82 protein-coding genes, 1 pseudogene, 3 CRISPR repeat arrays and 1 riboswitch (1 of these 87 cut by a window edge) are annotated in these 86,512 nt (G+C 30.5%); of the genes and pseudogenes, 27 read left to right on the forward strand and 56 right to left on the reverse strand.

Annotated elements, in window-relative coordinates:
• Together ABDZ69_RS10650 and ABDZ69_RS10655 are read right to left on the reverse strand one after the other, a co-directional pair.
• Positions 1–661: the beginning of a [Fe-Fe] hydrogenase large subunit C-terminal domain-containing protein gene (locus ABDZ69_RS10650; protein ID WP_343769432.1), read on the reverse strand. Its footprint begins 1,061 nt before the window's first position; the window shows 661 of its 1,722 coding nt (coding positions 1–661); it begins with the start codon at positions 659–661; its stop codon lies off the left edge, out of view.
• On the reverse strand, positions 658–906 hold the full coding sequence (locus ABDZ69_RS10655) for a (2Fe-2S) ferredoxin domain-containing protein (RefSeq protein ID WP_343769433.1): 249 nt from the start codon (positions 904–906) through the stop codon (positions 658–660). Before ABDZ69_RS10655 ends, ABDZ69_RS10650 begins: the two co-directional genes overlap by 4 nt.
• A 155-nt stretch (positions 907–1,061) precedes the next feature.
• Between ABDZ69_RS10655 and ABDZ69_RS10660 the strand changes: the two genes are divergently transcribed.
• From ABDZ69_RS10660 to ABDZ69_RS10680, 5 genes are all read left to right on the forward strand, one after another.
• The gene (locus tag ABDZ69_RS10660; RefSeq protein ID WP_343769434.1) at positions 1,062–2,342 is read left to right on the forward strand and encodes a hemolysin family protein; all 1,281 of its coding nucleotides are present in this window, start codon (positions 1,062–1,064) and stop codon (positions 2,340–2,342) included.
• Between the two features lie 112 nt (positions 2,343–2,454).
• Complete coding sequence (locus tag ABDZ69_RS10665; protein WP_343769435.1) at positions 2,455–4,680, forward strand: cell wall-binding repeat-containing protein; 2,226 nt, start codon at positions 2,455–2,457, stop codon at positions 4,678–4,680.
• Between the two features lie 145 nt (positions 4,681–4,825).
• The gene (sdaAB, locus tag ABDZ69_RS10670) at positions 4,826–5,509 is read left to right on the forward strand and encodes an L-serine ammonia-lyase, iron-sulfur-dependent subunit beta (protein WP_343769436.1); all 684 of its coding nucleotides are present in this window, start codon (positions 4,826–4,828) and stop codon (positions 5,507–5,509) included.
• A gap of 1 nt (position 5,510) precedes the next feature.
• The gene (gene sdaAA, locus ABDZ69_RS10675; protein WP_343769437.1) at positions 5,511–6,380 is read left to right on the forward strand and encodes an L-serine ammonia-lyase, iron-sulfur-dependent, subunit alpha; all 870 of its coding nucleotides are present in this window, start codon (positions 5,511–5,513) and stop codon (positions 6,378–6,380) included.
• Between the two features lie 129 nt (positions 6,381–6,509).
• Entirely contained in the window at positions 6,510–8,501 is a 1,992-nt protein-coding gene (locus ABDZ69_RS10680) for a methyl-accepting chemotaxis protein (RefSeq protein ID WP_343769438.1), read from the forward strand.
• A 21-nt stretch (positions 8,502–8,522) separates the two neighbouring features.
• Here the strand turns inward: ABDZ69_RS10680 and ABDZ69_RS10685 are convergent, their stop codons facing one another.
• Genes ABDZ69_RS10685 through ABDZ69_RS10730 form a run of 10 tightly spaced genes read right to left on the reverse strand, consistent with a single transcriptional unit; the run spans position 8,523 to position 17,180 of the window.
• A complete protein-coding gene (locus tag ABDZ69_RS10685) occupies positions 8,523–9,353 on the reverse strand; it encodes an MBL fold metallo-hydrolase (RefSeq protein WP_343769439.1) in 831 nt (276 codons plus the stop codon).
• A 56-nt stretch (positions 9,354–9,409) separates the two neighbouring features.
• Positions 9,410–9,841: an MOSC domain-containing protein gene (locus ABDZ69_RS10690; protein ID WP_343769440.1), complete on the reverse strand. Its 432-nt coding sequence runs from the start codon at positions 9,839–9,841 to the stop codon at positions 9,410–9,412.
• A 2-nt stretch (positions 9,842–9,843) separates the two neighbouring features.
• Positions 9,844–10,320, reverse strand: a complete 477-nt coding sequence (gene moaC / locus ABDZ69_RS10695) for a cyclic pyranopterin monophosphate synthase MoaC (RefSeq protein WP_343769441.1) — start codon at positions 10,318–10,320, stop codon at positions 9,844–9,846.
• A 1-nt stretch (position 10,321) separates the two neighbouring features.
• Entirely contained in the window at positions 10,322–11,281 is a 960-nt protein-coding gene (moaA, locus tag ABDZ69_RS10700; RefSeq protein WP_343769442.1) for a GTP 3',8-cyclase MoaA, read from the reverse strand.
• 11 nt (positions 11,282–11,292) lie between these two features.
• Positions 11,293–13,197, reverse strand: coding sequence for a molybdopterin biosynthesis protein (locus ABDZ69_RS10705; protein ID WP_343769443.1), 1,905 nt, complete (start codon positions 13,195–13,197; stop codon positions 11,293–11,295).
• Positions 13,198–13,207: 10 nt separating this feature from the next.
• Positions 13,208–14,434 (reverse strand): molybdopterin molybdotransferase MoeA, encoded by a 1,227-nt coding sequence (locus ABDZ69_RS10710; RefSeq protein ID WP_343769445.1) that lies wholly within the window; start codon positions 14,432–14,434, stop codon positions 13,208–13,210.
• Between the two features lie 12 nt (positions 14,435–14,446).
• Positions 14,447–14,935: a MogA/MoaB family molybdenum cofactor biosynthesis protein gene (locus tag ABDZ69_RS10715; RefSeq protein ID WP_343769447.1), complete on the reverse strand. Its 489-nt coding sequence runs from the start codon at positions 14,933–14,935 to the stop codon at positions 14,447–14,449.
• Between the two features lie 14 nt (positions 14,936–14,949).
• Complete coding sequence (locus ABDZ69_RS10720) at positions 14,950–15,642, reverse strand: ATP-binding cassette domain-containing protein (RefSeq protein ID WP_343769449.1); 693 nt, start codon at positions 15,640–15,642, stop codon at positions 14,950–14,952.
• Positions 15,642–16,313, reverse strand: coding sequence for an ABC transporter permease (locus tag ABDZ69_RS10725; protein ID WP_343769451.1), 672 nt, complete (start codon positions 16,311–16,313; stop codon positions 15,642–15,644). Before ABDZ69_RS10725 ends, ABDZ69_RS10720 begins: the two co-directional genes overlap by 1 nt.
• Before the next feature lie 9 nt (positions 16,314–16,322).
• Complete coding sequence (locus ABDZ69_RS10730) at positions 16,323–17,180, reverse strand: ABC transporter substrate-binding protein (protein ID WP_343769453.1); 858 nt, start codon at positions 17,178–17,180, stop codon at positions 16,323–16,325.
• Between the two features lie 96 nt (positions 17,181–17,276).
• Positions 17,277–17,394, reverse strand: a riboswitch (molybdenum cofactor riboswitch).
• Between the two features lie 345 nt (positions 17,395–17,739).
• Here ABDZ69_RS10730 and ABDZ69_RS10735 point away from each other — a divergent pair.
• The 7 genes from ABDZ69_RS10735 (at position 17,740) to ABDZ69_RS10765 (ending at position 23,170) form a co-directional block, all read left to right on the forward strand.
• Positions 17,740–18,411, forward strand: coding sequence for a ferredoxin-like protein (locus ABDZ69_RS10735; protein WP_343769455.1), 672 nt, complete (start codon positions 17,740–17,742; stop codon positions 18,409–18,411).
• A 29-nt stretch (positions 18,412–18,440) separates the two neighbouring features.
• Positions 18,441–20,543 carry an aldehyde ferredoxin oxidoreductase gene (locus ABDZ69_RS10740; RefSeq protein WP_343769457.1) on the forward strand — a complete coding sequence of 701 codons (2,103 nt, stop codon included), beginning with the start codon at positions 18,441–18,443 and terminating at the stop codon, positions 20,541–20,543.
• A 79-nt stretch (positions 20,544–20,622) separates the two neighbouring features.
• Entirely contained in the window at positions 20,623–21,171 is a 549-nt protein-coding gene (locus ABDZ69_RS10745; protein WP_343769458.1) for a hypothetical protein, read from the forward strand.
• 18 nt (positions 21,172–21,189) lie between these two features.
• The gene (fdhD, locus tag ABDZ69_RS10750) at positions 21,190–21,924 is read left to right on the forward strand and encodes a formate dehydrogenase accessory sulfurtransferase FdhD (protein ID WP_343769460.1); all 735 of its coding nucleotides are present in this window, start codon (positions 21,190–21,192) and stop codon (positions 21,922–21,924) included.
• A 27-nt stretch (positions 21,925–21,951) separates the two neighbouring features.
• Positions 21,952–22,134 carry a twin-arginine translocase TatA/TatE family subunit gene (gene tatA / locus ABDZ69_RS10755; protein ID WP_343769461.1) on the forward strand — a complete coding sequence of 61 codons (183 nt, stop codon included), beginning with the start codon at positions 21,952–21,954 and terminating at the stop codon, positions 22,132–22,134.
• A gap of 14 nt (positions 22,135–22,148) precedes the next feature.
• The gene (gene tatC, locus ABDZ69_RS10760; protein ID WP_343769462.1) at positions 22,149–22,859 is read left to right on the forward strand and encodes a twin-arginine translocase subunit TatC; all 711 of its coding nucleotides are present in this window, start codon (positions 22,149–22,151) and stop codon (positions 22,857–22,859) included.
• A gap of 80 nt (positions 22,860–22,939) precedes the next feature.
• Entirely contained in the window at positions 22,940–23,170 is a 231-nt protein-coding gene (locus tag ABDZ69_RS10765) for a DUF1292 domain-containing protein (RefSeq protein ID WP_343769464.1), read from the forward strand.
• 30 nt (positions 23,171–23,200) lie between these two features.
• Here ABDZ69_RS10765 and ABDZ69_RS10770 read toward each other — a convergent pair whose 3' ends face one another.
• Genes ABDZ69_RS10770 through ABDZ69_RS10780 form a run of 3 tightly spaced genes read right to left on the reverse strand, consistent with a single transcriptional unit; the run spans position 23,201 to position 26,177 of the window.
• Entirely contained in the window at positions 23,201–24,736 is a 1,536-nt protein-coding gene (locus ABDZ69_RS10770) for a CotH kinase family protein (RefSeq protein WP_343769465.1), read from the reverse strand.
• A gap of 17 nt (positions 24,737–24,753) precedes the next feature.
• Positions 24,754–25,440, reverse strand: coding sequence for a DUF4956 domain-containing protein (locus ABDZ69_RS10775; protein WP_343769466.1), 687 nt, complete (start codon positions 25,438–25,440; stop codon positions 24,754–24,756).
• Positions 25,389–26,177, reverse strand: coding sequence for a polyphosphate polymerase domain-containing protein (locus tag ABDZ69_RS10780; RefSeq protein ID WP_343769467.1), 789 nt, complete (start codon positions 26,175–26,177; stop codon positions 25,389–25,391). The genes ABDZ69_RS10775 and ABDZ69_RS10780 overlap by 52 nt, the downstream gene beginning before the upstream one ends.
• A 172-nt stretch (positions 26,178–26,349) precedes the next feature.
• Between ABDZ69_RS10780 and ABDZ69_RS10785 the strand changes: the two genes are divergently transcribed.
• Both ABDZ69_RS10785 and ABDZ69_RS10790 read left to right on the forward strand, forming a co-directional pair.
• On the forward strand, positions 26,350–27,027 hold the full coding sequence (locus ABDZ69_RS10785; protein ID WP_343769468.1) for a response regulator transcription factor: 678 nt from the start codon (positions 26,350–26,352) through the stop codon (positions 27,025–27,027).
• Entirely contained in the window at positions 27,028–28,251 is a 1,224-nt protein-coding gene (locus ABDZ69_RS10790; protein WP_343769469.1) for a sensor histidine kinase, read from the forward strand.
• A gap of 67 nt (positions 28,252–28,318) precedes the next feature.
• Here the strand turns inward: ABDZ69_RS10790 and ABDZ69_RS10795 are convergent, their stop codons facing one another.
• Genes ABDZ69_RS10795 through ABDZ69_RS10805 form a run of 3 tightly spaced genes read right to left on the reverse strand, consistent with a single transcriptional unit; the run spans position 28,319 to position 31,337 of the window.
• The gene (locus ABDZ69_RS10795; RefSeq protein WP_343769470.1) at positions 28,319–29,113 is read right to left on the reverse strand and encodes a serine hydrolase; all 795 of its coding nucleotides are present in this window, start codon (positions 29,111–29,113) and stop codon (positions 28,319–28,321) included.
• A gap of 26 nt (positions 29,114–29,139) precedes the next feature.
• Positions 29,140–30,444 (reverse strand): GntT/GntP/DsdX family permease, encoded by a 1,305-nt coding sequence (locus ABDZ69_RS10800; protein ID WP_343769471.1) that lies wholly within the window; start codon positions 30,442–30,444, stop codon positions 29,140–29,142.
• A gap of 47 nt (positions 30,445–30,491) precedes the next feature.
• Positions 30,492–31,337, reverse strand: coding sequence for a MurR/RpiR family transcriptional regulator (locus ABDZ69_RS10805; protein WP_343769472.1), 846 nt, complete (start codon positions 31,335–31,337; stop codon positions 30,492–30,494).
• Positions 31,338–31,533: 196 nt separating this feature from the next.
• Here ABDZ69_RS10805 and ABDZ69_RS10810 point away from each other — a divergent pair, with 196 nt between their 5' ends.
• The 4 genes from ABDZ69_RS10810 (at position 31,534) to ABDZ69_RS10825 (ending at position 35,836) form a co-directional block, all read left to right on the forward strand.
• Entirely contained in the window at positions 31,534–33,132 is a 1,599-nt protein-coding gene (locus ABDZ69_RS10810) for an N-acyl-D-amino-acid deacylase family protein (RefSeq protein WP_343769473.1), read from the forward strand.
• 198 nt (positions 33,133–33,330) lie between these two features.
• Positions 33,331–34,098 carry a YwaF family protein gene (locus tag ABDZ69_RS10815; protein ID WP_343769474.1) on the forward strand — a complete coding sequence of 256 codons (768 nt, stop codon included), beginning with the start codon at positions 33,331–33,333 and terminating at the stop codon, positions 34,096–34,098.
• A gap of 156 nt (positions 34,099–34,254) precedes the next feature.
• A complete protein-coding gene (locus ABDZ69_RS10820) occupies positions 34,255–35,460 on the forward strand; it encodes a cation:proton antiporter (protein ID WP_343769475.1) in 1,206 nt (401 codons plus the stop codon).
• Between the two features lie 10 nt (positions 35,461–35,470).
• Complete coding sequence (locus tag ABDZ69_RS10825) at positions 35,471–35,836, forward strand: P-II family nitrogen regulator (RefSeq protein WP_343769476.1); 366 nt, start codon at positions 35,471–35,473, stop codon at positions 35,834–35,836.
• A gap of 85 nt (positions 35,837–35,921) precedes the next feature.
• Here ABDZ69_RS10825 and ABDZ69_RS10830 read toward each other — a convergent pair whose 3' ends face one another.
• The 10 genes from ABDZ69_RS10830 to ABDZ69_RS10875 form a co-directional block, all read right to left on the reverse strand.
• Positions 35,922–36,509, reverse strand: coding sequence for a zinc ribbon domain-containing protein (locus tag ABDZ69_RS10830; RefSeq protein ID WP_343769477.1), 588 nt, complete (start codon positions 36,507–36,509; stop codon positions 35,922–35,924).
• Between the two features lie 14 nt (positions 36,510–36,523).
• Entirely contained in the window at positions 36,524–36,820 is a 297-nt protein-coding gene (locus tag ABDZ69_RS10835; RefSeq protein WP_343769478.1) for a hypothetical protein, read from the reverse strand.
• Positions 36,813–37,388 (reverse strand): RNA polymerase sigma factor, encoded by a 576-nt coding sequence (locus ABDZ69_RS10840; RefSeq protein WP_343769479.1) that lies wholly within the window; start codon positions 37,386–37,388, stop codon positions 36,813–36,815. Before ABDZ69_RS10840 ends, ABDZ69_RS10835 begins: the two co-directional genes overlap by 8 nt.
• Before the next feature lie 110 nt (positions 37,389–37,498).
• Entirely contained in the window at positions 37,499–38,545 is a 1,047-nt protein-coding gene (locus tag ABDZ69_RS10845) for an ABC transporter permease (RefSeq protein ID WP_343769480.1), read from the reverse strand.
• Entirely contained in the window at positions 38,538–39,311 is a 774-nt protein-coding gene (locus tag ABDZ69_RS10850; RefSeq protein ID WP_343769481.1) for an ABC transporter permease, read from the reverse strand. Before ABDZ69_RS10850 ends, ABDZ69_RS10845 begins: the two co-directional genes overlap by 8 nt.
• Before the next feature lie 24 nt (positions 39,312–39,335).
• Positions 39,336–40,268 (reverse strand): ABC transporter ATP-binding protein, encoded by a 933-nt coding sequence (locus ABDZ69_RS10855; protein ID WP_343769483.1) that lies wholly within the window; start codon positions 40,266–40,268, stop codon positions 39,336–39,338.
• Between the two features lie 249 nt (positions 40,269–40,517).
• On the reverse strand, positions 40,518–41,150 hold the full coding sequence (locus tag ABDZ69_RS10860) for a response regulator (protein ID WP_343769485.1): 633 nt from the start codon (positions 41,148–41,150) through the stop codon (positions 40,518–40,520).
• 15 nt (positions 41,151–41,165) lie between these two features.
• Positions 41,166–42,284: a sensor histidine kinase gene (locus ABDZ69_RS10865; protein ID WP_343769486.1), complete on the reverse strand. Its 1,119-nt coding sequence runs from the start codon at positions 42,282–42,284 to the stop codon at positions 41,166–41,168.
• 182 nt (positions 42,285–42,466) lie between these two features.
• Positions 42,467–42,808: a hypothetical protein gene (locus ABDZ69_RS10870; protein WP_343769487.1), complete on the reverse strand. Its 342-nt coding sequence runs from the start codon at positions 42,806–42,808 to the stop codon at positions 42,467–42,469.
• Between the two features lie 57 nt (positions 42,809–42,865).
• Positions 42,866–43,288: a GNAT family N-acetyltransferase gene (locus ABDZ69_RS10875; protein ID WP_343769488.1), complete on the reverse strand. Its 423-nt coding sequence runs from the start codon at positions 43,286–43,288 to the stop codon at positions 42,866–42,868.
• 230 nt (positions 43,289–43,518) lie between these two features.
• Between ABDZ69_RS10875 and ABDZ69_RS10880 the strand changes: the two genes are divergently transcribed.
• On the forward strand, positions 43,519–44,277 hold the full coding sequence (locus tag ABDZ69_RS10880; RefSeq protein ID WP_343769490.1) for a CPBP family intramembrane glutamic endopeptidase: 759 nt from the start codon (positions 43,519–43,521) through the stop codon (positions 44,275–44,277).
• Positions 44,278–44,384: 107 nt separating this feature from the next.
• Here ABDZ69_RS10880 and ABDZ69_RS10885 read toward each other — a convergent pair whose 3' ends face one another.
• From ABDZ69_RS10885 to ABDZ69_RS10915, 7 genes are all read right to left on the reverse strand, one after another.
• Entirely contained in the window at positions 44,385–45,068 is a 684-nt protein-coding gene (locus ABDZ69_RS10885) for a GntR family transcriptional regulator (RefSeq protein ID WP_343769492.1), read from the reverse strand.
• Between the two features lie 138 nt (positions 45,069–45,206).
• On the reverse strand, positions 45,207–46,547 hold the full coding sequence (locus tag ABDZ69_RS10890; RefSeq protein WP_343769494.1) for a sodium-dependent transporter: 1,341 nt from the start codon (positions 46,545–46,547) through the stop codon (positions 45,207–45,209).
• A 133-nt stretch (positions 46,548–46,680) separates the two neighbouring features.
• Positions 46,681–48,072, reverse strand: coding sequence for a tyrosine phenol-lyase (locus tag ABDZ69_RS10895; protein WP_343769495.1), 1,392 nt, complete (start codon positions 48,070–48,072; stop codon positions 46,681–46,683).
• A 324-nt stretch (positions 48,073–48,396) separates the two neighbouring features.
• The gene (locus ABDZ69_RS10900; RefSeq protein WP_343769497.1) at positions 48,397–49,350 is read right to left on the reverse strand and encodes a sugar phosphate isomerase/epimerase family protein; all 954 of its coding nucleotides are present in this window, start codon (positions 49,348–49,350) and stop codon (positions 48,397–48,399) included.
• A 35-nt stretch (positions 49,351–49,385) separates the two neighbouring features.
• Positions 49,386–50,672 carry an MFS transporter gene (locus ABDZ69_RS10905; protein WP_343769499.1) on the reverse strand — a complete coding sequence of 429 codons (1,287 nt, stop codon included), beginning with the start codon at positions 50,670–50,672 and terminating at the stop codon, positions 49,386–49,388.
• Positions 50,673–50,884: 212 nt separating this feature from the next.
• Positions 50,885–52,252 (reverse strand): alanine/glycine:cation symporter family protein, encoded by a 1,368-nt coding sequence (locus tag ABDZ69_RS10910; RefSeq protein WP_343769500.1) that lies wholly within the window; start codon positions 52,250–52,252, stop codon positions 50,885–50,887.
• An 18-nt stretch (positions 52,253–52,270) separates the two neighbouring features.
• Positions 52,271–53,035, reverse strand: a complete 765-nt coding sequence (locus tag ABDZ69_RS10915) for a DeoR/GlpR family DNA-binding transcription regulator (protein WP_343769502.1) — start codon at positions 53,033–53,035, stop codon at positions 52,271–52,273.
• A gap of 263 nt (positions 53,036–53,298) precedes the next feature.
• Here ABDZ69_RS10915 and ABDZ69_RS10920 point away from each other — a divergent pair, with 263 nt between their 5' ends.
• Positions 53,299–54,120, forward strand: coding sequence for an HDOD domain-containing protein (locus tag ABDZ69_RS10920; RefSeq protein ID WP_343769503.1), 822 nt, complete (start codon positions 53,299–53,301; stop codon positions 54,118–54,120).
• A gap of 408 nt (positions 54,121–54,528) precedes the next feature.
• Entirely contained in the window at positions 54,529–54,747 is a 219-nt protein-coding gene (locus tag ABDZ69_RS10925; protein ID WP_343769504.1) for a hypothetical protein, read from the forward strand.
• Between the two features lie 53 nt (positions 54,748–54,800).
• Here the strand turns inward: ABDZ69_RS10925 and ABDZ69_RS10930 are convergent, their stop codons facing one another.
• Entirely contained in the window at positions 54,801–55,640 is an 840-nt protein-coding gene (locus ABDZ69_RS10930) for an MBL fold metallo-hydrolase (protein WP_343769506.1), read from the reverse strand.
• A 119-nt stretch (positions 55,641–55,759) separates the two neighbouring features.
• On the opposite strand from ABDZ69_RS10930, the gene ABDZ69_RS10935 reads away from it, so the two are divergent.
• Positions 55,760–56,629, forward strand: a complete 870-nt coding sequence (locus ABDZ69_RS10935) for a methionyl aminopeptidase (protein WP_343769507.1) — start codon at positions 55,760–55,762, stop codon at positions 56,627–56,629.
• Between the two features lie 88 nt (positions 56,630–56,717).
• Here ABDZ69_RS10935 and ABDZ69_RS10940 read toward each other — a convergent pair whose 3' ends face one another.
• Entirely contained in the window at positions 56,718–56,939 is a 222-nt protein-coding gene (locus ABDZ69_RS10940) for a hypothetical protein (protein ID WP_343769508.1), read from the reverse strand.
• A 299-nt stretch (positions 56,940–57,238) separates the two neighbouring features.
• Between ABDZ69_RS10940 and ABDZ69_RS10945 the strand changes: the two genes are divergently transcribed.
• Together ABDZ69_RS10945 and ABDZ69_RS10950 are read left to right on the forward strand one after the other, a co-directional pair.
• On the forward strand, positions 57,239–57,445 hold the full coding sequence (locus ABDZ69_RS10945; RefSeq protein ID WP_343769649.1) for a DUF4177 domain-containing protein: 207 nt from the start codon (positions 57,239–57,241) through the stop codon (positions 57,443–57,445).
• Between the two features lie 90 nt (positions 57,446–57,535).
• Positions 57,536–57,757, forward strand: a complete 222-nt coding sequence (locus ABDZ69_RS10950; RefSeq protein ID WP_343769509.1) for a hypothetical protein — start codon at positions 57,536–57,538, stop codon at positions 57,755–57,757.
• Positions 57,758–57,985: 228 nt separating this feature from the next.
• Here the strand turns inward: ABDZ69_RS10950 and ABDZ69_RS10955 are convergent, their stop codons facing one another.
• The 3 genes from ABDZ69_RS10955 to ABDZ69_RS10965 form a co-directional block, all read right to left on the reverse strand.
• Entirely contained in the window at positions 57,986–59,242 is a 1,257-nt protein-coding gene (locus tag ABDZ69_RS10955; protein WP_343769510.1) for a diguanylate cyclase domain-containing protein, read from the reverse strand.
• Positions 59,243–59,469: 227 nt separating this feature from the next.
• A complete protein-coding gene (locus tag ABDZ69_RS10960) occupies positions 59,470–60,084 on the reverse strand; it encodes a DUF2238 domain-containing protein (RefSeq protein ID WP_343769512.1) in 615 nt (204 codons plus the stop codon).
• Positions 60,085–60,423: 339 nt separating this feature from the next.
• A CRISPR array of direct repeats spans positions 60,424–62,555; the repeat unit is 30 nt; unit sequence ATTTAAATACATCTTATGTTAAGGTTCAAC.
• 608 nt (positions 62,556–63,163) lie between these two features.
• A complete protein-coding gene (locus ABDZ69_RS10965) occupies positions 63,164–63,664 on the reverse strand; it encodes a hypothetical protein (RefSeq protein WP_343769514.1) in 501 nt (166 codons plus the stop codon).
• An 88-nt stretch (positions 63,665–63,752) separates the two neighbouring features.
• On the opposite strand from ABDZ69_RS10965, the gene ABDZ69_RS10970 reads away from it, so the two are divergent.
• Positions 63,753–64,430 (forward strand): class I SAM-dependent methyltransferase, encoded by a 678-nt coding sequence (locus ABDZ69_RS10970; protein WP_343769516.1) that lies wholly within the window; start codon positions 63,753–63,755, stop codon positions 64,428–64,430.
• Between the two features lie 300 nt (positions 64,431–64,730).
• Here ABDZ69_RS10970 and ABDZ69_RS10975 read toward each other — a convergent pair.
• The 4 genes and pseudogenes from ABDZ69_RS10975 to ABDZ69_RS10990 form a co-directional block, all read right to left on the reverse strand.
• Positions 64,731–65,984: pseudogene (locus ABDZ69_RS10975) on the reverse strand (IS256 family transposase).
• Between the two features lie 28 nt (positions 65,985–66,012).
• On the reverse strand, positions 66,013–66,456 hold the full coding sequence (locus ABDZ69_RS10980) for a hypothetical protein (RefSeq protein WP_343769518.1): 444 nt from the start codon (positions 66,454–66,456) through the stop codon (positions 66,013–66,015).
• Positions 66,453–67,475, reverse strand: a complete 1,023-nt coding sequence (locus tag ABDZ69_RS10985; RefSeq protein ID WP_343769519.1) for a hypothetical protein — start codon at positions 67,473–67,475, stop codon at positions 66,453–66,455. Before ABDZ69_RS10985 ends, ABDZ69_RS10980 begins: the two co-directional genes overlap by 4 nt.
• Before the next feature lie 40 nt (positions 67,476–67,515).
• Complete coding sequence (locus ABDZ69_RS10990; RefSeq protein WP_343769521.1) at positions 67,516–67,731, reverse strand: hypothetical protein; 216 nt, start codon at positions 67,729–67,731, stop codon at positions 67,516–67,518.
• 248 nt (positions 67,732–67,979) lie between these two features.
• Between ABDZ69_RS10990 and ABDZ69_RS10995 the strand changes: the two genes are divergently transcribed.
• Entirely contained in the window at positions 67,980–68,246 is a 267-nt protein-coding gene (locus tag ABDZ69_RS10995) for a hypothetical protein (RefSeq protein WP_343769523.1), read from the forward strand.
• Positions 68,247–68,350: 104 nt separating this feature from the next.
• Positions 68,351–68,854: a hypothetical protein gene (locus ABDZ69_RS11000; RefSeq protein ID WP_343769524.1), complete on the forward strand. Its 504-nt coding sequence runs from the start codon at positions 68,351–68,353 to the stop codon at positions 68,852–68,854.
• A 387-nt stretch (positions 68,855–69,241) separates the two neighbouring features.
• Positions 69,242–70,055: direct repeats of the CRISPR family, unit length 30 nt; unit sequence ATTTAAATACATCCTATGTTAAGGTTCAAG.
• Between the two features lie 181 nt (positions 70,056–70,236).
• On the opposite strand, the gene cas2 is transcribed toward ABDZ69_RS11000, so the two are convergent.
• The 12 genes from cas2 to ABDZ69_RS11060 all read right to left on the reverse strand — a co-directional run bounded on the left by cas2 (position 70,237) and on the right by ABDZ69_RS11060 (position 86,326).
• Entirely contained in the window at positions 70,237–70,527 is a 291-nt protein-coding gene (gene cas2, locus ABDZ69_RS11005; RefSeq protein ID WP_343769526.1) for a CRISPR-associated endonuclease Cas2, read from the reverse strand.
• Entirely contained in the window at positions 70,528–71,526 is a 999-nt protein-coding gene (gene cas1b / locus ABDZ69_RS11010) for a type I-B CRISPR-associated endonuclease Cas1b (protein WP_343769528.1), read from the reverse strand. It abuts the gene before it with no gap.
• 10 nt (positions 71,527–71,536) lie between these two features.
• Entirely contained in the window at positions 71,537–72,028 is a 492-nt protein-coding gene (gene cas4 / locus ABDZ69_RS11015) for a CRISPR-associated protein Cas4 (RefSeq protein ID WP_343769529.1), read from the reverse strand.
• 8 nt (positions 72,029–72,036) lie between these two features.
• Positions 72,037–74,646 carry a CRISPR-associated helicase Cas3' gene (gene cas3 / locus ABDZ69_RS11020; RefSeq protein WP_343769530.1) on the reverse strand — a complete coding sequence of 870 codons (2,610 nt, stop codon included), beginning with the start codon at positions 74,644–74,646 and terminating at the stop codon, positions 72,037–72,039.
• 48 nt (positions 74,647–74,694) lie between these two features.
• Positions 74,695–75,447 carry a type I-B CRISPR-associated protein Cas5b gene (gene cas5b / locus ABDZ69_RS11025; RefSeq protein WP_343769531.1) on the reverse strand — a complete coding sequence of 251 codons (753 nt, stop codon included), beginning with the start codon at positions 75,445–75,447 and terminating at the stop codon, positions 74,695–74,697.
• A 2-nt stretch (positions 75,448–75,449) separates the two neighbouring features.
• Positions 75,450–76,400 carry a type I CRISPR-associated protein Cas7 gene (locus ABDZ69_RS11030; protein WP_343769532.1) on the reverse strand — a complete coding sequence of 317 codons (951 nt, stop codon included), beginning with the start codon at positions 76,398–76,400 and terminating at the stop codon, positions 75,450–75,452.
• 1 nt (position 76,401) lies between these two features.
• A complete protein-coding gene (gene cas8b, locus ABDZ69_RS11035; protein ID WP_343769534.1) occupies positions 76,402–78,120 on the reverse strand; it encodes a type I-B CRISPR-associated protein Cas8b/Csh1 in 1,719 nt (572 codons plus the stop codon).
• Between the two features lie 12 nt (positions 78,121–78,132).
• Positions 78,133–78,825 carry a CRISPR-associated endoribonuclease Cas6 gene (gene cas6 / locus ABDZ69_RS11040; RefSeq protein ID WP_343769535.1) on the reverse strand — a complete coding sequence of 231 codons (693 nt, stop codon included), beginning with the start codon at positions 78,823–78,825 and terminating at the stop codon, positions 78,133–78,135.
• Positions 78,826–79,016: 191 nt separating this feature from the next.
• Positions 79,017–80,093: a CRISPR direct-repeat array (repeat unit 30 nt; unit sequence ATTTAAATACATCCTATGTTAAGGTTCAAC).
• 204 nt (positions 80,094–80,297) lie between these two features.
• A complete protein-coding gene (locus ABDZ69_RS11045; RefSeq protein ID WP_343769536.1) occupies positions 80,298–81,578 on the reverse strand; it encodes a helix-turn-helix domain-containing protein in 1,281 nt (426 codons plus the stop codon).
• A gap of 151 nt (positions 81,579–81,729) precedes the next feature.
• On the reverse strand, positions 81,730–83,682 hold the full coding sequence (locus tag ABDZ69_RS11050) for an oxidoreductase (RefSeq protein WP_343769538.1): 1,953 nt from the start codon (positions 83,680–83,682) through the stop codon (positions 81,730–81,732).
• 33 nt (positions 83,683–83,715) lie between these two features.
• Positions 83,716–85,089 (reverse strand): APC family permease, encoded by a 1,374-nt coding sequence (locus tag ABDZ69_RS11055; protein ID WP_343769540.1) that lies wholly within the window; start codon positions 85,087–85,089, stop codon positions 83,716–83,718.
• Positions 85,090–85,324: 235 nt separating this feature from the next.
• A complete protein-coding gene (locus ABDZ69_RS11060) occupies positions 85,325–86,326 on the reverse strand; it encodes a hypothetical protein (RefSeq protein ID WP_343769541.1) in 1,002 nt (333 codons plus the stop codon).
• Positions 86,327–86,512 lie beyond the last annotated feature (186 nt).

Consider the following 86,512-nt stretch of genomic DNA (forward strand, 5'->3'; position numbering starts at 1 on the left):
CTAAGTCTATACCCTCATCTTCTAACCACTCATTAATTTCTTCAAAGGTCAAAACTGCGTTTACAGGACTTTCTCCATTATATTCTTCCTTTTCTACTATTTTAGTAAGACAAGGTCCTATAAATACTGTAAAACAGTCTTCTCCATAAAATTTTTTAATTAATTTACCATGAGCAATCATTGGAGATACTATAGGCAAAGCCTGAGAAATTAACTTAGGAAAGTATTTTTCGATTAAATAATTTGCTGAAGGGCAGCAAGTAGTAATATAGCTATTTCTTTTATGGCTTTTTATATATTCTTTATAAAGATTAGTAGTGACTTCCGCTCCTATAGCAGTCTCTTCTACCTTATAAAATCCTAGTTTCTCTAAAGAAGAAATAAAACCTACTTCCTTACCTAAAAAGTATCCTGGGAAAGATGGAGCTATACTGCCAACTACTTTTTTCCCTTTAGCTATTGCCTCTTTAACTAAAGCTAAATCACTGGTAACTTTTCTTGCATTTTGTGGACATACCACTAAACAATGACCACAATTAATACATCTTTTTTCAATTATTTCAGCTTGTTCATTTTCAAACTTTATAGCTTTAACAGGACAATACCGAAGGCATTTATAGCAATTTTTACAATTAGCTCTAGAAAAATTCATGTAACTCATAACTTAGCCCTCCTAATTACTTCTTGCTGAAAAAATTCTTTTACATTACTTTCTTTTAAGGAGTAAACTTTTTCTTCTATTCTTACAGAAACTCCTTCAGTACAATATCCTAAACAAAATTGACCCTTAAGTTCCACTTTTTCTTTTAAATTATATTCATCTATAAGCTTTTGAAGCTGATCAATTACTTTATAAGATCCCTTTAAGTGACAAGCACTTCCTACGCATATATTTATACTAAGCATTTTATCCCATCCTCATTATTATCTTTGTTAACCATTTAACTAAGTTATCAATACTATTTTACATCAATAATATAATTAATTCTATATTAATAAAGATATTAAAAATTTGGCATAATAGTATAAGTACTTACCTATGGAAGGGGATTAGTTTGCTTATGGATATTCTGTTTATTTTAATTTTGGTATTAATAAATGCCTTTTTCGCTGCTTCTGAAATGGCCATAGTTTCTTTGAATAGAACAAAGCTAGCTCACATGGCAGAAGAAGAGGAAAATGATAAAGCTAAATTACTGCTTAATTTATTAAAGGAAACAAGTAAATTCTTAGCTACTATACAAGTGGGAATTACTCTGGCTGGATTTTTAGCCAGTGCTTCCGCTGCCACAAACTTATCACAGCCCCTTGCGAACCTCTTAAAAGAAGCTAATATTCCTTGGAGCAATCAAATATCTTTAATTCTTGTTACCATAATATTATCATACTTAACCTTAGTTTTCGGAGAATTATTACCGAAGAGATTAGCTCTCCAAGATTCAGAAAAAATAGCTCTATCAGTTATAAAACCAATACTCATATTTTCAAAAATAACTATGCCCTTTGTGAAGATATTAACCTTATCCACAAATGTTTTAGTTAGAGCCTTTGGAGTAGACACTGATAAAATTGAAGAAGATGTTTCTGAAGAAGAAATTAAAATGATGATAGAAGTTGGAGAGGAAACGGGAGTAATAAATCAAACAGAAAAAGAAATGATAGATAGCATCTTTGATTTTGATGATACTTTAGCAAAGGAAATTATGACCCCTAGAAATCATGTTTTTGCAGCAAATATAAATACCCCTATAAATGAGCTCATAGACCAAATATTAGAAGAGAAATATTCTAGAGTACCTATTTATGAAGATGATACTGACAATATAATTGGCATTCTCTATATAAAGGATTTATATCATTTTATGAGACACGATTCATTAACCAGTGAGGAGTTTAAAGCATTACTGAGACCTGCATATTTCGTTCCTGAAACGAAAACAATAGATACTCTTTTTAAAGAACTTCAGTTGAGCAAAAATTATATTGCAATTTTAATAGACGAATACGGAGGGTTTGCTGGTATAGTTACCATGGAGGATTTACTTGAGGAAATAGTTGGTAATATCTTTGACGAGTATGATGAAATTAGCGAATATATAAAGAAAATTGATGCACATACCTATTTAATAGATGGAATGCTATCCATAGATGAGGTAAATGAGATCCTACATATTAATCTTCCTACAGAATATACTGATACTATAGGTGGATTTGTTATAAATCTATTAGGAAGCATACCTAAGGAAGAAGAAGAAAGTAGTATAGAATACAATAACATTGTCTTTAAAGTAGAAGAGGTAAAGGATAAAAGAATATTAGAATTAAAAGTATATGTGCCTTAAATTTACCATAAATCCATTGATAACCAATCCAACTCTGCAGTATAATAAGTTTGAAATAGTATAAATTACATGGTTTATAAGTAATATTAAATTATACATGAGGGGGATTTTTATGAAAAAAATTAAGTCCATTGTAGCTTCAGCTACATTGGTAGCTATTGTTACAACTACTAATGTAGTTGCTGTTAGTTCGAAAGTAGATTCTAGATTAGGAGGTAATACCCGTTATGCTACAGCTGCTATCATTGCAGATAAGGTTTATAGTGGTACAGTAGATAATATAGTTTTATCTAGTGGAAAGGCTCCTTATGATGCTTTAGCAGCTAGCCTATTTGCTAAAAATATTAATGCTCCTATACTTCTTGTTGATTCTAACAAGGAAGTATGTAAAGAAACTTTTCAATACATACAAAAAAATTTAAGTAAATCTGGTACTATATATCTTTTAGGAGGAGAATCTTCTATAAAGAAAGATATAGAATCAGAACTTATAAAACTTGGATATAAAACAGAAAGAATATCTGGAAAAGATAGATTTGAAACAAATAGTAAAATAATAGATAAGCTTAATGTTCCTAATGGAACTCCTGTATTTATAGTAAGTGCTGCTGGTTTTGGTGATGCTTTGAGCGTTTCTAATATTTCAGCTATAAAGGGATACCCATTAATAATGACCAATAAAGATAAACTTTCTGAGAATTTAAAAGCTCAGTTAAATAAAATACAACCTTCAAAGGTTTATGTAATAAGTTCAGAAAATGTAATATCAGATAATATTATGAATGAGATAAAAAATATTAATACAAATTTAAAAGATACTGACATTGTTAGAATAGCTGGTAAAAATAGATACGAAACAAATTTATTAATAAATAAAGCATTTAACTTAAAATCCCAAAATGCGGTTATTGCTTCAGGAGAAGGCTACGGTGATGCTCTTGCTGGAAGTGTACTAGCTGCCAAACTAAATGCTCCAATAATTTTAACCGATGGAAAAGACTTTTCGAAACAACAAGCATATATAAATTCAACAAACTACATAAACAGTTATATATTAGGTCTTGAAGGTTCAGTTAGTAAAGCAATTGCAGATAAATTAAATTTACCTGCTGTTGATAAAAAAGATGGACAAGAATTTATAGGAAAATTACTTGCTGCTGAACAAATTAAATCCTGCGAAATAAAATCAAATTCTACTATAACACTTACAGCAAAGGATCTTCCTGATGAAATGCAAGCTGGTTTTGCTCAGGCTACTTCTACTATAGGTGACACTATTACTATAGACCTTAGTGGGAAAATACAAAGTATATCTGACACTCATATAAAAGAAGAATTAAATACTTCTATTAAACTTGGTGGAATTATGGCAGAAAAACCAATATCCCTTCCTATGTATTTAGACATGGATATGTTAAATACTATTAATCCTTCTTATAAAGTTATATATGGTTTACCAAAAGAATATACAGATATGGCTTCATCAATGGACCCAAGCTTATCTATGTTAAAAGATAAAGAATATATGGTTCTCGATATGGCTTCAATGCAAAATTTAGGTTCACAGGAAGCTATGCCTAAAATAGATTATACTAAGATAAGTAATTTTATGGAGAAGAATAAAAATACTCTCACAAAGTTAGGATTAAAGTATTTCTCTACTTTTAACCCTAATTTTAATGTAGTAAAAAAATTAAATGTTACAAAGACTCCTGATGGAAGAAGCGCTACAGGCTATCAAGTTAATTTAAATAACGATACATTTAAATCTCTTTTAGCATACTCTGGAAACCATGCTTTGACTTTTATTGAAGAAAAAGAAGTAATGGAGTTTATTAAAAGTTATATGGAAGTCTATATAGATTCCATAGATATTGATGATAAAGAAACAAATAAAGATGTCTTTGAACAAGCCTTTGATGAGTTTTTATCCAATATGCCATCAAATTCATTACAATTTAATAAATTTGCTGATATATTATCATCAATGGAAGTGTTAGGTAAGAATGGTATACAAATAAACTATTACCTAGATGATAAAGGCAGAACTATCTACCAAGATGGATTTATTGATATGGAAATAAATTTAAATAAAATTCAAAATGCTTTCGTGGGTGAAAACAAAGCCAACCTACCAGCAGGAGTGTCAAATGCGGCTAACTCAATTAAAGGTACTATTGGCATGAATATTAAATTTAGTAATTCATTAAGTAAACTTAATGACAGCACCATAAATGTTACTTTCCCTTCATTAACTGAAACAAATTCTATAGATTATTTTAAATTTTTAAACTCAATGATTCAATCTGAAATAAAAGCAGAAAATCAAATTCAATAGTTAAATAGAAAAGTGTGCAGAGTAATTCTGCACACTTTTTATTAATTTCATTATATTTAAATTAATGTTATAATTGATGTAAATACACTATAATTATAAATATAAGAATTTTTTGTCTACTCATAATTTGCAAGGGGGATAATTGATGAAAAATTATAGCATTTTTGATATTATAGGACCCATAATGATAGGACCATCTAGTTCTCATACTGCAGGAGCTGCAAGGCTGGCAAAAGTAGCATCGGTAATTGCTGGGGGAAAAATAAAAAAGGTGGATTTTTATCTACATGGTTCCTTTGCAAAAACTTATAAGGGTCATGGAACAGATAAAGCTCTAGTGGCTGGTATTCTTGGTATGGAACCTTGGGATGATAGGTTAAAAACCTCTTTTGAAATTGCTAAAGAAAAAAATATAGAGCTTAATTTCCATGAAGTTGATTTGGGTGACGTTCATCCAAATACGGTGAAATTTGCTATTACCAAAGAAAATGGTAATACTTCTTCCATTACCGGTTCTTCTATTGGTGGAGGGAATATTATTATTTTTAATGTAGATGGTCAGGAAGTTGATTTTAAGGGTGATTACCCTACACTAATCACAAAACACAAGGATATTCCTGGAATAGTATCAAAGATTACTACTCTTTTATATAACGAAAATATAAATATAGGAACCATTAAACTTTATAGAAATAGTCGCGGACTTGAAGCCACAATGGCCTTAGAAACGGACGAAATCTTATCTCAGCCTATAGTTGATAAGATTAAAGCTATTCCTGAGATAATTAGCATTAAAATTATCAATCCTATTAAGGAGGGCGAGGTTTAATATGTTTGTAAGTAGTGGAAATGAATTACTTAATATATGTACAGAAAAAAATATTCCTATTTGGCAGTACGCCCTTGAATCAGAATCTGAAAATTCTGGTGAGGAAAAAGATATTATCTTTGAGAGAATGAGAAAAACACTTAAAGTTATGCAGGATTCTGCAAGCTATGCTTTAGAAAATGAAGTAAAATCCGTTAGTGGATTAATCGGCGGAGATGCTTATAAATTAAACAAATTTGCTAATTCTGGTAAAACTTTAACTGGAGACTTTTTAGTTAAAGCTATGGCAAGAGCTCTTTCCTCCTCTGAAGTGAATGCTGCTATGGGAAGAATAGTGGCTTGCCCTACGGCAGGTTCCTGCGGTATATTACCTGCTGCTGTTATCTCTGCTGGGGAAAGATTGAGAAGCTCTGAAGATGATATGGTCAAGGCATTGTTAACCGCTTCTGCTATAGGCATAATAATTGCTAAAAACGCTACTTTAGCCGGGGCTGAAGGTGGTTGTCAGGCAGAATGTGGTTCTGGCTCCGCTATGGCTTCTGCTGCTGTAGTAGAAATGATGGGTGGTACAGTAGAGCAATCTCTTCATGCTGCTGCTATTGTAATTAAAAATATATTGGGGTTAGTATGTGACCCTGTAGCGGGACTTGTAGAAGTTCCTTGTGCAAAACGAAACGTAGCTGGAGTAGTAAGTGCTTTAGCTTTTGCGGATATGGCTATGGCTGGAGTGAAAAGTGTAATACCTTTTGACGAAACTGTTGCTGCTATGTATAAGATTGGCAAACAACTTCCTCCTGAATTAAGAGAAACTGCGGAAGGTGGTTTGGCCGTTACACCAACTGGAATTAGATTAAAAAATGAAATTTTTTAAAGAAGAACTGAGAGCCATCTCAGTTCTTCTTTGTTTTTCGCTAATAAATTTTATATTTCGACTTAAGTTATGTAGAAATCACTCGATAATTCTCCTAAATTGTAATATCTATATTAAGGGGGGCCAAATATGAATAAACTTAAGTCTTTTAAGGCTAAACTACTTCTTCTAATAATACCTTTAATTATAATCCCACTAATTTTGCTGGGAATTATAAGCTATGTAAGATCATCTTCTGTCGTAAAAGAAAGGATTGAAAACGGAATTCATAACTCTGTTGAAAATTTAAGCTTTGGTATAGATACTTTTTTAAAGGATAAGTCCCAAAGTTTAAAAGTGTTTTCTAGTAATGCTAACGTAAAAGAAGTAATGACAAATAAGGGCACTCCAGAAATGAAATACTTAGTAGATTTGATGTCTAACTATAAGGAAAAGCAAGATGACATTTTAAATGTCTTTATTGCTACTGCGGAGAAGGACATGATTGTTTATCCTACTGTTAATCTACCTAAGGATTATAACCCATTGGACACTGCTTGGTATAAAAAAGCTTTAAGCAAAAACGACCTTGTATGGACAAGTCCCTACATAGATACCGCTACTAAAAAAATGGTAGTTACGGTAGCAATGCCTATTTATAATGATAAAAATACTTTTATTGGCATAGCTGGAGCTGATATTGCTTTAGAAAGTATAAATGCATTAGTAGTTGGTACCAAAATAGGGTCTACAGGAAAAGTATTTTTAGTAGATGATAGTAGTAATGTAGTTGCACATCCTGATAAAGAAACACTAGGAAAAAAATTGCCTATTGAAGAATTAGAAAAGGCAATTCACGCTTCTGAAGAAGGTGCTATAAACTATAATTATAAAGACAATTCCTATTTCGGTAAGTTTACTACTTCAAAAAGCTCTGGATGGAAAATAGTAGGCTCTGCTCAAAACTCTGAAATATCTTCAGCTAATTATGGAATACTAATAGGAAGTTTAATTACAGGCATTATAGTTTCTATTATCTCTATAGTACTAGCCTTATTATTTCAAAAGCCCATTACTGGAGCAGTTAAACAATTAAATAATGAAATGAAAGAAGTTGGAGAAGGTAATTTAACTGTACGTAGCAATATAAAATTAAACGATGAAATAGGTTCTCTTTCGAAGGGTTTAAACTCTATGATAGATAACTTAAAAAACTTGCTTGTTAAAGTAAATGAAACCTCAGATATTTTAACTCAATATTCTGAAGGATTAGCTTCTTCCGCGGAAGAAACCAGCGTTGCTTCTGATGAAATCTCAAAGACTATTATTGATATTGTAAATTCTACAGTAAACCAAGCAACTCATACTAATGATGGTTTGAATAAAGCAGAAGTTCTATCTGATAATATTAATAGAGTAACGGTTGCTATAAATAAAATGAGCAATATCTTTGAAAACGCCGTTACTTTAAATGAAAATGGCATTAAAGCCGTAAATGATTTAGATAAAAAGTCAAAAGAAAACTCTGCCTCCTCCTCTGAAGTAGAGAAGGTAGTTCGCGATATGGATGACAGCGTTAAAAATATAAGGGTAATAGTAGATACCATAAGCGGAATTGCGGATCAAACAAATCTATTAGCTTTGAACGCTTCTATCGAAGCTGCTAGAGCTGGAGAAAGTGGACGAGGTTTTACCGTAGTGGCTGATGAAATTAGAAAGCTTGCGGAACAATCAGCAAAGGCTACTAATGAAATTCGAACTATAATAGGTAGTATTCAAGGAAAATCTAGTAATGCTGTTTCTGAAATAACTAAATCCAAAGCAATAGTACAAGAACAGGAGTTAGCTCTTAAAGAAACAAATGAAATACTTTCTAAAATATTTGAAACTATAAAGGTTTTATCTGGAGAAGCTAATGAAATTGATTCCTTAAACAACGAAATGATTTTGGCAAAGGATAAAATTGTGCTAGTAATGGAGGAGCTTTCTGCCTCTGCCGAAGAAACTTCCGCCTCCACTGAAGAAATATCTGCTTCTACCGAAGAGCAAACTGCTACTATGGCTGAAATTGCAAGAACTGCCGAGGAATTAAATAATATCGCTTTAAAGCTTAAAGAAGAATTGCATAAGTTTAAATTATAGTAGAAAAAACACTTTCTAAAATTATTTTAGAAAGTGTTTTTTCTTGTTGCCATTAATAAAACTATTAATATAATAAGCTCTTTCCTCATCTGGTTCTTCTTTGAAGTCTTTTATATATTTTTCTCTCACCTTATAAAATAAGACTTCATCTCCAGTAAATTTCCCCATAGTAATAAGTTCATCAAACAATTTTAAAGTCTCCTCTTTACTTTCCACTGGTCCGTGGGAAGGTAAATAATACTTTGTTTCTTTATCTTTTATTTTATTAATCATAGGAAAAAGTTTTTCCGTGGAATAACTCCATTCACCACTGTACAAATCTTCATATATAGCATCGCCCAAAAACATAACTTTCTCTTCTGGAATATAGGCTATAGAGGAATCTTCTGAATGATCTCCTTTAATATTTTCAATGATACAGCTTACCCCTCCTAAATCAATGGTAATTCCATCTTTAAAAGTTATATCTACGTCGCCTATTATCAATTTATCTCTAAGTGGCGTAGGCAATTCAAGCTTTATCATACTACTACAAAACTCTATCTCTTCACCTTTTTCCACCCTTTTATCTAGAGCCTCGTCTCTCCAATCCAAGGTCTTCATTTCTACTATTTTTTCTTTTGTTTTTTCATGACATATAGTTGTTAAATTCATAAAAGCTATTCCAAATACATGATCCCAATGCCAATGGGTTATAAAAAGATATTTAAGTGGTGGTATATCCATTTTATTAACTTCTTCCAAGAACTCATTAGCATGCTTTTCTGAATTTCCCGAGTCTATGACCATGGAATACCTATCTCCTATAACTAAACCTAGCACTGGTCTATCTGTTCTTTCATCGTTTGGCATATAATATACTCTATTTGTTAATTTTTTTAGCACCTATTTCACTTCCTATACTGATACTAAATTATTGTTATTTCATCTCCTGGTTTTATATAGCCTGAAGTTATTACCTTTGTAAATATTCCTTCCCTTGGCATTACACAGTCTCCAACTAAATTTCTTATGGCACAGCCATGGTGACATTCCTTACCAATTTGGGTAACTTCCATTTCCACTTCCCCAACCCTCATTCTTGTTCCTATTGGAAGGGTGTATAACTCTATTCCTTCAGTGGTTAGATTTTCTGCAAATTTTCCTGTGCAAAAACCCTCTACACCTACTGCCATTATTTTATCAATACTCTCTTGCCCTAAAAGGCTAACTTGTCTATGCCACTTTCCCGCATGGGCATCCCCTACAAGACCATGATCCACTTCAAAATAGCCTTTTTCAATAGCTTCCTTTGGCACACCCTTTTCTTTGCTTATATTTACAGCTAATACCTTTCCCATAATCATATCTTCCTTTCGTACAATCCTGATTTTCCACCGCTCTTTTTTAATAACATCATATCCGCTATCACCATGTCTTTATCTATGGCTTTACACATATCATAAATAGTTAAAGCTGCAACAGATACTGCTGTTAAAGCCTCCATCTCCACACCAGTTTGCCCTACATTTTTTACAGTAGCTTTTATATCAACCTTACATTTATCAAAATCTAAGTTAAAGCTTATATCACAACCTGTTATCATTATAGGATGGCACATGGGTATTATACCTGAGGTATTTTTACATCCCATTATTCCTCCTACTTGCGCTACAGATAAAACATCACCTTTTTTTATTGTCCCCTCTTTTATCTTGTCTAAGGTTTCTTTTTTCATGTATATGCTTCCTATAGCTACTGCCTCTCTTTTGGTTTCATCTTTTTCACTAACATCCACCATTTTAGCTCTGCCTTCTTCATTTATATGAGTTAAATCCATTTTATCCTCCTATCTGATACATCATCTTTTTGCTTCTGCTACTCTTTTCCTTATCTAAATGATGCTCTAAGGGTTTGTTTGTAATTGCCTTTTTTAATGCTGCAATTAAAAGTTCTTCATTATATATATATTCTTTTATATTTATTTCATTTTCTGAATGTAAACATGGCTTTATTGTGCCCATAGGAGTCAATCTTATTTTATTACATCTGTTACAAAATTTACAACTTACAGGATTTATTAACCCTACAGTTCCCTTACCATCTTTTAGTTTGAAAAGCCTTGCTGTGCTATCACTTCTATTCGATATTGGTATAAGATTGGGATAGTCTTCTAGTATGGTATCTGTGCTTAAGGCGCTTTCTTTATACAACTTCTCCCCTTCTCCAATAGGCATTAACTCAATAAATCTAATACTTATAGGCATAGATTTTGTAAGATTTATAAAATCTCCAACTTCCTTATCATTAAAATCCTTCATTAAAACCACATTTATTTTTACAGGACCTATACCCAAAGCCATACATTTATCAATAGCACCTATAACTTTGGACAAATCTCCCCCTCTTGTTATATAACTATATTTTTCTGAATTAAGAGTATCTAAGCTTATGTTCACTCTCTTAAGTCCTGCTTTTTTTAATTCTGGCACCATATCATAAAGGAGAATTCCATTAGTAGTTAAAGATATATCTTCAATAGTAGATATTTGAGAAGTATTATATATAAGCTCATCTATTCCTTTAAGAATAAGCGGCTCACCACCAGTATATCTAATTTTTTTTATTCCTAAACTTGCGCTTCCTTTAACAATTTTCAATATTTCTTCAAATCTTAATACATCTTGGTGATTTCTTTTCGAAATCCCCTCCTCAGGCATACAATAAATACATCTTAAATTGCATCTATCCGTAAGAGAGACTCTAAGATAATCTATACTTCTCCCATAACTATCTAGCACACTATCAGCTCCTATTCTAGAATAGTACCTGTATCACTATAATCGTACCCTCCAAGCTTGTCTAACTCATCCTTAAACTCTTTGCTAGTTAATACTTTTATTAGTTCAGTTACTATATCCATTTGTAAATATTCTTTTGGTATGGCTATATCATATTCTTCATTACACACAGGTATAAAATCTAATCCCATCATCACTGCTGCAGAGTAAACACCTAGACCTACATCCGCATTTCCTGAAGCAACGGCTCCAGCTACAGAAAGGTGGGTAAATTCTTCCCTATCATAGCCCATAATGTCTCTTGGGTTTATATTTAAGTTTTTAAGATTATAATCTAATAATAGTCTTGTACCTGATCCTCTTTGTCTATTAATAAATCTAACCTTTTTATCCACTAAATCTTTAAAATCCTTTATTTGCAATGGGTTATCCTTACTTACCATAAAACCTTGTATTCTTTTTACACCTTTTATTAATGCTATATTTTTATCTTTTAGATACTTTTCTATATAAGACTTGTTATATTCTCCCGTATCCATATCCAGTAAATGTATTGGAGCAATATGAGTTTCTCCTGATTTTAATGCCATAATTCCTCCCATGCTTCCCACATGAGCTGAAGATAAATAATACTTCTTATTTTTTATATGTATTAAATCAGAAAGAACATCTATTATAGGATCATGACTTCCTATACATACTATGGTATTTTTAATTTCTTCTTCCTCTTTTAAAAGTTTTATGTTAACTTCACTACCTGCTTCTAGTCCCTCTATATTTTGAGAAACTTCTAATATTCCATCGGCTCTCACCAAAGACATAGTTGCTCCAGCACCGCGAGTTAATGGAGTAGCTATAAGTTTATCCCCTACATATCCAAGCTTTACCCTTATAAACTCAAGATATTTTAAAGATGACATAACTCTTTTGGATAAAATTGCAGTTACAGTTTTCAAGTCTTTTTCTTCTAATCCTTGATATAGATTTATAAGCCCTTTAACAATTAGTTCCATAATAAAATAAGCTGAAACTGGGTATCCAGGTATTCCTATCACTGGCTTATCATTTATAATCCCTAAAATTACAGGTTTTCCGGGCTTTATTGCAACACCATGAACAATTACTTCTCCCAGCTCCTCAATTACTTTAGAAGTAAAATCTTCTCTTCCTGCTGAAGAGCCTGCATTAATAAGTATTATATCACATTCTTTTGAAGCCTTAATTAGTGTTTCTTTTATTTCATCGTAATTATCTTTAACAATATCAAATCTTTTAGCTTCTCCTCCCCATTGGTTTACCTGGGAAGAAAACACCCTAGAATTGAAATCAATTATATCTCCAACCTTTAAGTCAGTTCCTGGTTCAACTAGTTCTGTACCCGTTGGTATTACTGCAACTATGGGTTTTTTATAAACTTCTATATCATTAACACTCCCTGCAAGCATAGCTCCAATATCAACGGGTCTTACTTTATGATTAGAAGGTATTATTAGCTGATTTTCTATAATATCTTCTCCAATTGGTCTAATGTTTTGCCAAGGAATAGCACTTTTATATATTTTAACTTTATTTTCATCTACTTTAATTAAATCTTCTATCATTATTACGCAATCAAATTCACTAGGAATGGGGTCTCCTGTGTCCACAACCACATAATCTTTACCTTCCTCTAATACAACTTGATTTCTGTCAGATGCTTCAAAGGTTTTTTCACTAAAGGTAGCTATTCCATCCATAGCAGATGCATTATAATGTGGTGATGAAATTTTAGAATAAATTGGCGATACCGTTACCCTGTCTACTCCATCCCAAGTTTTTATTGTTTCCTTCTGTAAATGCAATTTCCCTAATTTATCCATAAAAACAGCAATTGCATCTTTTAGTTCCATATTAGATAAATAAATGTTTTGCGACATACTCTACCTCCTAGAATTTGAAAACATAAACTCTTTGTCCTTCTTTTATTCCTTCTTCATTTTTATCTATTTTTATATAGCCCCAGGCTTTTGAAAATCCACTAATTAATCCTGATTTTCCAAATACAGGGTGTGCCATAATTTCTCCATCTTTCCAGTGTAACGTTACCGGCAAGTATTCTTCTCTTCCTTTAGCCTTATGATAGTTTATTTCAAAATTACAAGGTGTTGGAAACATATTTTCTTCATAGTTTAAAGCTTTGTTTATCATATGTTTTACTACTGTATTGTAAATTACAGCACAAGATAAAGGATGCCCTGGTAATCCAAATATTATTTTATTTTTTACCTTACCTATTATGGTTGGTTTCCCTGGCTTTACTGCTATTCCATGAATAAGCATTTTAGATTCTTCTAAAGATTCAATTACTCTATAAGTTTGATCTTTTTTTCCTACAGAACTTCCTCCTGAAATTAATACACTATCACATTCTTTTAATGCTTTTTCCATAGTGCTTTTAAGCAATTCATAATTATCTCTTATTACTCCATAGCTTATAGGCTCTCCTCCATGGCTTTTTACAGATGCAAATAAAAGATAGGTGTTAATATCTCTAACTTGTCCTAATAAAGGGGTTTCATCTGGCCCTACAATCTCGTCTCCTGTGGATATTATTCCTATAGTAGGTTTTTTACATACAGGAACCTTTGTATATCCAAGACTTGATAAAACTCCTACTTCATAAGCCCTTAGTTTGACCCCTGACTTTATTATGACTTCTCCAAGAGTTATATCTTCCCCTTTACGAACTATATTTTCTCCAGGAGATACTGAAGTGCTTGCGAGAATGGTTGCATCATCTAGCTTATCTGTATATTCAATCATCACTACACTATCTGCTCCATGAGGTAACATTCCTCCCGTTGGAATGTAATAACAATCACCTGGGAATTCCAAAGCACCCAAAGGCTCTTTTCCCATAATAACTTCACCTTTAAAATTTAACATAGAAGGTAGGGTTTCACTAGCTCCAAAAAGGTCTTTAGAATAAACTGCATATCCATCTACCGTGCTCCTATTAAAGCCTGGTACATCTATTGTTGCCTTTATGTCTTCATAAAGGATTCTTCCTAAGGATTCTTCTAAATCTACTAACTCACAGCATGGCTTTAATTCCATATTTTCTTCTATTATCTTTTTGGTTTCATCAATTGATACTACATTAAATAAATCCATGAAATATTCTCCTTATCTTGCACATTCACCATCTCTACCTGTTAAAATATCTATACCATGAGGAATTGCGCCCATTATAAATTCCAAGTTTTCTACTGCTCCCTTAGGGCTGCCCGGAAGATTGACAATTAAACTTTCTCCTCTTATACCTGAAACTGCTCTTGAGAGCATTGCCTTTGTTGTTATTTTCAAAGATTCCATCCTCATAACTTCACCAATACCTGGCACATATTTTTCAATTACCTTCATAGTAGCCTCTGGAGTTACATCTCTTTTAGAAAATCCAGTGCCTCCATTGGTAAGAATTAAGTTTAATTTTAATGTATCGCACATGTATATTAACTCACCTTGTATCATTTCTAAATCATCTGGTATTACCTTATAGTACTCAATACTATAACCACTATTTTTCAATTTATTTTCTATAGCAGGTCCTGTTAAATCTTCTCTTTCACCCTTATAACCTTTATCGCTAATAGTTAGAATCCCAGTTTTTATCATAATATCACCCTCATCTATATATTTAAAATTAGTTTTACTAATTTATTTTCAGGATTATTTAAAACTTTTTCTTTTTCACCCATTTCTATTATAACACCCTTATCCATAAATATTACGTAATCTGCTACTCTTTTTGCCTGTTGCAAATCATGGGTAATTATTATAATAGTTCTATCTTTACTCTTCATATCCTTAATAAGTTTTTCAGCTTTTAGTGTGCTTTCTATATCCATACTAGCTGTAGGTTCATCAAAAAGAATTAATTCTGTTTGAAGAACTGCAGTTCTAAGCATAGCTACTTTTGATGCCTCTCCACCAGAAAGTCTTTTTGCGTTTTTTTCAAGTATGTGCTCTAAAGAAAAATAATTTATATATTTATTTATTCTACCTTCAATCACATTTTCTGAAAACCCTTTGAATTTCAATCCACACTTTATATTATTTATTACTGAATCATTAAAAAGATATGCCTTCTGGCACATTAAAGATATGTTATTCCTAGCTCTTTCTATAGACAAACCCTCATAAGTAATTTCTCCTCCTGAGGGTTTTATAAGTCCAGCTATGCACTCCAGTAAAGTGGTTTTTCCACTTCCATTGAGCCCTATTATTGTATAAATATTTCCCTTAGTAAAGTTTAAACTATCTATTTGAAGAACCCTTCTATCTCCATAATCTTTATACAAATTTTTTATATCTACGTCCATCAATAATCTCTCCCTTGAAATTTATGAAGAATAGAATTTACTAAAAAAGAAAGAACTAAGAGAACTACTCCTATTGCAATAGCTTCATTAAAATTTCCTTTATTAGTTTCGAGAGCTATGTAGGTTGTCATGACTCTAGTATGTCCCCTTATATTTCCTCCCACCATCATAACTGCTCCAACTTCTGATATAGCTCTTCCAAATCCCGTAGTTATAGCCGTTAAAATATGAACTTTACTTTCTTTAATAACCATAATAAATGTATGGTATTTTCCTGCTCCTAGTGATATACAAGTCTTTTTTACTTCTTCAGAAGTTTTAGAAATTGAAGATACAATAAGACCAAATATAATAGGTAGTATAAGTAAAGTTTGAGCTATTATCATAGCCCTTATGGTAAACAGCATTTCAAACTTACCTAAAGGACCTTTTCTTGAAAGCATTATATAAACTAATAAGCCCATTAAAACAGGAGGAAGGCTCATGAGAGTACTTGTAACTCTCATAATAGCCTTCTTAAATTTAAAATTATTTAATGCAACTGGTATTGCCATAATACATCCTAAAAAAGATGCTGCACCCGTTGATAATGTACATACAAATAAGGATAGTAAAATCACTCCACTTAATTCGCCAAAATTACTATACAAAGTATTTATAGCTTTTATCATAAATACCACCTATTTTTTTGCATTAGGTATAAATAGAGATTCTCCATATTTATCTTTTCCAAATTCGCCAATAAGCTTTTGACCTTTTTCTGAAGTTATCCATTTTACAAACTCATTAGCCTCAGCTTCTTTTACATGAGCATGTTTTTTAGGATTAACTACTATTACACCATATTGATTATATAAATCTTTATTTTTTTCAGTTACTATTTCTAATTGTAACTTGTCTTTCATTGATAAATATGTAGCTCTATCAGTTAAAGTATATCCGTTTTTCTCGTCAGCCATTTGAAGTACTGCACCCATTCCTTTACCTGCTGATATATACCAATCTCCCTTTGGTTCTATGTCACTTGCTTTCCATAGAGCTTTTTCTTTTACATGAGTTCCTGATTCGTCCCCTCTTGATATAAAGTTTGCTTTATTTTGTTCTATTAATTTTAAAGCTACCTTAGGATCATTTGGTGCTTTTTCTTTTAATTTAACTGGATCTTCTTTTGGACCAACCATAATAAAGTCATTATACATAACTTCAATTCTTTCTACACCAAACTCTTCCTTTACAAACTCTTCTTCCTTAGCTTTGGCATGCACTAATAGACAATCTGCATCCCCTCTTTTTCCTGTTTCAAGAGCTTGTCCAGTACCTTGAGATACAACCTTTACATCTATCCCTGTATCTTTTTTAAACTCAGGTAAAAGGAACTTTAAAAGTCCTGAATCCTCTGTACTAGTTGTTGTAGCCAAAGTTATAACTTTTTCTTTTCCTACATTAGCATTATCTGCTGGCTTAGAATTATTCTTAGCTCCACAAGCTGATAAAATCAGTGATGCAGCTAAAGATAAAATAAGCAGTTTTTTCTTCATGGTAAATAAACCCCTTTCGTTGATATAAATTGACTTTCTACTTACTTACTTCCTACTTACTTCTAAAAAACTTTATTTATATATAAACGAAAGGAGAAGGCTAACAAGCATTCTCCTTTCCAATTGGGAGGCATAATCGTTTCCAACAATACCCTAACGGCCATAATTCCATAGTCTTAGCTTTAGGAACTAGAGCTCGGAGAAGTGAATTAGTCCACTCATAAAAATATTAAATTGTTTGTATTAATATTAATTGTTATAATTTAAACTTAATATTAATAAATTATTAACACGGAAATCTTATTGTTTTAAATTATATCATCCATAAATGGTAATGTAAACATTCATCTTACAAATGATAGCAATATATCTGACCAAACATTAATTATATTTAAAAATACAAACAATGCTTTGCTAAACTTTAAACATTGTGTTAAAATATCGTTAAATATATTGATAATTTTAACACAAATTATCAATATATTATTACTTACTTCTACTTACTTCCGTTTGGTTTTATCAATTTATCTTATTATTGATACAGAGGGAGGGTACCTTAATGTCGGAAACAGAAAAAAATAGTTTTTTAGAAAAACTAACCACAAGAAGAGAATTTTTAAAATTAGGTGGTAAATCCCTAGCTGGGGTTGCTATTTCCTATTCAGTTCTTAGCTTATTTGGCTGCTCTGGAAAACCAGAGGAAGTGAGTGGTTGGCCTGTAGCTGCTGGACTTATAATTGCAGACAGAAGTCGTTGTACAGGCTGTCAACGTTGTGAATTAATGTGCTCATTAAACAACGATGGCAAAGCTCATCCTTATATAGGAAGAATTAAAGTGAGCAGAAACTATAACTATGGTGCTCACGGTCCAAAAATTGCTTATTGGAATGATAACGGTGAATTCGGTAATCTTTTAATGACACCTGAAACATGCCAACAATGTGGCAAACCTTATTGTGCAGAAGCATGTCCTGTAAAAGCTATTAAGCCAGATTCAAAAACAAAAGCAAGAGTTGTAGATGAACAAATTTGTGTCGGCTGCGGAGCTTGTACTGAAGCATGTCCTTGGCATTTACCAACGGTGGATTTAGAAACAAAGAAGTCTACTAAGTGCTTCTTATGCAATGGTGATCCAACCTGTGCAAAGAACTGTCCTACTGGTGCAATAAAATTAGTACCTTGGGAAAAAGTTCAAGCTACATTAAAACAAAATGGTTATAACGTTGGTTAAAAACAATAACTAAGTAGGAAGGTGAAATTATGTCAAAGGTAACGGGATGGACCGGTAAAATACTAAGAGTTAATTTATCCACTGGGAAAATAAGTACTGAAGATACTTTAAAATATAAAGATTTAGTTGGTGGTTCAGGTATTGGCTATAAAGTAATGTTTGATGAAGTTCCTACGGGAACAAAGCCATTTGATGAGGCAAATAAACTTATATTTTCTGCTGGACCTCTAACAGGTACAGGGATACCTTGTACTTCAAGAACAACCATAACCTCTTTATTACCAACAAACCCATATTATGCAGTAGCTGATGGTCATATGGGTGGTAATTTTGCAGCGGTAATGAAATATGCTGGATGGGATGCAATCATTGTTGAAGGTAAGTCAAGGCGCCCTGTGTATTTACTTATTGAAGATGATAAGGCTTACATAAATGATGCTTCATTTATTTGGGGTCAAGGAATTTTCGATAGTAACGCTCAGCTTTCTGCCAGAATTGGCAAAGAAGCATCAATAGCTTTAATCGGACAAGCAGGTGAAAATGAAGTTCCGATGTCCGTTATAATGAATGGACGTTCTCACTCTGCTGGTGGACAAGGTGGAATCATGGGTTCTAAAAAATTAAAAGCTATTGCAATAAAAGGAACAGGCGCAGTTCACATTGCTGGTGATAAGAAAGAATGGTTAGAACTTGACAAACTTAACATGTCAGTAATAGGCGCTAATAACAATCACGTAGTTCCAAGCACTCCTCAACCTTGGGCTGAATTTAATAACAAAGGTAGTAGATGGAACGCTCACAAAGGTTTAACTTGGGGAGCATCTGAAACAAAAGTTGATACTGGTGAGTGCGATCCTAAGGACATGAACAGCGTAGGATTCAGAAGTCAAAAGGGAGTTTTCGACCTTGGAGCTGTAGCTGAAAAATACACTGTTAGAATGGGAGGATGTCAATCCTGTCCAATTAGATGTCACTCTCAACTTAATATTCCTAAGTTAGAGAAGAAGTATGGCGTATCACCACATGTTGCTAATACTTGTATGGGATATTTTTCACCTGGTGGAATCATGATAAAGGGATTCTCCGAAGAAGGTGAAAAAGGCGAAGGTGCAATGATTGCAAGAAGCTTAGGCTCTGTTTTAGCTGACGATTATGGCGTATGGTGTAATTACGGACAAATAGGAAGAGATTTTAAATATGTTTATGAAAAAGGAATATTAAAGAAGGTTCTTCCTAAAGAAGAGTATGATAGCATACCATGGGACAAATTAGAGGCTAAGGATCCTGAATTCTTAAAGGATTTCTATAGAAGAATTGCTTTCAAAGAAGGAGAATTCAGTCATCTTGGTGACGGAAGCTATTGGATAGCTAAGAGATGGAATCTTGGTGATGAATTTATTAATAGTAAAGATGTAGGACTTTGGTCTCCATTAGGATTCCCAAAACATCACAGTAGCGAAACTAATGCACAAGTTGGTGCTGTAATATCTTGTATGTTTAATAGAGATGCTATGGTACACACTTTAATTAATTATACAGGAAGCGGATTACCTCTTGAAATTCAAAAGACAAGAGCCAAAGAGTTGTTTGGTTCTGAAGAGGCTCTAGACAACCCAGCGCACTACACAAAAATGAATCCTTATAAAGCTAAGTTTGCTAAATGGAGTATAGTACGTTCTATTCTTCATAACTGCTTAACAGTATGTAACTATGTATGGCCAATGACCTTCTCTCCATTAAAGGAAAGAGGATACAAAGGAGATACTAGCCTAGAGGCTAAATACTATAGCTTAGCAACAGGTCATCAATTATCCGAACAGGAACTTGACTTGGCAGGAGAAAGGATATTCACTTTATTTAGAGCATTGACTGTTAAGAATATGAATACTGTGGATATGCGTAATAAGCACGATTTAATGTGTGATTGGATATTTGAGATAGATAAAGATAAAGCTCCATTTACACCTGGTACTATAAAAATGGATAGAAAAGATATGCAAGATGCACTTACTATGTTATACAAAGAAATGGGATGGGATGAAAAAACCGGTGCCCCAACGAAAGAGACATTAGTTAAGATAGGACTTGCTGATGTTGCTGCAGAACTTGAAAGACTTAAATTATTACCTTAGTATAGTTTAAGTAACTAATTTATAATAGGGGATTTTTTAACTCCCCTATTATATGTTTTAATTTAGGAGTGTAATTAGTATGGATAATATGGAAAAAGAAAAATTTCTTGAAATTGTAAATCTGATTAAAGTTAAATCCTCAGAAGGAATTCTAATAAAAAAAGATGATTTTTTACTAGAACCTTTTTTAATTGAAGAAAATCAATTAGAAAACTTAATTGAAGCGCTAAAAAATACCGAGGACTACCCAGATATTAAGTTTATCAAAGGTACCTCAAATTACTATATTTATTCAAATGCTAAAATGACAGATAACTATGCTATTTTAGCAATGAGAATTGAAGATAAGGATATGGTAAGAACTATAGCGGAAACCGTTCGTGATGAATCTAAAACCTATCCTAGACCAACAGATTCTCAACTTTTCCTTAATAGACCTTTTTATTTTAAAGAAGATGAATTTTTAAATTCTTTGAAAAAAATAGATGTTGATTCTAATTATTCTGATATAAAGACAACAAAAGCATCTAATGGTGCTCTTTATTTATACTCAGATAGGTATTTAGATAAAGACTCTGCAAAAGCTTTAACAGAATGGATTGAAGTTCTTCAATTCGAGAATCCATAGTTACGGAGGAATTATCTAATGACAGAAATATGGAAAACAAGCAAAATTAATATATGCGAAGAAGCTCCTGTAGAATTATATTTAAACGGGAAAAAATTAGTAACTTTTATGTGTACCCCTCAGAATCTAAATGAGCTAGCTATGGGACATTTATTAAGTAGAAATTTAATAAAAAACATTAATGAAGTTTATTCATTATCTGCTTGTGATGAAATGAAAGAAATTTATGTCACTACTGCTAATACTCCTACAGATAATGACTACAGCTTGTCAGGAGTTTTATCAAGTGGTTGTGGTAGCGGCTCAGTATTTAAAGAGGAATTTTTAAAAAAAGAAACTAATAAATCTAAATTAAATATAAATCTTCATAAGCTAAAAGATTTAGCAATAGAAATGTTCTCCAATGCAACCATGTACAAGGAACTGGGCGGAATGCACTGTGCTTCCTTGGTCTATAACAATGAAATGGTGGTTTTAAGAGAAGATGTAGGAAGACATAATGCTATAGATAAAGTTATAGGAAAAGGTGTTTTTTTAGATTTAGACTTTAACAATACTATTCTTATGACTACGGGTAGAATTTCTTCAGATATGATATTAAAAGCTATTGGAGCTAATATACCCATGGTAGTTTCTAGAAGTATTCCTAGTAATCTAGCGTTAGATATGGCTAATAATTTAGGAATAACAATAGTTGGGCGTATTGTTTCAAGCGAACCAATAATATATACTTATAATAACAGAATCGTGTAAAACAACCAATTTAAAGGAGGAATAATTATGTTTGGAAGAATCGGAGCAGGTGAATTAATTTTAATTCTAGCCATTGCCCTTATTGTTTTTGGACCATCAAAATTGCCTGAAGTAGGTAAATCCTTAGGAAAAGCAATTAACGAATTTAAAAACCATGCTAATAAAATATCAGAAGAAGTAAAGATTGACGTTGATTCTGATAATAAGTAGAGGATGAAGTAATAGTGGCGGAAAATAAATTAACATTAATTGAACATTTATCCGAGTTAAGAAAAAGACTTTTTATTATAATACTTTCTTTAATTATAACTAGTTCCGGAAGTTATTACTATGTTGAAAAATTAGTTAAAGAACTAGTTAAATATACTAATTATTTAGATTTTGTATATTTAACTCCTTCAGAACTTTTTCTTACCTATATAAAAATATCACTTGTTATGGGAATTGTAATATCGTCTCCAATTCTATTAAGACAGATTTGGCTTTTTCTTAAACCAGGTCTGACTAAAAGGGAACGAAGATATATTACCTTGTCTCTATTAGGTGGAGTATTATTTTTCGCAGCAGGAGTAATTTTTGCATATCTCTTAGTTATACCAGTAACTATTAAGTTTTTTACAGGCTTTACTTTAGAGGGTATTACGCCTACTATTTCCTTTAGAAGTTATGTAGATTTCATATGCTCTCTACTTTTAGCCTTTGGCCTAGTTTTTGAAATGCCAATTTTATCTGTACTATTAACTAAATTTGGCTTAATTAATTCAATTATGCTAAGAAAAAATAGAAAAATGGTTATACTAGTTATTTTTGTTGTAGCAGCAATAATAACTCCACCGGATGTAATATCCCAATTACTTCTTGCAATGCCGATGATGATTTTATTTGAAATTAGTATATGGCTATCTAAAATTGTAGGTAGAAAAAAAGAAATATAATATAAATATTACTAATAAAATATCGCTTTATTACATAACATAACCTTAGAATTTTAAATTTTAAAGGAGTGTTATGTAATATGAGCGCTAAAACCTATTCTTTCAGAGATGAAGATGGAAATTTAGTAAATTATACTGTAAAAGAAATGTTAGCCATAGACAAAAAAGAATATATTTTAATGGCTCCCGAAACGGATCGTTCTAGTGTTGAAGTTTATAAATTCAGCATGCAAGATGGAAATGAATGTCTAGAACTTGTAGATAACGAGCAAGAATTATCTAAAATAAAATCTGCATCTAAAATTATTTAAAAAAATAAAAAAATGTCAAAAGGACGTGCATTAATCTGCGCGTCCTTTATTTTCATTCATAGTTGTATTCCCTGTGGTTGGAAGCTCTCCTGATAGCTGTTTTTTAATGTTTTCTACTCTATCTTTTATATAGGTCATAATGGAAGGTGCATTTCCCATCATACCTCCACCACCTCTTACACCTTTGAAATCACCACCCATGAAGCCTTTATCCATACCTCCTTCTGGTGGAGCTGGTCTATTTTCTGGTTTTAAATTTCCTTGGGTATTTTTTGAGGCAGCGGTAACCCCATCTGGTCTTTGCTTAGGCATATTTTCCGGCCTATTCATATTAGCATTAGTATTTGCATTTGAAGTTGTATTTGAATCAATATTTATTTGAGTATATTTTAAGTTGTTTTCAAACTGCTCCATAGTATAAAACTTAGTATTATCAGCTTCTACGTAAGGTCTTATAATATTTGCAAGCTCTGTAGTTCTTTCTTCAAAGTTTTCAAGATAGGTAAGAAGAGCTTTTACATATCCATGATATTTTTCTTTGTATTCTGCCACAGCTAATAAATTATTTATTAAAGGAAGATTTTTTATATTAACCCCTGAAACTGGTTCATCAATAGGTATGGTTGAAATATTTCCACCACCAAATCCTCCCATGGACATATTATAATCCCAAGGTAGTACAGTAAACTTACCATTCTGTCCATATAAGTAATAGTTTTGAGCCATGTTACCGCTATAACTATCGTAGTTACCTAACACTGTATTAGCTGCTATATATTTTAACGCACTATCCACATCTAACACCTTTTCAATATCCCTCTTTTCACCCTGCGACATTTCATTTAAGGTTTTGATAAGGGTTTTTAAATCAGTTTTGCTTAAATCACCTCCATTTTTTTGTTCATAGCTATCATAGCTTCCACCTTCAACATATTGAAGAGTACTTCCTTTTTCCTGTTTATATAAGTTACCACTGTTATTTCCAAAGTTTCTTTCTAAGTAGCTATCATCTATAGCTTCAATGCATAAGTAAAATCCTTGTAGTTTTCCGTTTACATAAATATTTGCAAAAACAGTTTCAGGTACATTAGCTCCTATGGATTTTAACGCTTCATAACTTAAATACTCCCTCATAAAGGAAGGGTCAGCGTACATATTGTTTACAACTATTTCATCTAGCCCTAAAAGGTTTTGACCCTTTACATACTTATCTAGCTTAATCCTAAAACTATAACGGTCTGATTCACTACTAGCCACGGATCTTAATGTAAGATTTCCCTTTGTTCTAAACCCTACATTCTTAATAGTGTTGCCATCTATGGTTACATCTGCACTTTTATACTCCTCTGCCAGTGGATTATCAAGAATGTTTTTCCAATCACTTTCAGGAATCTCAACTTTAATATCTATGACCTTATCTTCTTGAAAAATAGAATCATAAGCTGCCTCAGTACTACCCTGAACTTGAACTTTTTCTTTACTATTCTTAATTATAAAGGCTGTTACAATTAGTATAATTGCAATACTTAAAGCTAAGATTTTTTTTATTTTAATATTTTCATTCATATACTCTTTCCCCTTCATTAATATTCTGCTTTATCTGCGTGCATTGATAAGGAAATATTTAAATTACCATTTCTGCATCTAAGGGCATCTAAAAATTCCTTTTGACTTATTTTATTATCTATAGTAACGGTATAAACAAGTTGATAAAGACTTCCTAAGTCCATAGTCTTTACTTTAATTAATTCATGACTCCCTACAAATTCATTAAAAACCTCGTCAAAAGCCCCTTCATAATCTAAATCCTCTGGAATAGTTATCTTAAGTAGTTTTTGAGAAACCTTTCTTTCTCCAAAATTAAATATGTTAAGAGCAAACATAAGTAAACAAAGAAATATTGTAAACAAAATAGCATATCCAAAAACTCCAACTCCACAAGCTAGCCCCGCTGCCATAGTAAAGAGCACATAGGATATATCCTTTGGGTCTCCAGGGGCACTTCTAAATCTAATTATAGAAAAGGCTCCTGTTAAACTAAAAGCTCTTGCAATATTACTTCCAATTAAAAATACAATTATTGCAATTACTGAAGGCACAATAATTAATGTAAGAGCAAAGTTTTCTGAATATCCTTTTTTGCTAGAGGTCTTCATATAAGTAAAGCTTATAATTCCACCTAAAATAAAGGATATCACTATAGTTAATATTGAGTTTCCTAAAGAAATTGATGTATTAGTTGTGGTTGCGTTAAATATTGATTCAAGCATGGTTTCATTTCCCCTTTCAATTGTGTATTGCTTAATAGCATTTTTTCATATTCATTCCCATATTTTGAAAAACTTCTTTTAAATATTTTATATTCTGAAAGCAATTTACATAGCCATAATGGTATGCTATAATCTGTTTTTATTTCCATAAGAATCTCATCTTCTTGTAATAAATTTTCTCCATAGTCTCCCTTCTCTAAAGCTAAATCATATCTTCTTGTTCTTATATTTTCATCAAAGGTTATTCTTAAATTTCGATTTTCCTTATAAAAGAAGGCCCTTCTATCATAGGCTATATAAAGCTTTGGCTTAAGATGATAAGTTTTAAAAATATACTCTACTTCATTTATAACTTGTTTATTCATATAATTTTTTATCTCTGGCTTCTTACCAGTAGAAAAAAACTCATATGCCTCCTGTAGTTCTAGTTTAGTTCTTCTTTTATTACCAAAGCCATTAACCTTTTTCTTTACCTCTAAAAACACCTTATCCTCACCTTTGGGAATTCCATAGGCTCTTAGGCGAAGCTTCTCTTTATAGGTAGGCTTACATAGAGAAGTTCTTATTAAATGATTATCTTCTGTATCATAGTAGATATTGCTTATGGTATAGAATTCTTTTTCCTTGTTGTAATCATCAAGTTCCATATATCTCAAAATCCTATTTTCAATATCTTTGTATATGGATTTATGGATTAAAAATTTACATTCTTGTCTATTAAAAACCTCGATAGCCATTGCCATACTCCTTTCTTTAATTTCTCTTAATTCACTTTAATTTTATAAATTGAAGCTTAAACAAACCTTAAATCCCCTTTGACAATCCATGAGTTCACATACTGTTTACATTTAAGGTTTATTAAAGGTTTACTGTGATATAATAAGATAATTAAAAAATGGAGGGATATTTATGAGAATACTTTTGGTTGAAGATGAACTTCATTTAGCTGAAGCCTTAACTCAAATACTAAAAAAAAATAACTATACAGTAGATACAGTTAATGATGGAGAAACGGGACTAGATAATGCTTTAAGCAACATATATGATTTAATAATATTAGATATAATGTTACCTAAAATGGATGGCATAACCATACTTAAGAAACTACGGGCAGAAGGGATTTCTTCTTCAGTGATTATGCTTACAGCTAAGGGAGAAATTTCACACAAAGTCATAGGTCTTGATAGTGGAGCTGATGATTATTTATCAAAACCCTTTGCTACTGAGGAACTTTTGGCAAGAATAAGAGCCATGTCCAGACGCAAGGGTGAGGTGTTACTAGATAACACTTTAAAATTTGGAGATATTGAACTTAATACCGCCACATTGAAGTTATCTAAGGGAGATAAAGAAGTGAAACTTATATTGAAGGAAAGTGAACTTTTAGATCTTCTTATTTCTAGAAAAAATGGAGTAACCTCTAAAGAGATTATTATTGAGAAGCTTTGGGGATTTAATTCAGAAGTGGAGCATAATCATGTGGAGGTTTATATTTCTTTTCTAAGAAAAAAACTATTATTTTTAAATTCAAAGGTAGTCATAAATACTATTAGAGGAGTAGGATATGTTTTGGAGGAGAAAAAATAAATGTTTAAGGAGCTAAGAAACAAATTTCTTATATTAAATTTAGTAATAATTTCTGTTACCATGATCATGGCTTTTACTGCCATATATTTAATGACCTACAATAATGTTAATAGAGATATTAATGGAGAACTCCGAAAGATCTCTGAGTTTAATCGTAAACCTATGGAAACTCCTAAGGATCTCCCCCACCCTCCAGAGCGTTCCATTTCTTTTACTATAAATACAGATAATAATGGAAATGTAGAAAGCTTTGATTCCATATTTGAAATAGAAAAAGACTTTTACGAAAAGGCAAAGACCTTAGCTTTGAATAAAAATAAAGAAAATGGCAGATTTAAATTAGAAGATAATTACTGGGCCTTTATGATAAGACCTAGCTTTTATGGAAATAAAATAACTTTCCTAGACATAACTTCTCGCCAAGGCATTCTTACAAATTTAATTTATACCTTTTTGATTGTTGCCTTAGCAATGCTAATAGTTATTTTTCTCATAAGTAGGTTTTTTGCCAATAAATCCATAAAGCCTATTAAAGAAGCTTTCGAAAGACAAAAACAATTTATTGCAGATGCTTCCCATGAACTAAAAACTCCCCTTGCTGTTATCAATACAAATGTAGATGTACTCTTAGGGAGCGGAGAAGATACCATAAAAAATCAGTCAAAATGGCTCTACTACATTAAATCTGAAGTAGAAAGAATGACTAATTTAACAAAGGATTTGCTTTATTTAACAAATGTAGATTACTCAGAGGTATCCTTAATCTTCTCAAGTTTTAACTTAAGTGAAGCCTTAGAAAATGTAATACTAACCATGGAAGGAGTCATTTTCGAAAGCAATATTTTACTAGACTACCACATGGATTCAAATTTAATAATGATGGGAAATAACGAACAAATTAGACAGGTAATTATGATTCTTTTAGATAATGCATTAAAATACACCGAACCAAAAGGAAAGGTGGAGGTGGTTTTAAGAAGAAATCATAACCATAGCCTTTTATCAATAAAAAATTCCGGAAAAGGAATTGCTGAAGAGGATATTAATAAAATATTTGATAGATTTTATCGCATTGATAAATCACGTTCAAGAAATAGTGGGGGATATGGTCTAGGCCTCGCCATAGCTCGCGCAATTGTGGAGCAACATGGTGGCAGTATTTATGCTAAAAGTGTTTTAAATGAAAGTACTACCTTTACAGTGGAACTACCTCTTATAAATTAAAAACAATCATTGCTAGTCCTAAGTATAATAGGAATTGGCAATGATTGTTTTTATATTTGAAAAGTGGTTAGCAGCAATATTCTGTAACTATTTTCCCTATATTATTATTAAATTCTACCCCATGGGCATTGTCTTTTAATTCTTTAGTTAAAACTACAATAATGATATTTCCAACCTTTGAGAAAAGTATCCCTGCATCATGTTCCACTCCTGGAAGATCTCCTGTTTTATGTCCAAAAGTAATTTCCTTTGGCATTAAAAGAGGAAGTTTATTATTACATTGTTGTTTTTTTAATATATCTAATATAACATTTTGAGTATTAGAAGATAATTTTAATACATCTGAGGAATTCAAATAACATTCTAATATCATTAAAGTATCCTTAGGTGATGTATAATTATCTCTTCCCATCTTTTTAGCTTCTCCATCCATCATCTTTCTTCCAAGCACTGTATCCTTCATACCCAACTCTTTTACGGTATTATTTATTGAATCCATACCTAAAGTATCAATCAATATATTTGTAGCTACATTATCGCTCAGTATAATCATTAATGTAGCTAAATCCTTTATGGTTACATTAAGATTGGAATCTAAATCCTTTAATATTCCAAAACCGCCTACTTTATCTTCATCTTTTACAACTATTCTGTCTTCAAGATTAATTTCCCTTTTTTCAATTCTTTTGAATAACTCTAATAAAATTGAAAGCTTTATAATACTTGCTGAAGGAAATGCAACTTCTTCATTATAACCAAAGTATTCTCCAGTATTTTCATTTTTGACTATTACTCCACAATTCCCTTCAAATTTTTCTATTTCACTTATAATTTTATCTTTTATTGAAGCAAAATTACTCACAATAACCCCTCCTCTAATAGCAAATTTTAAAATTTATAGAAGAACGCAAAAGCTGCTACATATAGTAAACTTACTACGGTTATTGCTAGTCCATTTTTTACCAAAGACTTTAAATCCTTAGATCTGGCAAGTCCCATTTGCCCCACCATATCACCAGTTGGATATGCAAAAGATGTTATTTGAGAACCAACTAATAACACTATAGCCCAAAGAGCCATTGGGAAATTAAATTGTTGTAATATTGGTAAAAACATTGTATGCATAACCTTTTCTTGAGCAACAGCAGCACCTGAAACTCCAAATATACCAATTAAAGTACTTACTATCATAAATATTCCTGGCCCACCTGAATTTATAAGTGGTTTTATAAGTTCAGCTATAGCATCAAAAGCTCCTGATTTAGTTACAAAGTTTAGGAATGGATCGTAAAGGACAAATAGTATAAATATCCAGTACATCTTTGAACTACCTTTAATAATAGCCTTTAAGCTATCTTCTGGTTTAAATCCTGCCACATATCCAACTATAAGAGCTGTTAACGTAATAACTACAATAACATAGGAAGCACCCGCTTTATTTATAATTCCATATATCATAGAAATTAGCATAACTATTAGAAAAGTAATGGTAGCTTTTTTAGACTTTCCATTCTCAACAAAGTCATTTTCATTGACAATATCTTCTTTAGCATAACTCTCAATACCTTCATATTTTGCCTGTGTTTTTAGTGCTACAAAATAAGTTGTTACTAGAACAATTATTGCTAGTGGAACGCCTGCATATAACATATATTTACCATAGCTTAATTCCGCTAATGCCATTGTTGTAACTACTGGTGGAGCAAATGGTCCAATAAATAATCCAGCTGCGCCGGCACCATGTAATAAAACCCCTAAAGCATTTGGTGTAATTCCAAAGCTTGCAACTATAGGAATAATAATAGGAGCCAGTATGGCATTTCCTCCCGCCATAGAACCAAGTAAAGCCACTACCAAAGTTGACGATGTCATACTAGCAATTATAACTTGTTTTTTACTCTTAACCCCAGTCTTTGTCATTACAAAATGCACTAAGTTTTGTGCTACCCCAGTTTGAGTTAATAACTCTCCCAATCCAGCACCTAAAAGTATTACAAAACCTATTAGGCCTAAAAAAGAACCTAATCCTTGAGCAATAGCATTACCAAAGTCTATAGGAGTTTGTCCAGTTAGAATTCCCCCTAATAATACGCTCAAAAGCACAACCCATAGCATGTCCTTTCCTTTAAAGGAAACTATAATGTAAAAAATTAGTGGTAATAGTCCTAGAATTTTAGGTAGACCAAGTATCATAATAAATCCTCCTTTGTTATAATTTAAAATTTATATAAAATTAAAATTTAAACATATATATCATTCTCAAAGCAATTTTTCTCTTTTTCATCCATTTTAGCTAAGGTTTCCTCTTGATTTTTTGCACCCACTGCGGTAACAAGAGCATTCAATGCGGTCATAGTAGCCACATAAGAATAAGTAGATGAACTATTTTTTAGAATTAAAACGCAATTTCCTTTTACTGCAACTGGTGAACTATGGCTATCAGTAACTACTACTATTTTACATCCTTTATTTTTAAAGAAATTTGTTACATCGGAAGTAAATTTAGTATATCTTGAAAAACTAATTGATATTAAAACATCTTCTTTATCAATGCTAGATATTTTATCGTATACATCCATTTGGCCTGGGGAAAGTAGCACTACATTATCCATAAATCTACTCAACATAAAGTAGAGATAAAATGCTACAGTAAATGTAGATCTAGTTCCAACTATATATACTTTCTTACCTTCACTTACTAATTCCACAGCCTGTTGAAAATCTTTTTTCATACTTTCTGAGTACATACTTTGAAGAGTAGCTATATTTAATTCTATAGTCTTTTGCAAAATATCTTCTTCGTCTCTTAAATCAGAGATAGATTTTTTTATTTCCTTCATAGGAGTAATATCTTTTTGTATTAAAGATTGTAACGCTTTCTGGAATTCTGCATATCCCCCGTAACCTAATTCTCTACAAAATCTTGTTATACTTGAGTTACTTACCCCCATGCTGTCTCCTAACTCTTGAATAGATAAAAAAACAATATCTGAATAATTCTCTTTAATATAATCAGCTATTAGTTTGAATGTTTTTGTAAAGCTTGAATATTTTTTATCAACTATATTAAAAACATTGTTTTCCATAGTATGCTCTCTCCTCACGTTCTGAAAATTTATTTTCTTTTTTTTAATATTCTAACATATATTTTTCATTTTGTCAGTAAATTTAAAAATATTTATTATAAATATCTATTTTTGAAAATATTTTTTCATTTATTGAAAATTTATGATATAATTAATTTAAATATTATTTATATGTTGTTACAAAGGAGGCAAAAATATGTTTGACATAGTAATAAATAATGCCCTTATTGTAGATGGAAGTGGAAATAAGCCTTTTAAAGGTTCAATAGGAATTGAAAAGGATAGAATCAAAAAAATTTGCAGGGAAAATTCTATTTTAAATGGGAAGGTAATCATAGACGCTGAAGGAAATATATTATCTCCTGGATTTATAGATATGCATTCTCACTCAGACAGCTCATTTTTAATCTATAAAGATCTTGAAAGTAAAATATTCCAAGGTATTACTACAGAGCTTATAGGTAGCTGTGGTATATCTTTAGTTCCTAACAATGCTTCTATAAGGAAAGACTTATTAAATTATTGTAAGTCCCTATGCTACAATACAGATATAATAAATTTAGACTTTTCTACTTTAGATGAATACGTAAAAAAAGTAAATGAAAATAAACCTTCAATAAATAATCTTCCTCAAATTGGTCATGGAACTTTACGAATGACTGTAATGGGATTTGAAAATAGAAGGCCTACTAATGAAGAATTAAATGAAATGAAAAATTTATTAGAAAGAGAACTAAAATCTGGTGCTTGGGGCATGTCACTAGGCTTAGTTTATCCACCAGGAAGTTTTACTGAAAAAGATGAACTAGTAGAATTATCCAAGGTATTAAAGAAATATGATGCTATATTAACTGTTCATATGCGTGGTGAAGGCGACACAGTTTTTGAATCCATAAAAGAAATGATAGCTATAACTAGAGAAAGTAATGTACATTGTCATATTTCACACTTAAAACTTATGGGAAGAAATCAATGGGGTCGCGGAAAAGAAATTATTTCTCTAATTAATAATGCTATTGACGAAGGGCTTAATATCTCTTGTGATCAATATCCTTATACAGCATCTTGTACTTCTCTTTATCCAATTATCCCAAAAGATGCTCAAGAGGGTGGTATAAAAACTATAAAAAATACTTTCAATAGCGATAAATGGGAAAGTATTGCCGCAAAAATTGAGGAAAATATATATTCTCGTGGAGGCGGTGATAAAATAGTGGTTTCTTCTGCAAAAGGAGCTAAAGAAAACTACCAAGGCTTAAGCTTGCTCCAAATATCAAATAAGTTTAATATATCTTTAGCTGAAGCAGTTAAAAAATTACTTTTAGAAACAGAGGGTTCTGCTGTAGTAACTTACTATAGCATGAATGAGAAGGATGTAGAGTATATAATGACGCAAGAAAATATTGCTATTGGAAGCGACGGTGCGGCCATAGGATTCAGTGATTTTAGATTTGGCACTCCTCATCCAAGAAATTTTGGAACTTTTCCTAGATACATTAAAATATCTTTAGATAAGAACTTATTACCTTTAGAAAAAATTATTTATAAAGCAACAGGACTTCCTGCTAAATTATTAGGACTCAAAGATAGGGGTATTATAGCTGTAGGCAAAATAGCTGATTTAGTTATACTCAATTTAAATAATATCCAGGACACAGCTACCTTTACTCAACCTTTTGCCAAACCTCGCGGTATAGAGTATGTGTTAGTAGGTGGAAAAATAGCTATTGAAAATAATATTCAAAATAAGGTTTATAATGGGAAAGTGATATTAAAAGGCAAAAGTATACACTAAAACTTATAGTTTCTCATGGAAAAAGGGTAAAGTCGAAATTATTTTAATATAGACTTTACCCTTTTTATACTTTAAAAATTAATTAAAAATATATAACTATACAAACTTGTAATAAAAACCTAATAGAAATAAATTTAAAATCATAATAAAATAGTAATATAGTATTATTATAAACTTTTAGTTAGAGGTGAACCTATTATGATTAATAATATAAAATACTTTTTTCGAGGATCCCCAGATGGATATAGTTTTCCAATGATGAGCAACTTACATTTACTTATATTAACGCTTACATTACTAGGATGTATATTAATAATAAGCAAAGGTAGTAACCTTAGGGACAGTAAATACTCAAGATATTTTAAAGCTATTACTATAACAATATTGTCAATTCAACAAATAGTTTTATATATATGGTATATGTTTTCTGGGTATTTTACTATAAAAGAAAGCTTACCTCTTTATAACTGCCGAATAGCAATTATATTTACCATTTTTGCTTTTATAACAAATAAAAACATATTTAAAAATGTATGTTGTTATTGGGGATTTGCCGGTTCAATATTGGCCCTATTATTTCCTGTCACAGACCCTTTTAATTTCCCTCACTATACCTTAATCTCCTTTTGGAGCGGTCATATTGTTATGTTATGGGCTACCACATACCTTTTATTTGTTGAAAGATACTCTATTAATAAAAATAGTTTAAGGTCTATGCTTATATTCACAAATAGTTATAACCTTATTATTTATAAATTCAATCAAGTTTTTCTTGCCAATTATTGTTACTTGAACGAACCCCCTTTTGAAATTAAGTTTATATCAAATATAAATCCTTACACCTATACCTTAATAATTTTTGCTACTTTTAATTTAGTAATGACATTGTTTTATATTTGTGCAAAAGGATTGTCTAAAAATCACATACTAGAAAACAATGAATCTAGGGTTTTATTTGATATATAAGAATTTTATCTTTAAAGGAATTCCAGCTAGACTCCATAATTTGAAATATTTTCATTAATACTGTATACTATATATGAGCTTTGTATTAATTAGACTCTTGCAAAGCTTCTTTCTATTTAAGGTATAGAAAGAATATATTATAGGAGGATCGTATTATTGAATTTACTCTTTAAACTTAGTATTGTATTATTAGTTGGTGTACTGGGAGGAAGGCTGGCTAAACACTTTAAGCTTCCAAATGTAACAGGCTATTTAATAGCTGGATTATTTATTGGTTCCTCATTTTTTAATTTAATTGGTGAGGCAGAGCTTCAATCCTTGTCTATCGTTAATGAAGTTGCCCTAGCTGCTATTGCTTTTAGCATTGGTAGTGAGTTTGTTTTAAAGGACATGTTAAAGGTTGGTAAAGATATACTTATAATAACCTTAGCAGAGGCGATTTTTGCTGTGTTACTAGTATTTTTAGTAACTTTTTATATTTTCAATCAGTCCTTTGCCTTTAGTATTGTTATAGCAGCCATGTCTGCAGCCACAGCGCCTGCAGCAACCATGATGGTAATAAATCAATATAAGGCACATGGACCTCTTACAAAGACCATTTTACCTGTAGTTGCCATAGATGATGCTGTGGGAATTATGCTTTTTGGTATTGCTATGTCTATGGCTAAATTATCCACCGGTGGGACAAGTCATACCTTTCTGCAAATGCTTGGCGGACCTATAATTGAAATTTTAGGCTCTTTATTACTTGGATTTGTACTGGGAATTATATTAACCTTTGTGGCTAATAAAGCTAATAGCCGTGAAGAATTATTATCTTTAGTGTTAGCTGCCATCGCCGCTAGCACAGGCATTGCTAATATGCTAAAGCTCTCTCCCCTGCTAACTTGCATGATGGTTGGAGCTACTTTAGTTAACTTAATGCAAAAATCCAATCGTGTATTTTCCCTCATGAATGATTTTACTCCACCTATCTACTTAATATTTTTCACTCTAGCAGGAGCGGGATTAAATTTGAAGATTTTATTCCAGGTTGGCTCACTAGGGCTTGGCTATATTTTAGCTAGGGCAGGGGGTAAAATGCTAGGAGCTTACTTAGGAGCTAAAGCAGTAAATGCAGATGAAGCGGTAGTAAAATATTTAGGCCTTAGCTTACTGCCTCAAGGTGGTGTTTCCATAGGTCTTTCCATAATTGTTAGACAAGAATTACCGCAATTTAGTGTAGGGATTACTACAGTTATTCTCTTTAGCGTCTTTGTTTATGAAATTTCAGGACCTATTTTAGCAAAGATTGCTATAGAAAAAGCTGGAGAAGTTAATGGACTTCAAAGGGCTAAAGCGGCAACAAATTTAAACAGTTAAATAATAATAAATGAAAGGTCGTGATACAGTGCACGCATTGTTTTTAGTTCTTAATGAAACAGAATACTTAGATGACATATTAACCGCCTTTGTGGACATAGGAGTAAAAGGAGCAACTATTTTAGATAGCCAAGGTATGGGTAGGGCTCTACTTGATAACGAAAACAAACAAATTCCTCTTTTTGGATCCATAAAGAGCTTTTTAAATAACTCTCACCCTTACAACAAAACCATCTTTACTATTTTAGAAGACGACGCTCTTGTAGATAAGGTAGTGCAGACAGTAAAAAGTATCCTAGGAGATATGTCAAAGCCTGGTGTAGGATTAATGTTTACAGTTCCTATTGGAAAGGTTTATGGTATGAGAGATGACTAAAAATTCCCCAGGAATTTTCACAATTAAAATTCCTGGGGAATTTTTTTCATTAACTAATCAACCCAAAACTAGCTTACCTAAAAAACTAACTAAGATTATTTCCACAATAAGGGCACATGCTCCAACCCTTTTCAACACCTCTACCACATTGCGTGCAAGTCTTTTTTAGATTTGTTCCGCAATTAGGGCATATATTATAGTCTTCTCTTACATAACTTCCACAGTTAAAACACTTCTTATTGCTAGCATTATAGGAATTTCTAACTATTAAATAAATTATTAACCCTATAAAGTTTGGTACAAATATTGCAACTAGTAGCCATAGCCAAGGATCCATTCCCCTGCTTTGTGCATCATAATAAACAAATCTTCCTATCAAAATAAGAATTGTAAGGGGTATTAGCATAAATAAGGGCATAATAATCATAGCTGGTAGCACAGATAAAAACTCTCCGTGTCCTCTTGTAAAGTATGAAACATTTACAAAGTTAGTTATAAATAAAATACCCAAAAGTCCAATTACGCCTGCTAATATATAAAATAATATTTTAAATGGATTTTTGGTAGAATCATACTCTCCTCTTCTATTCATTCTTAAAATCCCATATATTATTGCTCCTATCACAGTTAAAATAATCATTGGGACAACAAGTATCAAAGATACTATTTTCATTGTATATCACACTCCTAATCAATTAATTTATTAAACTTAAAAAACAATAGCAGAAACACTGCAATTACTGCGTTGCTTATAGTAAAGGTAATATTAATGATTAAATAAAAATACTTCAAGTTTATATAAGACATATAAAAATACACCATGCCTATTATAAACAGTAAGTTCACTATAAAACTCAATGGTATGGCATATATAAGAGGTTCATATTGTATATAATCCTTGGTTTTACTTATTAACTGTTCTGGTGCTTCTATGGATTCATTTCCTATTTCATAAAGTAATTTTTCTATCTTGTTTTCATCCATAAACTTTCCCCTCCATATATTCTTTAATGAGCTTACGTGCTTTATTCAATCTTGATTTTATGGTCCCCTCTGGTATAGACAAAACTTCACTAATATCTTTGTAGCTTAGTTCTTGGAAATAATATAATATTACTGGAAGCTTATATTCTTCTTTTAAGCTTTCAACTGCTTCCTTAAGCATGGCTTTTTCAAAATTTTTAACCATCTCTTCTTCCGGTAAATTTTCTTCAGACCCTATATTAATTACTTCTTTTTCCTTCTCATCGTTATTAAAATAATCTTTAATTATATTAAGCCAGCGTTTATTTTTTCTGTATTTATCCTTATAGGAATTTATACATATGGTAAATATCCAAGTTTTAAGATTTTTGTTTTCATCATATTTTTCTAAGTTTCTAAACACTTTGATCCAAGTATCTTGAAATAAATCCTCAGCCTCCTGTCTACTTTTACATAAGTGGAGAGAAAATTTATATAGTGGATCTTTGTATTTATGAACTATCACATCTAGTCCTTCTTTTTTGTTTATTTTATAGATACTTAGGATATCCTTATCTTCTAAATGCAAATCTTCTCTCCCCCTCATTTATCTTTTACGCTTCAGTTGTGTTTAGGTTCACGTAAATAAAAATTGCAATGCAATAATTTTTATTTAAGAATTATTGCATCACAATTTTTCTAAAGGTCTCTTTCCCCAGGTTTTAGAGTTTTCACACCAAAGGTAAAGAAAACAACCCCAAAGAGTAAAAGTACTAGTAAATTTGTACCTATGGTATTAATATTTCCTCCATCTATAAGACTTATATAAGAATCTATCATCCATTTTTGAGGTGTAAAATTTGCTATTTTTCTAATAACTATATTCAAAGAATCCGTTGGGAAAAATCCTCCTCCTAATATACTTGTTACTATGGCTATAAGAGTAAGGACCAAATTATATTTTTCCTCATCCTCCACTACTCCCACTAGTCCCACTGAAAAACCTACTGCGCTTATTAAATAAGCTATGAGTATAATATAAACTAGCCAAGGGGATGCGCCCCACTGAATCTTAAAAATAAATGTAGTTAAGATTAAAAACAAAGTAATTTGTAGCAATCCTAATATGAAATTTGCTATTATATGAGCTAACACTATTTCATATTCCTTTACAGGAGTTGAAAATAATCTCATAAAATTTTTTTCTCTTTTATCTTGTAGCAAAAATCCAATACTTGAACCCGCAAACATTACTATAAACATTGAAAGCATACCCATAGAGGCTTTCCCTTGCTCATACATTTTTGAATTCACTGTAGATTTATCATAGTTTTTTATATCCTTACCGCTAAGCATAGCAGAAGCATACTCTTCAATTTCCCCTTTTAATATTTGTATCTCTTCACCATCCTTAAGAGTTACAACCTTTATTTTACTAGTAGAAGTTATAGTAAAATCCTCTGGAAAAATTACTCCTATCTTTACCTCTTTATTATTTAGCTTTTCCTCTATATTTCCTTCCTCTAAATACTCAATATTGTATTTATTGCTATCTTTTAAATATTGAACAACTGAATAATCACCTTTAGGTGGATTAGCTACCCCAAGAATTACTTTTTCTTTTCCCCCAAACATTAGAATTCCAAGGGTTGCGGCTAATATAGGAAGAAAGAAAATAAATGCAAATATATTTATTTCCTTAAGCATTCTTTTTACTAAATTTGTTCCAATCACTATGCTATTCATAAATATTCTCCTTCCTATAAATAGTAGTGGCAATAACCATAAACACTGTTCCCATAATTCCTAATACTATAAGATTTGTTTTAATACTTAGTAGATTTCCGCCTTCCATAAGCTTTAAATAAGCTTCTGAAATCCATTTATTTATTGTGAATTTAGATATGGTTTCAAATTTATCTCCCTGTGAAAATCCTCCGCTAGCAAAGGTCATAAATATTACTATAAAGGAGCTTACTATCCCTGCTACTTTGCTGTTTTTAAAAATACCTGACAATATGAAAGCCAAGGATGTGGCTACATATACACCCAAAAGCGTTACTATAAAAACATTGAAGGGAGAATTTCCAAAACTTACTCCAAAAAATAATTTAGAACCTATTATTATTGATCCTGAAAGTAACAATACTACTATGGAGTGACCAATTAAAATTCCACTTAGCATGTGACTTTTCTTAATTGGTGCTGCAAACATTCTAAGGAGAGTGTTCTTTTCTCTTTCCCCAACTAACATGGATCCAGCAATCATGCTTCCCATCAAGGTAAACTGCACAAGGGTTGTGGTGGCAAAACTTTCTACAAAAACGTTTCCCTTAGAAGGTGACAATATAACTAGTTCAACTAAAGAATTAGAGTTGCTCTGTAAAACTTGTCCTCCTTTACTCATATTACTTATAATTCCTATGAGAAAGAGAGGTATTATTATTAAAAATCCAAGGAGAAATATATCTCTAAACATATCTTTTATATTCTTATAGGCTATACTCCACATAACTTTTCCCTCCTAATTCTCAAATTAATCCCTTAATTTTCTTCCCGTTAATTTTAAAAACACACTCTCTAAATCTGCCTGTTTTATATCAATATTTCTAACAGTTATATTTCCTTCTCCTAATTTTCCTAAAACTTTTTGTAAAATTTCATTAGGGGATTTGCAAATAACCTCTATTCTATTACCTTTTAATGCCACATCCCTCACTTCTTCAATGCTTTTTATTCCCTCAATTGAATTAAAACTTATATTATATCCCTCTATTATTATCTTTTGTTCTTCCCATATAGAGCTTACTAATTCATCCTTACTTCCTAAGGCTATGAGCTTTCCAAAATCTATAATTCCTATCCTACTACATATACTTTCCACTTCCTCCATGTAGTGACTAGTATATATAATGGTAGCCCCTCTTCTGTTTAATTCTTTTATTGATTCTAAAATATGATTCCTCGATTGAGGATCTATACCAACGGTAGGTTCGTCCATAATAATTATTTTAGGTTGATGAACTATGGAGCAAGCTATATTTAATCTTCTTTTCATACCTCCAGAGAATTTTTTAGGAACTTCCTTTCTTTTATCTGCAAGTCCAGTAAATTGAAGGGCTTCTTCCGCCATCTCCTTAAGTTTTTTACCCTTTAAACCATATAATCTTCCTAAGAACTCTACATTTTCTAAGGCTGTCATGTTTTCATATATGGCAAGTTCTTGCGGCACTAGACCCAGTATCCTTTTGGCATTTAAACTATCCTTCATAACATCAATGCCATTTACAGTAATCTCTCCACTATTAGGCTTTAAAAGCCCCATAATCATTTTTATAGTACTACTTTTTCCAGCCCCATTAGGACCTAGTAAACCAAATATTTCCTCATTCTTTATTTCTAAACTTATATTATCTACGGCTAAGTTGTTTCCATATCTTTTAATTACATTTTCTAATTTTATAGACATATAATTCTCCCCTTTTTTATTTTCTTATAGTTATATTGTACAAAAAATTCATATATAAAGTCTTAACCCTAGGTCACATGTTAAGATGACTTAAGTCACTTTTCAAGTGCATAGATAAAAAAATACTATATAATAATATCGTCGTAGAACATAAAAGAGCTAAGTATTTAGTGAAATAGCGACTTTTTCGGAGCGACTTCACTAAATACTTAGCTCTCTATTTGTGATATCCAATTATTTTTTAATATTTTATTTCCCATTCTTAAGATAAAATATAGCAATTTGAGTTCTATCCCTTAAGTTAAGTCTTGATAATATATCTGTAATTTTATTTTTCACAGTGCCTTGGCTTAAAAATACCTTTTCTGATACTTCCTTATTGGAATATCCTTCTGCTATAAGTCTCATTATTTCAATTTCAATTTCTTGAAGGTTATACTTAGAAAAATCTTTCTTTTCTTCTCTTTTAAGTAGTAAGGGAACTTTTTCTGCTATGCTTGGGTGAATAAGCATATTGCCTTCATTTACTATTTTTACTGCTTTAATAACTTCTTCTGGGGGAATATTTTTAAGCAAATACCCTGATGCTCCATTTTTCAATGCCTCTACTATATATTCATCATCATTAAAGGTAGTAAGTATAAGTACCTTTACCTTTTCATAGGAGCTACATATTTTCTTCGTTCCCAAAACCCCATCACATATAGGCATCCTAATATCCATTAGTATTACGTCCACTGTATTTCCTTGGCAGAATGTAAAGGCTTCATCTCCATTAGAGCAGGTTCCTATAACTTCAATTTCTTTATCTAAAGATAGTATTATTTTCATACCCTCTCTAACCATTATGTCGTCATCTACTACAACTACTTTTATACTCATTCTCTTTACCCTCCCTTATAATGGAATAATACTCTCTATAACGAAATCTTCTAAATTATATAATCTCAATTCACCTTTTACTGATTTTAGTCTCTCTTCCATGGAAGCTAGTCCCATACCTTTTTCAATGCTTGTACATCCAATTCCATCATCACTAATTTTAAGCCTTACTTTATCCTCTTCAAAGGTAAGATGGATTTTTATGTTCTTAGCCTTTCCATGCTTTACTCCATTAGTTATTCCCTCTTGAGCATTTTTATAAAGAATTAACTGAACTTCAGAGTTTAAATTTATTACATTTCCTTTAACCATGAAATCTATATTTATTCCAGTATCCATAGTAAACTTTTTAGATAAATTATTGATAGCTTCTACTATATTTTCTAACTGAATATTTTTCATATCTTTAACAGTATATCTAAGAATATCTATACTTTCTCTTAAATTTTCTATGGAAGCTTTTAAAAGTTTCTTTGATTTCTCACTATCTAAATCTAATATGCTTACTCCAGCTTGCATTTGTATAAGCAGTGCTGTGAGCCTATGCCCTATGGTATCATGAATTTCTTCTGATATCCTATTTCTCTCTTCTAATTGAGCTACATGTCTTACTCTTTGAGAATAAAGCTCTAGTTGTTTCTTTGTTTTCTCAAGTTCATAGCTATATCTCCTAACATCATCATAAAGATACTCTAAGGTAGAGCTTTTATCCATTAATTTATTAATATTAAGCATGAGTATTATACATAAGCTGTAAATAAATAGATTCATTAAGATGATTTCTACAGAGAAATCTTTTATTAGATAAGATAACACAATAAAAGTAGTTAAGATAATTCCACTGCTATACTTTTTTGAAAAACTTACTCCATCTATAAGGGTAATGTATAATAAAAGATATGTAATACCTTTGAATCCATCAAATAAAAAATATATTAAAATAAAATCCACTACAACGGATAATAGAAATAATTTTTCTTTAAAATAAATTATTCTAAACTGCATGTTAAATAAACATAGTAAGATAAGTATAATAAAATATGGTATCCTACCCTCTTCTAATGTAGATACAGCATAGATTATATTTAAAAATATAATTATAAACTTAACTATATATGTATTTCGTTTATCCATTTGTAACTCCCTAAATTTGTTATTATATATAATTATATCTTATTTACCTCTAATGGTTAACATGCAAATAATCCTTTATTATTTATTAAAATTTTAATTAGGGGAAGTCAAAAATGACTTCCCCTAAAAAATATAATATTATCAGCACTTTTTCTCTATACTTTTATTATGTATAAAATCATTTATTCCAGTATATCGATTATCCATTTTCCACAGTCTACACATTTATATATTCTAATAACAAATAAATCTAAACTTTGTCCTCCATACATCTCTTTAAACTGTTCAGCCTCAGATTTTAACACAAACTCATCATCCTTTGTAATGAATCCTTGTATTTCTGAAAAATAATTCATCTTTGTTTTATCACAACAATCATTTATATCAACACATTGTATTTCTGATATTTCTAAATCCCCTTGTAATTCTTGAATTATTGGAAGAATATCTTCCACTTCATTAATATTATCTTGATAATCCTTTTCAGAAAATTTAACTCCTTGAATTTCAAATAATATGTCCATTATCTTTACTTCCTCTCCTCTAATATTATTAACTCTTTAAAAGTATACTATATAAATTTATTCAGTAAAACCCTTCATCTGCATTTTTTCCCCATCACGAAATAATGCCATCCCTGTTTTCATTTTTCTAAAGTTTAACTTTTCATAAAAAATTTCTTTGCCAGGAGAGGCATATAATATAAAGTTACATTGAGGAATACATTTTAAAATACTCTGAATAATCGTTGCACCTACCTTTTTCCCTTGGTACTCGGGAAGTACTGCTATATCATAAATTGCAGCTTGATAAACTCCATCGGAAATCGCACGGCCAAATCCAATTAATTTATCATCATCAAAAGCAAATACAACAGTATGACTATTTTCAAAAGCCTTCTTATGTGCTTCACCTTCCAAATAAGACATTCCAACCTTTTTTAATATTTTAGGGACACAATTCCAATCTACATTTAAACAATTGTATTGAATTTTTAGATTCATCTTTTCTCACCTTTACCCTTTTAATTTAATCCTATAAAGTATAGTATAGTCTATTACCTTAGGTAAGGTACAACTACTATTTCTGTAGATTTAATAAAATAGCCACCTTCTTAGAAAAATTTTATCTTCATAATCTTTTAAAAATAATGATTTTTCTGCAAAAATATGATAATATAAGTATAACCATTGTCTACAATCATCGACCAAATATGATTATTGGAGGACAAGCCTTGAAAAAGAGTGTTAAACAATTTTTATTAATATCCTTTGCCATAAGCTACCCATGTTTTGGTGTAATAGTTTACTCTAGGACTGCATTCGGCGATATATTTAATAATCCTTTTTATCTCTGTCTTTTTATTCTTGGATGCCTAGGGCCGTTCATTTCATCATTTATTGCACATGTTTTAAATAAAGAAGAGCTAGGTGGAATAGAAGGATTTAAAGGTAAGTTAAAAATATTTAAAAGCACCAAAGCCATTATTTTAATACCACTATTTCTAATTACACATTATGGTTTTGCTATGCTTTTGAAAAGTGTATATAAATATGGAGATATTATGGACTTTTTCCGCTATCTTCCTCTAATGGTAGTGATATTAGGCTCTCAAGAAATTGGTTGGAGGGGAATAGTACAGCCAGCATTTGAAGAAAAAAAGGGATTTGGCAAATCCTCTATTACAACAGGACTTTTTTGGGCATTGTGGTTTTTACCACTTATCTATATACCAAAATTTATTATACTACCACAGTTTTATGCACAATTCGCAGCATATTTAGTGGGAATAGGTATATTACTTACCACTCTTTATAAATCAAGTGGAAGCATTATGTACTGTGTAATACTATCTAGCCTTCTCTTTGCATTATCTCCAGTTATCATCTTAAAACAGAGCTTCATGCTTGTTGGTATAGCTTTGGTTGATGCAATAGTTGCACATAAATTTAAGGACAAAGTCTTCACTTCAGCTAAGAGTATAAAAATATAAATGGACTATAGACTTTATTAATACAATTTCCCATATAAAAATGCACTTAGTAACTAATTTATATTAATTACTAAGTGCATTTTGGATTTTCTAGATAGTAGTTTAGTTTAATCATAACAATCATCTTCTTCGAGTTTCTTTTCTCTTTGTTCAAGTATTTTCTTAAAGATCTCTTCAGCACCTTTATAATGCTCCTCAGTAAGTGTCATTACCAATTTATAGTCCTTTTTTCTGAATGCTTCTACCATTTTCTTATGCATCTTAATACTATCTTCCTGAATCTTAAACGTCCTAGGCTCATAATAATTCCTAACAAGCATTTCATGAAGAACATTATATTCTTTAAAAAGCTTTTTTAATCTGCTATTTTTAGAATAATTAATAAATGTCTTATGAAATTTATAATCATAATCATAGAATTCGTCAGTTCCTATATACTTCTCCTGGAGTAATAAATACTTTTCTAAATGCTTACATACTTCTTCAGTGTCAGATTTCTCAAAAGACAATTTTACACCGGTGTTAATTACATATAGAAGTATCTCATTAACCTCAAGAAAAAAGTCGTAATCAAAATCAACCACTGTTGCTCCAGATTTATCGATGGATGTGACAAGTCCATCTTGATTTAGACGGTTAATAGCATCTCGAATAGGAGATGAACTAACTCCAAATCTTTGTTGCAATGTCCTATTTACAAGCTTTGAACCAAAGGGAATCTCTCTTTTTAATATTTCTATTTTTAATACATCATAAATTTGATCACTTAAAGTTTTTTTATTAATTAACACGCCACTACTCCTGTTTTCTTATTAAGTAAAATAAATTAATTTGATATATTATATCATTAATCTTTTATTATGTAAATAAAAGAGGCGGAGTACCGCTCCACCTCAACCTTTTTTTAATTTAATGCTAATTTATTAATTTTAGAATGCTACTTTCATAAAGAGAGCAACTAAGCATAATATTGTAGCAAATGGTACGTAAACAAATTTACCCAAGTTATACCATAAGTCCCCTTGTTTCTTTTTAGCTCCTAAGTTGATTTCATTAAGTAAGTCTTCTTTCTTCATTATCCAGAACCAAGATATAGCACCTAATGTTGCTCCTATTGGAATAATGTATATAGATACAATATCCATCCATGGTCCCCATTTGAATATAGGTTCCATATTAACGCCTATACCAAAGCAAACTATACAAAGTAATACTAGCATAGGAACACGTTTTAATTTAGGGAACTTGTACATTAATGACTCTCCAACTACTTCAAACATGTTTTGTAAAGAAGATACTCCACCAAATACTACTGCTGTGAATAGTATTATTGCAAATAACCTACCCATTGGTATATTTTGCAGTATTTTAGGTAAAGTTACAAACAGAAGTCCCGGTCCCCCAGCAACGTCTACATTGTATGCGAAACAAGCAGGTATGATAACTAATGCTGCTACCATTGCTGCAATTGTATCAAATATGGCAGTATTTTTTGCTCCGTCCACTATATCTTCACCATCTGATAAATATGCACCGTATACAATCATTCCACTACCAGTTACAGATAGTGAGAAGAATGCTTGACCCATAGCCCAAATCCAAACCATCGGATCTTTTAGTGCTTCCCATCTAGGCGTAAACATAAATTTATACCCTTCTGCTGCTCCTGGTAAAAAAGCTACACGAATAGCAAGAATTACAAATAGTATAAAGAACAATGGCATCATAACTTTGTTAGTCTTTTCAATACTGTCTGCACCAAGAGTTAATGTTAGTAGTGTTCCAACAACAACTATTAAGTGATATGGAACAACTGAATAATCTGTCATAGCGAAGGATTCAAACCATGGACCTGGATCCACAGTCATAAGACTACCTGTAACAGATTGAGTCCATCCTTTAAGTACGTATGAAATAATTGCTGCATAACCTATTGCTATACACATAGATCCTGCAAGTGGAAGCCATCCTACAACCTTACCAATTCCCTCTTTTCCACCTGATTTCCAAGCATTTTCATAAGCACCAAGGGTACCTGTCTTAGCCCTACGACCAATTGCATATTCTGCAGATAGCCCTACGTAGCTAAAAATCACTGTGAATATAAGATAAGCTACTAAGAATGCCCCTCCACCGTTGCTTCCTAGCTTATAGGGGAAACCCCAAACGTTAGCCATACCTACAGCGGAGCCTACACATGCTAGTATAAATCCCCACTTTGATGCAAATTTAGCAGTTTTTTCAGTACCTTGATTAACTTGAGTTTGCATACATTTCCTCCCCATTTTTCACCCTATAATAGGAGTCATTATAAGGTAATATTTTGACTTAACTATTTGTATTGTATTTATACGCTATATTATCAGGCATTATGCCCGATAATATAGCGTAATAAACTTTTAATTAGTCTGCAAAATCAAATTTTGCAGTAAAGAATCTTAATTGTTTAGGCTCATAAACAAATTTAAGTGGTCTTATATCTTTATTATGTTTATATAGATGGATAACTGATTCAGCTACAACATCCATATGCTTGTAAGTGTAAACTCTTCTTGGAATAGTAAGTCTTACTGTTTCTAATTTTGGTTTATGGTTTTCCCCTGTTTTAACATCTCTACCTGCGGAAACTATACCACGTTCCATTGATCTAACACCGGAGTCAATGTAAAGTGAAGCAGCTAATGATTGAGCTGGGTATTGTTCTTGAGTTAGATGTGGACAGAATCTTCTTGCGTCTAGGAATACAGCGTGTCCACCAACTGGTTCAACTATTGGAACTCCTGCTTCTAATAATCTATCTGCAAGATATCTAACTTGTTTAATTCTATGCTCTATATATTCAAACTGCATTGCTTCTCTAAATCCAATTGCTATGGCTTGCATGTCACGACCAGTCATACCTCCATAGGATGGCATACCTTCGTAAACAACAACTATTTCTTTAGCTCTTCCAAATAAGTCTTCATCATTAATAGCTAAGAATCCACCGATATTTACGATACCGTCTTTTTTACCTGACATAGTAGCACCGTCAGAGTAGCTGAACATTTCATGTACTATATCTTTAATTGAAACATTTTCATATCCTTCTTCTTGTTCTTTAATGAAATATGCGTTTTCAACACATCTAGTAGCATCATAGAATACTTTAATTCCGTGTTTTGCTGTAAGTTCTCTAACTGCTTTCATATTAGCCATGGAAACTGGTTGTCCACCCGCTAGGTTTACAGTAACAGCAAGACATACATAAGCTATGTTTTCTGCGCCTTTTTCATTTATTAATTTTTCAAGTTTATTTACGTCAATATTGCCTTTAAAAGGAACGTTTAAACCTGCATCGTGAGCTTCATCTCTAACAATATCTACGAAAGTAGCTCCATTTTTTTCTTGATGGTATCTAGTAGTTGTAAAGTACATATTTCCAGCTACATATTGTCCTGGTTTAATAGCTATAGTTGAAAGAATATTTTCTGCTCCACGTCCTTGGTGAGTAGGCACAACGTGTTTAAATCCAAATAATTCTTTTATAGTTGCTTCTAGGAATATCCAGTTCTTACTTCCTGCGTAAGCTTCGTCTCCAATCATCATTCCTGCCCATTGAGCATCACTCATAGCGTTAGTTCCTGAGTCAGTAAGTAAATCAATATATACATCCTCTGATTTTAAGTTAAATGTGTTATATCCAGCCTCTCTCATAGCGATTTCACGTTCTTCTCTAGAAATCATCTTAACTGGTTCCACACTCTTAATTTTAAAAGGTTCTGCTGGGTACTTGCTTAAATTCATGTAATCCATAATAAAAATCCTCCTTGAATATAATATATTATTTATTATTTATTATTTATGTTATGTATGATGCATCATACATCATCGACCACCTTTATTGTACAATGGAAAATATCGGATGTCAATATGAAAACGTTATTTTTTCTGACTATTTACATTCTTTTTATTATTTGTATTGTTTAGATAAATCATCAACCTGTTAATATATTACCTTTAAGATTTCTTCTCCGTTCATTTTGAATGCATCTCGCCTTGTGTAGAGCTTATAATTAAAATAAGGAGCATATACATTCCTTTATAGGTATATGTATGCTCCCTTTTAAATTTATAATTTTATCTACAATATTTATCTCTTAAAGCTAGTACATGTTTCACAGATTTTTTAACTTCTTCATCTTGATATATAATCATCATGTCTATTAATTCTTCTGGAGGATAGTAATATTCACTAGGTTTAATAACCTCTTCATTAAGTGGTGGTTTCTCCACTTTAAATGCCCCTTTACCTAACTCAAAAACTCCACCTACGCCCTTTTCTCTTTTAAATGTAGCAGTATAAGGATGACACATTTCAATATTTATCCTTGTTAGAGTTGTATTTTCTACTAATATTCTAAAACATTCGTCTGTATCAATATTACCTTCCCCTATAGCGGTACCACAAACTCTATATGAGTCATCTACTTTTACAATAACATGATCTTTAAAATGTGTTGTAAAAGTATAGGGGGCAAGTTTTTCGACTGTTACAATTGGCTCTTCCCAAACCATCATACCATTTCCAATGTCTGTAGTAATTCCTACCCATGGGCTTCCTATTTTCTTTACTATATCTATCATTTCTTCTGCTGTTTCATACTCATGATTTTCTAAAGCAAGTTTAATTCTGTATTTTTTAAGTAGAGGTAGTACTTCTTTAATATTTTCCGGAGCTTTTTCAATCTCATCTTTAAGGTTTCCACCACAGCTAACATAAGTTCTAATCACGTCTGCACCTAATTTATGCGCAACCTCTATAACTTTTTTTAATTTACTAGGCTCTGTGCCCCTAGCATCAATTTCAACAAACAATCCATATTTCTCTATTTCTTTTCTCACCTTAGCTAGATGTACAGGATCATTTGAGCCAAGAGTTCCCCATTCTGGATCTAAGTTTTTATCTTTTATTATATTTATTTGTACTCCATCTAATCCAAGTTCTGAAGTCTTTTTTATGAAATCAAATATATTCATACGGTTATTTTGAAAATGCAGATGATAGCTCTCTGTTTCCAAACCAATTTTCATAACATTTCCTCCTTCAGTTAATATCTGAAAACTTATTATGCATTTACTTCTTCTTCATGCATTACGTTATTTTTCTTATTTATTATTTTAAGTAGTATTGTTGATATAACAAATCCTAATAATGAAAATGCAATCATAGTCATAAATACATGCTTGTACCCCTGAAGTCCTGGTGTTTTATCAAGCATACTACCATATATTGTATACGCAAACATTGAAGGTGAATATCCTAATATGCAAGCTATGGACATAGCTGCTCCACTTATTTCCCTTGGAACTTTTATTTCTTCAACCGGTGCAAAGAACACAGCTCTCATTGAGAATACAATGGCTCCAAAACCAAGAGTTAATGACATTCCTAAATATACATTCATTGATTCATGAGGTAATAATATAAATCCACCCATGGCAATTGCTGCTACTAGTAATGCTCCTCTTAAGTATTTTGTAGCAGATTTAACTTTTTTATCTACTAAAAATCCACCCACAGGTCCGCCTACCATTTTTAATCCATATTGATTAATAATACCATATGCTCCTACTAATGTTACAGGCATTCCATAAATATCCTTTAAGAAAGGAATGAAGTATGTTAATCCGCAATATACGGAGTAGATTGAAAATATAGTAAGTGATACTATCCATATTTCTGGTGTTTTTATTGCTTTAACAACACCTTTAAGTGCAACTTTATTTTTACTAATTTTATTACCATTCTCATCTACATCTTTTATTATGTCATCTTCAAGCATAAAATATGAAATAATTCCAATAGCTATAGTTACTGCTGAGAAAAATATTATTGAACCTTTTAAGGCTCCTGCACCTTTTCCTAATAATGCAAATATTCCAAGAGCACTGAAAGCTACGATGGTGTCAACTACTCCTCTACCTGCTTCCAGGAATCCAAACATTCTTCCTTGTTCATCTTCCGTTCCAAGTAATCTTACAGCTTTTAATAAAACTGGCCAATAAATTACTTCAGCAAATAAAGAAAATAATCCCCAGATTATTAGTATTCCTATGTATCCTGGAAAAGTAGATAAATATAAACCTACTACCCCAACACCTATTAGTGACAGAGGAATTAATTTTTTCTTTGAAAATCTGTCAGCTATATATATAGATGCAAAATTACCTATGGTTTGTACCATTCCGTAAACAGACATAGCCATACCAATTTGAGTGTGTGTTAAGTTAAGAAATTCTTGCATTGGAACATAAAATGCATCTTTTAAAGATGAAAGCTTAAAAATTGTTCCTCCTCCTAGGATTAATACAATCAGTTTTATCCATTTCATTCTTTCTTCTTTTTTACTCATGTAAAGCCCTCCTTAAATTTAATTGAAAACGTATAAATTTTATATTCATCATTATATATTACTTTTTGTGTAATTTCAAGTATTCTTTTTGAATGTTGTTTATTTTTGTTGTTTTATGTGTATTTCGTAAATTGAATAGAAACATATTCTTTCATTTACAACATAAAAATACCTCCTAAATATTTAGGAGGTATCTATATATAAAATTAATACTAGTTTTCATCCATTATATAACCATTTGAAGGGTCAAAAAACTCCTTCGTCAACTTAAATACTTTGGGGCTTAGAAATAACATTGCAATTAAATTAGGAATAATTAATATTCCCAAAATGCAATCTTGAATATACCATACTAAAGACAAGCTACTAATACACCCCAATACTGTGAAAAGAATAAATGGATATTTAAAATAAGAAGCTTTTTTACTTCCAAATAAATAGCTTACTCCCACAGTTCCAAAATAGCATTGAACTGGAATAGTAGAATAAGCAAATAAAACCATACTTATTCCAACTACATTTTGAAATACAGGATGGATTTGACCAAAAGCTATACTGGTAAGTACAGAAGCTGGTTGTCCCGATTCAATAACTCCTGTGCTCAAAATAGATAGTCCTGTAATAGTACAAACAAATATAGTATCTATCAATACTTCCGTAACGCCGTAAAGTCCTTGTCTTACTGGATGATCTGTAATTGCTGAAGCATGTAAAACAGGAGCAGAGCCTTCACCCGCTTCATTAGAATAAAGCCCTCTAGCTACCCCATACCTCATAGATTGCTTTATGGAATAACCTACTACTCCTGCAACACCTGCTTTTATATTAAAAGCACTTTTAAATATAGTAATAAAGACAAAGGGGATATTTTTTATGTTTAAAATGATTACAATAATACCAAATACTATATAAATTCCAGCCATTATAGGCACTAATTTTTCAGAAAAGACCGCTAGTCTTTTAACTCCTCCTATGATAACAAGTCCTACACAAAAAACGAGAACTACTGCTGTAATTTTAGGAGAAATCCCTGTAATATTTTCAACTACTCCTGCAACAGCATTGGATTGTATGAGATTTCCACCGCAGATTTGAAGTATCATAAAGGCTGCATATAGTTTTGCAAGCCAGTGCATATTTAATCCTTTAGATATGTAATACATTGGACCTCCAACATAAGTTCCATCTTCGGATTTTTCTCTATAAAGCATTCCTATAACTATTTCCCCATACTTTGTTGCCATTCCTAAAGTTGCAGCAACCCACATCCAAAATAAAGCTCCTGGTCCTCCAGCTACTAATGCCGAAGCAACTCCTACAATATTACCGTTTCCAACGCAGCTTGCTAATGCTGTACATAATGCTTGGAATGGTGTAACGGTTCCTTCTCCTTTTAATTCATTATTCTTCTTTAAAAACGACTTAATAATAGTTTCATTAAAAATAAATGGTATTTTTCTTATTTGTATAAACCTTGTCATAATAGTGTAATATAGTCCAATCCCCATCAATGTAATTATCAGCCAGTCTCCCCAAATTAAATTTGATAAATTCTTAAAAAACTCTTCTAATAGCTTCATGGAAATCCCCCTTCGTTTTTATTGATTTACGATTTCTATACCACTATTTAAATATTTTTCTAAAACATTTTTCTTAATTTTAGAATCAGTAATTATCATATTTACCTCGTCTAAATTGCACACTTTTAATAAAGAAACAGAATCAAATTTGCTACTATCCGCTAACACAATTACATTTTGGGAAATTTCAATAAATTTTTTCTGAATTTGCAAATGCTCAAATATAAAATCTGTAAGTCCCTCTTTTAGAGAAACACCGCTTACACTTATAAAAGCAGTATTTATATTAAAGTTTTCTATATATTTTAGTGTAATATCGCCAACTAAAGAGAATTCGTCATTCTTTAAAACACCACCAGTAAGTATTATGGTGTATTTATCCATATCAAGCAATTCATTTGCTATGGCAAGGGAATTAGTTAATATGGTTAATTTTTTAAATTTGGTCTTTAATACTTTTGCTATTTCTAAATTTGTAGTGCTTGCATCCATGGCTAAGGACTGTCCTTCAGCCACGTATCTAGCTGCAATATTAGCTACTTCTATTTTTTCATTAGTAAATTCCTTTTCTCTATTTTCAAATTTTAATTGATTATTTCCTACCTTATTTAAAACTGCTCCTCCATATACTCTTTCAAGATGTCCTTCTTTCTCTAGATATTCTAAGTCTCTTCTTATGGTTTCTATGGATACGTTAAAAAGCTTAGTAAGCTTTGAAACCTTAACAGAGCCTTCACTATTTAATATACTAAGAATTTGTTCATATCTCTCTTGTGCTAGCATAAGTAATACCCCTCCTAATTTTTCAATACTCTCTTTTAAGATTATATCCTATTCTTCAATAACTTTCAATATAAGTACATACAATTCCACAAATTTAAACAACTTTCAATATTCATTATATAAATTATAATGAAATTGTTTGAATTTTAAGATATAATATAATTGATCTTTATTGTATGAATGGACAATAACAATATATACTTACTAGGAGGATAGAGATGGAAAAGGAAAAGATATTTGATTTACTTGAAAACTCGGATCGTTTGCCGAAGCTTTCTAAGGATGTAAGCGAAATTCTCGAAATGCTCAAGAATCCTGTAGGCTTTGATATAGACGAATTAATAGAAAAAATTTATAAAGTAGATAATCTAAATGAATTAATGTTAAAAAATCTTAATTCCGGTTATTTTCAAACTAATAAAAAATTTGAAACCATTAAAGAGTCAATTGTGTACTTTGGTATGCAGGCTGTTCAAAACTTCATCATATTTTTTATAACTCTACAACTATTTTCTCATGACTCTAGTACTAACAAAAGTAATAGAACTTTTACTATGAGCCACTATTGGAATCATGTCCTTGGGACATCTGTGGCAAGCTGTATGTTATCAGCTAAAATAAAATATGGTGATAAATACAAACTTTTTTCCTATGGATTAATACACGATATAGGCATAGCAGTATTAGACACCTGCCTTCCTGAATTGATTGATGAAGTTACTGAAAAGCTAAAAAATGGTATGCACCAAATAGTTGCAGAGCGTTTGGTATTAGGCGGCTTAACCCACGCTGACATAGGAGGATGGGTTTGCAGAAAATGGAACATCCGCGATGATATTACAAATATAGTTGAACATCATCATACGCCTTTCTTGGCAAAATTAAATCCTGTTGAGATGAAGCTCCTTTACCTTGCAGACGCCATTAGCACAGAGTACTACGAAAAGTTATTAGGTGTAAACTTAAACCACGGAATTAGCACTAAAATTATGGACTCTTTAGGTATCACTCAATCTGACATGAATTCAGCTATTGAGGCTCTCCCAGGTGAAATACAAAAGCTTAGAAATTACTTAACAGTATAAAAAAACTAAGAGTTATTCTTATGTAGTAAAATTAAGGCTTTTCCAATTATCTTCTATCATATCCTTGCCAAGTCCAATGTATTTCTTCGGCAGACTTGGAAAAGCTTAAAAAACTTAAAACCTTTATTGTCTTATAAAGATATGCTATAATCCCTATATAAAAATTAAATTGAATTTGTAAAATATCATATTCAAAAATTCATTATACGAGGTATTATGTATATGAACAAAAAATTATTAACCACTGTTACACGTATTATCTGGATTTTATTTACCATAAGCACTATAATTACAATATTTATTCTTTTTAAAGGTACAATTAATTCCTTTATGGGTAAATTTTTAAATGGTTATATAATTTTTATTTTCTTCTTTCTTTTTTATAATGGTTTTGTCACCATTCTCAATATGAGCAAGCTAAAATGGGATGAAATAAGGAAAAGATTACTTAGGTTTTTTATTCTTTTTTCAATATTTTTAGCAGTGAATTTTGTATTAACATATTTAATCAAAGGTAAGGCTAATATACCAGGTTTATCTACCCCTTTTGGCTTTGCTTTTGGTATTACCTTTATGGATATTATATTTACAAAGGAAAGAAACAATAAAAAGAAACTTAATTCATAATACTTATGAACTAAGTTTCTTTTTATCTCTTATATATCGTACTCCCTTATATGCTAAATATCTATTTTATCTCCAGTACTTAAGTACTTAACTCCCTCTCCTAGCTTTTCTTTTAGTCGTAAGTATCCTCTTTCCCCTGTGCAGTGTCCTGTATAAACCACTTCTACTTCTTCTTTAATAATCACTCCGGATATTTTATCTATTTCCTCATTCTCCATACAAAGACCATCCCATCTACCTTCATTCATTAAGTGAAACCCACCAACTATTCCTTTAATTTTTTCTCCTGGGAACAAATCTTTTGCTGTTTTTATAATATTGATAATGCCATTATGAGCACACCCTGTAAAAATCACAATTCCCTCTTCTCCTCTTATGACTAATACAAGTTCATGGGTAAATTCATCTCTTCTAAACCCATTTTTATCTTCCATATAAAGATTGCTATTTCCCTGTGGAAGAGGGTAATCTTTCTCTATTTCCGAGATAATAAAAATATTCTTTTCTATTTCAGTAAATTCATTAATAAAATTAAGCCTTTTCCAATTATCTTCTATCATATCTTTGCCAAGACCAATGTATTTCTTATCCCCTTCTTTATAGGCATAGTAGTCCTTTATAGCTTCCTTTTTTAAATACACTTTTCCTATACTATTGCTACTAAAAAAAGCTTTTAGCCCTCCACCATGATCATTATGTCCATGGGATAAAACCACTGCATCTATCTCTTCAATATTAATTCCAAGCTTCTCTCCATTGCTTAAAAAACTTCCTGAAGCACCTGTATCTAGTAATATCTTTTTATTGCCAAATTCTATGTAGAGACTAAGTCCATGTTCGCAAGCTAAATCCTCATTAATTTTTGTGTTTTCCATTAGTGCTGTAATTTTCATTTATATTACCCCCGTAATTTTATTTTTTTATTATAATCTTATATTACTTTTATTATAATAATAACTAATGGTACAATTAAAGCATATTTTAAAATATATATCATATAGGAGATGTTAACATGAATTTAAATAGAAACGACTTATGTTGGTGCGGAAGTGGAGTAAAGTATAAAAAGTGTCATATTGGCTTTGATGAAAAGTTAAATAGTTTAATGGAACAAGGCTTTCACGTTCCACCAAGGGAAATAATTAAGACTAAAGAGCAAATTGAAGGTATAAGAAAAAGTGGTGAAATTAATACTGCTGTACTAGATTTAGTGGGGAAAAATATAAAAGAAGGCATGACTACTGAAGAAATTGATAAATTAGTTTATGATTACACCATATCTCAAGGAGCGGTTCCAGCAACTCTTAACTTTGAGGGCTATCCAAAAAGTTTATGTACCTCAATAAATAATGAAGTATGCCATGGTATTCCTAGCGAGGATGTAATTCTCAAGAATGGAGACATTGTAAATGTTGATGTATCCACCATATTAAATGGATATTATTCAGATGCTTCAAGGATGTTTATAATTGGTGAAGCTAGTGAAGATGCAAGAAAGTTAGTAGAGGTTTCAAAGGAATGCTTGTATAAAGGTATAGAAGCAGTAAAACCTTGGGGATTTTTAGACGATGTAGGAGCCGCAATTCAAGAACACGCAGAGAAGCATGGCTACTCTGTGGTAAGAGATTTCGGTGGTCATGGCATTGGACTTGAGTTTCACGAAGAACCTTTTGTAGCTCACCACGGTAAAAGAGGTGAAGGCATGATTTTGGTTCCTGGCATGGTATTTACAATAGAACCTATGATAAATGCAGGCTCTTATGAAATAGTAGTAGACTCTAATGATAATTGGACAGTATTAACAGAAGATGGCTCTCTTTCCTCCCAATGGGAACACACAATACTAGTAACAGAAGATGGAGTAGAACTAATTACTTGGTAAATATATTCCAATAGTCTTATATTTACCAACAGTCTAAGGACTTAAGTGATGCCACTTAAGTCCTGTTTATTTAATTCATGCTTAATCTTTATTTAGTAATCTTAGCTGCAATTAGGATTATATTTATCATAATAAAAAACAATATAATACCTATTCTAATTTCACATTTATGAATATATTTAATTATTTCTTTTTTATCTGAATCTAAATCATTTTCTTTTTTATAAAAGTTCTCAAAATCTTTGATGCTAAAATACAAGAGAATAGCAAATAATGAATTTGTAACTACCTTCATGAAAGTTATATTCAATATTACTTACCTCCTACTAACTTATTTCTTGAAATTCAATGGTAATTTATTACTTATATGATGCCATATATAACATTACTAATGGGAATTTTCCATATGTATTTTAGGGGAGATTTTTAGTTATTTTTGTGTTTATATATTCAGAACGTGAAATAATGTATGATGTAATTATTAAATTTAAAAGGGAGAATAATGTTCTTTGGACATTGAATAATATGGTATAATTTTCTTGTTAGATAAATCGAATTATATGAATTATGTGAGAAGATGATGCAAGATGAATTTAAGGAGGAAGATGTATATACGAATATAAATTTGTAGAAGTTCCAATTGAAAGAAAGTTTTCAGTAAAAACAGGTGACAGTTTCAAAGAGTGTCAGGATATAATCATAAAAGAAGCGGTTAATGGTTGGAGATTAGTTCAAGTTGTAATTCCACCAAACGAAAAAATGGGAGTTTTAGCTGCTTATGAATATCAAATAATTTTTGAAAGGGAGAATAAGTAGAGGAAACAGGTAAAATCTGCAGATATATTTTAGTTACATTACGTAGAAAAATGAGTATGAAAAAGATTATTTGTACTATGGGAGGTTAGTATGAAAAATACAAAAACATGTCCAAAATGCAATTCAAAATCTATTTCAAGAATTCTAGGTGAAGCAGGGCCACATGGTTCTGGCAATATCATCATGACTGGAATGACTGTTTTCAGCGCTGTAAAGGTAACAAGATATCTGTGTTGTGAATGCGGATATTCTGAAGAATGGATTGATGATAAAAAAGATATAGAAAAAATTATTTATATGTTAAAATGGTAAAATTATCAAGAGTCTACTTTCTAATTTAACGTTATAACTTAAAGCTAATAATTTACTAAAATACCGTATTATTCAAGTCTGAATTTTACGGTATTTTTTATGTCGTGATTCAAATACAGTACCAAAAGAGTATTAAAACACATACTATGTTTAGATTGAATTATTGCAAAACTAAGTTTTTTGCCAGCTCTATTTAATGAAGTTATATTTACAAATTAATCTCGTCCATCAAGGGAACTTATAGCTATTGCCACTTTCCTTTTTCGCACCATACATGGCATGGTCAGCATTACTCAAAAGAGTACTCATGTCTTTTGCATCATCTGGGTAAACACTTATACCAATGCTAATGCTAATGCTTACCTTTAGTTCACTACTTTCTACAAAAATTGGCTCATCAAGGGCTTTAAATACACGATTAATAAGAGCTAGTACATCTTCATCTTTTTCAATTAATGGTTGAATTATTATAAATTCATCTCCCCCGAGTCTACCAAGGGTATCTACTTTTCGAATTTTATCTTGCACCCTCTCGGCCACAGTTTTCAATACCTTGTCCCCTGCATCATGTCCATAGGTATCATTGATACTTTTAAACTTATCAATATCAAAGAAAATAACTGCTAGTTTATATGCTCCTCTCCTTGCACGCTCTATGGATATATCCAATTCATGCATTAGATATGCTCTGTTTGGAATTCCTGTAAGAGAATCGTAGTTAGCAAGATATGTGATTTTTTCTTCTGTCATTTTTCTTTCGGTAATATTCCTTATAATATGAATTCTTACTCTTCCATTTCGAATTATTGTACCTTTAGCACTTACCTCCACTGGAAAGATTGACCCATCTTTTCTTACATGAATACTTTCAAATATAATCCCCGATTCATCCGCCTGTTTTATTTGCTGTTCAAACTTATCTCTAGTAGATGGATGCCTAATATCATGAATGCTTAAATTTAGGAGTTCTTCATAGGTATATTGATAGAATCGAATTGCAGATTTATTTGCATCAATAATGATACCATTATCTTTCACATATAATATTGCATCCTGAGCACTTTCTACTAATAACTTGTGCTTTTCCAAAGTCTCTTCTATTATTTTATTTTCACTAATATCTGTGAATATTGTAGTAAATATCCCTTTTTTATGGGAGAATACGCTTACCCTAAAATATTTATCTAAAAGCTCATCGTAATTTTCAAAGTTTCTAGGTTTCCCTGTTAAAGCTACCTCTCCATAAGTGTCAATCCAAAAAGAATCAATCTCTGGACTAACCTCTTTTATAGTTTTACCTATTATATCTTTTCTTTTAAATCCAGTTATTTTCTCAAAAGCAAGATTTGCTTCTATGTATCTGTAGTCTATAGGAATGCCATTATTATCACATATAATCTCATGCACAGCATAGCCCTCATACATAGCATCAATAATATTTTGTAAACTTTCTTTACAGTTTGAACACATTACTCTTTCATACATACATTCTCCCCCACACTAAGCATTTCCTTAATATATTATACCAAATACTTACTGAATATAGTTAAGTTTTTATCACATCTAAGTCTCTCCCAGTGTAATGTTATTTCAAGGAGATTGTATTATTTTAGGGTGACTTTTAGATTATAATAAAAAAAGATATAAAATTTAAATACATCTTATATTAGGGTTCAAGGCGACAACCTTAAAAAACGCTTTCCCGATGTTTGTCAAACTGGATATAATTCATCTTTATTTGTACACTCTAAAGGATATATTTTAAATATACTAGGTTTAAAATAAAAAAGTAAAGATGAAATCAATCCACCAATAGTTCCGTTAATAATGTCATGCATTGTATCATTTAAGCTTCCACCTTGTGAATTTAAACCCAAAAGTGTATCGCCAGAAAACTCAAATATTTCCCATGCTCCAGCAGTAGCTATGGAAGTAATAATCATAAAAGCTGTTATTAAGCTGATAGAATGTATGTTTAATCTAAGTTTTTTATTAATAAATAATAATGTATAGAGTGCAAATATGGCAACTATTATACCAGAAGATATATGAAGATAGTCATCCCAATTAATAACTTTTGAATAATATCCGTGCAACTTTCCTAAATACATTGAAAGGAATATAAATCCTTGAATTAATACTCCTAACCAATCAGGAATACATAATTTAGGCATAATTACATCCCAAAAAGTTGCAATTAATATAAAAATGCAATATATGGATGCTGCAATATTTTTATTAAATAAATTGTATAGGAACTCTAAAACTAGGTAAATTCTAAATATAACACTAATCCATTTATAGAAAGAGTATGATTTTTTTTGCATAATTAATTCTCCTAAAGTTTTTTTATTATTCATATACAATGAATATATATAATTATATTCATTGTATAGAGACTTGTCCAAAGTAATTATATTGTATATGCTATTTTGCAGAATTACTTATTGAGAGAAGATAATTTAAACCTTGTATATCTTCTGAATCAATTGCCTTATATCTTATTTAATCTTTGCATGAATTAAGAAAAGCATTTTCGATAAGGAAAATGGTATAATATTGTTTATATGGGAATTCGTCAAAATAAATATATCAAAAGAACATGAAAATTTAAAATTACAGCTTAGTTTTTTGATGCTCTTTCAAGTATCTCTTTAATTTTTCTAACTTAAGTACATCTTATGTTAAGGTTCAAGATCTCTAAAAATAACGAGATCAGCTTTGGCTAATTAATTTAAATACATCTTATGTTAAGGTTCAACTCCTGTAGGTGTACAAGCTCTACTTTCTTCTTTAATATTTAAATACATCTTATGTTAAGGTTCAACAGACATAAAACAATAACATCCGCCCAAAAAGTATAATTTAAATACATCTTATGTTAAGGTTCAACTTTCTTCTTCTGTTTCTACATGTGGAATATCTTCTGATTTAAATACATCTTATGTTAAGGTTCAACTACTTTTACTAGGCAAAATAGCGCCGATGTTCCTGATTTAAATACATCTTATGTTAAGGTTCAACCAAACTCCGTTATAGCGGTACTTTTGTAGCCCATCTATAATTTAAATACATCTTATGTTAAGGTTCAACATACTTTTTAACTTCAAAACTTCCTACTTGTACCCATTTAAATACATCTTATGTTAAGGTTCAACTTCTTTAGGAATTCATATAAATCTGCAATTACTTCTATTTAAATACATCTTATGTTAAGGTTCAACTTAAAAAACCTCCTATTGAATAGCTTTAAACCATATTTAAATACATCTTATGTTAAGGTTCAACGGTTGTTTCTTTAATATTGATTTCGAAGAAATAAAATTTAAATACATCTTATGTTAAGGTTCAACCATAAAAGTTTTATCAGCACAATTTCCAAGTGGAACATTTAAATACATCTTATGTTAAGGTTCAACATGTATCACCATTGTAGACTGCGAATAAGAATAAGTATTTAAATACATCTTATGTTAAGGTTCAACTTACATTTTCTATTAATTATTTCATTGCCTTTCGAATTTAAATACATCTTATGTTAAGGTTCAACAGTACAGAGATAAAACCTTCGATTATCAAGTTAATCGATTTAAATACATCTTATGTTAAGGTTCAACTAGATTTTATTTCAGAGCTTAAAGGGATAGATTTCATATTTAAATACATCTTATGTTAAGGTTCAACAATAGGGCATGTAAATAAATAACAAAGGAGAAGTTAATTTAAATACATCTTATGTTAAGGTTCAACTTGCAAAATAATAATTTATGGTTATATTCAACAAAAATTTAAATACATCTTATGTTAAGGTTCAACGTTATTGCCAATGCAGAAAAACAGAGGTTGGAAGATTTAAATACATCTTATGTTAAGGTTCAACTAAAAACCAAAATGCGAAGTCCCTAGGGCTTTGCTTATTTAAATACATCTTATGTTAAGGTTCAACACCAGATAAATTTAAAGATAAATTAGATAAAATTAAATTTAAATACATCTTATGTTAAGGTTCAACTTCTTTAGTTGATTCTTCATACTCTTTTTCAATTCTATTTAAATACATCTTATGTTAAGGTTCAACACAAATACCGAGCCAAGATATCTTAAATAAGGTTAAATTTAAATACATCTTATGTTAAGGTTCAACTTAATTACTAATAATAGATACGAGAAAGAGGATAATTTAAATACATCTTATGTTAAGGTTCAACAGATGTGTCTATAGAAGATATATGTGGAGATATTAAATTTAAATACATCTTATGTTAAGGTTCAACTTTACCACTTCCCATTAAAACTTCCGAAGAAGTATTTAAATACATCTTATGTTAAGGTTCAACAAATATCGAAAAACTTTTATATAAATACAAAGATGGATTTAAATACATCTTATGTTAAGGTTCAACTCAATGTATTCCTGTGGCATAGGGAATATTTTAGCATTTAAATACATCTTATGTTAAGGTTCAACATTTCAGCACCTGGATTTAATCACATTCCAGAAGTATTTAAATACATCTTATGTTAAGGTTCAACCGAAAGTCCCTAGCTTAGAAATGCTTTATAGACTTGGATTTAAATACATCTTATGTTAAGGTTCAACAAATAATGAACAAATGAGGATAAATGCTTTAGTTGCATTTAAATACATCTTATGTTAAGGTTCAACTTTATTTTGCCTATTTTAAATAACAGGAGGGTGAAAAATTTAAATACATCTTATGTTAAGGTTCAACATAGTCATTTTCAATGGTATCTCCTTTAATAAGGTATTTAAATACATCTTATGTTAAGGTTCAACCACTGTAAAATCAACATTCTTTATTTATATGATATCATATAATGTATTGATTTTGCTAGGTTCTTTTAAAATTCTCCCAGATGATTTCATATTTCTTAAATATTCATAAAAAAACATGCTAAATTATTGATATATCTAACTTTCCAAGTTATAGCTTTTTCCACTCACTTGGGAAAACTTTTAATCTATTATCTATTAAATCTATTTGTGAACTGTAAAAGAACTAAGTATATAATGGTAGCAGCGCCTTTTTCGAAGCGACGTCATTATGTACTTAGCTCTCTATTTAAGAAACCAATTTAATTAGATCATTAGTTTTTTACATATTACAGAAATCTCCTAAAATAAAATATTAATCATAAATTTACTTAATGTAACTCCTTCTCCTTCTCTCCAAGGAATAAGCCATTCACAGCAAATCAAAAATTTGGGTTCTCTGCTTAAATACATCCTATGTTAAGGTTCAACCCGTAAGTATTGCATAAAGATTATTAAACACTTATTCAAGTAACTTATAAAAATAAGCGTAAAATAGTTACTATCCATTATCTGGATGGCAACTATTTTACGCCTTTAATTTAATAACCACTACATGGTAGGGAATTTTTTTAATCCTGTGAAAGATGGTTAACTTTATCCTTTGATATATTTGATAGGTTTATGTCTTGTCCATATTTTTCTTTAAGTAATACTTCTAAGGCTTTTCTTACATTCTCCTCTTTTAAATCTTCTTCATTAAGTATTTTAAAATCTAAATTCCAGTCATAATCACCACTATTATCAAAAAATTCGCTGGCAATCTCTACTATTTCATTTTTTCTTTCCTTATGGATAGGACTGCCTGATACTACTAAACCCTTGATAAAGTTACTCTTAATAAATTCGCTTTCATTACCAAGGCCCTTTAAGTATGGAAAGTCCTCTATGGTACTCTCTCTATTAAAATCTACAATTAGCATATAGCAAATTAAACTTCCTAAAACACCTTCCCTTAACTTAAATAATTCCACATTTTTCAATCTTAAATCTCTAAATAATCTAATAGGCTTCACTAAGGAACTATCCATGATTTTACCTATTCCATAATATGCAACCATAGGTAAGTACATTATTAATATAACTAAAGCTAATACAAATATGATATCATATAAATCATAAAAGGACTTAAATAACGTTTAAATAAAAGGAGGCTTATTAATGATGGATAAGAATTATTATGCACAAAAACTAAATTCACAAAAGCTGTTTAAGGTGTACGAAACCAAAATCCCCAGAGTAAAACAGTATTTAGATGCAGAAATCTCTTTTGTTAGAAATAATCTGACAGGCAGTGAAAGAGTTTTGGAATTAGGTGCAGGTTATGGGCGTATTGTAAAGGAATTGGCAGGTAATTGTAAATCAATTGTTGGTATTGACATTTCCCATGAAAGTGTTTCCTTAGGTAAGGAATATTTGAAGGACAATCCCAATGCAGAAATTGTAACCATGGACGTAAATAATATTACATTGGAAGAAAAGTTCGATGTAATACTTTGTCTGCAAAACGGTTTATCTTCAATGAAGGCCACATCGTCGGATTTCATTGAGAATATTTTGGGAATGGTTGTGACTGGTGGAAAGGTTTATTTCAGCACTTACAGTGAAAAATTTTGGGAGTATAGACTAATGTGGTTTAAAGAGCAGGCTGAGAAGGGTTTGCTAGGTGAGCTTGATTTAGATAAAACAAAGGATGGGGTTATAATTTGTAAGGACGGTTTTAAAGCAATTACGTATACTCCAAAGGATTTGAAAATGATTGGATCTTTATCAGGGTATGAATATCAAATTCAAGAGGTAGATGAATCAAGTGTTTTTCTCATTATTCATAAAAAATAGACTTAATATCAAGAACATAGATTTTGAAAGCAATTTAATATTTAAATTTAAATACACCTCATGTTAAGGTTCAACGGCAGGCTATGTATTAGTCCCAGCACTCTTTGGCGTAGACTTAAGGAGTCTGTAAATAATTTTGTGTAAAGCTAAATGAATTGATGCTTTGGATATACTATATGTATTTATATTTAGGGTTACAACAGGATAAGTTATAACCCTATTTTATACTTGTTTTCAAATTTTATACATCAATTAATAAAAAGCCTTTGGCTTGCCCGTAGGTGCGTAGGTAGACAAGCTCTAAATTGCAGTGCTATCAAATCTTTCTTCGAAATGTATTGATAGCTGCGCTAGCACCAATGCCCAGTTTCTTACGTTTTGGGTCCACTTCTTGGTTATATCTTGACTTGCAAGGTATAACATCTTTAATAAGGAATCATCCGTTGGAAAAATACTCTTAGATTTAGTTACCTTTCTAAGTTGCCTATTGTAACTTTCCATAGAATTTGTAGTATAAATTAGTTTACGTATCTCTTCTGGATATCTAAAATAGGTAGATAAATCTTCCCAATTATTAACCCATGAATTAATTGCTATAGAATATGAATCATTCCACTTAGATTTCAATTTATCAAGCTCTATCAACGCCATTTCTTCAATTGACGCTGAATATACTAGCTTAAAATCATTGCAAAATTCTTTTCTATCTTTCCAAGGTATGTATTTAGTAGAATTCCTAATTTGATGTATTACACACCTTTGAATTTCAGTATTAGGATATAGCTTTTATGGCATCCTTAAATCCAGTAAGACCATCTATCGATGCTATGAAGATATCTTTTACTCCTCTGTTTTTCAAGTCCGTTAGGACACTTAGCCAATATTTAGCACTTCCATTTTCACCTACCCATATGCCTAAAACTTCTTTATAACCTTGCATAGTAACACCAATTATTATATATGCTGCTTTATTTATAACCTTACCATCGGATCTTATTTATAATGTATAGCATCAAGAAAAATTATAGGGTATATGGAGTCCAATGGTCTGTTCTGCCATTCTTGTGCTATAGGAGTTATTTTATCTGTAATCCTTGATATTAACGTAGGGGAAACATCTACACCATATATTTCTTCTAGGTGTGCACTAATATCTCTAGTGGTCATTCCCTTTGCATACATTCCTAATACCTTATCTTCTATACCTGATATATCATTCTCATACTTTTTAACAGCCTTCGGTTCAAATTCTCCTTGCCTGTCTCTAGGAATTGCTATATCCACTTCTCCAAAGTCAGAAATTACTTTTTTAGGAGAACTTCCATTTCTACTGTTTTTAGTTGTTTTATTTTTGTAATCATACTTAGAATAACCCAAATAATCCTCTAACTCTGCCTCTAACATTTCTTGAAGTGTACCAGCAAATAAGTCTTTTAATGCTAATTGTAACTCTCGAGCTGTTGTTAAATTGTTTTCTCTAATAAATTCTCTTAATAAATCTTTTTTACACTCTCGACTTAAGCTATAAATATTAAATAAAATTCCCTGTCCCATAAATTATTATAGGGATAGGGAATTTTATTTAATCCTGCGAAAGATGGTTAAATTTATCCATTGAAATATTTGATATGTTTATGTCTTGTCCATATTCTTCTTTAAGTAATACTTCCAAGGATTTTCTTACATTTTCTTCCTTTAAATCTTCTTCATTAAGTATTTTAAAGTCTAAATTCCAGTCATAGTCACCGCTATTATCGAAAAATCCACTGGCAATCTCTATTATTTCATTTTTTCTTTCCTTATCCATAGGACTTCCTGATACTACTAAAACCTTGATAAAGTTACTCTTAATAAATTCGCTTTCATTACCAAGGCCCTTTAAATATGGAAAATCCTCTATGGTACTCTCTCTATTAAAATCCACAATTAGCATATAGCAAATTAAGCTTCCCAAAACACCTTCTCTTAACTTAAATAATTCCACATTTTTCAATCTTAAATCTCTAAATAATCTAATAGGCTTCACTTTATAATACCTCCTTTTATTTTTTCAAACTCAATTTTTTCATATTTTTTATCATCAACAATTATAAATATATTATCATCTACTCTCTTTATTTCTTTATAATTTTTATTCTCTGTAACTAACTCATAGGAACTATCCATGATTTTACCTATTCCATAATAAAGATTTTTACTTTCATTAATTTTAATTGTACCTTCGGTTAATGAATAAGGTGTTTCTGTATCCACATCGTTATTTGAGGTAAAGTAATCCAAGCTAATACTTGGTGTTGCTTCATATGTATATTTATTATTTTTTTTCGTTATTTCAATAATAAATATGGTATCAATTGATTGTTCACTTTTAACCTTTGACTTTGCTTTAAAAATAAGAATAGATTTATCTTCAATCTTCTTTTCTAGAATTTTAATAACTTCTTCCTCTTTTATACTGCCAGCCTTAGCCTTAAGAGCTGCTTCTAATGCCAAACTGTAACTTTCATATTTTGGTCTTCTATCTACCTTAGTCATTATATTAGGCAAGTACATTATTACTATAACTAAAGATAATGCAAGATTTCTATATATTCTTTTAGCTTTATTTTCTAATCCTATTTCTTCTTTTAAACATCTCAAAAATTGTTTAGCCCCTATTATTTCTAAACCATTTTCATTTATATTTATAGTTAAATATTCTCTCCAAAGGGTTCTAATTAGAGAAGATTTAAAAATTATATGTTTTTCATCTCTCCTTACTATAGACCAATGGATTTTTTTCATTGCATCTTCTACTTTAGACAGCATTTCTTCATTTTTTTCTTCACATGTAATTTCCATTCTGTTTTCTTTATGATAATGTATTGAAAACAGACTATAAGAGAAACTAAAAGCAAGCAAAGATATCATTTTGCCACTAAAATTTTCCCTTATAGATTGAAAAAATAAAGCTAGTGTGCCAATACCCAAAAATGTTATTACAAGCATAGAAATTAATATTTTAAAAAATATCACTATGCTATTATTTTTATCTATTTTATGCAAATCCCATTCCCCTATCATTAAAGTAATATTTTATTAAATTTCACTCTCTAGTATATAATCCAAAAGAATTAGTATATGTATGAGTTTCTCCATTATTATAATTTACTTCTAGTTTTTGTCCACAAGAATAACTTTTTATATTATGAATTTTGTCCCATTCTAAATCTTCACCAAACATTACTTCTAAAATACTTGAGTCCATCTTTTGTGTTATATCACCATCTATCCAGTCTATTGGTATTACTTCCTTGCTCATCCTTTCATTTCCTCCCTTGTTTTTTTCTCTCTAATTATATTATACCATGCATAGTATATATTTTTTATGATTTTAACTTTACAAACCATTCCCAGTCTTTGCAATAATATACATAGTTTGTTAATATATAAGTATGAATCAAATAAAATGAGCATAGTCTGTATTTGTAGTTAAGATAGACGGCTTATAAATTCAGCCAAAACAAATAGATATTACGAATTAATATCAAAATATTGGAGGGAAATCCCGTGAGTCGTGATGAAAAATTCATTAAAAGCTGGGAAAAAGAAAGAGGCAAAGGGAAATTTAAATATATGCTAGCTAGTTTTATAAAATTTATATTAGCATATTGGGCAACTATCATAATTATAATTGTTGTCCAAGGAGATGATTTTCAAAGATTAATAAAATACTTACCTATATTCTTTGGGTGTTTAATAGGATTTACAGTTATGTTACCTTTAAATTGGAATAGGAATGAAGAAAAATATAAACAACTTTTAAGTGATGAATAACATGCTTCGATTTTGATAGTACACATTTTTCTTAAATTTAGTTAGAACAGTAGAGTAATGTGACATAACTATTTTAATTGATACAGTTAAAAGGAGGAATCGATATGTCATTGAAAATGAACAATAAATTTAAGTTAACTATACTAGTCTTTTTACCCTTTATAATAGGTTTTTCTATTGAGAGATTATTAACAGTGGGTATTACAGGAGACAATCAGTTATATTTAAATTTAAGCAGTATTTTATTGTCTCTGTGGATATATGGTGGTGGAATAGTATTCTGGTTTTGTGTGGGAAGAATGTTCGGAAATTTAAATATGTCTACGGTAAAAAGCTTTATTTTAGGTAATATTGCGTGGGGCATTTCATTTATCTTATACACTTGGCAATTTAAGTTGGTGGATGATAGCAGTAGGAATCTTTTTATATCAGCCATATCTCAACATTACCCGCTAGGTTTCGTAAGTTTAGGGTCTAGCATAATAGGAATGTTTACAAGGCATTTAAAAGGAACTACAGTGATCTTAATTGCTTATTTCTTAATGCTTATGGTATTTAGCCTAGGTTTTATATCTACAGTTCGCTCAAAAATAATAAAGCCTAATTAGTTTAAGTTAAAATAAAAGTAACATTTGATAATGCTCTATTCTTCTTAGAAGACGGAAAAGGAATTCAAAAGCGTGTCTATTTTACTTCATTCAGCTGGGAAAAGTGTTGATCTTTTGTGTAAAAATCTCTTGTCTATTAATCTATCAAATCTATTTGTGAAACTTAAAAGAGCTAAGTATATAATGGTAGGAGCGCCTTTTTCGAAGCGACGTCATTATATACTTAGCTCTCTATTTGAGAAACCAATTTAGTTAGATGATCAGTTTTTTAAATATTACAGAAATCTCCTAAAATGAAATACTAAACATATATTTATTCACTGTAACTCCTTTTCCTTTTCTCGAAGGAGGAAGCGATTCACACCAAATCAAAAATTTTGGTTCTCTGATTAAATACATCCTATGTTAAGGTTCAAGCATATGGGTTTCCTTGCCAAGATATTTCTGTAGCTATTTAAATACATCCTATGTTAAGGTTCAAGTAAATCCAACATCGCTTTGCACACAGGCAAGAATGCATTTAAATACATCCTATGTTAAGGTTCAAGCATCTCCTTTTCTCACCATGCTACCTTCACATATAATTTAAATACATCCTATGTTAAGGTTCAAGAGAATAAATAAGTACTAATAGGGTAAGGTCTATAAATTTAAATACATCCTATGTTAAGGTTCAAGGGGAAGAGGAAACGTGGGAACCAGATTATTTAGAATTTAAATACATCCTATGTTAAGGTTCAAGCACTTGCAGTTAGAACAGATGCTTTAACCGAGGGTGATTTAAATACATCCTATGTTAAGGTTCAAGTTCAGATACGCTGCTGTTTATCAAGTTAGACTTTATTTAAATACATCCTATGTTAAGGTTCAAGTTCCAGAACCATATTGATATACATAACCAACTACTATATTTAAATACATCCTATGTTAAGGTTCAAGTTTTTACCTTTTATCTTCTTTTCAAATTCTTCTCTATTTAAATACATCCTATGTTAAGGTTCAAGTAATGCTTTAAAGAATTTAATAGTAAACAATAGATTATTTAAATACATCCTATGTTAAGGTTCAAGTTAATAACGGTTTTCTTATATCTTCCGCTATGCATATTTAAATACATCCTATGTTAAGGTTCAAGGGTTAATTCTATTTTATCAGCCTTGTTGGTAGTATTATTTAAATACATCCTATGTTAAGGTTCAAGCACTGTAAAATAGGCCTTCTTTATTTCTATAACATCATATAACTCTATGTATTTACTACATTTCGCGAGATTTTTCCCAGGCATTTTCATATAATATAACTTTCAGAGAGAAACTCAATATAAAACATTGATATATATAGCTTTATGTAAGTTTTATTTATAAATTCACTTGGGAAAATTTTTATAATATAAGATCTTCTCCTGTATTGTTTTGTCTGTTTCCTAGTACCTCTTCACCATAAACATTATTATTCATTAACTTTATAATGCATATAAAGTCTTCATTTTCATCTATTATTTTATTTAAGTCCTTCTTTAATAATATAAGTTTAGATGGCGTTAGCTCTCCTCTAAACACAGATTTTTGAAAGTGAGATAAATATTTTTTACATACTTTAAACACTTTGTTGACTCTTTTTTCTTTAACATCATAAAAAAGAAAAGCATAATTATAATTTAAATTTTTACTCATTTACATTTTCTCCTTTAAGCTGAAAGGTTTAAATTCTTTATCTTCTAATACAAATTTTATAAGCTTATAGCAATCTAGTTTTATGGCAGCCCTATAGCTTATCTTTCTTTTAAGTTTTTCATGAAGAAATATATTATCTAGCCTTTCTTCAAAGGCAGTAATAAATATCTTTCTACCTTCTTCATTTAATAAACAATAGTTAAGATTCTTATCAAAGTGCTTTCCTACCTGTAGCCTTTTATTGTTAACTAATTCAAATATGGTTTTATAAACTAATATTGGCTTAAAAGCTTCACTTATGTCTAAACTTAGAGAAAATCTACCTTCTGATGGTTCATGAAGAAAGCTAATCCTTTGATCTAAATGAGTATAATATATAGCAGTTATTGTTTTTCCATACAACAAGGTGTTTCCAAAGGAAATAAGCGCATTTATAGGATTATCTGGTGGACGTTTTACCCTCTTATTCATAACAAAATCCTCTGGAAGTATATTCTTAAACTCTCCATAAAATCTTTGCCAAGCTTCACCCTCCACTTGCATTATCTGTTTAATATCATTGGCCTTATTTAAATTTATTTTCATATTGTTTTTTATCCAATCAATAGTTTCTTTTACTTCCTTTTTGCCGTGTTTATAATAATGATATAAAACCTCATATATATTTTCCCCTATGGCTTCTACTATAGCTTTTGCCACTACTAACCTCTTAGTGTTGTAAACATCCACCTGTTTAACAAGTAATTTACCACTGTTATACTGATTTTTAGGATAAAAAGTGCCGCTATATCCCCCATAGTAATTAAAAAAATGCATTATTATATTATTTTGAGATAAAAAATCCAAAAGCTTAGTATTTATACTTATCTCTGACATACAGTAAATTTCTTTTGTATTTTCTATTGGTATATAAACATTTTTATTGTCTTTTCTAAAACATAAAGAATTATCTTTTCTTGTAAGCTCCCCCATAGAGGTTATATATCTAGTACTCCCCATGGCCATCCTCCTAAATATAGCAATATTCAAAATATGCACACTTTTTACACTTAGGTTCGTTGATAACCTCTGGTGCATATTCTTGCAATAATAAATTTTCTATAGCCTTTGTTATTTCTTCTACTTTTAATAATTTTTCATCATCTAATTCTATAATAATTGTGCTTTTGCTTTTATTTTTTTCTACAAACTCAAGTTTACCTTTTCTCTCTATTCCTTTGTCCCTTAATACTTTTAAATATAATAATAATTGCCACTTAGCCGACTCTATATCTGCATCTGATTTTTTTACTTCCGTTAAATATTCTTTTGTAAGCTTGTCTATTTTTATGTTATCTATACTTATTTCTGTTTCCTTATTTTTTTCACTCTTAACCTCATGAATAGCTTTTCCTATTTTTACATCTTCACTATTATCTTCTAAATTAATTCTATTACCATGAAGCCAACATTGCCTTTTGCAATGGAAGTAATAGTTCATTAGTGTACCATTAACTTTCATGTTACCTCCTATATAAAATCTCCAATACCTTTATTAAAATTTTCCCTATTAAATTTACCATTCAAAAAATAATTTTCTCCATTAGGTATATAATATATATCCCCAATCCTATCCTCATAAGTAAAGTCATTTTTATTTATTTTATACAAAAAATAATTTAATTTTGATGAAATTTCAGATAGTTTAACCTTCTTTTCTGCATAGCTTAATTTATTATTTTTTAATAAATCAATGTAGTCACTCCAAACTTTTTCTCCTTCTAAAATTTCACCATTTTCTAAATCTATTCTTCTATTTAAAAATACATTGTACTCATAACGTTCATCTATAAGCTTCATCCTCTCTTCCACTTCTCTGAAATTTAATTTGTTTATGCTATTGTTTATAAACTCCTTAAAATTCTTATCATCATATTTATTTGCCTTCTTATTCAGTTCTTCTAGTACATAGCTATAAAATTCTTCAAAATTTTTATTAATAAGTATTTCTCTTATATGCGTAGATCTTAGATTTATATTTTTTTCTTTTCTAACGTCATTTTTATAGATATTAGCTGCAGAGTCTAAATCAAAGAAATATACTTTGCACCCTGTTTTTTTACAAGAACGATTGATTCTTCCTAAAAATTGTTCCTCGGAGTCTAGCATAGATATATCCTTATATCCTATATCCATATCAATATCTACACCTGCTTCTATTACTTGAGTAGCTACTAGTATAATGTTTTTATTGCTATGGATTTTATTAATAATAGCATTTCTATCTATGCTATTATCATCTCCTGTCATAAGCTCTATATCCTTCTTTTCACTATCCTCTAATAATTCATTATGCTCTTTTAGCTTATTGAAAAAATCCATAGCGCTTTTCTTTTTTATAAATTCTATTAATATGTTACCTTCTGTTTTCCTGGAACTTTCAATAACATGATCAAATAACTTATCTTGAATATCTGATTCAATTTCTAGTAATGAAAAATCTAATTCTACCCTATTTTTAAATATAGGATTGGTAAAATATTTTTCCCTGTGGTTTATTAAATTTACTGTTTCGATTTCACTGTCTATAAGCTTATTTAAATTTGGTAATGTAGCTGACATTATTATAAACTTGATATTTAAAATCTCAGAATAATATTTTAAAAAAGTTATTATCTCTTTCCATATGCTATTTTTATAGCTTTGTATTTCATCCAATATTACAATGCTATTTGCCATTTGAACCAGTGGAAATAAGTTATCCTTGGAAGTTCCAAATAAATAATTAAATATACTTACATGGGTAGTTAAAACCATGGGGTAGTGCAAGAATTGTCTATGAAGAAGAGCTTCTTCATAATTTACATTTATAACATCACTATCTTCATTTTTATCTATTTCTTCTATTTTCATTTCATTTTTTATTTTTGTTTTAATTGGTACAACGGAATTTATTATAGCTATATCTTCCATAACACTACTATTTTTAAAAATCTTTTCTAAAGTTTTAATATTTTGTTCCACCAAAGTATTAAATGGGTATACATAAAATATCTTATTTGCCTCTTTTGAATTTTCTATGGTTTTAAAGCTCAAGTTTAAACTTACATTACTTTTACCACTTCCTGTTGGTGCCTCTAAATAAAATATATTTTTGTCTATGTTTTTAATAAAATTTTTCTCTGCATCAAGAAACATCTCATTTCTTAATATATTGATATTATCTACATCTTTAAAGTCTTGAATTTTACCATAACTTTCTTCTTCATACTTTCTTATACCCTTATAAATTTCTGTATCTTTAAATACTTTATAGAATATTCCAATATCCTCTATTTCTCCAAAATCATCTATTTCTTTTTCATTTTTAAATTCGGAGGTGGAGTAGTAATCACAAGCTAATAAAATAGAGGTTAAAAATCTTTCATAAATATAAAAACATATAGATATTTCATTGTTTTCTTTTTCGTATTCATCTAATGTCTTTTCAATTGAATTAAAGACTCTATCTAAAAGTTGATTTTTTTCATTAAATATTATTTTTTCATTATATGTTTTATTGAAAATTATCAGTTGTTCCGTATATAGTTTTTTTCCTTCTCCATCACAATTTAAAAACTTTTCCCTAAACTCATTTAAACTATCTAACGCTCCATGATGTTTAGATATTATATAAGAGTTTATCACCATAAATAATCTTAAAATATTTTGTTCGTTTTTAATTTCATGTTCTTTTATTTTATTAAAATATTGATTCATGTATATCAATGAAGAAAGCATGGAATGTTTTGAGTTATTTACTTCTAATCCTTCATCCCCTTTAAATTCCTTATTATTCATTTTTACATATTGAAAATTACAATTAATCTTTCCTATATCATGCATATACACAGTATTAAGCATCATTTCTTTATATAATTTTTTCCCTTTATCAGAAAGTTTACTTACTAATACATTTTCAAAATTTAAAAATACATTGTCTAATTTCTTTTTTTCAATGATTTTATAGAAATATTTTAATGATAAATCAATATGCTCTTTCAATGTTTCTTTTTTATTTCCATCAATATGAGCATATATTTTTTCGCTATTTATTATAAATTTTTCTAAATCAAATTTCTCTACTCCATGAAAATACATAACTACCTCCTATTTATTTAATAAAAAGGAGGGTTGACCCTCCTACATTTAAAAGAAAAATATTGTTTTTTCATTACATTTATACACTAATGAATCTTTTACACAATTCACCTTTGAATTAGTGTATATAAAGGTTCCTAAATTGTATTTGTTAGTTTCTTTATCTAAGGTTATTGGTAACATTTCTTCATATTTATATATGGGAACATATTCTTCATCCATATCATCAAAATCATCTTCATGTTCAATAAATTTAAAATTTTCCTTTATAAATAAACTGTCTATATTATATACATTTGTTGATTTTTCTACATTCTTAATAATATCTATATTTGTAATATTAGCTATGTGATCATTCTTTCCTAAATAAGGTATATACTTAAACTTCAACTTTTTCATTCTCTCTGCTAATTCCTTCTCAATTTCTCCCTGAATAAGTATATATATATCCCATTTAGGTTCTTCTAGCCATTGTTCCTTTACTATAAGGTTTCCCCCTTGCTCTTTTGAAGCGTAACCTACAGAGTTATTAAAAACTTGAATCTTTTTAGGTATATACCCTTTATCATTTCTAGGCACTATACCTAGCTTAATATCTTTAAGATTCTCATAAAATTCAGGATATACTTGATTTTTATTCTGCTGCTGATCATTGTAACCTTTATACCCATTTATAGCTCCTAATATCCCAAGTAAAGCTACTTTATGAATATTACCATAAGTGAAATAATAATAGGTATTCACATCAGGCTTCTTAAAAAAAGCTGTCCTCCCACTTAAAGTAAATTTTAAAGCATCCATTCTTACACCTCTTCTTTAGTAAAAATGTTAAACTTCTTAGCTTTCTCTATATTCGCTAAAACTTCTATGGTATATGGATTATAGTATATTTCTACATTATAAATTCTATCTTTTAGTGTATTTAGTAATTCATCACATTTTAAGGTTATGGTACTCTTATTATCATCCTTCTCAAAATCTATATATTGAGATAAATCAGGTAAATATAAATCAGATTCTGTTTCTACAAATAAAGCAAATTCATTTTCGCATCCAATTTTTGAATTGGTACTATATGATGTAGCTGCTACCATTGAAGCTTCTTTAAATTTTTTATAATCTTCTTCTGTATAACCTTCTGTTACTCCTAGTTCCTTAAATTGATCATATGTAGATGGGTTTATAGCAAAAGGATAAAAGTAATGCGCCTCGTTACTAACTATTTTAGTTCCTAAAGTAGATGATTTAGCATCTTCCTCTTCATTTTTCCCTTCCTTTTTTGCTGCATCTCTAAAAGGTGAAAGAATTTGTTGTTCTTCTGCGTTAGTTTCATCATATCTATTAAATCCCTGTCCAATTTGAACTGCTCCAGTTATGGAAATGTTATTTCCTTCCTCAGCAAAAGTAGCACCAAAGTTTTTAACGTCTATAGCACTAAATAAATTTAATAAAATTTTTTTACTATCTTTATTTTTCTTTAAATCTTCTTCATTAAAAATATATTCATATCTTTCTTTCAAGGATCTTGGTAAAAGTTCAATTTCCCCCTTTTTATTTTCTTGTAGTCTTACAGATTTTATATATAAAACCTTTTCTCCTTGCTGCTCCCACATCTTCTTCATAGGATATTTAAATGCTTTGTCGCTTCCAAACACGTCTCCCGCTGATGTTGTTTTAGGATATCCAGTAAAATCTGCATTCCAATTGCTCATCCTTGAAGCTATCCCCAACACTCCATATACTCTCTTATTCATTTTATTTTTCCTCCTTCTCTGACTTCTCATATATTAAACTGCTATGTAAGTATCCCGCTATGATTAAATCTTCTTCAATTTTTGTTTCTGGTTCATAAGCTGAAACCATGGCAAACAAATTTCTAAACCTTCTATTTGAAGTATTTATTGTGTAATTGTATTTCTTATACATTCTTCTTAATTCATCTTTTATTCTTTCATCTGATTTTGCATTAATAATTGGATTAGCAAGAGAATGTACTTTGTTTTTTCCCTTACTTAATGAAATAAAATAATTAACCAATTGCCCTACGGCAAAGTAGTATTCTTTATCATTTTCTATAAATTCCGTGTCATTTTTATTTATTTTTTCTCTTAATGAATTTTTCACATCCATTAAAACATCTGCCATATTATCTCCTCCTTGAAAATAGTTTGACAATGAGCATCTTAAGTTAAACTGTTCACTAGCTTTTAACAAATATCCATTGTTTATTGAACCCTTTATTAAATCTAAACTACTGAAGTTTAAAATTTTCCATACATTGTTTTTATTACCTTTATAGAACCAACTAAAAAGAGTTGTTCTTGATATTAACAAATTTCTTTTTAAACAATTATCTTTTATACTTAAATCTTTCGCTTCTGTAAAATAATTTGCCATTAAAAATTTACTAAAAAACACTTCGTTTATTATATTTTTCATACCTTTTATGCTATTTATTGATGTATATTCCAGTCTAGATTTTTCAAGCTCCAGTACATTCCTCAACTTCATAGGCTTAATTTTAGGGGCATAGAGCCCTATAGTATCAAAGTCATGAATCTCTACTTCTTTGCCCTTTTTAATCCTTAAATAATAACCTGAAAAATCTTCATCTAGTGTTTCATCATTTGGTAATGCCTTTATTTTATCTTCATTTAGGTAGATATTTATATTTCCAATCGATACTTGGGTCATTAAATAATCAAAAAGCCTTTTTTGCATTAAAACTTCTTCTTGAGATAATAAATAAGGTACCTGCGTTTTTCTGCTCTTATTTTCTAGATATGGTTTTTTTGCGTTTAAACCCATGTTATCATTTGGAAGGCCAAAAATTTGTCCATCTATAATCACATTAAAATCGTTGCTATTATAGATATTTGTAAGTATATATTTTTCACTTTCTTTTTTATATTCTTCTAAATCATATTTAAAAAATATTTTTAAATATGATTTGTCCTTACTATCTTTCTCTACCAAATTATATATATTGTTTTTAATCCAACTTTCAATTCTGTCTATTTTTCTCTCATCAGACTTACCATTCTTTTTTTCTATTTCTTGAAAAAGTTTTTTAGCATTTGCTTTACTATACTTAGTTAATGGATTTTTCAATATTTTATAATAATTTTCTATGATTATATTGGTTATTTTTCCATTATGGATATTTTCTTTTTTTACAAAGAACGTTAAGTAATTATTACTATGTATATTTTTATCAGCTATAGCCTTATTAGAGTCTATATATTTACTCATATAATCTGCTTTACATATAAAATCAAAATATTGGTTAGTTTTATCAATTTCCCTGGTCTTTTTATCTTGCTTAATAATAACCTTTTCTAATATTCTAAAATCATCTTCTAAAGGTTCAACAATTACATACTCTCCATCTGATGGAATATAAGAATCTATTATGTAATTTTCGCCCTTATTCCTGTACTCTTTTTCAAAAGTCTTTATAACATCAGCTAACACTTACTCACCTCCCTAAAGCCACTTATAATTGACAAATCCATATCCCCTTGAATTCATTTCAAGTATTCCTGCTCCTAATGCAAAATGCGCTAATTCCTGGGCCATACTATTTTCAGCAATGTTTACGGTAAGTTTATCTCCCAACATGCGTATGTTTTTATAATTCATTGAAATCGGTTTCATATTTTCAAAATTTAAAAATGTTATAAATTCAAATTCTTCATTAATTGTTTCGTTAAAGAATTTATTATATTTCTTAATTAAGTTTTCCTTTAGTCTTTTTTCATAACTTTCTAAAGTCTCATTTTTTCTCCAGTATCCATTTGGAAACTTAGCCACTGCTGGAGTAATACTATATATTTTTTCTATATATCTTTGAGGAATTATTTTTTTATCAATTGTTAATACTTTAATTTCATCACTATATTCATTCACTAAATTCCTCTGAAAATAATTAGCTAAGTTTTCATCAACTGTCCTTAACTGAATTGTATATATTTTACCAGCTCTATATATTTTAGTTTTTTCTAAAGGATATAAAGATGTATAAACATAATTTTTATATGTATTTTTTTCATGAAAATTTGCATATGCCTCTTCTCTCAAAAGACTTTTATCTACTATCTTTGCTATTGAACTGAGCGAATCTTGATAGCTTATGTCTTTAATTAAATAAACCTTTAAAATTAATTCAGTAACCTTCAATGTCTCACCCCCTTTAATCATAATTTCTATTTAGTTCTATTTTTTCCTCCTTTTTGTCGAAGGAATGACTTTAATTTTATATAAATTTTAGAGGTGACAATTCTAATCATAAAAATGTCACCAAACATAGTTTTTTTCTTCTATGAAATTAATAAAAAAAGGGTTGCATCACAACCACATTTTTCAGACTGATTTAAATAGATCTTATGTTAAGGTTCAACAGATACTCCAAGTATCTTAGATGTTTGATTTAACAGATTTAAATACATCTTATGTTAAGGTTCAACTTTATCTGTATTCTTAGTAAATGGAATGAATGTCCTATTTAAATACATCCTATGTTAAGGTTCAACTAAAACTAAATAAGCTAATCCGAGTGTGAGTGAGCGAATTTAAATACATCCTATGTTAAGGTTCAACTTTTACTCTCTGCTACAACTCTCATTTTTACCTTTATTTAAATACATCCTATGTTAAGGTTCAACATTTTTGTCTTTGCTAACTATTAAATTTACTATCTGATTTAAATACATCCTATGTTAAGGTTCAACTTATATCAGAAATTTTACTTCACTTAAAGTTTTGATTTAAATACATCCTATGTTAAGGTTCAACGTACAAGGTTTATTGCAACTTTATATCCATAATAGATTTAAATACATCCTATGTTAAGGTTCAACCGCTCTGTATTTAATGTTTTCCAGCACCATGTTTATTTAAATACATCCTATGTTAAGGTTCAACCCAATTACAGCAATTGTACGGTGCAAAAAATGCCTATTTAAATACATCCTATGTTAAGGTTCAACATTTACTGAAAACTTTTTACGTATATGAATTATGTCATTTAAATACATCCTATGTTAAGGTTCAACTTTTAAGCTGTTTCCTTTAATATATTTTTATTTAAATTTAAATACATCCTATGTTAAGGTTCAACCTTAACTGCTGATCCTAATTGTATCGACAAGTTAAAATTTAAATACATCCTATGTTAAGGTTCAACTCAATTCCCTGTTTTAGCAAAGCAAATGCCTTTTTAATTTAAATACATCCTATGTTAAGGTTCAACGTTATCAATTCAGTTTTTAGCAGTTCTCCTTTAATATTTAAATACATCCTATGTTAAGGTTCAACGTTTGGGTTAATGGTATTGGGGATATGACGGAAAAATTTAAATACATCCTATGTTAAGGTTCAACGATGGTAGCATGTGGTATAAGTTACTATAAGGAGAGATTTAAATACATCCTATGTTAAGGTTCAACAGCTGTAAAATGGGCATTTGTTATTCTAATGATACCACATAAACCCTTGTAAATGCTACATCCCTCTATTTTTTTACCAGCTGATTTTAAAAAACTTTTTATTATTTATAAAATTCCTTAAACCAATTGATCTTTATAGATTTCAGGTGCTTCTCTTGTAAATAGAGGTTGGTAAAAATATTGTAAGGAACCCTTCAATTTAAACTAAGCATTGTCTTTCACATATTGTTTTGGAGTTAAGCCCATTGTCCTTTTAAATACAGTACAAAAATAACTAACGCTACAAAACCCTAATTGAAAAGCTATATCTTCTACGGATAATTGACTTTGTGTTAAAAGTTCCTTTGACTTTTCAATGCGGTAATTAGTTAAATGTTGATTAAAGGATACGCCAAACAAATCTTTAAATAACCTCCCAAAATAATAAGGGCTATAATTACATAACTTAGCTGCTTTTGCTAAATTAAAATCACAATCATTATAATACTTTTTTATACATTCATCTGCAAATAATCGCATTTTCTCATGGATGTTTTGATGTATTATCATGGTACTTTTCATAATTTCTCCACAAAATGCAATTATAATCTGTTCTATTGAGCTAATAAAATTGCTATTGAGAATATCCTTCATTGCTACTATACTTATGTGGTCAATTTTTTCTTTTTCTATTCCTTGGTCAATATAGTAATTTGATACATGATCAATTAGCTTAACCATATGCATACGAGCGTCAACAGAAGAAGTGTTTGTATCACAAATATGATTAATCATTTCATGTATTACTCCAATATATCCTTTAGAATTCAGATTATCAATATGAAAAATAATTTTTGTGGCAAAACTATCCATGTCTTCTTTACGCAACAAAATATGTACTTCTTCCACCTCATCATAAAAGGTATATGTCCCTCTCCCTTTACTAAAATTATTCTCAAAAGCTTTCTGACATTGAGAATAGGCCCTAGGAAATTGATTGATATTTTCACAAAAGTCACTAATGCCAATTGATATACTTTGATTGGCGAATTTTTTAACATCATCAATTAAAGATTGAGATAAATCTTTTAATTGTTTCCGATGTCGATTTGTATCCCTTTCCTCTTGAAAACATAGGAATGCTCCAATAGTGTCTCTCCCAAGAAAAGAAGCCACCACTCCTTGTATATCCTGATCTTTCAAAGATTTTTCCAATTGATTAATGACGCTTATCTTTTGGGGGTAAATTGAAAACCTAGGAAAACAATTATAAATATCATGGCAATCATCAAGCCTAACCAGAAACAGTATTTGTGGAAGTTTGTCTAGATTAAGCAACTCCAAAATGTAGCTTAATCTACCTAGATTTAAATTTCCATATATAGCACTATACGCAAACTCCTGACAGTAAAATTCATAATTACCTTTCTTTAGGTAGCCATTATAACGTCTAAAAGTGTTTGGAATATCAAATTCTCTGTTTATTTCTGTAATAGACTTGTCCATTATAATCACCCCACTACTGTTTTTTAGAACTTTATTTTGTATTATATTACCATTATATTACTATTATTATATCATAGACTATCTAAACCTTATTAGTGTAAACTTTAAAAAACCGAGTATAATTGAAGATTACACTCGGTTAAAAAGAGAATTAAATTGTCATGCCAATATCGTAGCCACTTCTTACAGCTTCCAGTACCTTTCTAGGTTTAAGGCTATCTCCAATATTATAAAATTCTAGATTATATTTTCTTAGAGCATCCACTTGAGATGCTTTTGATTTTAAACCAGTGGCTATTATAATGGTATCTCCTTCATATTGAATTTCATTACCATCTTTATCTAAAGCAATTACACCTCTATCATTTATAGCTTTGCATTGAGTGTTAGTTATAAGTTCTATAGGCCATTTTTTCATTTCTATCATCAATGCTTCCCTATATAAATATGCTCCGTCTATAATCACATCTGGTCTCATTTCTACCACTGTAATCTTTTTACCCTTTTGTGCTAGGTTTAAAGCTTCTTCACAACCCATTAATCCGCCGCCAATAATAACCACGTTTTCCCCTATATCATGGATTTTTTCCGTAACTTCTATAGCTGTTATTACATTTTTACAATCCATTCCTGGTATCTTTGGTATAATTGGCTCCGCTCCAATGGCTGCCACTACAATATCTGGTGCTAAATGTTCTATAACTTCTTCTGTTACTTCAGTATTTAGTATAACCCTAATTGCTCTTTCATTAACTCTTTTAATAAGTACATCCTTAAATTTTTTAAGATCTTCTTTAAAATCTATATTTTCTATAAGGTTTATTGTTCCTCCTAAAGAATCATTTTTCTCACAAAGTATAACCTCATGTCCCCTATCTGAAGCAGTAATTGCTGCTTGCATACCTGCAGGTCCCCCACCAATTATCAGTACTTTCTTTTTATCCACTGGTGGCTTTGCAACCATAGCTTCCTGCTCTCTTCCTATAATTGGGTTAACAGAGCATTTTAAGCTTCTAATTGGATATTTTATATATGGAACAAAATCTCCACTTAAACAAACTAAACAACGTACACATGGGCTTACATCTTCTTCTTTTTTCGCTATAAGTTTCTTAGGTAAGTAAGGGTCAGCAAGTAGTGGTCTTCCTAGTGCAACTATATCTGCCTTTCCACTAGAAATTATTTCTTCCATAAGTTCAGGATCGTTTATTCCCCCAACTACAGCCACTGGTGTTTTAACTACCTTTTTTATTTCTGCTGCTAAAGGTACGTTAATTCCACGCTCATGGAAAGGTGATGGGAACATATGAGTATTAGTTGCAGGATTATGGAAAGTACAGCTGGAAACATGAATTATATCCACCTTGCCATCAATTAATTTTGCAAACTCTACCATGTCATTAATCGTTAAGCCACCCTCTACGTGTTCAGAACCACTTAAACGGAACTCAATTGGAAAATCTGGACCACACTTCTTTCTAATATTATCTATAACCATTAATGAAATTCTAGCACGATTTTCTAAGCTCCCCCCAAATCTATCAGTACGGTGGTTGTTAAGTGGGGATAGGAATTGATGTAAAAGCCATCCGTGGGCACCATGAATCATTACCATGTCGCATCCGCCTAGCTTTGCCATTTCTGCAGCATCTCCAAAGGCTTCAACCACTTCCTGTATAACCTCTTCGCTCATTTCCACAATAGGCCCTCCAAATAAAGGCTCTCCTGCACTTGGACCATATACTGCACCATTATAATAGTCTTTATTAGCTCTTCTTCCCGGATGAAGCAATTGTATAGAGGCAAAGGCTCCGTGCCTATGAATTGCATCCGTAGTTCTTATAAGTGATGGTAAAATATCAGGATTATCAAGACAAGGCATTCTTCCGTGAGCTACACCAGTTTTAGTATGCACATTGCTTTCACCTATAGTTACAATAGCAGCCCCACCCTTAGCTTTTAGTTCAAAATATCCAATACTTTCTGGTGTTAAAAAACCCTCGAATGTTCCATTTCCTGTATTACTAGGAGCAGCCTCAATTCTGTTTCTTAAAGTTAGTGCTCCTACTTTTATAGGACTAAGTAAATTTTTATAATCTTTCATAACTTTTTCTCCCTTCATCATTACATCTTTTAACTATGCTTCTTCGTAACTTACTTCCATATTTACCTTTCCAGATTTTAACCTTAGTACTGAATAGCCCATAGCAAAGATAGCAACAGCTCCATTTCCTATAAATTCTGCTGGCGTAAGAACTCCAACCAATAGCCATATCTGTGCAATAGTAGATATGGCACCTAAAATACTAAAGAAGGCAAGTACCTTGTAAGAAACATGATATTTTGATTTTGCCCACAAATCTGGAAGTACCTTAGGAAGATTTATTGCTGAATAACATACTATAGCAAAGAATAAATTGTTTAAAATAACGGCCATGTTTCCAATGGTTGATACATTAAATCTAAAAAATATTGGAATCAAACTTTCTATATATAAAAGAGTTAATATGATGTATGGAGTTTTATATTTATTTAATGCTCCAAGACCTTTTGGTAACCATCCATCTACACTAGCTTGTAATATAGGTTTAGTAACCCATCCAAAACAAGCATTTAAGGTAGTAATTAACGCAAACATAGCTCCACCAACTACAAACAACACATATAATGGTTTTGATAAAACTTTTTCAGCCACAAGAGTCAATGGTTGTCCAGCTACCTCTGAAACTGGTAATACCCCTGACGCAACAGTTGACATAAATGCATAGAAAATAGCAACAATTAATGTACCTGCAATAACTGCAAATGGGATGTCTCTAGTTGGGTTTTTAGCTTCAGCTCCAAGATGTATTACAACATTAGCTCCCCCAATAGCCCAAGTAAGCAGTGCCCCAGCTGCAAATAAACCTGAAACTCCGTTAGTCATAAAATCCGGTGGACTAAAGAAACCTGGTTGGATCTTACCTATTCCAAAGGCTGAGAAAACCACAATTGCAATGGTCATAATTACTGTCATTAAAGTTTGAAGCTTAGAAGCTCCTTCCATTCCAAATAGGTTTACTAAATATATAACTGTTAATACCACAAATGCCACTAAGGTCTTATTAATTCCTGGTATTAAAGCAAAGGTATAATCTGCAAAACTAATTGCATACATAGATAGTGCGGACCAAGCTAAGATGTGAATAATTATAAAAAATCCTGAAAATGCCTTATGAGATAAAAGTGCCAGTTGAGTGTAAAATCCCCCTCTCATTCTTATGGTTCCACTTACAAATATCATAGGTACAGTCATGGCTAATGTAAATATTGCCGCTATAAGCATTGCCAAACTAGTAGATCTCCCCGTCATCCCTATAGCAACCCCCGTAAGTGCAAAAACCCCTGAACCGATTGTTTGTCCAATTGCTATGGACAATAGTTCCTTTCTACCAAGTACTCTTTTCAAGTCTTTGGTAGAGGCTAAATTTGTTGATACGTTGGTATTGGTATTAGTAGATGTATTTGACATATAACTCCCTCCTTTAATAAAATTATAGCACCAGCACTATTTGGGGTCATTTAACAAAATTGCTCCAAAATTTAATTTTTTAGCCTTTGTTCAAATATTTAGTATACAAAAACAGAAAAGATTTGGATTTAACCAAACCTTTTCTGTTTCCTTGCTATAAAATTCTTATTATAATCTTACTTTCCCAATTAATAGCGTAATGAAGTTGCACAGTTTGTAAGTACTTTAAAGTATTCTAAAATTTAAGGTATTTTTCAAACTCAATTTCTTCATATTTTTTATTATCCAAAATTATAAATATATTATCTTCTGCTCTGTTTATTTCCTTATAATTTTTATTCTCTGTAACTAACTGGTAGGAACTATCCATGATTTTACCTATTCCATAATAAATCTTTGTATCTTTATCCATTTCAATTACTCCCTCAACCAATGCGTAAGGTGCATTTAATTCCCCTTCATAATCTAACACAAAAAAAGGTGTTGCTAAATACTTATACTTGCCACTTTTTTCTGTTATTTTTACAATACACACTCCGTCAGTTATCTTTCCTTCTTTAAAAAAGGGAAGTTTTGATTTTAAAACTACAATGGATTTATCTCCAGCATTTTTTTCTAAAAGCTTAACAACTTTCCCATAATTTTCGTCACCAACTCTGGATTTAATTGCTGTCTCTAAAGCTACATCGTAACTTTTATATTTCTTGTTTCTATTTATGCTGGTAATTATATTAGGTAGGAATAGCATTAATATAAGTGAAGCTATCGCAATAATCTTGTATATTTTTTTTGGTTTCTTTTTTAATCCTATTTCCACTTTTAAATGCTCTAAAAACTGTTTATACCCTATTATCTCCAAATTTTTTTCATTTATATTAATAGTTAAATATTCTCTCCAAATTGTTTTAAATAGAGAGGATTTAAACACTATTTGCTTTTCATCTCTTTTTATAATAGACCAATGACTATCTTTCATAACCTTTTCTATTTTAAAAATCATTTCTTCATTATTTTCTCCACATGGAATTTCTAGCCTATGCTTTTTATAATGACCCGTTGCAAATAGGCTATAGAATAAACTAAATGTAATGACAAATGATATTTTTCCACTAGTATTTTGCCTTATAGGTCCGAAAAATAATGATAGCACACTACTACATAAAAATGTGGTTATGGACATAAATAATAACAACTTTAAAAATATCACTATACTATTATTTTTATCTATTTTATTCAATCTCTCATCCCTTCCCTTATTTTTTCTTTATCTCTAATTTATATTATACCATGCATAGCATATATTTTTTGTGTTATAAAGTTAAGTCAATTTTATTTGGTATTATAGGTAAAATCAAATATATAATCATGACCACCCGTAAAACGGGTGGTTTGCTCTAGCCCTATAAGGGCATGTTACTGGCTG

The organism is Clostridium malenominatum (assembly GCF_039521365.1).
Classification (GTDB): domain Bacteria; phylum Bacillota; class Clostridia; order Clostridiales; family Clostridiaceae; genus Clostridium_AW; species Clostridium_AW malenominatum.

Bases quoted from the DNA above. Each gene is read 5' to 3' on its own strand.
- ABDZ69_RS10785 (WP_343769468.1), top strand. From the start codon at position 26,350: ATGAGAATACTTTTGGTTGAAGATGAACTTCATTTAGCTGAAGCCTTA.
- ABDZ69_RS10775 (WP_343769466.1), bottom strand. From the start codon at position 25,440: ATGCTTGAATCAATATTTAACGCAACCACAACTAATACATCAATTTCT.
- ABDZ69_RS10970 (WP_343769516.1), top strand. From the start codon at position 63,753: ATGATGGATAAGAATTATTATGCACAAAAACTAAATTCACAAAAGCTG.
- ABDZ69_RS10730 (WP_343769453.1), bottom strand. From the start codon at position 17,180: ATGAAGAAAAAACTGCTTATTTTATCTTTAGCTGCATCACTGATTTTA.
- ABDZ69_RS10865 (WP_343769486.1), bottom strand. From the start codon at position 42,284: ATGGATAAACGAAATACATATATAGTTAAGTTTATAATTATATTTTTA.
- ABDZ69_RS10685 (WP_343769439.1), bottom strand. From the start codon at position 9,353: ATGCCAAACGATGAAAGAACAGATAGACCAGTGCTAGGTTTAGTTATA.
- ABDZ69_RS10725 (WP_343769451.1), bottom strand. From the start codon at position 16,313: ATGATAAAAGCTATAAATACTTTGTATAGTAATTTTGGCGAATTAAGT.
- ABDZ69_RS10950 (WP_343769509.1), top strand. From the start codon at position 57,536: ATGAAAAATACAAAAACATGTCCAAAATGCAATTCAAAATCTATTTCA.
- ABDZ69_RS10925 (WP_343769504.1), top strand. From the start codon at position 54,529: ATGAGCAAGCTAAAATGGGATGAAATAAGGAAAAGATTACTTAGGTTT.
- ABDZ69_RS10870 (WP_343769487.1), bottom strand. From the start codon at position 42,808: ATGGACATATTATTTGAAATTCAAGGAGTTAAATTTTCTGAAAAGGAT.
- ABDZ69_RS10735 (WP_343769455.1), top strand. From the start codon at position 17,740: ATGTCGGAAACAGAAAAAAATAGTTTTTTAGAAAAACTAACCACAAGA.
- ABDZ69_RS10660 (WP_343769434.1), top strand. From the start codon at position 1,062: ATGGATATTCTGTTTATTTTAATTTTGGTATTAATAAATGCCTTTTTC.
- cas2 (WP_343769526.1), bottom strand. From the start codon at position 70,527: ATGAGTAAAAATTTAAATTATAATTATGCTTTTCTTTTTTATGATGTT.
- ABDZ69_RS10915 (WP_343769502.1), bottom strand. From the start codon at position 53,035: ATGCTAGCACAAGAGAGATATGAACAAATTCTTAGTATATTAAATAGT.
- ABDZ69_RS10665 (WP_343769435.1), top strand. From the start codon at position 2,455: ATGAAAAAAATTAAGTCCATTGTAGCTTCAGCTACATTGGTAGCTATT.
- ABDZ69_RS10910 (WP_343769500.1), bottom strand. From the start codon at position 52,252: ATGAAGCTATTAGAAGAGTTTTTTAAGAATTTATCAAATTTAATTTGG.
- ABDZ69_RS10715 (WP_343769447.1), bottom strand. From the start codon at position 14,935: ATGATAAAAACTGGGATTCTAACTATTAGCGATAAAGGTTATAAGGGT.
- ABDZ69_RS10955 (WP_343769510.1), bottom strand. From the start codon at position 59,242: ATGTATGAAAGAGTAATGTGTTCAAACTGTAAAGAAAGTTTACAAAAT.
- ABDZ69_RS10740 (WP_343769457.1), top strand. From the start codon at position 18,441: ATGTCAAAGGTAACGGGATGGACCGGTAAAATACTAAGAGTTAATTTA.
- ABDZ69_RS10875 (WP_343769488.1), bottom strand. From the start codon at position 43,288: ATGAATCTAAAAATTCAATACAATTGTTTAAATGTAGATTGGAATTGT.
- ABDZ69_RS10965 (WP_343769514.1), bottom strand. From the start codon at position 63,664: ATGTACTTACCTATGGTTGCATATTATGGAATAGGTAAAATCATGGAT.
- ABDZ69_RS10805 (WP_343769472.1), bottom strand. From the start codon at position 31,337: ATGGAAAACAATGTTTTTAATATAGTTGATAAAAAATATTCAAGCTTT.
- ABDZ69_RS10860 (WP_343769485.1), bottom strand. From the start codon at position 41,150: ATGAGTATAAAAGTAGTTGTAGTAGATGACGACATAATGGTTAGAGAG.
- sdaAB (WP_343769436.1), top strand. From the start codon at position 4,826: ATGAAAAATTATAGCATTTTTGATATTATAGGACCCATAATGATAGGA.
- ABDZ69_RS10930 (WP_343769506.1), bottom strand. From the start codon at position 55,640: ATGAAAATTACAGCACTAATGGAAAACACAAAAATTAATGAGGATTTA.
- ABDZ69_RS10900 (WP_343769497.1), bottom strand. From the start codon at position 49,350: ATGAAAATTGGTTTGGAAACAGAGAGCTATCATCTGCATTTTCAAAAT.
- ABDZ69_RS10825 (WP_343769476.1), top strand. From the start codon at position 35,471: ATGAAAGGTCGTGATACAGTGCACGCATTGTTTTTAGTTCTTAATGAA.
- ABDZ69_RS10890 (WP_343769494.1), bottom strand. From the start codon at position 46,547: ATGCAAACTCAAGTTAATCAAGGTACTGAAAAAACTGCTAAATTTGCA.
- ABDZ69_RS10705 (WP_343769443.1), bottom strand. From the start codon at position 13,197: ATGTCGCAAAACATTTATTTATCTAATATGGAACTAAAAGATGCAATT.
- ABDZ69_RS10845 (WP_343769480.1), bottom strand. From the start codon at position 38,545: ATGAATAGCATAGTGATTGGAACAAATTTAGTAAAAAGAATGCTTAAG.
- ABDZ69_RS10710 (WP_343769445.1), bottom strand. From the start codon at position 14,434: ATGGATTTATTTAATGTAGTATCAATTGATGAAACCAAAAAGATAATA.
- ABDZ69_RS10990 (WP_343769521.1), bottom strand. From the start codon at position 67,731: ATGAGCAAGGAAGTAATACCAATAGACTGGATAGATGGTGATATAACA.
- ABDZ69_RS10780 (WP_343769467.1), bottom strand. From the start codon at position 26,177: ATGGCTATCGAGGTTTTTAATAGACAAGAATGTAAATTTTTAATCCAT.
- ABDZ69_RS10770 (WP_343769465.1), bottom strand. From the start codon at position 24,736: ATGAATGAAAATATTAAAATAAAAAAAATCTTAGCTTTAAGTATTGCA.
- moaC (WP_343769441.1), bottom strand. From the start codon at position 10,320: ATGGATTTAACTCATATAAATGAAGAAGGCAGAGCTAAAATGGTGGAT.
- ABDZ69_RS11000 (WP_343769524.1), top strand. From the start codon at position 68,351: ATGTCATTGAAAATGAACAATAAATTTAAGTTAACTATACTAGTCTTT.
- ABDZ69_RS10905 (WP_343769499.1), bottom strand. From the start codon at position 50,672: ATGAGTAAAAAAGAAGAAAGAATGAAATGGATAAAACTGATTGTATTA.
- cas1b (WP_343769528.1), bottom strand. From the start codon at position 71,526: ATGGGGAGTACTAGATATATAACCTCTATGGGGGAGCTTACAAGAAAA.
- ABDZ69_RS11030 (WP_343769532.1), bottom strand. From the start codon at position 76,400: ATGAATAAGAGAGTATATGGAGTGTTGGGGATAGCTTCAAGGATGAGC.
- ABDZ69_RS10680 (WP_343769438.1), top strand. From the start codon at position 6,510: ATGAATAAACTTAAGTCTTTTAAGGCTAAACTACTTCTTCTAATAATA.
- ABDZ69_RS10895 (WP_343769495.1), bottom strand. From the start codon at position 48,072: ATGGATTACATGAATTTAAGCAAGTACCCAGCAGAACCTTTTAAAATT.
- cas3 (WP_343769530.1), bottom strand. From the start codon at position 74,646: ATGTATTTTCATGGAGTAGAGAAATTTGATTTAGAAAAATTTATAATA.
- ABDZ69_RS10655 (WP_343769433.1), bottom strand. From the start codon at position 906: ATGCTTAGTATAAATATATGCGTAGGAAGTGCTTGTCACTTAAAGGGA.
- ABDZ69_RS10765 (WP_343769464.1), top strand. From the start codon at position 22,940: ATGAGCGCTAAAACCTATTCTTTCAGAGATGAAGATGGAAATTTAGTA.
- ABDZ69_RS10690 (WP_343769440.1), bottom strand. From the start codon at position 9,841: ATGGGAAAGGTATTAGCTGTAAATATAAGCAAAGAAAAGGGTGTGCCA.
- ABDZ69_RS10960 (WP_343769512.1), bottom strand. From the start codon at position 60,084: ATGCAAAAAAAATCATACTCTTTCTATAAATGGATTAGTGTTATATTT.
- cas5b (WP_343769531.1), bottom strand. From the start codon at position 75,447: ATGGATGCTTTAAAATTTACTTTAAGTGGGAGGACAGCTTTTTTTAAG.
- ABDZ69_RS10810 (WP_343769473.1), top strand. From the start codon at position 31,534: ATGTTTGACATAGTAATAAATAATGCCCTTATTGTAGATGGAAGTGGA.
- ABDZ69_RS11055 (WP_343769540.1), bottom strand. From the start codon at position 85,089: ATGTCAAATACATCTACTAATACCAATACCAACGTATCAACAAATTTA.
- ABDZ69_RS10790 (WP_343769469.1), top strand. From the start codon at position 27,028: ATGTTTAAGGAGCTAAGAAACAAATTTCTTATATTAAATTTAGTAATA.
- sdaAA (WP_343769437.1), top strand. From the start codon at position 5,511: ATGTTTGTAAGTAGTGGAAATGAATTACTTAATATATGTACAGAAAAA.
- ABDZ69_RS11045 (WP_343769536.1), bottom strand. From the start codon at position 81,578: ATGGACAAGTCTATTACAGAAATAAACAGAGAATTTGATATTCCAAAC.
- ABDZ69_RS10835 (WP_343769478.1), bottom strand. From the start codon at position 36,820: ATGGATGAAAACAAGATAGAAAAATTACTTTATGAAATAGGAAATGAA.
- ABDZ69_RS10720 (WP_343769449.1), bottom strand. From the start codon at position 15,642: ATGGACGTAGATATAAAAAATTTGTATAAAGATTATGGAGATAGAAGG.
- ABDZ69_RS10815 (WP_343769474.1), top strand. From the start codon at position 33,331: ATGATTAATAATATAAAATACTTTTTTCGAGGATCCCCAGATGGATAT.
- ABDZ69_RS10850 (WP_343769481.1), bottom strand. From the start codon at position 39,311: ATGTGGAGTATAGCCTATAAGAATATAAAAGATATGTTTAGAGATATA.
- ABDZ69_RS10830 (WP_343769477.1), bottom strand. From the start codon at position 36,509: ATGAAAATAGTATCTTTGATACTTGTTGTCCCAATGATTATTTTAACT.
- ABDZ69_RS10800 (WP_343769471.1), bottom strand. From the start codon at position 30,444: ATGATACTTGGTCTACCTAAAATTCTAGGACTATTACCACTAATTTTT.
- cas4 (WP_343769529.1), bottom strand. From the start codon at position 72,028: ATGAAAGTTAATGGTACACTAATGAACTATTACTTCCATTGCAAAAGG.
- ABDZ69_RS10855 (WP_343769483.1), bottom strand. From the start codon at position 40,268: ATGTCTATAAAATTAGAAAATGTAATTAAAAGATATGGAAACAACTTA.
- ABDZ69_RS10745 (WP_343769458.1), top strand. From the start codon at position 20,623: ATGGATAATATGGAAAAAGAAAAATTTCTTGAAATTGTAAATCTGATT.
- ABDZ69_RS11050 (WP_343769538.1), bottom strand. From the start codon at position 83,682: ATGAAAGATTATAAAAATTTACTTAGTCCTATAAAAGTAGGAGCACTA.
- fdhD (WP_343769460.1), top strand. From the start codon at position 21,190: ATGACAGAAATATGGAAAACAAGCAAAATTAATATATGCGAAGAAGCT.
- ABDZ69_RS10935 (WP_343769507.1), top strand. From the start codon at position 55,760: ATGAATTTAAATAGAAACGACTTATGTTGGTGCGGAAGTGGAGTAAAG.
- tatA (WP_343769461.1), top strand. From the start codon at position 21,952: ATGTTTGGAAGAATCGGAGCAGGTGAATTAATTTTAATTCTAGCCATT.